This is a genomic window from Ancylobacter oerskovii (assembly GCF_018390555.1).
Taxonomy (GTDB): Bacteria; Pseudomonadota; Alphaproteobacteria; order Rhizobiales; family Xanthobacteraceae; genus Ancylobacter; species Ancylobacter oerskovii.
The window spans coordinates 166,621-281,199 of sequence record NZ_JAHBGB010000006.1; the positions used below are offsets into that span (position 1 = coordinate 166,621).

A 114,579-nucleotide genomic window follows, 5' to 3' on the forward strand; every position below is an offset into this window, starting at 1 on the left:
GCGATCTCCGACGATCTCGGCATCAAGCTCGACACCGTGACCCTCGACATGCTCGGCCGCGCCAAGAAGGTGGTGATCGAGAAGGAGAACACCACGATCGTCGACGGCTCGGGCAAGAAGAAGGACATCGAGAGCCGCGTGGCGCAGATCAAGGCGCAGATCGAGGAGACCACCTCGGACTACGACCGCGAGAAGCTGCAGGAGCGCCTCGCCAAGCTCGCGGGCGGCGTCGCGGTGATCCGCGTCGGCGGCGCGACCGAGATCGAGGTGAAGGAAAAGAAGGACCGCGTCGACGACGCGCTGCACGCGACCCGCGCGGCCGTCGAAGAAGGCATCCTGCCGGGCGGCGGCGTCGCCCTGCTGCGCGCCATCAAGGCGCTGGACGGCGTCAAGACCGCCAATGCCGACCAGAAGACCGGCGTCGAGATCGTCCGCAAGGCGGTGCAGTATCCGGCTCGCCAGATCGCGTCCAACGCCGGCGAGGACGGCTCGCTGATCGTTGGCCGCATCCTGGAGAAGGACACCTACGCCTACGGCTTCAACGCCCAGTCCGGCGAATATGTCGACATGTACAAGGCCGGCGTCATCGACCCGGCCAAGGTGCTGCGCTCGGCGATCCAGAACGCGTCGTCGGTGGCCTCGCTGCTGATCACCACCGAGGCGATGATCGCCGAGACGCCCAAGAAGGCCGGTGCGGCCCCGGCCATGCCGGGCGGCGGCATGGGCGGCATGGGCGGCATGGATTTCTGACGAAATCCAAACCGCCCACGCGGTTCGACGTGCCGAAGCCGGGCAAGCCCGACTTCGGTGGCGGCATGGATTTCCGATCGAGGTCCAGATCGCCTGCCGGCGTTTCGCCGGTGACCGACATGGGCGGGCAGCGGTACATCATGAAGAAGGGGCGCGGCGCGAGCCGTGCCCCTTTCTTCTTTGTGTCCCTGCCGTGACCCGTCAGGCGGCCTCGCGCCCGATGCCGGCGGCTTCGTCGAGGTCGGCGTCGGCGCTGTCGTGCTCATGCGCCCGGTCGAGATTGAGACCCTTGGTCTCGATGCGGAACGTCCAGGTCACCACGGCGCCCAGCACCGAGGTGACGGCGAGGCCGTAGAGCAGAGCGGTCGTCCCCACCCCGGCGAGCAGGATCGGGAACAGGAAGGCGGTCAGCACCGCTCCCACCTTGCCGAAGGCCGCCGCGAGACCCGCGCCCTTGCCGCGTATCGCCGTCGGGAACACCTCGCCCGCCAGCAGATAGGTCTGCGCGTTCGGCCCGAGATTGGTCATGAAGTTGAACAGCATGAAGCCGGCGAAGATGAGAAGGGTGCGCACGGGATCGGCATATTGCGTCGAGAAGGACGCGACGAGCAGCCCGACCGCGCAGCCGACGAAGCCGATCACCTGCAGGGGGATGCGTCCGACCCGATCGGCCAGCATCACCGCGGCCACGATGCCGGCGATGAGCAGGAGGTCGATCAGCGCCGCGCCCTCGGCGGCCAGGATCTGGTTGGCGATGACGTCGGTGACGTCATGCGTCTGCGTCGCGGCATGGCCGAGCGCCGCCGCCAATATGGTGGGCGTGAACAGCCCGATGCCATAGGTGCCGAGATCCTGAAGGAACCAGGGCACCGAAGCGAGGATGGTGGCGCGCCGGTTGCGGGCGGTGAACAGCGCGGCCCAGCCGCCGGCGGCATGGCGCCGTCCGGGAGCGTCCTGCCGGGAGAGGCGGATCTCGCGCGGATAGCTCGGCTCGCGCCGCAGCAGCCTGGCCGTCTCGCGCTCGGCCTCCTCGACGCGTCCATGCGCGAACAGCCAGGGCGCGCTTTCGGTGACGTAGAAGCGCGCCAGCGTCACCAGTGCCGCCGGGATGATGGCGGTGGCGTACATCCACCGCCAGGCGGAGATGTCCGGCAGGTTGGCCAGCACGAGATAGCCCACCGCGCTCCCGGCCAGCGCCCCCAGCGCCTGGAAGCCGAAGGCGCCGAGCACCAGACGGCCGCGGGCCGAGCTCGGAATGCTTTCCGAGATGATCAGATGCGCGGTGGGATAATCGCAGCCGAGGGCCAGGCCGACGCCGAACAGGAACAGCACGAGCCAGGGATAGCTGGGGCTGAGCGCCAGCAGCACCAGGAACACCATGAAGATGACCATCTCGGCCACGAACATGCATTTGCGGCCGAAGGTGTCCGACAGGCCGCCGAGCCCCAGCGCGCCGACCAGGATGCCGGCGAGCGAGGCGGCACCCACCACGCCGTGCTGGGCGGCGTTCATGTCGAACTCGATGGCGATGAGCGGCATCGCCACCGCGGTCATGAACACCACCAGCCCCTCGAAGAACTTGCCGAAGGCGGCCAGCCACCAGATGCGCCACTGCATGGCGGTCATCGGCGCATAGCCGACCGGGGTGCCGTCGGCCCAGAGCGGCGATTCGTCGATATAGTCCTGTACCCGTCTGGCCGAACCGCCCGCCTGCTCCATCCCGCGCCCCCGAAACCGCCCGTCACGCCATCCGTTAGGCCGGCGAGGTGAACCGGCTGTGACAGGCCGGCAGCATCCGCCCGGCCCTGTCGCCCCTCAGTCCAGCGTCTGCCGGAACCGCCGCACGGCGATGAACATGGCTACCAGCATGATGGCGCCCATCGCCAGGATATCCTGCGCGAGATCGCCGCTGTCGGCACCCTTGAGCATGATGCCGCGCACCATGCGCAGATAATGCGTCAGCGGCATCGTCTCGGCGAGCCATTGCGCCCAGAGCGGCATGCCGGCGAAGGGGAACATGAAGCCGGACAGGAGGATGTTGGGCAGGAAGTACATGAAGGTCATCTGCACCGCCTGCAGCTGGTTCTGCGCCAGCGTCGAGAAGGTGTAGCCGATCGACAGATTGGCGACGATGAACAGCACGGTGAGCGCGGTGAGCAGCCAGGCCGAGCCGATCATCGGCACGTCGAACAGGAAGCGCCCCGCGCCGACGATCAGCAGCGCCTGCCCCGCCCCCACCAGCACATAGGGCGCGATCTTGCCGAGCATCACCTCCACCGGCCGGATCGGCATGGCGAGCAGCGTCTCCATGGTGCCGCGCTCGATCTCGCGCGTCACCGACAGCGCGGTGAAGATCAGCATGGTCATGGTGAGGATGGTGCCGAGCAGGCCGGGCACGATGTTGAGCTGCGTCACCGCCGCCGGGTTGTAGCGTGCATGGGTGACGATCTGGAAGGCCGGCGGGGCGCTCTCCAGCCCGGAGCCCTCCGGCCCGCCTTCCACTGCGAAGCGCTCGCGCTTCACCGCGCTGTCGACCAGGGCATTGAGCGCGGCAATGGCGCTGCCGGAGGCGACGGGATCGGTGGCGTCGGCGGCGACCAGCATGGAGGGGCTCTCGCCGCGCCGCACCGCCCGCTCGAAGCCGACGGGGATCTCCACGATGAAGGACACCTCCCCCGCCAGCATCTGGTGATCCGCCTCGGCAGCGCTTCCTGGGTGGCTCACCACTTCGAAATATCGGGTGTTCTCGATGGCGGCGAGAATGGAGCGGGTGAGCGAGGTGTCCTCATAGGCGAGCACGGCGGTCGGCAAATGCCGCGGCGTGGTGTTGATGGCGTAGCCGAACAGCACCAATTGCAGCAGCGGGATGGAGATCATGGTGGCGAAGGAGACGCGGTCGCGCAGCAGCTGCAGGAACTCCTTGCGCATCATCGCACCGACCCGGCGCAGGAAGCCCCCGACGGCGCCGCTCATCGGAAATTGTCCTTGGACCGGTTCATGAGGTCGATGAACACGTCCTCCAGCGTCGGCTCGTCGCGCCGCCAGACCAGACCGGGCCGATCGCGGAACGGCGCGATGGCGGCCTCCAGCGCCGCGGCGTCATGGCCGCCGACATGCACGCTCGCCCCGAACGGCGCTACCATGTCGATGCCGGGCAGCGTGGCGAGCTCGCGCGCCAGCGGCGCCGGGTCGCCGCCCGACACGCTCCAGGTGACGAGGCCGGCGCCGGCGACCACCTCTTCCACCGTGCCCTGGGCGAGCAGATCGCCATAGGCGATGTAAGCGATCTCGTGGCAGCGCTCGGCCTCGTCCATGTAATGGGTGGAGACCAGCACGGTGAGCCCGTCGGCGGCGAGCTCGTGGATCTGCGCCCAGAATTCGCGGCGCGCCTTGGGATCGACGCCGGCGGTCGGTTCGTCGAGCAGGAGCAGCTGCGGCGAGGGCAGGATGCAGGCGCCGAGTGCCAGGCGCTGCTTCCACCCCCCGGACAGCGAGCCGGCGAGCTGCCTGTCGCGGCCGGCGAGGCCGAGCCGCTCCACCGCCGCCATCGCCGCCTTCACCGGGTCCGGCACGCCATAGACGCGGGCGACGAATTCGAGATTCTCCCGCACCGACAGGTCGGCATAGAGGCTGAAGCGCTGCGTCATGTAGCCGACATGCCGGCGGATGGCGCGCGCCTGCGTCAGGATATCCAGGCCGAGGCAGGTGCCGCGCCCGGAATCCGGGGTGAGCAGGCCGCAGAGCATGCGGATGGTGGTGGTCTTGCCGGAGCCGTTGGGGCCGAGGAAGCCGTAGATCTGGCCCTTGCGCACCCGCATGGTGAGATCGCGCACCACCACCCGGTCGCCGAAGGATTTGGACAGCCCCTCGACCTCGATCGCATAGGGCGTGTCGGGGAGCGATCCTTGGGGGAGCGTCTCGGCCGCCTCGCTCACGGGGCGAGCTCGACGGTGATGGGCTGGCCGGGGCGCAGCTTCAGCGGATCGTCGGGCTTGGCCTCCAGGAGGAACACCAGCTTGGAACGCTCGTCGAGGCTGTAGATCACCGGCGGCGTGTATTCGGATTCGGTGGCGATGTAGCTCACCGTCGCCGGCACGCTGCCTTCGCAGCCGTCGCAATGGATGATGACGCGCGCACCGAGGCGGAAGCGGGCGAGGTCCGGCTCCGGCACGAAGAAGCGCATGCGGATGCGTTCCGGCGGGAGCAGCGACAGCACCGGCCGGCCGACCGGGGCCAGCTCGCCGGGGCGGAAATACACCGTCTCCACCGAACCGGCGGCGGGGGCCTTGAGCGTGCGGCGGTCCAGCCGGGTCCGGGCGGTGACGAGATTGGCCTGCGCGGTATCCACCGCCCGCTCGGCGGCGGCGATCTGCATGTCGCGCGACCCCATACGGCCGACCTCGATCTGCCGGTCGACCTCGTCGAGCGCGGCCTGGTTCTGATTGAAGGTCGCCTGCGCGGTGTCGAGCGCCGCCTTGGAGCCGACCGCCTTGGCATAGAGGTCCTTCTGGCGGTCGAGCTCGATGCGCGACAGATCGAACGCGGCCTGCGCCCGGCGCTGGCTCGCCTCGAGCACCGCGATTTCCTCCGGCCGCTGCGCCGCCGCGCGGAGGTCCTCGAGCTGCGAGCGGGCCTGGGCGAGACTGGCCGTCGCGGCGTCGACATCGGCCTGCTGCAGCGCTGGATCGACCTCGAACAGCGCCTGGCCGGCGGTGACGACATCGCCCTCGTCAACCTTCAGTGCGATGACGCGGCCGGCTTCCTCCGGCCCGATGAACAGCGTCTCGGCTTCGGCATAGCCCTGATAGCGCGGCGGGCCGCTTTCCGCGCAGCCGGCGAGCAGGAGCGCCAGCGTCAGACAGGCGGGGAGCATGGCGAAAAGGCGCATCATGCCTCCCTCCAGCCGAGGCCGCGCAGCACCAGCTCGGCATGGGCGGCGAACATGCCGGGAAGGTCGAGCGGCTCGTGCCGGCCGAACATGCCGTCCCACACGGCAGCGACGAGCACCGGGGCGATGATCAATTGCGGGAAGCGCAGCGCCGCGTCGGACGCGATCTCGCCGCGCGCCAGCGCCCGCTGGTTGATCGCCCGCAGCAGGTTGAGCCCGCGCGCGACCACCTCGCGATAATAGAAATCGGCTATGGCGGGAAAGCGCTCCCCCTCCGCCAGCATCAGCCGGATGATGTGTCGGCGCGGCGAGGCGATCGCCTCGGTGCGGATGTGCTGGAACAGCAGCTCGAGGAAATCGCGGGTCGAGCCCTCGAAGCCGGCGAATTCGCGCTCCAGCCGGCCGAGGATCGGGTCGGCGGCGTCATGCACCAGCCCCTCGAACAGCGCGGTCTTGTCCTTGAAATAGAGATAGAGCGTGCCCTTGGCGATGCCGGCGCGGCGGGCGACATCCTCCATTCGCGCGCCGGTGAAGCCATGCTCGGCGAAGACTTCCAGCGCGGCATCGAGGATGGCGCGGCGGCGGGCGGCGGCATCCGGGCGCTTCCTCGGTCCGCGGGGGGATGGAGCGGGTGGCGGCGTGGGCTCGCGATCGTCCGGCATGGGAGGGACCGTGTTATGACTGACCGGTCAGTCATAACACGGTGGGAGGATGGTTGGAAGTCGCCTGCCCTGCCCGGCGGCGGAGAGGATACGGCGCCGGGCGTCATGCGAGCCGTGATCCGGGTGGGGGGCGGCCGATGGTGTGAGATTTCGGCGATCCGGCGTTGCGCGGCGGGCGGTTGGGGTGGCGGCTTCGTCTTTCCACTCCCTGCCCGAACTCGGGTATCTATCGCCGGGTTCGGATCCGATAGGGTCAAAATCGGGAGTATCCGGCTTCGACGGAGTGGTGCTCGTGCAGGGGCCTCTTCCGTCCCTTTCTTTCCCTCTCCCCATTGGGAAGAGGGGGCCCCGCGCAGCGGGTCGGTGAGGGGCTCTCGCGATCGGGAAGCGTCGAGCCCCCTCACCCCACCCCTCTCCCCCACGGGGAGAGGGAGCCTGTCGCTCCTTCGGCGAGTGCTCTTTCGCATCTGTCGACATCCCGGACGGCCGCCGGCCGATCCGTGAGGCGCGCCTGCGTGGGAGAACGATGCCGGTTCTCCGCTGTGCCCCGGCCGGGATAGCGTCCCTCTCCGCCACGTTCTCCATCCCGCGCGTCGTCAGGCCGGGCCTGTCCCGGCCATCCACGACGTGCCGCGGGCACATCCAAAGATGTGGATGCCCGGGACAAGCCCAGGCATGACGGCCGTGCGGAGTGCCGGAGGACGCTCACCCCCTCACCGCTCTCCCCGCCCATGATGGGCAGACGCTCCTCTTCAAAAGCGAAGGGCGCCCTTGCGGAGCGCCCTCGCCTGTCCTGCCCGTAGGTTCGCGGCGCTGAAGCACGTTCTTATCGATCAGGCGTCGCCACCGGATCGGAACGGGCTCCGGCGCGGCGTCAGTTGATGGCGCCGAGCGGGATGAACTGGGTCTCGCCGGAGGAGCCGTCGATGCCGTCATTGTCGGTGACGATGAAGCCGTTGCCGGCGGCATCGACCGCGAAGCTCTCCACCTTGTCGAGCACATAGCCCTTGGGCGCGGCGAGCAGCGGCAGGAGGTCCTTCACCTCGGCCTTCGTCAGCACCGGCGGCTTGGCCTCGGTGCCGGCCGGAACCGGGACGACATCCTTGAGCGACACGAAATACAGCTTCTTCACCCGGGCGGCGGGGCCGACCAGATTGTCGCGCTCCAGCACGATCAGCCCGTCCTTGTGGGAGGTGAGCTCGGAGATGCCGCCCCAGCCCTTCTCCGACTTTTCCAGCGGATAATGGACATAGCCGAAGCTCTTCGCCGCCGGCTTGTAGGCGATCAGCTTGACGAAGCCCTTGGGGTCGTCCTTCCACTCGCGCTGCACGCCAAGCCACACGGTTTCGTCGGCGCCGGTGCCGGTGACGGCCACGCCCTCGAAGCCGTAGCGGATCGCCTGGGCGGCGAGCGCCTCCGGCAGGGCGATCTCCTCGGCGATGGAGCCATCGGCATTCGCCCGGACGAGCAGGTTCTGCGTCGGGTTTTCCTTCTTTTCCGGGTTGCCCTCGGAGGCGAGCCAGAAGCCGCCTTCGGGACGGATGGCGATGCCTTCGAGGTCGAGGCCCTTTGCCGGCTGTCCGTCGCGGGTCACAACGGTCGCGGCGGTGATCTTCGCCGGCGTCGAGGTCGCGTCGATGGTGAGGATACGGGCCTGCGCGTAGAAGCTGTCGGTCACCGCATAGAGCTTGCCGGGTTGCTTGGGATCGGCGGCGAAGCCGGACAGCGCGCCCCACCAGATCGGCAGGCCGTTCTTGTCGTCGGCGGAGACGAGGGTGGGATAGGTCGCCGCGCCGGGCGCGCGCTTGTAGACGGTGACCACCGAGCCGATGCCGCCCTCTTCGCGGTTGTCATTCTCGCTGGCGGTGACGAACAGGCCGCGCGAGGGAATGGCGAGCAGCCCTTCCGGGCCGACACCGCCCGGAAGAACCTGAAGCAGCTCAGGCGCTTCGCCCGCACCCTTGTCGCGATAGACGAAGACCAGCGAGGCGCGCTCGGAGCCGGCGAAGATCAGCTTCTCGCCGCCGAAGGTCGCGACCTCCGCGCCCTCCATCTCGATGCCCTTCTTGTTGCGCTTCTCGGGATAGTGCCCGAGGCGCACCGCCATGTGCTCGGGCGCGGTGCCGGAGGCGTGGAGCACCTTGCCGGTCTTGTCGTAGATGGTGAAGCTGCGGGTGCCGCCCTTCCAGTCGCCCTCGTCGGCGGTGACGAAGCGGTTGTCGTCGATCCACTGCACGGCGTCGGGCTCGCGCGGGACATTGGTCATCTTGCCGGACAGGTCGATGACGCCGTCCTTCTTCACGTCGACCTTTTCAACGTCGACGGAGCCGGCGGAGAAGTTCGCCGCGACCTTGCCGGTGGGCAGGTCGACGATGACGATGTGGTTGTTCTCCTGCAGCGTGACGACGGCCTCGTTGCGGGTATTGATGTCGACGAATTCCGGCTCCGGGTCCTCCGGCGCGACGGCGGAAAGGCCGGTCAGGTCGACCACCTTGCGGTCGGCGCAGGCAACCGCGCCGCCCTGCACCGGGAAATAGGTGAGGTTGCCGCCCGGCAGCTGCGGGATGGCGCCGTCGTTCTTCTCCTCGTCGCGCTCGTTCTCGATGGCGATGGCGAGGAAGGACGCGTCCGGGCTCTTGGCGAGCGAATCCGGCTGGCCGCCGAGGTCGCAGGTCGCCTCGACCTTGCGGCCGGCGAGATCGACGATCGCGAGGAAGCCGGAGGGCTTGTCCTTCGATTCCGAGGTGACGACGCCGACATAGGCCTTGTTGCCGATCACCACGGTGGAGGTGGGCTCGCCGCCGAGCGCCACCGTGCCGGCGGGCTTGGGCGCCGTCGGATCGGTGATGTCGACGAGGCCGATGCGCTCGCCGGGGCTGTCGGTATAGACCAGCGTGTTGCCGTCCTCGGTCGCCGTGATGATCTCGGCGACGGTCTTCTTCCCGGCATCGGCGCCGGCCGGCAGGTTGTCGATCACATGGAAGGTGGCGATGCGATTGAAGTTCTCGGGCGCGTTCTGCGCCACCGAGGCGCCAGCGGTGGCGAGCACGGCAAGGCAGACGCCGGCCATCAAAATCGAGCGCATGGAGGATCCTCATCTGACGCGGGGGCAGCCCGCCTGCGGCCTTCAAAGCGGCGGCCGATGACATGCCGATGACAAAGGCGCCGGAATACCGGCGGCGGGAGGCATGGAATGCGACTTTCGTAGCAGCCGATTTGGCGCGGATTGCATAATTAATGCTTGCACTTGCCCCTGCGTCATCGTCTGCTGGCACATCGGGCCAGAGCGCGCAAAGCGCCGCCCGGCGGGCGGAACCGCCCGCGGAGGAAACGCCACAGGAGGAACCGCCCCATGACCGAGACGTCAGGGAAGAGCGTCGGCGCGCGCCAGGACGCCGACACCCGTGAGAACACCGTCCCGTCCCGCCGCCGCTTCATCGCCACGGCCGCCGTCGCCGGCGCCGCGGCCGTCGCCGCTCCCGCCGTACATGCGCAGGCGCCGATCAAGCTGAAGTTCCAGTCGACCTGGCCGAACAAGGACATCTTCCACGAATTCGCCGGCGACTTCGTGAAGCGGGTGAACTCGATGACCGGCGGGCGGGTCGAGCTCGACCTGCTGCCGGCCGGCGCGGTGGTACCGGCCTTCCAGATGCTGGACGCGGTCTCGGCCGGCATCCTCGACGGCGGTCACGGCGTCGCCGCCTATTGGTACGGCAAGAACAAGGCCTTCTCGCTGTTCGGCACCGCCCCCGCCTTCGGCTGGGACGCCGACGAGCTGCTCGGCTGGATCCGCTATGGCGGCGGGCAGGAGCTTTATGACGACCTCGTCCAGAACACGCTGAAGCTCAACGTGGTGGGCATGCTGACCGGGCCGATGCCGACCCAGCCGCTCGGCTGGTTCAAGGCGGAGATCACCAGCATCGACCAGATGAAGGGCATGAAGTACCGCACTGTCGGGCTCGGCGCCGACCTGTTCAAGGAACTGGGTGCCGCGGTGACCATCGTGCCCGGCGGCGAGATCGTGCCCGCCATCGACCGCGGGCTGCTGGAAGGCGCCGAGTTCAACAACCCCTCCTCCGATCTGGTGCTCGGCTTCCCCGACGTCGCCAAGGTCTACATGATCCAGAGCTACCACCAGGCGCTGGAATGCTTCGAGGTGCTGTTCAACAAGACCAAATATGACGGCCTGCCCAAGGATGTGCAGGAGATCATCAAGGCGGCGGCCGACGCTACCTCCTCCACCATGATGTGGAAGGCGCAGGACCGCTACTCCAAGGACCTTGCCGCCATCAGGGCGCGCGGCGTGAAGGTGCTGCCGACGCCCAAGCCGGTACTGGAGGCGCAGCTGAAGGCCTGGGACGTGGTGATCGCCAACCTCTCCGCCGATCCGGTGTTCAAGAAGGTGGTCGACAGCCAGAAGGCCTGGGCGAAGCGCATCGTCGGCTTCCGGCTGGAATATGAGCCGGATTCCAAGATGGCCTACGACCACTTCTTCCCCACGGCGTGAGGCGGGTGGGGTGGGCGCACCGTCCGCAACAGGGGCTTCGGCTCCGCGGCGTGACGGCGGGTCGGATGGGGTGGATGGCGATTTGCGTTGCCGAGCTTCCGCACCCGATGCGCCGTCATGGCCGGGCTTGTCCCGGCCATCCACGCCGTTACGTCCGGCGCACCCGGCCCAAGACGTGAAGGTCCGGGACGAGCCCGGCCAGGACGCTGGGCAGGTGGCGATGGCGGTAGCCGCATCTTCCTTGCACTTCCTTCTCACCGCCGAGCCCGGCTGTTGCCGGGTTCGATTCCAGCAAGGCGAGACCGGATATCCGGTCTCGCCGGAGAGGGGGCCCGCGAAGCGGATCGGTGAGGGGATACGGCGGGAAAACGGTTGAGCCCATCGAACCGGCCGGATGCGCGGGCGCTCACCGAGGCGGGAACGGTCTTCCCCCTCACCCACCCTTCTCCCCCGTGGGGAGAGGGCTTTGCCGCGCACCCGCCGCCCGCCGTGCCAGCAGCGTGCCGACGGTCATGGCACCAGTGCGGCCCGAGCCACCACGCAGTGCCCCGTCTCGCCGAACAGCGTCACCCAACCGCGCCACCCAAGAGCGTCACGCCAAACCCGCCCGAGCCGCCTCCCCGGCGCCCTCCCCGAGGCTCCCATGCAATCGATCCTTCTCGCCGTCGACCGGCTGAACGCCTTCATCGGCAAGGCCTTCGCCTGGTGCATCGTTCTGCTCACGCTGGCGATCAGCTACGAGGTGTTCCGCCGCTACGTGCTGCGCGATCCCACCACCTGGGCCTATGACGTCAGCCTGATGCTCTACGGGGCGCTGTTCATGATGGCCGGCGCCTACACGCTGTCGCGCAACGGCCATGTCCGCGGCGACTTCCTCTACCGCAACTGGCGGCCGGCGACGCAGGCGAAAACCGACCTCGTCCTGTATTTCCTGTTCTACTTCCCCGGCATCCTGGCGCTGATCTATTCCGGCTGGGGCTATTTCCAGCTCTCCTATTTGCTCAACGAGCATTCCTCCTTCAGCCCGGACGGGCCGGTGATCTGGCCGTTCAAGGCGCTGATCCCGATCACCGGCGTGCTGATGCTGCTGCAGGGCGTGGTCGAGGTGGCGCGCTGCCTCATCTGCATCCGCGACGGCGACTGGCCGCAGCGGCTGCACGATGTCGAGGAGATGGAGAAGATCATCCTCGAGGAAGCCGCCAACCGCGCCGAGCGCGAAGGCACCACGCGGGGGGCGCTGTGATGTTCCTCTCCGAGCCCGCCCTCGGCATCCTGATGCTGGTGCTGTTCCTGATCTTCCTGATGCTCGGCTTCCCCATCGCCTTCACGCTGATGGCGCTGGGCGTGGGCTTCGGCTACTTCACCCAGGGCGACAGCATCTTCAACCTGTTCGTGCAGCGCACCTATTCGGTGATGGCGAACGACGTGCTCATCTCCATCCCGCTCTTCCTGTTCATGGGATATGTGGTGGAGCGGGCCAACATCCTCGACCGGTTGTTCAAATCGATCCAGCTGGCCGCCGGCTGGCTGCCGGGCTCGCTGGCCGTGGCGACGCTCGCCACCTGCGCGCTGTTCGCGACCGCCACCGGCATCGTCGGCGCGGTGGTGACGCTGATGGGGCTGCTCGCCTTTCCCGCCATGCTGCGCGCCGGCTACGACACCCGCATCGCCGCCGGCGTGGTGTGCGCCGGCGGCTGTCTCGGCATCCTGATCCCGCCGAGCGTGATGCTGATCCTCTACGGCGCCACCGCCGGCGTCTCGGTGGTGAAGCTCTATGCCGCCGCCTTCATTCCCGGGCTGATGCTGGCCGGCGCCTACATGGCCTATGTGGTGATCCGCGCCATGATCAATCCGGCGCTGGCGCCCAAGCTGCCGGCGGCGGAACGCAACGTGCCGATCGGCACCATCCTGTTCGCGCTCGCCACCTCGTTCCTGCCGCTGGTGACGCTGATCACCGCCGTGCTCGGCTGCATCATCCTCGGCCTCGCCACGCCCTCGGAGGCGGCGGCGATCGGTGCGCTGGGGGCGTTGATCCTCGCGGTCGCCTATCGGAATTTCGATTTCACCAAGCTGAAGGATTCGGTGTTCCTCACCGCCCGCGCCTCGGCGATGGTGTGCTGGCTGTTCGTCGGCTCGGCGGTGTTCTCGGCGGTGTTCGCGCTGCTCGGCGGCCAGCGGGTCGTCGAGGAGTTCATCATGTCGCTGGACCTCGGGCCGATCGGCTTCCTGCTGCTCACCCAGGTGATCATCTTCGTGCTGGGCTGGCCGCTGGAATGGACGGAGATCATCGTGATCTTCCTGCCGATCTTCCTGCCGCTGCTCGACCATTTCGGCATCGACCCGATCTTCTTCGGGGTGCTGGTGGCGCTGAACCTGCAGACCTCGTTCCTGTCGCCGCCGGTCGCCATGGCGCCGTTCTACCTCAAGGGCGTGGCGCCCAAGCATGTGTCGATCGACGAGATCTTCTCCGGGGTGATGCCGTTCATCGTCATCGTGGTGATCGCCATGGCGCTGCTCTACGCCTTCCCCGGCATCGCGCTGTGGCTGCCGAACTATCTCTACGGGGGGTGAGGCGGGAACTGCATCGGCCCGAGTGGCGGAGGCGGGACGCCGAGTGTCCGACCTTTCCTTCCCTCTCCCCGGTGGGGAGAGGTGGCCCGCGTAGCGGGTCGGTGAGGGGGACGACATGGGGAAGTAAAGAAGACCCCTCACCCCACCCCTCTCCCCGACGGGGAGAGGGAGCTTCGGCGCTCTTTCGGCAATGACCGGTCAGACACTCAGGATGACGAATGCCATTGTGCTGCCGGAACAACCCTCGTCATGCCGAGGTGCGAGCGTCGCGTGTCTCGAAGCGCACACAGATCCGCCGCTCATTTCGCCGGCCGTCACGCCGTCGCCGAGGCACCCTTGGGATCGCCCGGCGCGGTCTTCCAGCCGAGCGCCGGGAACCGCACCACCCGGCGGCCACGGAAATCGTTCTCGCAGACGAGGTGGCCGCGCTCTTCCATGTAGGTGAGCAGCCAGCGCCCGCGCGAGGGCGAGCGGCTGCCATAGGCGCGGGCGAGTTCCTCGTCGGCCGGCGACGGCGCCCCCTCCATGCCGGCGCGGGCGATGAGCAGGAACACGCCCTGCATCTCCTCCGGCAGGTTGCCCGCCTGCTCGACGGCGCGGCGCCATTCGGCGTCCCGCCCCTCCCCGCCCGCTCCCGCGACGCCGGCGCGGGCGATGGCGAGCCGGCGGGTGAACTCGGCGAGATCGGGAATGCGCGAGCCGACGCGGCGCACCCGGCAATGGACGAGAAAATCCGGGTAGAGCGTCGCCGCCGAACGGAACGGCGCCTCGGGATCGGCGACGAACTGGAGGACGATCTCCTCGACCAGCGCCTCCCGCTCCGCCTCGATGGCGGCGGCGGCCTCGGCGTCCGGCTCGGGGGCCACCGGAGCGGTGGCGTGCTCGATCTGGTCCAGCACCTCCTCCGCCGAAGGGCCGGCCAGACGGCCGGCGGGAGCCGGCGGGGCCAGGCCGTCATCCTCGAAGATCAGGCCCTGCAGATCGCCCGACGCCATGTCCGGCAGCGGCATGAGAGAGGGGCGGCCGTTGCGGGTGCCGGTCTCGACGAAGCCGATCTTCACCGGCAGCGGCCGGCGGGAAAGCGCCGGGCCGAGCGCCACGAAGGAGCCGGTGTTGAGGTCGCGGAAACTTTCGGCCTGCCGCTTCTCCATGCCGAGCAGGTCGGCCGCGCGGGCCATGTCGATATCGAGGAAGGTGCGGCCCATCAGGAAGTTGGACGCCTCGGCGGCGACGTTCTTGGCCAGCTTGGCGAGGCGCTGGGTGGCGATGACGCCGGCCAGCCCGCGCTTGCGGCCGCGGCACATCAGATTGGTCATCGCCGAGAGCGAGGCACGGCGCGCCTCCTCGGAGATTTCCGCCGCGCCGGCCGGGGCGAAGAGCTGCGCCTCGTCCACCACCACCAGCATGGGGAACCAGTAGTCGCGCTCGATGTCGAACAGGCCGGACAGGAAGGCGGCGGCCGAGCGCATCTGCGCGTCGGCATCGAGGCCTTCGAGGTTGAACACCACTGAGGCGCGGTGGCGGCGGATGCGCGCGGCGATGCGGCCGATCTCGCTCTGGGTGCGCTCGGCGTCGATCACCACATGGCCGAAGCGCTCGGCGAGGCTGACGAAGTCGCCTTCCGGGTCGATGATCGCCTGCTGGACATGGCCGGCGCTCTGCTCCAGCAGGCGGCGCAGCAGATGCGACTTGCCGGACCCGGAATTGCCCTGCACCAGCAGGCGGGTCGAGAGCAGTTCCTCCAGATCCAGCCGCACCGGCTGGCCGGCCGGACTGGCCCCGAGCTCGATGGCGATGGTCATGGCCTGCTTCGTGTCCCGGTAATCGTCAATGCTCCCGCTATCGCCGCCACGCTTAGCACCCCACGCGCGCGGGGAGAGTGCGGGAAGCGCGCTCCGGCGGAGAAGTCCACAGATTCGCGCCCATCCCGCAAGGGGCATCGACAAGGGGTGGCGGCTCGGCCACAGTGGCCGGCATGTCCGCCCCGGCGCTTTTCACCATCGGCTACGAGCAGGCGAGCGCCCCGGCGGTGCTCGACGAATTGTCGCGGGCGGGCGTCGAGCTGCTGGTGGACGTGCGGGCGGTGGCGGCCTCGCGCCGGGCCGGCTTCTCCAAGAGCCTGCTGGCCGCCGGCGTCGCCGAGCGCGGCATCTCCTACCTGCATCTGCGCGGCCTCGGCACGCCGGCGGAAGGAAGGCAGGCGGCGCGCAGCGGCCAGCATGGCGCCATGCAACGCATCTTCGCCGAACACATGCAGACACCGACCGCCCGCGAGCAGCTCGGCGAACTGGTCGATCTGGTGAAATCGGGGCGGCGGGTCTGCCTGCTCTGCTTCGAACGCCATCCCGAACACTGCCACCGGCTCATCGTGGCCAACCTCGTCTGCGAGCAGATCGAGGTGCCGGTGACGCATCTGATGGCGTCGCCTCTCTGACCCACCCGGCGGCTTCGGTGCGTGTTGCGACCCGCATCGCTCTACCTATGCGAGCATGGCAACGGAATACCCGCGCTGATTCGTTGGCGGGCCGGACGATCGATGCTCGTATCGGCTGAGCGGGTGAATTCCACAACCTTGGGGACGAAACGGCATGGCGGGCCTCGACCGTCTGGCTATGCGGCTGCTTCTTGTCGTCGTCGCGTCCGATGCGGCCTGCACGGCTGCCGGCGCCGAGGAGACGGCGCGCCCGAATCCCTTCGCCGGCCGGTCCTATTTCTATTCGGGCGTCGATGTCGCCCGCGATACCTCCTATGGCTGGGCCGGCGCCGCCTGGTCGCCGTTCGGCCTCATGGAGGAGGAAGGCTTCCGCCTGCGGGCGCAGGGCGGCGGCGGGCGCTATTCCTACCGCACGGACGATGTGCCGGGCGGCTGGAACAGCGCTTCCAAGCTGGAAGGCGAAGTGCTGGCCGGCTGGCAGTTCCTGGCCGGTGGGCATGCCCTCGCCATCTATGGCGGCGTCAATGTCCGCCAGGACACGCTGGACCGCCCCGACCCGTCCAACCGCGACCAGGGCAGCCATGTCGGCATAAAGGGCGTGGTGGAATGGTTCTATCGCCCGGCACCCGACTGGGTGGCGAGCGCGGCCGCCGGCGCCTCGACGGCGGATGAGACGGCCTCGGCACGGGCGAGCCTCGGGCGCAGGCTGAACGAGCATATCGAGCTCGGCACCGAGGCGACGGGTTATACCGACTGGTTCTCCAACACGGCAGGGGCCGGGCTTTACATCGCCAATCCCCTGCCCGGCCGGCAATGGCGCCTCGCCGGCGGCTGGCGCTGGAGCAGCGACAGCCCGGACGGCGCCTATGGCACGTTGTCCTTCTATGCGCCGTTCTGACTACGTGCCGCTCTGAGGGGGCAGACCGGGCGGCGCTTTATGCAGGGCTTCCGCTGCCGGGCTGCTTCCCCCTTCCCCACCGGGGAGAGGTAAAAGGGGCCGTCCGGGGCGAAGGGCAACGGGACGAAGACCTCCCTACGCGTCCTCGGCCTCCATGCCGTCCAGCGCCGGACGGGCATCGACCCTGGCGGTCTCGGCGATGCGGTGTAGTTCCAGCGCCTGGAGCTCCTCCAGCGTATCGACATCGACGAAGGCGGCATCGTCGCCGACCTCGACATCGATCACCGCCTCGGTGTTCTCGGCGAGAAGATGCCGGGCACCGACATCGCCGGTGAGCGCCGACAAGGCCGCGAACATCCGCCGGGCCCAGACTACCGGATTGCCGCGCCGTCCCTCGCTCGCCGGCGCCGCGGCGACGGCACCGGGGTGGCCCTGCAACGCCGCGACCAGACGATCGATCAACCCGGCCGAGACCTTCGGCATGTCGCCGAGCAATATGGCGACCGCCGGCGCTTCCGGCGGCACCGCGCCGAGGCCGACGCGGATCGAGCTCGACAGCCCATCGGCATAGCCGGGATTATGCACGACATGCACCGGCAGGTCGGCCAGCGCGCCGCGCACGCGGGCGGCATCGTGGCCGGTGACGACGATCACCGGCCGTGCCTGCGAGGCCAGCGCGGAGAGCGCCACGCGGCGCACCATCGGCTCGCCGTCGAGCGGCACGGTGAGCTTGTGCGCGCCCGGCATGCGGGTGCCGCGCCCGGCGGCGAGCACGATGGCAGCCGTGGGGCCGGCATGGGAGGCCGCGCCCTCGCGCGGCTGCGGACGGGACGGAATTTCCATCAGAAGGCCTCCTACCCCCATCGAGACGATGTCGGCCCGCGTGACCGGGATACCGGCGAGCAGCCGGCGCAGCACCCAGTCGAAGCCGTTTTCCTTCGGGCTGCGGGCGCATCCCGGCGCGCCGAGCACCGGCATGGCGCCGAGCCGGCCGGTGAGCAGCAGATTACCCGGATCGACCGGCATTCCAAAGTGCTCGATGACGCCGCCTGCCGCTTCCAGGCCGGCGGGAATGACATCGCGACGGTCGGCGATGGCCGAGGCGCCGAACACGATGGCGAGCTCGGCACCCGCCGCGCGGGCCCGATCGAATCCGTGGCGCACGCCCTCGGCGGTATGCGCCACTCGTTCCTCATGACAGATCGCGGCACCGGCGCCATCCAGCCGGGCGGCGGTGACACGCAGGGTCTTGGCGATCACCTTTTCCGGCAGGCCGGGCAACCATGTCGAGATCACCGCCACCCGCGAGAGCCGGAACGGCGCCACCTCGACCAGCGGCGGGCATTCGGCGAGGCGCGCCTCCACCGCCGCCATCACGGCGCCGGCGACCGCGAAGGGGATGATCTTCACCGTGGCGATCATCTCGCCGGCCTGAACCGGCCGGAATTCCGGCAGCGTTGCCAGCGTCACCGCCTCGTCGACGGCATTGAGCGCATCGATCCCGGCACGGTCCACCCGGACCAGGCCGGCGCAGCGGGCGCGGATATTCGCCCGGCCGGTAAAGGCGGCCTCGGGCTGCGCGCCCGCGCCGGCGACGGCCGCCGCCACCCGCGCCGCCGCCACATCCTCGGCGACGTCGCCGGGCTCGGCCCGCGCCACCACTATTTCGACGAGGCCATGGCCGGCGAGCGCACGTACAAGGGCGGCGTCGAGCCGGGTGCCCTTGCGCAGGTCGAGGCCCGGCAGCTTCAGCGAATGGACGTTCACCGCCCCTTCGGCCTCGTCGAGCGGCACCCGGGCGAATTTCATGCCGCCCGCCCGCTCTGGTCCTCATCTACCGTCGGCCGGCGACGCAGCTCGCCGACGATCTCCGCGATGATCGACACCGCGATCTCTGCGGGGCTCGCCGCGCCGATGTCGAGGCCGATCGGGGCGTGGATGCGGGCGAGCGCCTCGCGCGGCACGCCGTTCGCCGCCAGCCGGTCGAGCCGCGCGGCATGGGTACGGCGCGAGCCGAGCGCGCCGATATAGAAGCAGTCGCGCGCCAGCGCCTCGATGAGCGCCGGGTCGTCGATCTTGGGATCGTGGGTCAGCGCGGCCAGCGCGGTATAGGCGTCGATGCCGAGCTTCGGCAGCACCACATCCGGCCATTGGGCGTGGATCTCGACATCGGGGAAGCGCTCGGGGGTGGCGAAGGCGGTGCGTGGATCGACGATGACGACGTCGAGCCCGGCGAGCCGCGCCATCGGTGCCAGCGCCTGGGCGATATGCACTGCGCCGGTGATGACGAGGCGCGGCGCCGGCACCTCGACGGCGAGGAACAGGCGCTCATTGCCGAGGGTGAGCAGCGTGCTCTTCGCGCTGCGCAACACCTCGGCGAGCTGCGGGGCCAGCGGATCGCCGGCGACGCCCTGCGCCTTCACCAGCCGCTGGCGGCCACTTCCCAGCTCGGTGACGACCACCGCGGCGCGGCGGGCGGCCCGTTCGGCATTCAACTCTTCGAGCAGCGAGAGGTCCATCAGGTCAGCTTCTCGACATAGACGGCGATGCGCCCGCCGCAGGAGAGCCCCACCTGCCAGGCAGTGGCGTCGGCAACGCCGAATTCGAGCAGGCGCGGGACGCCGGCCGCGATCACCTCGGCGGCCTCCGCCACCACCGCGCCCTCGACGCAGCCGCCCGACACCGAGCCGAGGAAGCTGCCGGCCTCGTCGATGACGAGATGGCTGCCGACCGGGCGCGGGGCGGAACCCCAGGTCTCCACCACCGTCGCCAGGGCGACCCCGCGCCCCTCGCGGCGCCAGCGAGCGGCGGCTTCCAATACATCGTCCTCGCGCGCGCCCGGCGCGCCGGCCTTTCCGTCCGCCATGACCGCCTCCCTATATGTGACGAACCATAACGCAATGCAGCACAAGCCGGCTTGCCGATAAACCCGGAAACGGTCACAAGATCGCGCATGAAGCCGTCCCCCTCGCCCCTTCCGACCGTCGCCCGCCTGCCGCGCACGCTGCGGAGCGCCACCGCGCTCGCCGAGGCGGGCCTGCTGCCGCCCGATCCGGCGCTGGAAGCGGTGGGCGCCCGCTATGCGGTGGCGGTGACGGCCTCGCTGGCGACGAAGATGGTGCCGGGTGCGGCGGACGACCCGATTGCCCGGCAGTTCCTGCCCGATGCCCGCGAGCTCGATGTCCAGCCGCAGGAACTGGCCGACCCGATCGGCGACGACGCCCACAGCCCGGTGCCGGGCATCGTGCACCGCTATCCCGACCGCGCGCTGCTGAAGCTGGTCGGCGTCTGCGCCGTCTATTGCCGGTTCTGCTTCCGCCGCGAGATGGTCGGCCCCGGTGCCGAGACCGGCCTGTCCGAGGAGGCCCTTGACGGCGCCCTCGCCTATATCGCCGGCCACCCGGAAATCTGGGAAGTGGTGGTGACCGGAGGCGATCCGTTCATGGCCTCGCCGCGCCGGCTCAAGGAGCTGCTGAAGCGCCTCGCCGCCCTCGGGCATGTGAAGATCGTCCGCTTCCATACCCGCGTGCCGGTGGCGGCGCCGGAGCGCGTCACCGGCGCCCTGGTCGAGGCGCTGCGGGTGCCGGGCCTCACCACCTGGGTCGCCGTGCATGCCAACCACGCCAGCGAGCTCGACGACGGGGTGCACGCGGCGCTGGCCCGCCTTGCCGATGGCGGTATCGCGCTGGTCGGCCAGAGCGTGCTGCTGCGAGGGGTGAACGACGACGCCGAGACGCTGGCGGCGCTGTTCCGGGCTCTCGTGGAGGCGCGGGTGAAGCCCTATTACCTGCACCATCCTGACCTTGCGCCGGGCACCGTGCATTTCCGCCTGCCCGTCGAGCGTGGGCAGGAACTGATGCGGGCGCTGCGCGGGCGCGTCTCCGGCCTCGCCTTGCCGACCTATGTGCTCGACATTCCCGGCGGCCACGGCAAGGTGCCGATCGGCCCCGGCTATATCGAGCCGGCGCCGGAAGGCTGGCGCGTCACCGACTATTGCGGCGGCATCCATGGCTACGATCCGGCGGCGGAACGGTGAGCGCACGCGCGGAGTACTGGGACGTCGTCATCCTCGGCGCCGGCGCCGCCGGGCTGATGTGCGCCATCGAGGCTGCCAGGCGCGGGCGCCGCACCCTCGTCCTCGATCATGCTCGCGCACCGGGTGAGAAAATCCGCATATCCGGCGGCGGACGCTGCAATTTCACCAATATAGAGACGACGCCGAAAAGCTTCCTTTCCGCCAATCCCCGCTTCTGCATCTCGGCGCTGAACCGCTATACCCCGCACGACTTCATTGCCCTGGTGCGGCGCCACGCCATCGCCTTCCACGAGAAGACGCTCGGGCAGCTGTTCTGCGACGGCTCGGCGCGGCAGATCGTCGACATGCTGCTGCGGGAGTTGCGGGACGCCGGGGGCGAACTGCGGCTCGCCACCTCGGTTTCGCTGCCGGACAGGGACGACGGTACTTTCCGGCTCGCGACGTCCTCCGGGCCGATCGCCTGCGCGGCTCTCGTCGTGGCCACCGGCGGCAAGTCGATCCCCAAGATGGGCGCCACCGGCTTCGGCTACGACGTTGCGGCGCGTTTCGGCCTCAAGGTGACGACCACCCGACCGGGGCTGGTGCCGCTGACCCTCGATCCTCCGTCGCTGGAGCGGCTCGCTCCCCTGTCGGGAATCGGCCTGCCCGCGCGGGTGTCCCACGGCAAGACCGACTTCGACGAAGCGGTGCTGTTCACGCATCGCGGCCTGTCGGGCCCGGCAATCCTGCAGATCTCCTCCTATTGGCGCGAGGGCGAGGAGATCGCCGTCGACCTCGCGCCTGGCATCGACGTGTTCGCGGCCTTGAAGGCGGCACGCGCCGAGAATGGCCGGCAGGCGCCGGCGAGCGCGCTGACAGCCCTGTTGCCGCGCCGGCTGGCACAGCTTCTCGGCGACGACCACGCCCCGGCCCGCAACCTTGCCGACCTGCCCGACAAGCTGCTGCGCCCGCTTGCACAGGCCGTCAATGAATGGCGGTTCAAGCCCGCCGGATCGGAAGGCTACCGTACCGCCGAGGTCACGCTCGGCGGCGTCGATACGGACGAACTCGACCAGAAGGCCATGCAGGCCCGCCGCGTGCCCGGCCTCTATTTCGTCGGCGAGGTGGTGGACGTCACCGGCTGGCTCGGCGGCTACAATTTCCAGTGGGCGTGGTCGTCCGGCTGGGCGGCGGGCCAGGCCGTCTGATACCGCTTCCGCCGGGGCCTGCGCTACAGGCGGATATTCCCTGCCCGCTCCCGATCCGCCCGAAACGACTCGCCGCCGAGAGCGCCGATGGTAGCCCGGTCGAGGCGACGGGTGCCGCGACGTCGCCGCGGCGGCGGGGCGTTATTGCATCGCCATTCAAAAATGGGGGATTGTGACGCGAAAGCGACATTTTTCAGGCGATTAATACCGGCGCCTCGACGTGAATTAGCACCCTCCAATCGCCTGAAAATGATTAGATTTTTGGCATTGGAGGTATTTAAGCACCCAAGTATCACTTCTTTCGATGATTTGCATTTCGTCTTTCGATCGAATTGTATCGGATCGCGGCGCAGGCTAAGACTCTGCGAGCCCATCTCCCGGGCACGATGACAATATGGGCAAACCATACGGGAGATGGGGTGGCGACATCGGCTGAGGGGAGCCGGCACAGATTATGGACGTTTTCGTACAGCAGCTCATCAACGGGCTGACGCTGGGATCGATCTACGGATTGATCGCCATCGGCTACACAATGGTCTTCGGCATCATCGGCATGGTGAACTTCGCGCATGGCGACGTGTTCATGGTGTCGACCTTCATCGCCCTCGTCTGCTTCCTTCTGCTGACGACGGTGCTGGGCATCACCTCGATCTTCCTGGCGCTGGCCATCGTGCTGGTGGTGGCGATGTTCTTCACGTCGCTGATGAACTGGGCGATCGAGCGCGTGGCCTATCGGCCGTTGCGCGGCTCGTTCCGCCTGGCGCCGATGATCTCGGCGATCGGCATGTCGATCTTCCTCGCCAATTTCGTGCAGGTGTCGCAGGGCCCGCGCAACAAGCCGGTGCCGCCGATGGTCACCGACGTGATCGTGATCATGGAGCGCGAGGGCTACCAGGTCACGCTTGCCTGGAAGCAGGTCATCATCATGGTGCTGACCAGCGCACTGCTCGGCGGCTTCTGGTACCTGGTGCAGAAGACCTCGCTCGGCCGGGCGCAGCGCGCCGTCGAGCAGGACCGCAAGATGGCGGCGCTGCTCGGCATCAATGTCGACCACACCATCTCGCTGACCTTCGTCATCGGCGCCGCGCTCGCTGCCGTCGCCGGCACCATGTACCTGATGTATTACGGCGTGGCGAACTTCGCCGACGGCTTCGTGCCGGGCGTGAAGGCCTTCACCGCCGCGGTGCTCGGCGGCATCGGCTCGCTGCCTGGCGCGGTGCTCGGCGGGCTGCTGATCGGGCTCATCGAGGTGTTCTGGTCGGCCTATTTCTCCATCGAATACAAGGACGTGGCGGCTTTCTCCATCCTTGCCATCACGTTGATCTTCCTGCCGCAGGGCCTGCTCGGCCGGCCGGAAGTCGAGAAGGTGTGAGGCAGGCATGGCCGTCGACACCGCACATCCGGCTGGCGCCGTCGCAGGCTCCGGCACGTCCATCCTTCCCGGCGCCCTCAAGGACGCCTTCCTCACCGGGCTGATCGCCCTCGGCCTGCTCGGCCCGCTGGTCGGCTTCCAGACGGTGATCATCGACGGCGCGCTCGGCCTCGCCTATCGCCCGCTCGTCGTCGCCATCATGGTCGGCATCATCTTCGTCGGCCGGCTGATCCTCAACCTCACCGTCTGGTCGCCGAACCGGGCGCCCAAGGCGAATGCCGGATCCGGGCCGCTCGCCCGCGGCGCGCTCGCCATCGCCCCGGCCTTCAAGCCGGCGCTGCTGGCCTTCGCGGTGCTGTTCCCGGCGATCGCCGCCTTCGCCATGGGCGGACTGAACGAGAGCCGCTACCTGCTCGATCTCGGCATCCTCATCCTCACCTATGTGATGCTGGGCTGGGGTCTCAACATCGTGGTCGGCCTCGCCGGCCTGCTCGACCTCGGCTATGTCGCCTTCTACGCGGTCGGCGCCTACACCTATGCGCTGCTCGCCACCTCGACGCCGGTGAACGACTTCTTCGCCGCGATACTCGGCGAGACGTTCTGGGCCAACTGGGCGTTCTGGTTCTGCCTGCCCGCCGCCGGCCTCTTCGCCGGCCTGTGGGGCATGATCCTCGGCTTCCCGGTGCTGCGGCTGCGCGGTGATTACCTCGCCATCGTCACGCTGGCCTTCGGCGAGATCATCCGCCTGGTGCTGATCAACTGGGTGGACTTCACCGGCGGCGGCGCCGGCATCGCCTCGATCCCGCGCGCGACGTTCTTCGGCATTCCGTTCAATGCCAGCGAGGACGGCTTCGCGGCGCTGTTCGGGCTCGAATTCAACCCGATGCACCGCATCGTCTTCCTCTACTTCGTCATTCTCGTCCTGGCGCTGATCACCGCCTTCACCACGGTGCGGCTGCGCCGCCTACCGGTGGGGCGTGCCTGGGAAGCGCTGCGCGAGGACGAGATCGCCTGTCGCTCGCTCGGCATCAACACCACCAATGTGAAGCTCTCGGCCTTCGCCACCGGCGCGATGTTCGGCGGCTTCGCCGGCTGCTTCTTTGCGGTGCGCGCCGGCTTCGTCTCGCCGGAAAGCTTCACCTTCGACATCTCGGCGATGATCCTCGCCATCGTGGTGCTCGGCGGCATGGGCTCGCAGATCGGCGTCGCCGTCGCCGCGGCGGTGATGATGGGCGGCATGGAGATGCTGCGCAATCTGGGCTTCCTCAAGCAGGTGTTCGGCAACGATTTCGATCCCAGCCTCTACCGCATGCTGCTGTTCGGCTTCGCCATGGTGGCGATCATGATCTGGAAGCCGCGCGGCCTTGTCTCCTCCCGCGATCCGACGATCTTTCTCAAGGAGAAGAAGGCGGTTTCCGGCAGCCTCGTGAAGGAAGGGCACGGCTGATGGCTGAGATGGCTCTCCCCCTGCACGGCTGGGACAAGGACCCGATCCTCTCGGTCGAGCACCTGTTCATGCGCTTTGGCGGCCTCATCGCCGTCAACGACCTGTCGTTCAAGGTCGGGCGCGGCGACATCACCGCGCTGATCGGCCCCAACGGCGCCGGCAAGACCACGGTGTTCAACTGCATCACCGGCTTCTACAAGCCGAGCGAAGGCCGCCTCGTGCTCGCCCATGGCCGCGCGCCGACCGATGCCGAGCTCGCGGCGGTGACGCTGAACGGCGAGCGTGCCCTCGCCGGCCCCGACGCCGGCGTGTACCTGCTGGAGCGGATGCCCGACTACAAGGTGTCCGGCGAGGCCAAGGTGGCGCGCACCTTCCAGAATATCCGGCTGTTCACCGGCATGACGGTGCTGGAAAACCTGATGGTCGCCCAGCACAACGCGCTGATGGCCGCATCCGGCTATTCGCTCAAGGGGCTGTTCGGCTTGCCCGGCTACACCGCGGCGCAGCGCCAGGCCACCGAGCGGGCCAAGTACTGGCTCGACAAGGTGGGGCTCACCGAACGGGCCGACGATCCGGCGGGCGACCTGCCCTATGGCGCGCAGCGCCGGCTGGAGATCGCCCGCGCCATGTGCTCGGGCCCGATCCTGCTCTGCCTCGACGAGCCGGCCGCCGGCCTCAACCCGCGCGAAAGCCTGGAGCTGAACGAGCTCCTGCGCGCCATCCGCGCCGAGCACGGCACGTCCATCCTTCTCATCGAACACGACATGAGCGTGGTGATGGAAATCTCTGACCATGTGGTCGTCCTCGACTACGGCACCAAGATCTCCGACGGCACCCCCGAGGCGGTGAAGAACGACCCTCGCGTCATCGCCGCCTATCTCGGCGTGGACGAGGACGCGGTCGAGGAGGTCGAGGCGGTGCTCGACGAAGCCACGGGGGCGCAATCGTGAGCGCTGCCGTGACTGCTTCCGAGCCCATGCTGGCCATTCGCGGCGTCAAGACCTTCTACGGTAACATCATGGCGCTGAAGGGCGTCGACGTGGACGTCCATCGCGGCGAGATCGTCACGCTGATCGGCTCCAACGGCGCCGGCAAGTCCACGCTGATGATGACCATCTTCGGTCAGCCGCGCGCCCGCGAGGGGCAGATCCTCTACGAGGGCCGCGACATTACGCGGATGCCGACCCACGAGATCGCGCATCTGAAGATCGCGCAGTCTCCCGAGGGCCGGCGCATCTTCCCGCGCATGACGGTGTTCGAAAACCTGCAGATGGGCGCCTCCATCGACAATTTCGAGCATTTCGACGGCGACCTCGAGCGGGTGTTCACGCTGTTCCCCCGCCTGAAGGAGCGCATTGGCCAGCGCGGCGGCACGCTGTCGGGCGGCGAGCAGCAGATGCTCGCCATCGGCCGGGCGCTGATGAGCCGCCCGCGCCTGCTGATGCTGGACGAGCCCTCGCTCGGCCTCGCGCCGCTGATCGTCAAGCAGATCTTCGACGCCATACGCGAGCTCAACCGCACGGAAGGGCTCACCGTGTTCCTGGTCGAGCAGAACGCCTTCCATGCGCTGAAGCTCGCCCATCGCGGCTATGTGCTGGTCAACGGCGCCGTCACCATGTCCGGCGCGGGGCGCGAGCTCCTCGAGCGGCCGGAGGTGCGGGCCGCCTATCTCGAAGGCGGGAGGCACTGACATGGCGGCACCCACGCGTCCCACCCTCATCGCCCAGGGCGCCCCGAACAGCCTCGCCGTCGTGCTGCCGGGAGCGGTGGCGGCGGCGATCCTGCTGGCCAGCCTCTTCGCCCCCTCGCTGGTGGTGGAGGCCTCGCGGGCGGATTTCTACCTCGTCACCGTATTCCTCGGCGGCGGCGCCGCCTGGCTGTCCGGCCGGGCCGTGGCTTCGACCTGGCGAGGCTATCGGCAGGCGGTGATCTATGCGCTGCTGCTCGGCTGCGCGGTGCGGTTCTTCCACTTCGCGCTGTTCCAGGGCACGCTGCTCAGCCTGCCGCATTTCATCACCGACACCGCCTTCGTGCTGGCGCTCTCGACGCTCGGTTTCCGTGCCGAACGGGCGACGCAGATGGCGACGCGCTACAGCTGGCTTTTCCGCCAGGCCGGCCTGTTCGGCTGGCGGCGCGGGACCTCGGAAACGCCGCCGGAGGACGCCGCGTAAGCTGGTGCACATCTTTCGCTTCTTCCGTCGACAAGCGCCTGAAAAAGAGCAACATTTGCCCCTGGGGGCGACTGGCCTGGCCGACGGACCGGCGAACAACCAAGAACCACCCCTTTCAGAAGCAGGAGAGACCTTCCATGAAGAAGTTTCTGTTTGCCGGCCTTGCGCTCAGCGCCACTCTGGCGATGGCGCTGCCGGCCTCGGCACAGGTGAAAGTCGGCGTCGGCGGTCCGATGACCGGTGCCAACGCCGCGTTCGGGGCGCAGCTGAAGAACGGCGCCGAGCAGTGGGGCGCTGACGTCAACGCCGCCGGCGGTCTGCTCGGCCAGAAGGTCGAGATCGTGGTGGGCGACGACGCCTCCAAGCCCGAGCAGGGTGTCTCCGTCGCGAACAAGTTCATCGCCGACGGCGTGAAGTTCGTGATCGGCCACTTCAACTCGGGCGTGTCGATCCCGGCTTCCGAGCAGTATGCCGAAGCCGGCGTGGTCGCCATCTCCCCGGCCTCGACCAACCCGAAGCTGACCGAGCGCAGCCTCACCAACGTGTTCCGCACCTGCGGCCGCGACGACCAGCAGGGCGCGGTGGCCGCGGACTACATCGTCAAGAACCTGAAGGACAAGAAGGTCGCGATCGTCCACGACAAGACCCCGTACGGCAAGGGTCTCGCCGACGAGACGCAGAAGGCCATGAACAAGGCCGGCATCAAGGAAGTCGTCTACGAAGGCATCAACCCGGGCGAGAAGGACTATTCGGCCCTCGTCTCGAAGCTGAAGGCCGCGAATGTCGACGTGCTCTACTATGGCGGCCTGCACACCGAAGCCGGCCTGCTGGTGCGCCAGATGCGCGACCAGGGCATGAAGACCGTGCTGTTCTCGGGTGACGGCATCACCGACAAGGAGTTCTGGACCATCGCCGGTCCGGGCGCCGCCGGCACGCTGATGACCTTCGGCCCGGATCCGCGCAAGAACCCCGCCGCCGCCAAGGTCGTCGAGGAGTTCAAGAAGAAGGGCATCGACCCGGAAGGCTACGTGCTCTACTCCTACGCCGCCGGCCAGGTGATCCAGCAGGCGGTCGACGCCACCAAGTCGCTCGACCCCAAGAAGGTCGCCGAGTACATCCACTCCGGCAAGCCCTTCGACACGGTGCTGGGCAAGCTGACCTTCGACAAGAAGGGCGACCGCACCAATCTCGACTATGTCGTCTATGTCTGGAAGGACGGCGGCTACACCGAGCTCTGATGCGCGGCGCCTGACGGCGCGTTATCGGGCCTGAACGAGACCCGCCGGTGCAAGCCGGCGGGTTTTGCTTTTCGCGAGGCCCCGGCGGCAGGCGGGAAGCGCACCTGCGGAGATTGTCAGCACGTCCGCGCCGGCTACACTCGTTTTCTCGGGAGGGTCGACGCGCCGATGGAAGTGAAACTGCGCCTGGAGAAAGCACGCCCGGAGGATGCCGAAGCGATGCTCATCGTGCATCGCGCGGCCATTCGCGGCACCGCGGCGGCCTATTACGATCCCGACATCATCGACGCCTGGGCTCCCCTGCCGCTGCGACCCGACCATATCGACGCCCTCGCCCGCCGCATCGAAAGCGGCGAGGAGGAGGCGATCGTCGCGCGCGGGCGCGGCGGCGTAATCGTCGGGTTCGGCTCCTTCGTGCCCGGCGGCCGCGAATTGCGGGCCATCTATGTCGTGCCCGACCATGGCCGCCTCGGCATCGGCGCCGCCCTCCTGCGGGAGCTTGAGATCCGGGCGCGCAAATACGGGCTGTCGGAACTCATCATGGACGCGACGCTCAACGCCGAAGCCTTCTACACGCGCCATGGCTTCACCGCCGTGCGGCGCGGCGAAAGCGTGCTGCGCGGCGGCCGGCGCATGGCCTGCATCCGCATGCGCAAGCCGCTCAAGCGCTGACGGGGACCTCAGCCGAAGCTGGCGAGAGCCGGGAAGGTCTCCAGCATCCAGTAGCTGATGCTCGCCATCCAGCCGGACAGGAAGCCGATGCCGGTCAGCACCAGCAGCGCGCCCATGGTCTTTTCCACCATGGGCAGATAGCGCCGCGCCCGCGTGAGCAGGCCGAGCGCCGGCCGCGCCATCGCCGCGACCAGGAGGAACGGCACGCCGAGCCCGGCCGAATAGACGGCGAGCAGGCCGGCTCCCCGGGTGAGCGTCTGCTCGGAAGCGGCGACCGCGAGAATCGCCGCCAGCACCGGCCCGATGCAGGGCGTCCAGCCGAAGGCGAAGGCGAGGCCCATGACATAGGCGCCGGCAAGGCTGGTGGGGGCATCGACATGCACACGCTTCGTCTGCGTCAGCCAGCCGAGCCGCAGCACGCCGAGAAAATGCAGGCCCATCAGCAGGATGGCGACACCGGCCACGATGGCCAGCTCCTGCGAATAAAGCCGCAGATAACCGCCGACCACCGAGGCCCCAGCGCCCAGCGCCACGAACACCGTCGAGAAGCCGGCGACGAACAGCACCGCCGCTCCCAGCGTGCGCCGCGCCGCGGCGCCGGTCGGCGCCTTATGGGTGATCTGGTCGAGACTGGTGCCGGCCAGGTAGCACAGATAGGGCGGCACCAGCGGCAGCACGCAGGGGGAGGCGAAGCTGGCGATGCCGGCGACGAAAGCGGCCGGAAGCGTGACGTCGGCCATTGACCTTGGCACCCGTGAACGAATTGACTGCGGCAGCCGCGGCAAGCGGCGACCGCCCTGCGTCCAATGCACGGCCGGGGCGGTGAATGCAATGCGGCGATTTCCGCCATCGCCGGGATGTGATGACCCGCAAAGGGCAATGGGGAGAGGCAGAAGAATGCGCAACCTGATCACCGATGTGGCCGGGCTGAAGGTCGGCAACGCCACGGATCTCGCCCTGGCTTCCGGCGTGACCACGGTGGTGTTCGACCGTCCGACCACCGCCTCGGTGGATGTGCGCGGCGGCGGGCCGGGCACGCGCGAGACCGACCTGCTTGCCCCCGACACCACGGTGGATGCCGTGCATGCCCTCACCCTCAGCGGCGGCTCGGCCTTCGGCATCGATGCCTGCGCCGGGGTGATGGCCCGCCTCGCCGAGCAGGGTATCGGCTTCGCCATCGGCGATGCCCGCATCCCGATCGTGCCCGGCTGCGTGCTGTTCGACTTGATCAATGGCGGCGACAAGAACTGGGGCCGCTTCGCCCCCTACCGCGATCTCGGCTACCGCGCCGCCGGCGATGCGGGGCTGGATTTCCCGCTCGGGACGATCGGCGCCGGCACCGGCGCCACGACGGCCATTCTCAAGGGCGGGCTCGGCTCCGCCTCGGCGGTGTCCGCAAGCGGCCATGTGGTGGGCGCCATCGTCGCGGTGAATGCGGTCGGCTCGGTGAATGTCGGCGACGGCCCGCATTTCTGGGCGGCGCCCTTCGAGCGCGATGGCGAATTCGGCGGTCTCGGCCTGCCGGCCCCCCTGCCCGCCCCACGCCTCGCCCCGCCGATGAAGGGTATGCCGGCGGTGGACGAGCCGGCGGCGGCGACGCTCGCCAATACCACCATCGCCATCGTCGCCACCGATGCCGCGCTGACCAAGGCCCAGTGCAAGCGCCTCGCCGTGATGGCGCAGGACGGGCTGGCCCGGGCCATCTGGCCGGTACACACCCCGCTCGACGGCGACACGGTATTTGCCGCCGCCACCGGCACCAGGCCGCTCGGGGAGCCGGTGCGCGACCTCGCCTGGCTCGGCGTCGCGGCGGTGGAAGCGCTCGCCCGCGCCTGTGCCCGCGGCGTCTATGAGGCGAGCGCGCTGCCGCAGCCGGGGGCGCTTCCGGCCTGGCGCGACCGCTGGGCACGCTGAGGAGGTATCATCGGCGGGCGCTATTGCGGACGACGCAATAGCAGGAGGCTTGCGACACGGATTTGTCGTGTTTGATTGCCGCCCTTGTCGCATCTGTCCAATAAGCATGGCAGCCATGCGCCGGACACTCTCATTAGAAAAAATGAGGGGTGCATGACGCAAAGCCGGCCACGCATCAGGGTCAACGGACTCACCAAGATCTTCGCCGACAGGACGGAGGCGGCGCTTGCGCTGCTCAAGGCCGGCCAGAGCCGCGCCGAGATCCTCAAGGCGACCGGCGCCGTGGTCGGGCTTCAGGATGTCAGCTTCGACATCGCCGAAGGCGAGATCCTCGTCGTCATGGGCCTGTCGGGTTCCGGCAAGTCTACCTGCCTGCGCTGCATCAACCGGCTGATCGAGCCCACCGCCGGCTCGGTCTTCGTCGACGATGTCGACATTACCCGGCTGGGCGAGCGGGAACTGATGGAGTTCCGCCGCACCCGCTTCGGTATGGTGTTCCAGCAATTCGCCCTGTTCCCCCACCGCAGCATCGTCAAGAACGTCGAATACGGGCTGGAGGTCCAGGGTGTGCCGGCCTCCGCGCGCCGGGAGCGCGCCATGGCGGCGCTCGAGACGGTGGGCCTGAAGGGCTGGGACCAGCACTTTCCCTCGCAGCTCTCCGGCGGCATGCAGCAGCGCGCCGGCCTCGCCCGCGCGCTGGCACTCAATCCCGACGTGCTGCTCATGGACGAAGCCTTCAGCGCGCTCGATCCGCTGATCCGCCGCGACATGCAGGGCGAGCTCGTCGCGCTGCAGAAGCGGCTCAAGAAGACCATCGTCTTCGTCAGCCACGATCTCGACGAGGCCATCGCGCTCGGCGGGCGCATCGTGCTGATGAAGGACGGTCGGGTGGTGCAGCAGGGCACCGCGGCCGACTTCCTCGCCAACCCCGCCGACGACTATGTGCGGCGTTTCGTCGAGCATATCGACGTGCTCGGCGTCGTCACCGCCGGCGACGCCATGCGCCCGCCGACCGCGGTCAAGCCCTGGTTCAGCACCGCGGCCGAGGCGCTCGCCAGCCTCGTGCAGAGCGGCGAGCCGGTCATGACGGTGGTGTGCCAGGAGGGGCGGTTCCAGGGCACGGTCGATGCCGACACGCTGAAGGCGGCCGGCGAGACGGAACTGCGGCTGCTGCTGAGCGACACCGATGCCTGCGTGTCGTCCTCGGCCACGCTCAACGAGACGGTCGTCAAGCTTGCCGGCGGACGCGGCGAGATCGCCGTCATAGATGCCGACCGCTCCTTGCGCGGGGTGATCGCCAATGCCGACCTGGTGGCGACGCTCGCCCGTCGTCGCGCGCAGCCGCTGCACTGAGGAGGAACGCGATGGCCTTCGAGATTCCGCGCATCCCCCTCGCCGACTGGTGCGATATCGCGCTGGACTGGGCGACCGAGCATTTCTCGGGCGTCACGCGCGCGCTCAGCGCCGTGATCGGCACCGGCATCGAGACGATCACCGACTTTCTGGTCGACCTGCCCCCGTGGCTGGTGATCGTCGCGTTCGGCCTGGCGGTCTGGCGGCTGACCACGCTGCGCATCGCCCTGTTCAGCGTGCTCGGCTTCGCGTTCCTGTGGAACCTCGACCTGTGGCGGGCGACCATGCAGTCGCTGGTACTGGTGCTGGTCTCGACGCTGTTCGCCCTCGCCATCGGCATACCCATCGGCATCGGCGCGGCGGTGAGCAAGCGGTTCTGGCGCGTGGTCGCACCGGTGCTCGACATGATGCAGACCATGCCGAGCTTCGTCTATCTCATTCCGGCCATTCCATTTTTCGGCCTCGGCGCTGTCTCGGCCTGCTTCGCCACCATCGTCTTCGCCATGCCGCCGACCATCCGCCTCACCGCGCTCGGCATCATGCAGACGCCGCCGGAACTGGTGGAGGCGGCCGATGCCTTCGGTTCCTCGCGGTGGCAGAAGCTGTTCAAGGTGCAGCTTCCCCTCGCCATCCCCACCATCATGGCCGGCATCAACCAGACCATCATGCTCGCGCTCTCCATGGTGGTGATCGCGGCGATGATCGGCGCTGGCGGGCTCGGCGGAGAGGTGTGGAAGGCCATCCAGCGTCTGGAGGCCGGACAGGGCTTCCAGGCCGGCATCGCCATCGTGGTGCTGGCCGTCATCCTCGACCGCATCACCCAGCACGTCGCCCGCCACATGCGGCGGGACAAGGCGTGAGACTCTGAACCAACGGAAGCGGCACAACGACTTCCGGGCACAACATCCCCCTTCCAGACTGGAGCAAAGCCTATGTCCATCCTCGGTAAAATCGCGAAGACGGCTGCACTGGCCGCCACCGCCATCGGCCTTGCCGCCGGTGCGGCGCAGGCGGAGAAGAAGGACCTCACCATCGCCTATGTCGAATGGTCGGACGCCGTGGTCGCGACCAACATCGTCAAGACGGCGCTGGAGGAGAAGGGCTACAAGGTCAAGATCGTGCCGCTGTCCGGCGCCGCCATGTGGCAGGCGGTGGCGACCGGCGAGGCCGACGCCATGGTCGCCGCCTGGCTGCCCGCGACCCACGCCGCCTATAACGCCAAGCTGAAGGACAAGGTGGTCGATCTCGGCCCCAACGTCACCGGCGCCAAGATCGGCTGGGCGGTGCCGACCTATGTCGACATCGCCACCATCGAGGACATCAAGAAGGACCCGGCGAAGTTCGGTGGCAAGGTGGTCGGCATCGATCCCGGCGCCGGCCTGATGAAGGCGTCGGAAAAGGCGATCAAGGAATACGCCCTGCCGGTGAAGCTGGTCGAGGGCTCGGACGCCACTATGGTGGCGGCGCTGAAGGACGCCTACGGCAAGAAAGAGCCTATCGTCATCACCACCTGGACGCCGCACTGGATGTTCGCCACCTGGGACCTGAAGTACCTGTCCGATCCCAAGGCTGTGTTCGGCGGCGAGGAGACGGTGAACACGGTGGTTTCCACCAAGCTGAAGGAAGAGGCGCCGGAGGCCTACAAGATCCTCGACAATTTCAACCTGTCGCTCGCCGACGAGCAGGCGGTGATGGTGGAGAACAACAAGCCCGGCGCCGATCCGGCCGCCACCGCCAAGGCCTGGGTCGCCGCCAACAAGGCCAAGGTCGACGCCTGGTCGAAGTGATCACATGCGATCCAGCCGTGCCGGCTCCCGGGCGGCACAGGCCATAGCCTCTCCCACTTCCTCCTGAACGGTCACCCGTCACGGCGATCGTTCCCACCTGAAAGGCCGGGCTCGTCCCGGCCTTTTCTTTTGGGGCTTGTCTTTTGGGCTTGTCCTGCCCGCCGTCATTGCATTGGCGGGGAGCCGGTGCTACGCGCCGGCATCCGCAAGGCGTCAGACAAACCGCCGGAAGATCGCGAGGGAGACCGCCATGGCCACGCATCCGCTCATCGTCGCCCCCTCCATCCTCGCAAGCGACTTCGCCCGCTTCGGCGAGGAGGTGCGCGCCATCGACGCCGCCGGCGCCGACTGGGTACATATCGACATCATGGACGGGCATTTCGTGCCGAACATCTCCTTCGGGCCGGATGTCGTGAAGGCGATCCGCCCGCTCACCACCAAGTTCTTCGACGTGCACCTGATGATCGCACCGGCCGATCCCTATCTGGAAGCCTTCGCCAAGGCGGGAGCCGATCTCATCACCGTGCATGCCGAGGCCGGCCCGCATCTGCATCGCTCGCTGCAGGCGATCCGCGCGCTCGGCAAGAAGGCGGGCGTCGCCCTCAACCCCGCGACGCCGGCGAGCGCGGTGGAGCATGTGCTCGGCCTCGTCGACCTCGTGCTGGTGATGACGGTCAATCCCGGCTTCGGCGGCCAGGCCTTCCTGCCGTCGATGATGGACAAGGTGCGTCAGATCAAGGCGATGATCGGCGAGCGCCCCATCCACATCGAAATCGACGGCGGGGTGACGGCGGAGACGGCGCCCTTGTGCGCGGCTGCCGGCGGCGACGTGCTGGTGGCTGGCTCCGCGGTGTTCAAGGGCGGCGCCGCGGCCTATGCCGGCAACATCGCGGGCATCCGCCATGCGGCGGAACGGGCGATCGGCACCCTGGTCTAGCCGCTTCCCGGTGCCTGCATTTGTCGCGGGGCCGCCTATCTGCTAATGCGCGGCGTCCGTCACGCAACTTGTGAGCACGCCCGTGATCCCGCGCTATACCCGTCCCGAGATGGCCGCCATCTGGGAGCCGCAGACCCGCTTCCGCATCTGGTTCGAGATCGAGGCGCACGCCACCGACGCGCTCGCCGAGCTCGGCGTGGTGCCAAAGGAAGCGGCGGCGAAGATCTGGGAGAAGGCGAAGGACGCCACCTTCGACGTCGCCCGCATCGACGAGATCGAGGCCGTCACCAAGCACGACGTCATCGCCTTCCTCACCCATCTCGCCGAGATCGTCGGGCCGGAAGCGCGCTTCGTCCACCAGGGCATGACCTCCTCCGACGTGCTCGACACCTGCCTCAACGTGCAGCTGGTGCGTGCCGCCGACATCCTGATCAAGGACGTCGACCGGCTGCTTGCCGCGCTCGAGGCCCGCGCCTTCGAGCACAAGCTCACCCCGACCATCGGCCGCTCGCACGGCATCCACGCCGAGCCGACCACCTTCGGCCTCAAGCTGGCGCAAGCGCATGCCGAATTCCAGCGCAACCGCGCCCGGCTCGTGGCGGCGCGCAAGGAGGTCGCCACCTGCGCCATTTCCGGCGCGGTCGGCACCTTCGCGCAGATCGACCCGCGCGTTGAGGAATATGTCGCCGCCAAGCTCGGCCTGAAGGTCGAGCCGGTGTCGACGCAGGTGATCCCGCGCGACCGCCACGCCGCCTATTTCGCCGCGCTCGGCGTCGTCGCCTCCTCCATGGAACGCGTCGCGGTGGAGATCCGCCACCTGCAGCGCACCGAGGTGCTGGAGGCGGAGGAGTTCTTCTCCGAGGGGCAGAAAGGCTCCTCGGCGATGCCGCACAAGCGCAACCCGGTACTGACCGAGAACGTCACCGGCCTCGCCCGCCTCGTGCGCGGCATGGTCACGCCGGCGCTGGAGAACGTCGCGCTCTGGCACGAGCGCGACATCTCGCATTCCTCGGTCGAGCGCGGCATCGGCCCGGATGCGACGGTAACGCTCGACTTCGCGCTGAACCGCCTCGCTGGCGTCGTCGAGAAGCTGATCGTCTATCCGCAGAACATGCAGAAGAACCTCGACCGGCTCGGCGGCCTCGTGCATTCGCAGCGTGTCCTGCTGGCGCTGACCCAGAAGGGCGCCTCGCGCGAGGATGCCTATCGGCTGGTGCAGCGCAACGCCATGCCGGTATGGCGCGGCGAGGGCGAGTTCCAGACGCTGTTGACCAATGACGCCGACGTGCGGAAGTACCTCTCCGCCGAGGAGATCGCCGAGAAATTCGATCTCGGCTACCACCTCAAGCATGTCGACACCATCTTCAGGCGGGTGTTCGGCCGCGCCTGAGAATTCGCATATCGGATAAGATAGTCGCCCTAAACAGCTGGGTCAGATCGGGATATCGATCTGACCCAGTTCTGTTTCACGGCCGGCGCATGCCGCCGATTTGCGGCCGGTACATGACCGGGCGGGGACCGCCATAGCCGCCTCGCCAGCCGGGGCCGGCGCCACGCCATGCCGGAGGCGGAGCGCCGCGCCATCCCGGGCGCGGGCCGCCGCGCCAATAGGCCGGCCGGCCTCGCCAGCCGGGACCGCCGCGCCAATAGGCGGGACGTCCACCCCAATAGGCGGGACGGCCGCCCCAGTAGCGTCCTGGGCCCCAATAGCGATAGCGGGGACCGCCCCAGTAATAGGGGCCGCCCCAATAGCCGGGACCCCAGGCGGAGCCGACGCCCACGCCGAGCGCAAAGGCCCCGACACCCAGCGCCGGGTCGTAATAGCCGTCATAATATCCCGGACTGACCGCCACGCGGGACCCGCCGAAGGAAAGATAGCTGGCGCTGACATAGCCCCCGCCGATCTGGCACCAATTGTTGCCGGTGCAGCCGGCGACATTGACGCGCGCGCCAGCCGGCAGCGTGGCGACGACGCGATAGCCGGTGCCCGGCCCGCTGCGCACGTTGAGATCGTTGGTGACGGTGGCGGACCGCGCTTCGGCGGTCGCGATGCCGGCCAGCAACAAGGCGACGGCGGTCAGCAGTGTCGTCCGCATACGCATGGAATCCTCCTTCGCCGGCGGAACCCGCGTTTCCGCCCTCGCCGGCCCGGCCGGCCACGTAGCTGCCCGCGACAACGCCGGCGCACGCCGGTGGTTTCCATCGGCGCGCGTCACGAAACCGCGACCGCCGGCAGATGATGCCTCGGGAAGATCGCCCAGGCTAGGAGCGTGCGGGCAAGGGATAGGCCGGGTGCGGGCGCCAATAGCTGGGCCTTCCGCCCCAGTAGCTGGGCCGTTCGCCCCAATAGCCCAGCACTGGGGTCCGTTCGGTGGCCGGCGGCCGGCCGGCACCTTGCCGGCCGCGCAGGGCCGGCGCGCGTCCCACCAGCCGGGCGCTCACATAGCCATATTGCGTTCGGCACCAGCCATCGGCGCAGGATTCGACGGTGACTGGAAAGCCTGCCGGCAAGGTGCCCAGCCGCTCATATCCCGCGCCGGGCCCGGCGCGGACATTGGCATTGGCCGTGGTCGTCGCGTTGCTCGCCGCAGCCGGGGCGCCGGATGCATAGGCGCGACTGGCAGAGGGAAGCGCGGCGCCCGCGATCGGTGCAGTTTCCGGGATAAGGGAGGGCTGCGTCGTCGGATCGGGAAGGCGGGGCTGCGCTTCCGGTGGCAGCACCAGCCGGGCCTGGCCGCGCGACAGCACATAAAGGCTGACATAGCCGCCATCGACCCGGCACCAGGCGTTGGCGCAATTCTGTACCGACACAGAGGTGGCGTCCGGCAGGGTCTTCACGATCTCGAACTCGGTTCCCGGCCCGGAGCGCACATTGGCGCTGCCAATGGTGGTGCGGGTGCCGCTCATGGTTTCCGTCTGGCCCGGATGCATATTCCGTATCGCGCCGTCCGCCGGGGCGAGAACGGACGAGGAGGCCGCGGGCGAAGGGAGGCCGGAAGGGCTCCCGGCCGGGGCGATCCGTGCCGCGTTCACATAGCCATATTGCGTCCGGCACCAGCCGCCGGAACATGGGCCCGTCTCGACCGGGGTTCCGGCCGGCACCCGGCCGATGACATCATAACGCGGCCCCGGTCCGGCGCGCAGTTCGGCGGTCGTGACGATGGTACCCGACGCCGCGCCGGCGAGGCCGGTGCCCGCGAGCACCAGCGCGCCGCCCAGCGCCAACAACCCCGCGATCCGCATCGCCCCCCTCCTGCAACGCGTGCTCACACGACATAGCTCCACCCATGCCCCCAATTCCGCCTGGCCGCAACGGAAAGCAGGCAAGATGGTTGCCGATCGAGGCGGCGAGCGCCTTCTGAGCCGAGCAGCAAACGAAAAGGCCGGCAGGCTCCCCGAGGGAAGCGCTTGCCGGCCCGATCGATATAGGCGAGCCGCGATCAGCCGCCGGCCTTGATCGCCTCAAGCGACTCGGCGAGCAGATCCTCCATGGTCCGGCGGATCCGGTGCTCGGAGATGTCGAGCCCCTTGGCCTCGAAATCCGCCTTCAGCTTGGCATAGACGTCCTCGTCGCCGGCCTCGCCCAGATCCGCCTCGATCAGCGACTGGGCATAGGTGGTCGCCTCCTCGGCGGAAAGACCGAGCTTCTGAGCGGCCCAGAGACCAAGCGCACGGTTGCGACGGGCGTGCGCCTTGAACTTCAGCGACTCCTCATGGGCAAATTTCGCCTCGAACCCATCTTCGCGCTTGTCGAAAGTGCTCATCGTGTTCCTTGCCCTGTTATATGCGCGGCCTGCGCGATGCGGCTCGCGGGCTTGATTATAGCGCGGCCGCTCCCAAATCAACGATACCCGGGCGCTGGAAGACCCCTTACGTCAATCTGCCGCTCCCCGCTCCCGGGAGGCCGTGAAATGGCGCGTTCGGGCTGGCCGCCTGTGCATTGCGTTGTATCACGGTCGCTGATCGGCTAGTGTCCGGGCGCGGGAGCTTGTGCAGCGCGATACGAATCGGCATTGCCCGGCGCAGAGCGAGCACAGTCAGCCCCCAGCCGTGGACCAGCAAGAACCGGAGCCCCGGCACCGATGGATTTCCTCAATCGACGGTACCCCCCCATGAGCCGCCGCCGCCGCATTTACGAAGGTAAGGCGAAGGTCCTTTACGAAGGTCCCGAGCCCGGCACCCTGATTCAGCACTTCAAGGATGACGCCACTGCTTTCAACAACAAGAAGCACGACGTCATCGATGGCAAGGGCGTCCTCAACAACCGCATCTCGGAATATGTATTCCTGAAGCTGAACGAGATCGGCGTCCCGACCCATTTCATCAAGCGGCTGAACATGCGCGAGCAGCTCATCCGCGAGGTCGAGATCATTCCGCTCGAGGTGGTGGTACGCAATGTCGCCGCCGGCTCCCTGGCGACTCGTCTCGGCATCGAGGAAGGCACGCAGCTGCCGCGCTCGATCATCGAGTTCTACTACAAGAACGACCAGCTCAACGACCCGATGGTGTCGGAAGAGCACATCACGGCGTTCGGCTGGGCCACCACCCAGGAGATCGACGACATCATCGCACTGGCGATCCGGGTCAACGACTTCCTCTCCGGCCTGTTCCTCGGCGTCGGCATCCGTCTTGTCGATTTCAAGATGGAATGCGGCCGCCTGTGGGAAAACGACATGATGCGGATCGTCGTCGCTGACGAGATCAGCCCGGATTCCTGCCGGCTGTGGGACATCAAGTCGAACGACAAGCTCGACAAGGACCGCTTCCGCCGCGACATGGGTGGCCTCGTCGAGGCCTATTCGGAAGTCGCCCGCCGCCTCGGCATCATCTCCGAGGGCGAGCGCGCCCAGCCGGCCGGCCCGGTGCTGGTGAAGTCCGAGCCCGAGAAATGAGCCCGTGCCGGCGCGGCTGCACGTCGCGCCGGGCAGCCATGTTGCGCTGGGGCATTGAGCCGCGCGCATTCCGATGATAGGCGGGGGCTGAAACGCCCCCGTTTCCGTTTCCGCCGGTTTCCCAGCATCGTCCCCGGCGACGATCGATCTGAAGAGTGGTTCCATGAAGGCGCGCGTCCTCGTCACCCTCAAATCCGCTGTGCTCGACCCGCAGGGCAAGGCCATCGAGGGCGCGTTGCGTTCTCTGGGCGTGCCCGGCGTCGCCAGCGTCCGCCAGGGCAAGGTGTTCGACGTCGAGCTCGACGGCGGCGACAAGGCGAAGGCCGAGGCCACGCTGAAGGAAGCCTGCGAGAAGCTGCTCGCCAATACGGTGATCGAAACCTACCGCATCGAATTCGTCGGGTGAGGTCGCGCCGATGAAAGCCGCCGTTCTCCTTTTTCCCGGCTCGAACCGCGAGGGCGACGTCGCGCGCGCGCTCAAGCACGTCACCGGCATCGAGCCCACCGTGGTCTGGCACGCCGAGACCGAACTGCCCGCCGGCACCGACCTCGTGGTGTTGCCCGGCGGCTTTTCCTATGGCGACTATCTACGCTGCGGCGCCATCGCCGCCCGCGCCGCCATCATGGATGCGGTACGCGCCCATGCCGCGCGCGGCGGCCTGGTGCTGGGCATTTGCAACGGCTTCCAGATCCTGTGCGAGAGCGGTTTGCTGCCCGGCGTGCTGGTGCGCAATGCGCGCCTGCGCTTCATCTGCCGCGAGGCGCTGCTCAAGGTCGAACGCAACGACACGCCCTTCACCCGCCGCTACGGCAAGGGCGCCATCGTCCGTTTCCCGGTCGCCCATGGCGAAGGCAACTACACGGCCGACGCCGAAACGCTGGCCCGCCTCGAAGGCGAGGGGCGCGTGGCGTTCCGCTATGTGATGGCCGATGGCCGGCGCGACGACACCCAGGTGCTCAACGGCGCCGCCAATTCCATCGCCGGCATCGTCTCCGAGAAGCTCAACGTGCTCGGGCTGATGCCGCATCCCGAAAATCATGTCGATCCGCTGATCGGCTCCACCGACGGGCGTGCCCTGTTCGAGAGCATCGAGGGGATGCTGGAGAAGGCGTGAGCGCCATCCCTCCCCTCGCCGCCCGACGATGCCCGCCAGCGAAACAGAATGTGACGGCCCGCGCATGACTGTCCTCGATACGCCTGCCAAAGAACCGAAGATCACTCCCGAGCTGGTCGCCGAACACGGCCTGAAGCCCGACGAGTATGAGCGCATCCTGAAGCTGATCGGCCGCGAGCCGAGCTTCACCGAGCTCGGCATCTTCTCGGCGATGTGGAACGAGCACTGTTCCTACAAGTCGTCGCGGCTGCACCTGCGCGGCCTGCCGACCAAGGCGCCCTGGGTGATCCAGGGACCGGGCGAGAATGCCGGCGTCATCGACATCGGCGACGGCCTCGCCGCGGTGTTCAAGATGGAGAGCCACAATCACCCGTCCTATATCGAGCCCTATCAGGGCGCGGCGACGGGTGTCGGCGGCATTCTGCGCGACGTGTTCACCATGGGCGCCCGTCCGATCGCGGCGCTGAACGCGCTGCGCTTCGGCGACCCCGCGCATCCGCGCACCAAGCATCTGGTGGCCGGCGTCGTGGCCGGCATCGGCGGCTATGGCAACTCCTTCGGCGTGCCCACCGTGGGCGGCCTCGTCGGCTTCCACACCCGCTATGACGGCAACTGCCTCGTCAACGCCATGGCGGTCGGCCTCGCCGAGGCTGACAAGATCTTCTACGCCAAGGCGACCGGCGTCGGCCTGCCGGTGGTCTATCTCGGCTCCAAGACCGGCCGCGACGGTATCCACGGCGCCAGCATGGCCTCGGCCGAGTTCGGCGAGGGCGCGGAGGAAAAGCGCCCGACGGTGCAGGTCGGCGACCCCTTCGCCGAGAAGCTGCTGCTCGAGGCCTGCCTGGAGATCATGGAAGCCGGCTGCGTCGTCGCCATCCAGGACATGGGCGCCGCCGGCCTCACCTGCTCGGCCGTGGAAATGGGTGCCAAGGGCGATCTCGGCATCGAGCTCGACCTCGACAAGCTGCCCTGCCGCGAGACGGGCATGAGCGCCTATGAGATGATGCTTTCCGAAAGCCAGGAGCGCATGCTCATGGTGATCGCCCCGGGCAAGGAAGCCGAGGCCGAGGCGATCTTCAGGAAGTGGGGGCTCGACTTCGCCATCGTCGGACGCACGACCGACGACCTGCGCTTCGTCGTCAAGCACAAGGGCGAGGTGAAGGCCGACCTGCCGATCAAGGAACTGGGCGACGAGGCGCCGCTCTATGACCGCCCTTGGGTAGAGACGCCCAAGCAGCAGCGCATCGACCCGGCCTCGCTGGAAATTACCGCCACCATTCCCGGCGCGCTGGAACGCCTCATCGGCTCGCCGGACTTCGCCTCCAAGCGCTGGATCTGGGAGCAGTACGACCATCTGATCCTCAACAACACCGTGCAGCGCCCCGGCGGCGACGCGGCGGTTGTCCGGGTGCAGGACGGCCCGAAGGGCCTCGCCATGGCCTGTGACGTCACCCCGCGCTATTGCGAGGCCGACCCGTTCGAGGGCGGCAAGCAGGCGGTGGCCGAGGTGTGGCGCAACATCACCGCCGTCGGCGCCACGCCGCTGGCGCTGACCGACAACCTGAATTTCGGCAACCCCGAGAAGCCGGAGATCATGGGCCAGTTGGTCGGTTGCCTGCGTGGCATCGGCGCCGCCGCTTCGGCGCTCGACTTCCCGGTCGTGTCCGGCAATGTCAGCCTCTACAACGAAACCAATGGCCGCGGCATCCTGCCGACCCCGACCATTGGCGGTGTCGGCGTCCTCGCCGACATAGAGAAGATGGCGACACTCGCCTTTAAGGAAACCGGCGAAGTCATTCTGGTTATTGGTGAAACAACCGGATGGCTTGGCCAATCCACCTTCCTGTCGGAGATCCTCGACCGTGAGGAAGGCGCGCCTCCGCCGGTCGACCTCGCCGTCGAGCGCAAGCATGGCGACTTCGTGCGCGAACTGATCGCCGAAGGCCTCGTCACCGCGGTGCACGACGTCTCCGACGGCGGGCTGCTGGTGGCCCTGGCGGAGATGGCGATGGCCTCGGGTATCGGCGCCTCGCTGCTGGCTCCGCCGGCCGAAGTGGAGCCGCATGCCTTCTGGTTCGGCGAGGACCAGGCCCGCTATATCGTCACGGTTTCCGGCGGCGAGAAGGCGACGGTGATCAAGCGCGCCGAATCCGCCGGCGTGCCGGTCGCCAAGCTCGGCGCCACCGGCGGTGACAAACTGACCATTCCCGGCGAGCGCCCCATCGTCATCGATGCGCTGCGCGAGCGTTCCGAATCCTGGCTGCCCATCTATATGGGCGCGGGCATGATGTGAGGGAGCCGACCATGGCTATGGAAGCATCCGAGATCGAGAAGCTGATCCGGCAGGGATTGCCGGATGCGCAGGTCACCATGCGCGATCTTGCCGGCGACAATAATCACTGGCACGCCACCGTGGTGAGCGAGAGCTTTCGCGGCAAGTCGCGCGTGCAGCAGCATCAGATGGTCTATGCCGCCATTGGTGCCCCGATGGGCGGGGTGCTGCACGCCCTCGCCCTGCAGACGGAAGTGCCGAAGGGCTGACGGCCCTCTTATAATCCAGGCCGATCGCGAGGCCCGGCGGCGACAGCCTGCCGGGCTTCATCTATATGTAGGGGCGAAGGGTTGAATGGCGCGTCGCGCGTCATCACTTATCATCGCACAGACACACGGGCTTCCGTAGCCCAAGACGGGTGAGCGCCATATGAGCATCCAGGATTTCATCGACAATCAGGTGAAGAGCAACGACGTCGTCGTCTTCATGAAGGGTACGCCGCAGTTCCCGATGTGCGGCTTCTCCGGCCAGGTGGCGCAGATCCTCAATCACCTCGGCGTCGACTACAAGGGCATCAACGTCCTCGATTCCGACGAGATCCGCCAGGGCATCAAGGACTACACCAACTGGCCGACCGTCCCGCAGATCTTCGTGAAGGGCGAGTTCATCGGCGGCTGCGACATCGTGCGCGAGATGTTCCAGGCCGGCGAGCTCCAGACCCTGCTTGAGGAGAAGGGCGTGCCGGTGATGGGTCGCGCCTCGGCCTGAAGACGAACGAGAGGTCGCTCCGGCATCAGGCCGCTTGCGTCCACGACCAGAGAGTGCGGTAATTCCCTCCGGGCCAAGCTCGGGGGGATGCTATGGCACGTATCTACTATGCGACCAACCGGCGCCTCGTGGCCGGTGCCCGTGTTCCATTCGGCAATCGCTACAATGAGGAAGGGCCGGCCTTCTACCGGGTCGGCTATGCCGAGGTAGACCGGAGCCCCGCGGGCGTGGGGCCGGACGACGCCTTCGTCCTGCGCTCGGTGATGGTGGCCGAAGAACATCCGGCGCCACCGGGCGCACTTCCCTCGGCGGAGATAATCGGCTCGACCGGCGTCTTCGAAGCGATGACGCAGGCGGTGCGTGGCGAATCCCGCGAGGTGATCGCCTATATTCACGGCTTCAATTCCAGCTTCGAGACCTGCATGCTGCGCGCGGCGCAGATCGAGGCCAATTGGCGCATCGGCGGCAAGGCACCGCTGGTGTTCGCCTTCTCCTGGCCCGCCGACGATGGCGACGGGTTAGGTCTCGGCGAAAGCGCCGGCACCGAATCCAAATGGAAATATTTCGGCGACCGCGACGATGCGGAGGCCTCGGGCAAGGCCATCGGCCGCAGCCTGCGCCGGCTGATCGACTTTCTGCTGGAGCTGCGCAAGGAAGACCGAGCCGCGGGGCGCGAGCCCTGCGGGCAGAAGCTGCATCTCGTCGCCCACAGCATGGGCAACTGGGCGCTGCGCCACGCGCTGATCGCCCTGCGGGGGTTCAACAGCGGTGCCCGGCTGCCGAAGATCTTCACCAACGCCTTCCTGATGGCGGCGGACGAGGATGCCGATGCGCTGGAGCACAACAACAAGCTGGGCCTGTTGCCGCAGCTGGCCGAGGCGATCCACGTCTATCATGCGCGCCGCGACCTCGCGCTGATCATCAGCGATACCACCAAGCTCAATCCCGATCGGCTCGGCGCCTGGGGGCCGCGCACCTTCGACGGGCTCGATTCGGCGATATACGGCATCGACTGCGCCGATGTGTGCGGAACCGAGCTCGGCCACGGCAACCATCAATATTACCGCATCCGCCCGGAGGTGATCGCCGATGTGCGGCAGGTGATGGCCGGCAAGGGGCCGGATCAGGTCACCGGCCGCGTGCCCGTGCGGGCCGGACGGCAGTATCGCATCAAGCCCGGCCGCGGAGCGGCGACCATCGAGGTGTGAGGTGCGGGATGGAAGCTTCTTACCTTCCCTCTCCCCGACGGTAAGAGGGAGAAAACAAAAAAGCCGCCCGGAAGGGCGGCTTTCTCGTCTGGGAATGAACCCAACTCAGCGCGAATAATATTCGACGACGAGGTTCGGCTCCATCACCACCGGATAGGGCACCTCGTTGAGCTCGGGCACGCGGGCGAACTTCGCGGTCAGCTTGTGGCCATCGACCTCGAGGTAGTCCGGCACGTCGCGCTCGCCGGAAGCGGCGGCTTCCAGAACCAGCGCCATCTGCTTGGAGGCGTCCTTCACCTCGATCACATCGCCGACCTTCACCTGGTAGGACGGGATGTTCACGCGGCGGCCGTTCACCTTCACGTGGCCGTGGCTCACGAACTGGCGGGCGGCGAACACGGTGGGAACGAACTTGGCGCGATAGACGACGGCGTCGAGGCGGCGCTCGAGCAGGCCGATCAGGTTGGCGCCGGTGTCGCCCTTCAGGCGCGCGGCTTCCACATAGATCGCGTAGAACTGCTTCTCGCCGATCGAGGCGTAGTAGCCCTTCAGCTTCTGCTTGGCGCGCAGCTGCACGCCGAAGTCGGAAAGCTTGCCCTTGCGGCGCTGGCCGTGCTGGCCGGGGCCGTATTCACGCTTGTTGACGGGGCTCTTCGGGCGACCCCAGATATTCTCGCCCATACGGCGGTCAAGCTTGTGCTTGGCCGAGACGCGCTTGCTCATGCGCTGGTCCTCTTCGCAAGGTTGCGGTTTGGATCGCGCCCCCTCCTTTGTCCCGCAGGAAGTTCCCTCAGGACCGACAGGCTCCGGCCGAACGCGCCGGATGGAGCCACGGGTGCGTGAAACAGCTCACGGGGCCGTTGCCAGCCCCGCGAGTGGTCGCGTGCATAAGCGGAAAGCGGCTGCAGGTCAAGCTTCCGCCGCCTGATCGCTAGCGGCCTTTCCTCAGCGCCGCCAGCACATCGAGCCCGGCATAGCCATCCGGCTCCATGCCGGCGCGGCGCTGGAAATTGGCGACCGCCCGCATGGTGAGGTTGCCTACCCGCCCGTCGACGCCGCCGGTATCGAAACCCGCGGCGGTAAGGCGCTTCTGCACTTCCTGGATCTCGGCCAGCGTCAGCGCCCGTTCCCCGCCCGGGAATGGGGTGACGAAATCCCCGCCTCCCAGCACCCGGTCGCCGAGATGGCAGACGGCCAGCGCATAATTCATCGACGGATTGTAGGAACGGACCGCGTAGAAGTTCTGCGTCAGCAGGAAGCTGGGTCCTTCGATGCCGACCGGCGCCCAGAGCCGCGTGCGCGCCGCCGGATGCGGGAAGCGCCCGCCGCCGGCCGGCGCGAGGCCGAGCTTGCTCCAGTCCGCCACCGTGCGGATCGACTTCGCATCGGCATAGCGAGCGGCGCCCGGCGGCACTGTCACCTCATAGCCCCAGGGAAGCCCGGCCTGATACTTGCCGCGCTTGATGAGGTAGCGGGAGCTGCCGGCCAGCGCATCACCGATTTCATAGGGCGAGACGCGGCCATCTCCATCGTAATCGATGCCGAGATTGAGCCACACCTCCGGCATCCATTGGGTGTGGCCCATGGCGCCGGCCCAGGAGCCGAGCATCATGTCGGGCGTGCCCCAGCCGCGCTGGACGACGGCAAGGCCATTGATGAATTCGGTTTCCCAATAGCGGCGGCGGCGCGGCTCGCCCCAGGCCAGCGCCGCGAGCGAAGGGAAGACCGGCTTCATATGGTCTTCGTCGGTGACGAGCTCGCCAAAGGCGCTCTCCATCCCCCACAGGCCGAGCAGCACGTCGGGTTCGACGCCGAAATCCTTGTTGAGGCGCTTCAGCAGCGCCGCGTTCTTCTTCGCAGCCGCCTGCCCGGTCATCAGCCGCCAATCGGAAATGCGGCGGTTGAGATATTGCCACAGCTCCTCGCGGAACTCCGGCTGCGCGCGATCCTTGGCGTAGACGCTGGTATCCGGCTTGAGGCCGCGCGTCACCCGGTCATAGACCTCGTCCGAAATGCCGCGCGCCCGCGCCTTGGCCCGGAAGTCGCGGAGCCAGGCCTCGAACGACTGGCTGGCGGATTGCGCCTGAACGGCCGGGCCGGCCAGCAGCGATGCGCCGGCAAGAGCCAGCGCCGCACGGCGGGACAGGACGATAGCGTCGAAACCTTTCATGCCCTCTTTCGCTTTCTCCGGGCAATTTGCCGGATTCGGGCGATGGTAACTTTGGGGCATGGTGGCCGGTGAGGGCGCCGCGGGCAACCCTTTCCCGCCGTATCTCCGGTTCAGGCGAACGCGGCGGGCATCGGCACCAGCTCGCCGTTGCGGGCCGGCATTCCGGCGATCCGGCCAACCAGCGTCGCATCGAGCGGGTTCCCGGTAGAGAACAACCGCAACGGCGCCGGCATGCGATCGCCTACCGCCGGGCCGATCAGCGACACCGTACGGCGCGCGATGGCCGGTGCCGGGTCCACCCAGCGGACCGGCCAGGGCGCGACCTTCTCCAGCCTGTCGCGCACCAGCGGATAATGGGTGCAGGCCAGCACCACCGTGTCGGTGCGGGTGCCGCCCTCCTTCACGAAGGCGGGGGCGATCTCCTCGGCGAAGTCGGCATCCTCCACCGCGTCGCCGGCAAAGCTTGCTTCCACGAGCGGGGCCAGCCGGGCACTGCCCACCAGCGTCACCCGGCAGGCGCCGGCGAAATCGCGGATCAGTGCGCGGGTGTAGTCGCGCTTCACCGTGCCGGGCGTGGCGAGCACGCTGATCAGGCGCGTCTGCGAGCCTTCGCAGGCCGGCTTGATCGCCGGAACCGTGCCGACAAAGGGAATCGGGAAGCGCGCGCGCAGGGCCGGCAGCACCAAGGTGGAGGCCGTATTGCAGGAAATCACCACCGTATCCGGGGCCAGTCGGTTGACCAGTGCGTCCATCACCGCGACGACCCGGGCGATCAGCGTCTCCTCATCGAGGGCGCCATAGGGAAAGCCGGCATCGTCCGCCGCATAGACATAACGGGCATCCGGGCGCTGGCGCGCCAGCTCGCGCAGCACCGACAGGCCACCGAGGCCGGAATCGAAAAGCAGGATGGTGGGCACGCGCAGACCTGGAGCGGCCATGGGGGCGGGAGGAAGAGGCGACACCAATGACAGTCCGATGGAAGATCCGCAGGCGGAAACAGCTGACGACGCGCCGGAATGAGAGGAAATCTCAACGCCCATCTTGTTGCCCTCCAACCGGGCGGCATTGTGGCGCATCAAAGTGAAGACTTGGTTTCCAGCCGTCCCCCCTCACATCCCGGCGCGCTAGCGGGGGACAGGCCGGTGGCGGCCACCGATATGATCCGGGCAGAGCGCTCTATTACCCCCATCCCCTGATAGTCGACAGAGGTAAGATGCGATCAGCCCGAAACCGGGAACTCAGCCGATGATGAATCGTTAGTCAACGGACATCGCCTTCATGCGCGGTGCTTGCTCATCCGATGTTTCATCATCTTGATACCGGAGGAACGACCATGGGATTCTTCTCAAAGGACATCAAGACCATGGACGATCTCTTCGTCCATACCCTTCGCGACATCTATTACGCGGAGAACAGGATCCTGAAGGCCCTGCCTTCGATGATCGACAAGACGACCGATCCGCAGCTGAAGGCTGGTTTCGAAAACCATCTGAAGGAAACCGAAGGGCATGTGAAACGCCTGCTCGAGGTCTTTCAGCTGCATGGTGTCGAGGCCAAACCGGTCACCTGCCCGGCCATCGACGGCATCATCGACGAGGCGGAAGAGGTCAGCGGCGAGGTCGAGGACAAGGAAGTGCTCGATGCCGCACTGGCGGCGGCGGCGCAGGCGGTCGAACATTACGAGATCACCCGCTATGGGACGCTGATCGCCTGGGCCAATCAGCTGGGCCGCACCGATTGCGCCCGCGTTCTCCAGCGCACGCTGGAGGAGGAGAAGAAGGCCGATGCCCTTCTTTCGAAAGTGGCGATGTCCAAGCTGAACATGCGGGCCGTCAGCTAGGCGACCCGGGGCTTCGGGACGGATGGCTGCTCGCGGTCATCCGTCCCGGCATGATCGGACATTCAAGCGCTAGGAGCCTGCCATGACGCGCGATCCGCGACGTCTCGACCAGAACCCGGTCGTCATCGACCCCGCCGATGTGGACGCCGTGCTCGACGACCGCCCTACCCCGCCCGGCGATCCGCTCAAGCCCGCGATGAAGGAAGTGTCCCATCCGCTCCCGCTGCGCGAAAGCCGAGAGAGCAAGGCGGCACGAAAGCCGTCGGCGGACCATCGCCCGACGAATGTGCGCGCCGTCCGGGAATAGAGGCCGGCCTCGTCAGCGCAGCATGCCCCAGCGGCGCACGGTGGCGCTTTCCAATCCCCGGAACGCCACCGCCTCCACGAGAAGCCCGATCAGGATCACCGTGGCGAGACCGGCGAAAACGCGATCGGTGTAGAGCTCGTTGCGCGCCCTGAAGATGAACCAGCCGAGGCCGCCGGAGCTGGAACTCACCCCGAAGACCAGCTCGGCGGCGATCAGCGTGCGCCAGGCGAACGCCCATCCCACCCGCATGCCCGAGATCAGCGCCGGCAACGCCGAGGGAATCAGGATCTGCCTTACATAGGCGGGGCCCTTGAGCCCGTAATTGCGGCCGACGAGGCGATGGGTTTCCGGCACGCTCTCGAAGCCTTGCAGCGCCGCCAGCGCGAAGGGCCACACGACGGCGTTGATGAGCACGAAGAGAAGGCTGACCTCGCCAAGGCCGAACCACAAGAGCGCCAGCGGCAGCAGCGCGATGGCCGGCAGCGGGTTCAGCATCGCCGCCACCGTCTGCAGGGCGTCGCGCACGAAGCCGTTGGCGGCAGCGATCGAGACGATGAGGGTGGCGATGGCGATGGCGGCGACGTAGCCCTTGATGAGCACGGCCAGCGACGCCGCAGCTGCGGTCAGCAGCCCTTCGTTCAGGCTCGCCTCCCGAAACGCGGAGAAAGCCTCCAGAAAGCTCGGCAGCAGGATCGGATTATCCTGCCAGCGAGCGGCGACCTCCCACGCCACGGCCAGCACCACTAGCACGACGAGGCGCCGGAACCACAATGCGCGCGAGAGGCGCCGCAGCGCATCACGCCAGCGTCGCGGCGAGGAAGGCTGCAAGGCGTCCAGGACAGGAATATCGGTCACGATTGTCCTCCCGCCTTGCCGAACAGCGCCGCATGCACCTTGCGGGTCACCGTTTCGAACGCCGCAGTGCCGAGATCACGCATGTCGAACGCCGACACGTCGAGGGTGGTGATGGTCCGCCCCGGATGGGCGCTGAGGAGATGGAGCCGGGTCCCGATCAGCACCGCCTCATCGATGTCATGGGTGACGAAGAGCAGGGTGAGGCCGGTTTCCCGGGCGATGTCCATGAGGTCGCGCTGCATCTGCAAGCGGGTCAAGGCATCCAGCGCGGCGAAGGGCTCGTCCATCAGCAGCACGTCCGGGCTTGCCGCCAGCGCCCGCGCTATGGCGGCGCGCTGCTTCATGCCGCCCGACAATGTGTGCGGGTAGCTGTCAAGCGCCCGCTCCAGCCCCACGCGCCGCAGCGCATCGGCGGCGATCTCCCGCGCTTCCGCCTTCTTCATCCGACGTGTCGCGACCAGCGGAAAGGCGACGTTGTCGAGCACGGTCTTCCAGGGCAGAAGCTGATCAAACTCCTGAAAGACCACCAGGCGATCCGGCCCGGGCCCACGGATCGCCGAGCCGCGCAGGCTCAGCGAGCCGGCGCTCGGTTCCAGGAAGCCGGCGACGGCCTTGAGGATCGACGACTTGCCGCAACCGGAAGGGCCGAGCAGCACCAGCCGCTCGCCTTCGGCGATGGTGAAGTCGACGGCATCGACCGCCCGCACGGTTCCACGCTCGGTGACATAGTCGAGCGTCAAGCCGCGCGCCTCGAACAACGGAATGGCGGCCTGCCCGCTCCGCGCCACCTCGCTCACCGGCGCGAGCATCCGTCAGCTCCCGGCCTGGTCATGCAGCTCGGGGAAGGTATAGGCCTTCCAGCCGTCGGGCCGGGTCTTGATGGCACCGGTCCGATAGAGGAAATCGGCGAACACCTCGCTCTTCTGCGGGACCAGGGTGAACTGCACCTCCGGGTTGTCGATGATCTGCTTGACGAAGGCCGGATCGAGCTTCGACTTCTCGACCTTCACATAGGTGTCGGCAGCCAGCCGGTGATCCTTCGCGGCGATCTCGGTGGCTTCCCTGAAGGCGCGGAAGAAGGCCTCGTAGGTCTTCGGGTTGGCGTCGCGCCACTTCACCGTCGTGTAGGCGACGGTGGGGGTGAACGGGCCGCCCAGCACGTCGTAGGACGACCAGACCTTGTGCACCTTGGGGTCCTTCAGCGCCTGCTCCTGGAAGGGCGAGTTGGAGAGGTGCCCGGTGATCTCGGTGGAGCCGGAGATCAACGCCGCCGTGGCATCGGGATGCGGCAGCGTGACCTGGATGGAATCGAGCTTGCCCTGATTGCCGGCGCCGAACTCCTTCTCGGCGGCGATCTGCAGCGTGCGCGCCTGGACCGACACCCCGGCCGCCGGGGTGGCGATGCGATCATTGGGCCCGAAATCCTTCAGGCTCTTGATGTCCGGCTTGTTGGTCAGCAGATAGTTCGGCGTCGCGCCAAAGGCGCCGATGATCTTCACCGCTCCCTTGGTGCGGTCCCAGACGGTGAAGAACGGGCCGATGCCTGCCGAGGCGACGTCGACGGAACCGGAGAGCAGCGCATCGTTCACCGCATTGCCGCCGGACAGCTTCAGCCATTCGACCTTGATGTCGATGCCCAGCTCCTTGCCGTGCTTCTCGATCAGGTTCTGATCGCGCAGGATATGGAACGGGATGTAGAGGGTACCGAACTGCTCGGAGATGCGGATGAGGCCTTCGGCGGAGGCCGAACCCACGGCGGCGCTCACCATGGCAAGGGAGAGGGCCGCAGCCCGGAACAAGCGTTTCATCGAAAAATTCCTTTGGTCGCAGGCCGGCTCTCCGCGTGGATCGTCGTCCCGCGGTGGCGCAGATGGATGGCAGATGGCTTCGGGACGGTTCGTCAGCGCCCGGCGCTACATCGTTCCCTCGACCGTATGACGTCGCGGCTCACGAGCGGCCCCCACCCTGGCGGGCAGAGCCGGGAGGCACTGCGCGGGCACGCGCGCGGCCGATGCCGACAACGCGCGGCTTCCCGCTCATGACTGCGCCGTCCGAAGGGCCGGGCGGACGTCGTTGGCGATGGTCTCGCCGAACGGCCCGGTATTGACCGTGGCGGCGGCGCGCTGGATGTCGTGATTGAGCGTCAGCCTCGGCAGCACCAGCTCGGCGACGCGGTAGGCCTCTTCGAGATGCGGGTAGCCGGAGAAGATGAAGCTCTCGATGCCGAGCTCGGCATATTCCTCGATCCGCTCCGCGACCGTCGCCCCGTCGCCCACCAGAGCGGTCCCCGCCCCGCCCCGCACCAGGCCGACGCCGGCCCACAGGTTCGGGCTGACCTCCAGCTTGTCGCGACGCCCGCCATGCAGGGCGCTCATGCGCGCCTGCCCGACGGAATCCAGCCGCGCGAACACGCTTTGCGCCTGCGCGATGGTTGCATCGTCGAGGTGACGGATCAGGTCCTCCGCCGCCTCCCATGCCCGGGCCGTGGTTTCCCGCACGATCACATGCAGGCGGATGCCGAAACGCACCTTGCGCCCGCGCGCTTCCGCCTGCCGCCGCACTTCGGCGATCTTCGCCTTCACCGCCGCCGGCGGCTCGCCCCAGGTGAGGTAGACATCGACATGCTCGGCCGCCACCGCGCTGGCCGCCGGCGAGGAGCCGCCGAAGTAAAGCTTCGGCCCGCCCGGCTGCACCGGCGGAAACAGGACGGAAGCGTCCTCCACCTTGAGATGCTTGCCCTGATAGCTGACCTTCTCCCCGGCGAGCAGCGGGCGGTAAATGTCGAGGAATTCCTGCGTCACCTCGTAGCGGGCGTCATGGTTGAGGAAGATGCCGTCGGCGGCATTCTCCACCGGGTCGCCGCCGGTGACGATGTTGATCAGCAGCCTGCCCTCGGAGAGCCGGTCGAGCGTCGCGGTCATGCGGGCATAGAGGGTGGGCGAAGCGAGCCCGGGCCGCACCGCCACCAGATAGCGCAGGCGCCTGGTCGCCGGCGCCAGTGCCGAGGCGACGAGCCAGGAATCCTCGCAGCTCTTGCCGGTGGGGATCAGCACGCCATAGAAACCGAGACTGTCGGCCGCCTGCGCCACCTGCCGCAGATAATCGAGCGTGACCGCCCGCCCGCCGGCCGCGGTACCGAGATAGCGCCCGTCGCCATGCGTCGGCAGGAACCACAGCACATCGAGGCCGCCGGAGGTCTTCTGGGGCACGTTCGCAAGAGTCATGATCGCCGTCTCGATAGGAGGATAGGCAGGGGAAACCGGGCGCCGGAACTCAAGCCACCCGGAAGACGGTCAACATCGACATATCCGCTGCATGTCCGATCCTCGTGGCCGCGCGCTCACCGCCGCTTCGGACTAGAAAAACGTAGGATGGGCGTCAGGTCAACATATTTTCTATCGACTCTATGGGAATTAGCGGCAATCACAGATCACGCCGGTGCAACTCATGGGGTTCAATAAAAAACCCGCCGGCCATTCTGGCCGGCGGGGAATAGAGCAGGCGATATAGTCAGCGATCAGACAACCGTCACGTCGAGCGTGCCGACACCATCGACGCCGCCTTCCATCTTGTCGCCGCGCACGATGGCCCCGACGCCCGCCGGCGTGCCGGACATGATGATGTCGCCCGGGCGCAGCTCGAACAGGCCGGAGAGGTAGGAGATCATCTCCGGCACCTTCCAGATCATCTGGTTGAGGTCGCCGTTCTGGCGCAGTTCACCGTTCACCTTCAGCCAGACCTTGCCATCGGTGGGGTGGCCGATCTGCGACGCCGGCACCAGCGCCGAGCAGGGCGCGGAGGCCTCGAAGGCCTTGCCGACTTCCCACGGCCGGCCGAGCTTCTTGGCTTCGCCCTGGAGATCGCGGCGGGTCATGTCGAGGCCGATGCCATAGCCCCACACATGCTCCATCGCGCTCTCGACCGGGATATTCACCCCGCCCTTGCCGATGGCGACCAGCATTTCGAGCTCGTAATGCACGTCCTTGGACTTGTCGGGATAGGGGAAGGTGCCGCCGGTGATGACGTTGTCGGGGTTCTTCTGGAAGAAGAACGGCGGCTCCTTATTCGGGTCGTGGCCCATCTCGATCGCGTGTTCGGCATAGTTGCGCCCGACGCAATAGATGCGGTGGATCGGGAACAGCTTGTCGCTGTCGACCACCGGGAGGGTCGGAATCCCCGGCGGAACGATGACATAGGCGGTGGTGTCAAGCGGCGCGTTCATCAGCGGACTCCTGCATAATATTCGACGCGTTTTTCGATGTTTTCGATGATCGCCGACAGTCCCATCGCCGCGGCGAACAGGATGATGGTCAGCGCCCAGAAATTCTCCATGTCGAAGTTGCGCGAGTAGAGCTCGAACAATTCGCCATAGCCGATGATGGAGACGAGCAATTGCCCGATCACCACGCCCTTCACGCCGCGCACCATGCCGAGGCGGATGCCCGCCAGTATCTCAGGCAGCGCGGCGAGAAGGATGATCTTGGAATAGAGGCGCAGGCCCCCTGCCCCGTAGCTGCGGCCCATCTCCTCCAGCGAACGAGGCACCGCCTGGATACCGGCGCGGGTGTCCAATACGATGATCCATACCGCGAAGAGGAAGACGGTGACCACCACCGTGGTCTCGCCCATGCCGAACAGGATCATCAGCACCGGCACCAGTGCCGAGAGGGGGGCCGACACGAAGATGTTGACCCAGATGCCGAACAGGTTGTCGGCCACCGGGAAGCGCCCCATCAGCACGCCCAGCAGCACGCCGACGACGATGGCGAACGCCATGCCGATCAGGAAGCTGTTCAGCGTGGTCAGCGCCGCCGCCTGCCAGGTGCCGGTCTGCACCAGCGTGAAGGCGGCGGCCACGACGTGGGACAGCGGCGGAACGAGGAACGAGAGTTCCAGCTGCCCGACGATTTCCCAGACGAGGCACCACGCCAGCAGCGAGGCCATCATCGGCACGCGATAACCGAAGATCGTCATGCCCGCCTCCTAGTCCACATAGCGCTTGAGGCCCTGCCAGATCTCCTCGACCGTATCGAGATAGCCCTGGTCGCGGCGGATGGCGTCGGGGGATGCGGTGCGGTCGATCTCCGGCTCGATGATCTGCGCCACCCGGCCGGGACGGCGCGACAGGATCACGATGCGGTCCGAGCAGTAGACCGCTTCCTCGATGGAGTGGGTGACGAAGATGAACGTCTTCTTCTCCAGCTCGACGAGGCGAAGGAGATCCTCCTGGAACTTGCGGCGGTTCTGCTCGTCCACGGCCGAGAACGGCTCGTCGAGCAGCAGCACGTCGGCATTCACCGCAAAGGCCCTGGCGAGGCCGACGCGCTGGCGCATGCCGCCGGACAACTCGTGCGGATACTTGTTCTCGAAGCCCGAGAGCCCGACCTCGGCGATGTATTTGTGGGCGATCGCCTGCCGCTCGTCCTTGCCCACGCCCTTCAGCTCCAGGCCGAAGGCGACGTTGCGCATCACCGTCGCCCAGGGCATCAGGGCGAAGTCCTGGAACACGAAGGCGCGCTCCGGTCCCGGGCCAGTGACCGGCACGCCGTTCACCCTCACCTCGCCGCTGGTGGCGGGAATGAGACCGGCGATGATCTTCAGCAGGGTGGTCTTGCCGCAGCCCGAGGGGCCGAGCAGCGTCGTGAGCTTGCCGGCGGGGAAGTCGAGGTCGATGGAGCGCAGCGCCTCCATGTCCGCATACATCTTGCAGATGCCGCGCACCTCGACGGCAGCCTCCGGCGAGGGCGTGGTCGCGGCGGCGCTCGCCGCGGCGGTGATATTGCGCATGGCTCAGCCCTTCTTCTTCTCGGGACGCAGCACCCGGACCTCGAAGGCCTCCAGGGCGGACAGCGTCAGCGTCGAGACGAGAATGATGGAGACGACGGCGGCGTACATCTCGGGATAGTCGGCCACCGAACGATGATAGGTGATGAGATCGCCGATGCCGGTGGGCGTGATCAGCAGCTCGGCCAGGATGACGCCGATGAAGCCGGCGGCGAGCCCAAGTCGTAAGCCGGCAAATATGATCGGCGAGGCATCGGGAAGGATGATCTTCAAGATCCGCTGCCACCAGGTGCCCTGGAAGGAGCGGCACATGTCGACCAGCGACGGGTTGACGTGGCGGACGGCCTTGTAGCCGTTGAGGGCGATCACCGGCAGGGCAAGCATGATCACCGCCAGCGTCTTGGACACCAGGCCGATGCCGTAAACGAAGGTGATCAGCGGAATGAGCGCCGCCATCGGCGCCGCCTGCAGCACAATGAACACCGGCGCGACCAGCCATTCGGCAAAGCGCGACAGGCCCATCAGCACCCCGAGCCCGACCCCCAGCACCGCCGAGATGGCGATGCCGATGACGAGAGGCTGCAAGGTCTCCGCATAGGCGGCGACGAAGGAGCCATCGAACAGCATCGTCAGGAAGGCGCGCGCCGTCTCGAGGAAGGTGGGAAAGGCGAAGCTGATCGGGATGCGGCCGGCGATTTCCCAGACCAGGAAGAAAAGACCGATGGAGGCGGCCCGCCAGAGGGCCGTGCGGTGCTCCAGAAGCTTCCCCCAGAAGGAGGAAGCCCCGGCGCCTGGAATGGCTCGCGGGGAGCCATTCGCGTGTGCGGGTGCCGACATGCCGCCCGCCTCAGTTGGTGCCGACCTTGCCGAGCACGCGGTTCAGCGGCTCGAGCGCCCAGAACTCCTCGACCTTCAGGCTGGCCGGTTCGCCGGTCAGCTGGCCCGAGAGGGTGTAGAAGGCGAAGTCATCCTTGGCCGCCGCGGCGCCGCCACCGTTCAGCGGGAAGGCCTTGCCTTCCGCGAGCTCGGTGAAATAGGGGGTGATCTCCGCCACCTGATCGGCCGGCAGGTCCGGCAGCAGCTTGTACTTAGCCCGCCATTCGGCGACGACGGCGGGGTTCTTCGTTACCTCGCGCCAGGTGGTGAGGATCGACTCGACGATGATGTCGACGTCCTTCTGGTTCTTGTCGAGATAATCCTGGCGGGCGAACAGCGCCTCGTCGGTGGCATTCACGCCGTCCATCGGCAGGATGACGAATTTGCCCGGCGCCTTTTCCTGCAGGAGGCGGCGACCGGCGGAATCGACGATAGTGGCCTTCACATTGCCCTGCAGCAGGGCGCCGGTGCGAACCTCGGAACCGGGGATGTAGCTGATCTTGGAGAACTTGATCCCCTGCTTCTGCTCCATCAGCTTCATGATGGCCTCGGTGCCCGAGCCGCGCGAATGCACCGCGACTTCCTGGCCGTTGAGGTCCTTCCAGGTCTTGTAGAACTCGGCATTGACCGCCGGATAGAAGCGCAGGGTGGAAAGCTGGAGGAAGATGCGAACCGGCACCTTCACCTTCTGGATCAGGGCATAGGGCCCACCGACCCCGATATCCGCCTGCCCGCTGACCACCGCCTGGGCGGCGATGTCCTCGGACTTCAGATAGGTCATCTCGATATCGACGCCCTTCTGCTTGGCGAGCTCGAAAGCGGCAAGCAGATGCAGGTTCTCGACACTGGCGATGTCGCCATAGGCGACGCGGACCTTGGCCTCCGCCGCAGGCGCCGCCAGCACCGCCGCGAAACCAATGGCGAGCATTGCGCCGGATAAATGCCAGGGCCTTTTCGCGAGATTCTTGAGCATTTCCAGTCTCCCATGAATGGTGGCGGTTGGTTCCGCCCTTGATCGACCCGCAGCATCATCCGCGAGGTTGGATACCAATTTCATTTTGGTTTATATTGGACCCGATTTTGGGTCAAGTTCAAATCCGCTTGACCCCACCCGCCTGCCACGACATAGATTGAACCAATCCCACATTTGGTTGAAACGCATGGACATGCTTACCGACGCCGATCCCCACGCCGAAAAGGGCACCGTCACCCAGCTGCGGGCGTTTCTCGCCCAGAGCGACCTGTCGGAAGAAGGACGGCTGCCACCTGAGCGCGAACTGTCCGCTGCGCTCGGGGTCTCGCGCGCCGAGCTGCGCAAGGCGCTCGACGTGCTGGAAGCGGAGGGGCAGATCTGGCGGCATGTCGGCAAGGGCACCTTCATGGGCAGCCGGCCGCTCGACACCTTCGCCGACATCACCGCGCTGGCGCGGCGCTCCAATCCGGCGGAGGTCATGCGCGCGCGCATCGTCATCGAGCCCGAGATCGCCCGCGCGGCCGCCTTTACCGCCACACCGGCCGACATCGCCGAGATGCGGCTGTGCCTCGCCCGCTCGCGGCAGGCGGACAGCTGGCGGCAATATGAGGGCTGGGACACCCGCCTTCACCGTACCATCGCCGAAGCGACGCAGAACGGCCTGCTGCTCGGGCTGTTCGATACGCTCAACGCCGTGCGACGCGCCGTCACCTGGGGGCGGCTGAGGGCCCTGCCGGTGAAGCCGGCGCCGGACCATCACAGCTTCAAGGAGCACGAGTCGATCGTCGACGCCATCGAGCATCGCGACATGGCCGGCGCGGCCAATCTCATGCGCAACCATCTGCGCACGGTGGAGCGCAAGCTGCTGGACAAGCAGTTGCGGGCCTCCGAGGAGAGCTGATCGAGGCTGGCGATCCGGCAACCAATTCCGGCATGGCGCCGACATCGGTTCGTCGCCATCCGAACCAATCCGCCGCCCGATTCGCCGTTTTTCAGGCCGATGCGGTGTATGATGGGAACGACGGGCGCCGCGATTGGCCGATGGGAACGAGAATGCGACCGCGGACGGGATGCCGGGCTCGGCGACCGCTGCTAGGCTGAGGCACCGCATCGCAAACCGGGGCCCGCCGTGACCGATCCCGCCGCCGCCGTCCCTGCCCTGCTCGTCATCAATGCCGGTTCCTCCAGCATCAAGTTCAAGCTCTACCGTGTCGAGGGCGAGGACATCGCCCTGGTGCTGGGCGGGGCGCTCGACGGCATCGGCCGGCGCCCCCGCTTCAAGGTGAAGGACGCCGCCGGCGAGACCCTTGCCGACCAGTCCTTTGCCGCCGAACAAGTGGCGACGACCACCGTGGCGCAGCATCTGATAGGCGACTGGCTGCTGCCGCGCCTTCAGGACTACCGCATGATCGGCGTCGGCCACCGGGTGGTGCATGGCGGCCCGGTCTATGCCGGGCCGGTGCTGATCGACGACACGGTGCTGCAAACCCTGACCGGCTTCATTCCGCTGGCGCCGCTGCATCAATTGAGCAACCTCGACCCCATCCGCGTGCTGCGCGAGCGCCGGCCGGACTTGCCGCAGGTCGCCTGCTTCGACACCGCCTTCCATCGCGGCCACCCGGAGCTATCCGAGCGCTTCGCCCTGCCCCGCCATTTCCACGACGAAGGCGTGCGACGCTACGGGTTTCACGGCCTGTCCTATGAATATGTCGCCTCGGCGCTGCGCCATGCCGAGCCGCGGATCGCCCGCGGCCGGGTGGTGGTGGCGCATCTGGGATCGGGTGCCTCGGCCTGCGCGCTGGATGACGGGCGCAGCATCGAATCCACCATGGGCTTCACCGCCCTGGACGGCCTGCCCATGGGCACGCGCTCCGGCGCCCTCGATCCCGGCGTGGTGCTGCACCTGATCGAGCAGAAAGGGCTTTCCGCCGCCGAAGTCGGCCGGCTGCTCTACAATGAAAGCGGGCTGCTCGGGCTCTCCGGCCTCAGCAACGACATGCGGGAACTGCTCGCCAGTCCGTTGCCGGAAGCGGGCATGGCCGTGGACTTCTTCTGCCTGAAGGTGGCGCAGGCGATCGCCGCGCTGGCCACCACGCTTGGCGGAATCGATGGCCTCGTCTTCACAGCCGGCATCGGCGAGCACGCGCCGCCGGTGCGGGCGCGGATCGTCGACAGGCTCGCCTGGCTCGGCATGCACCTCGACGCGGCAGCGAATGCGGCGGACGCCGCCCATATCGAGGTCCCCGGCAGCGCCGTACCGCTGCTGGTGGTTCCCACCGACGAGGAACGCATGATCGGCCGGCACACGCTGAGGCTGCTATCCGCCGCCTCCCGATAGATCCGCAAGAACCCGTCCCGATCGCGCCGGCGGAACGACGGCCCGGATGATCCATGCTTGCCGCCCCGCGCGGCGCAGCGAAGCCCGACGCACGGGATGGGGAATTTCGGCCGGTTCAAACAGGACGCCGGCAAAGCTGCCCGCACCCTGTTTCCGTCCGCCCGGCTCAAACGAAAATGGCGGGACCAGCCATAGCCGATCCCGCCATATCGAAGATTGCCCGGAGGCTCGGGGCCTCCGTCCGATCGGATCGGCCGGGCAGCGCCGGCCGGTCGATCAGAACTTGTAGTTCACGCCGAGGCGAACGACGTTGGTGTTGATGTGGCCCCAGTTGTCGAAGCCGCCCGGCAGCTGCGGCTTGGTGTCCGGGTCGCCGAGGTAGAGGTATTCGCCCTTGACGGTCCAGTTGTCGGCGAAGGCGTACTCGACGCCGGCACCCACGGTCCAGGTCCAGTAGTCGGCCGAGGAGTCGTAGGCGACGCCATTGATGCTGCCGCTGACCGAGGTCTGGCCGTAGGCGGCACCGGCGGTGCCGTACACCAGGACGCGATCCCAGGCGTAACCGACGCGGCCGCGGATGGTGCCGAAATAATCGGAGTCCCAGTTGTTGCCGTACCAGGTGGAGCCGGCGATGCCGCCGTAGCTGCCGCTGCCGGCCACGCCCTGGATGTCGGCCTCGATACCGAACACCCAAGCATCGACCTGGTAGTTGTAGCCGACCTGGGCGCCGTAGGTGAAGCCGTTGCCGCTGCCGGCCCACATGCCCGAGCCGTAGCCGTCGATGGACGCGCCACCCGAGCCGTCGGCCCAGAGGTAGCCGATGTTGCCGCCGATGTAGAAGCCGGTCCAGGTGAACACCGGCACCGGAGCAACCACCGCCTTCACCGGATACTTGGCGGCCAGATCGGCAGCAACGGCCGGGCTGGCCAGAGCGGCGACGCTAACAGCAGCAAGGAGAATCTTCTTCATGGCCAGTACCCTCGAAATCTGTAGTTGACGACACGCGACGCAGCGTAACCGCCAACGACCACCTGAACTCATTGTGCCGGGATAATGCCGCAACGTGGCGCCGGAGGAAATGACAAATATGTCACACCTCCAAGTCTTTAGCGCAGCCCCGCAAGGAGCCTCCCTCCCGGAAGTGGTTTCCAGCGTCGCCCGGCGCCAGTTTTCCGGGCGCATATGCCTACCTTTTTACCGACGATTTCGAAATTCCCGAGAGCGAGCCCGGACAAAATGTTCGTTAATATTCCCTATCTTTTTCCGAACTTGAAGGATGTCGCGATAGACAGTGCAAAATTCACATCAAAACCATCGCCATTACAGGACTGTTTTATTTCCGGCTCATAACAACGGTTGTCGGCGTTTCACTATTGCAGCACGGCCGGCACACTAATCGCCAAACGTGATATCGCCGAGATTCGCGGCGACGTGCCGGGAACTCGGAATTTTTTCGAGCAGCAACCGCCGGCTCTTCGCCGGATTGGTTATTGCAGCGCCCGCGAGGTCGCGAAATGGCAGCGTGCGCGGACGGCTTCAGGGCAGCATGTCGTCCGGCACCGGGAAGGGCCGATTTTCCGGCGCGCCGTCGGTCCGGGGCACGCGACCGGCCGCCAATTCGACGTCGTGCCACTCGTTCCATGCCTTCCAATAGGCGATCCGCATGGGGGATTCGCTGAATTGCGAGATGGCGCCGGCGCCGTGCTGGGTGAGCGACAGGCCGTGCCGGCGGCCGAGCGTCAGCACCATGCCGATGCCGGACTGCGCCGTGGAGCCGAAATGCAGCCGCACCCGCTGCTGGAACTCGCGATCGGCGCCGAAGCGCACGGAATCGAACAGGCCGACCTTTTCGAAGACATCGGCCGCGAAGAAGGTGGAATGCGGACATTCCTCGATATAGCGGCCACGCAGCCCGCATTCGATGGTGCCGTCCGAACGGATCCGCAGCCATTGCGAGGTGGTGCATTTGAGCTCCGGCTGCCCCTGCATGGCCCGCAGGTGATGCGCCACATGCGTGCGCAGCCAGAAATCGTCGGAATCGCACAGCGCGACGTAGTCGCATCCCTCCCGCAGCGCTTCCGCGATGCCGAGATTCTTGGCGGCATAGGTGCCGACATTGCGCGGCGTGCGCAGATAGGTGAGCCGCCCCGCCTCGGCCAGCGGCGCGCAGATCGCCGCCGTGCCGTCGCCCGAGCAATCATCCACCACGATCAGCCGCACGCCCGGAACGCTCTGGCCGAGCACGCCCTCGATGGCACGGGCGATGTGGTCCTGCGCGTTGAAGGCGGTCATCACCACCGCGACCCGCGCCGGCGGCGCCTCCACGTCGCGGCTCAGATCGGCAACCGTGTCGATGCCGAACTCCTCCCAGGCAAGTTCCATCTCGTAGCGCCGGAACACCTCGCGCAGGATGGTCGTCTGCCCGCCATTCACGCTGAGCACGTTGTGGAGCGTGATGAAAAAGTCGACCGGCGCCGGCTGCTCCGGCGTCTGGAGGATGTCGATGGCGTGGCGGATCGTCATCTCCGCCTGATGCGTGCGGCCGAGCTCGAGATTGTATTCGCCGTAGAGCACCTGTCCGGCGACGGTGGAGCGGCCGTGCAGCACGCCGGTCTTCTCCAGCATGCGACAGGCCTCCTCCTTGTCGTCATAGGCGGCGAGCACCGCCTGGTTGACCAGCGGCTGGCGCAGCAGCGGCCGGATACGCGCCCATTCCCGGAGCCAGCCGCGTGCCTCCTCGCGGCGGCCGAGGCGGAAGGCGGTGTACCAGAGCCCTTCCATGAAGCGGGTGTCGATCTCCCGCCCCGGCGGCCGCCGCGCCGCCGCACGGCTGAGCAGATCATAGGCGCGCTCGAAATAGCGGACCTGCAGATAGTGCCGCACGGCGATGTCGAGCAGCATCTGCCGCTCCGGGCCGACGGCCTCGGGCGTGTCCAGCCATTCGAGCATGCGCTGCGCCACCGAGCGCTGCGCGTGGAAGAAGTCCTCCAGCCAGTTGCCCAGCGACTGCCGGCCGAAGGCCTCGGCGAACAGCCCGGTCCGCAGCACATGGCGCAGCAGCGCGTCGACCTGCTCGTGCGGGATGCGCTGCAGGGCGGCGGCGAGCTCGCGCTGCACGTCGGCCTGCATCACCGCGAGGTCCGGCAAAGGCGGCAGCACGTCGCGCATGCGGGGGATGCGCCGCTCCGGCTCCTTCTCGCGCAGCGCCTCGGCGTGACGGGCGAAGGCGGCGCCGGTGTGCACCGCCGCGACCTGATCGGCGATCCAGCTGGCGAGGCCGCGCTCGCTGCCGCTGGCGAGATAGCTGGCGATCAGGTTCGGGGCGTCGTCGCGCACCGCGAAGATCGGGTGCTCGGCGAGGCCGGGAAAGCCGGTCTCGTGCAGGAACCCGCGGAACTTTCGGAATCCGGCCAGGACGGGCCGCACATAGGCGGGCAGGAACTCGTGGGATTGGGGCTCGGCCAAGATCGTCCGTCCGCAGCTTGCTACCGGTGCGCCCGCCGCGTGGAAAGCGACGGCCTTGGTCCGGTTTAGTGAATCCGCCGCGCCTTCACAATCGGCGCGACGGACGCGGGCGCGCGGCGGCCGGCGAAACCGGAGACGAGGCCTCTGTCGAACGACTTGGACGGCAAGTCCAGTTTCGAGGAATTACAATGTAATGACACGGCGTGCACGGCCTGCCTGGCGATCTATACTGTACCGCATTTGACGATGACCGAGCCGATGGCGTAAGCGGACTCGTCTGTTGCCCGTCCCGTTCTCGTCCCAGGAAGGATGCCCCGTGAACCCGCCGCTGATGTCGCCGCTGCCCGGTGCGGCCGATGAGGTCGCCGCGCCGCTGTTCGACCTCGACGAGGTGTCCTTCGCCGTGCCCGGCCGGGTGCTGCTGGAGCCGCTGACGCTGTCGCTGCCGACCGGGCGCGTCATCGGGCTGATCGGCCATAACGGCTCCGGCAAGTCGACGCTGCTGAAGATCCTCGCTCGCCAGCAGCCGGCTTCCGCCGGCACGGTGCGCTTCGGGGGCCGGGCGCTGGGGGAATGGAGCGACCGCGGCTTCGCGCGCAAGCTCGCCTATCTGCCGCAGGCGACGCCGAGCGCCGCCGGGCTGCTGGTGCGCGAGCTGGTGGCGCTCGGCCGCTATCCCTGGCACGGCGCGCTGGGCCGCTTTTCCGACATCGACCGGCGCAAGGTCGAGGAGGCGATCGAGCTGACCGGCATCACCACCCTCGCCGACCGGCAGGTCGACACGCTGTCCGGCGGCGAACGCCAGCGCGCCTGGCTGGCCATGCTGGTGGCGCAGGATGCCGAGTGCCTGCTGCTCGACGAGCCGACCTCGGCGCTGGACATCGCGCACCAGCTCGAGGTGCTGACGCTGGTGCGGCGGCTCTCGGCGCTCAAGCGGCTGAGCGTCGTCGCGGTGCTGCACGACATCAACATGGCGGCCCGCTTCTGCGACGAGATCCTCGCCCTGCGCGCCGGCCAGCTCATCGCCCGCGGCACGCCGGCGGACATCGTGACGCCGCCGCGGCTGGAGGCGATCTACGGGGTGCGCATGGAAGTGCTCGCCCGGGCCGACGGCGCCCTGCTGGCCGCCCCGATCTGAGGCGACGCACGATACCCGGCCAGCGTGGCGCCGGCCGGGGAAGCGCCGGCCGCCGCCTGCGAGAGGCGGCAGCCGGGCTGCGTCACGCCGTCTGCGCCCGCCGGGTGCGCACCCCCAGCAGCACGATGAGGGCGGCGACGAGCAGGACGAGGCTGGCGACGGCGAACACGCCGGACGCCCCGTCCATTTCGAAGACGAGGCCCCCGCCGGCGGCGCCCACCGAGATCGCCAGCTGCACGGCGGCAACCAGCAGCCCGCCCGCGGTCTCCGCCTGATCGGGCACGGTGCGGGTGAGCCAGGTGGACCAGGCGACCGGCACCGCGCCGAAGGCCAGACCCCAGAGCGCGATCAGCGCCGCGTGCCCCATCGGGCTGCCCTGCAGGGTGACGAGGCCGATTCCCAGCGCTCCCATCAGCAGCGGCATCGACAACAGCGCGACCTTCAGGCTGCGCTCGATGAGCGGCCCGGCGAGCAGCGTGCCGACGAAATTGGCGAGGCCGAAGCCGAGCAAGATGCCGGACATCGCGCTGATGCCGACGCCGGTCACGGTTTCGAGGAAGGGGCGGATATAGGTGAAGACGGCGAAATGGCCGGCAAAGGCCAGCATCGCCGCCAGCATGCCGAGCGCGATGCCCGGACGCCGCAGCACCTCGCCGAGGGTGCGCAGCCCCGCCGCCCCGCTGGGCGCCATGCGCGGCAGGCTGACGACCTGCGCGACGATGGTCAGCACGCCGAGCCCCGCCACCAGCAGGAACACCGCGCGCCAGCCGATGAGATGGCCGAGATAGCTGCCGACCGGCGCGGCGAAGATGGTGGCCGCCGAGACACCGGAAAAGATCATCGACAGCGCCCGCGGCACCAGCGCCTCCGGCACCAGCCGCATGGCGAGCGCCGCCGACATCGCCCAGAAGCCGCCGATGGCGATGCCGAGCAGCACCCGGCCCGCCAGCAGCAGCGCCAGATTGGGCGCGAAGGCGACGCACAGATTGGAGATCACCAGCAGAACGGAAAAGCCGATCAGCAGGTGCCGGCGGTCGATGCGCTGGGTGAGCGCGGCGACGAACAGGCTGGCCACCAGCGCCACCAGGGCGGTGGCGGTGACGGCCTGGCCCGCGGCGCCCTCGGTGATGCCGAGTTCCGCCGCCATCGGCGTCAGAAGGCTCGCCGGCAGGAATTCCGCCGTCACCAGCCCGAACACGCCGAGCGTCATCGCGCCGACCGCCGCCCAGGCCGGGCGCTCGCTGGTACGGACCGAGCCGGCTGCTTCTTCAAGCGTGAGCGAGTCGCTCATCCTGAATCCTTTCAAGGGAGTGATGTTGCATGGCAGCAAGCTAGGCTGGATTTCCCGGACGATATATGCCAGCGTGTCCGATATGCTTGATCGTTCGTCCGATAATGCTGCGACGCCGTCCCCCGCTCCCGCGCCCGCCGACGTGGTGAGCGAACTTCTGGTCGGCATGCGCCTTGTCGGGCTGAACTACCGGCGCATTCAGATCTCGCCGCCCTTCGGCCTCGGCTTCGGCCGCGCGGAGGAGCGGGCTCAGTTTCATTTCGTGGCGCAGGGAACCGTGTATCTGCGCCGGCCGGGCGAGCCCGACCTGAAGCTGGAAGCCGGCTCGGCCGTGCTGCTGCCGCATGGCGGCGCGCACGACCTGGTTTCCGAGCCGGACGTGCCGAGCCGGGAGATCGCCGCCTTCTGCGCCGCGCCGCTGTGCCGGACGGTCGGCGATATCAGGGAATGCGCCGACGGCGTCTGCCGCAGCAAGGACGTGGTGATGTTCAGCGGCTGCATGGGCTTCGAGCTCGGCAGTCTCACGCCGCTGGTGGCGGTGATGCCGCCGGTGATGTCGGTGGCCACCCTGCTCTGCCGCTACCCCGAAATGCTGCCCATGCTGGAAGCCATGGAACGCGAGGCGCGCGGCGAGCGGGCGGGATTCGCCGGCATATTGGCGCGGCTCGCCGAGGTGGTGTCGGCTTTCATCGTGCGGGCCTGGGTGGAGAGCGGCTGCGGCACCGCGACCGGCTGGCCGGCGGCGTTGCGCGACCCGCGCCTCGGCCGGGTGATCGCCGCCGTGCATCGCGATCCCGGCCGCGACTGGACGGTCGCCGACCTCGCCGCGGAAATGGGTTCGTCGCGCTCGGTGTTCGCCGAGCGCTTCCTCGCGGTGACCGGCATGACGCCGCTGCGCTATCTCACCGAATTGCGCATGCGGCTGGCGGCGCAGTGGATCACCCGCGACCGGGTGCCGATCGAGGATGCCGCGCACCGGCTCGGCTACGGCTCGCAGGCCGCCTTCAGCCGGGCGTTCAAGCGGGTGATCGGCCATGCGCCGGGCGCGATGCGCGCCAGCACCCCCGCCACGGCGCGCGCCGCCGAATAGCCGGGCACGGATGCGGCGTCACGCCGCCGGCGACGGCACCTGCGCATAGCGCTGGATCACCCAGGAGCGGAAGAGGGCGACCGCGGGATCGGCCATGTCGTCGGGATGCACGGCGAGGTAATAGCCGAAGCCGCTCGGGCTGGTCGCATCGGCGAAGGGCGTCACCAGCCGGCCGCCGGCGAGCTCGGCGGCGAACATGTCGACATCCACCAGCGTCACCCCGCCGCCGGCCACCGCGCACTGAACCGCCAGCGCCTCGGTCTCGAAGGCGAGGCCGCGCGAGACCGCGAGGTCGAGGCCGCGATGGCGCATATAGGTACCCCACAGCGTGCCGAAGGGCTCGCCCTCCAGCTTCACATGCAGGAGTTCGTTGGCGCGCAGAAAGGCGACGAGGTCGAGCCCCTCGGCGCGGGCCGCCAGTTCCGGCGAGCAGGCCGGGGTCTGGCTGACCATCCACAGCGGGTCGCGGATGGCGTCGCCGAGATGCGGCCGGTCGAACACCACGGCTAGATCGACGCCGCGCCCGGCCGGCAGGCCGACGCCGTTGCTGCTCGACACGTCGATCGGCACGCCGGGAAAGGCGCGGCGGAACTCGGCCAGCAGGGACAGGCCGGCAATGTGCAGGAAGGTCGGCGGCATGTGTACCTTGAGCACGCGCCCGCCATGGCCGGGCTCCCGCCGCAGGGACTTCAGGGTTTCCTCGATGCGATCGAAGGAATCGGCCACCACCGGCAGCAGCGCGGCACCGGCGGCGGTCAGCGACATGCCCTGCGCGCGGCGCTCCAGAAGCCGGCAGCCGAGATATTCCTCCAGCCGCCCGACATGGCGGCTGAGCGCGCTTTGCGAGATGTGCAGCGCCGAGGCGGCGCCGGTGAAGCTGAGGCGCTGGCCGACCGCCTCGAAGGCGCGCAGCGCGTTGAGCGGCAGCCATACCCGCCCGCCATCCGGCGCCTCCGCTTCGGAGGAGCGCAGGGCTTCGGCGATGTCGGTGCGGGGAAGCGGCACGCCTTTGCCTCCATGCGATAGGGCTATCTAAAAACGTAATTTGAACGGTTCCAGACGCTCTGCCAAGATCGCGGAAAAGGGGAACAGCCATGCTCGATCTTGAGAGAATCCGGTCGCTCGTGACCGGACGCCGGCCGGGATATTCGCTGCCGCAGGCGCTCTACAACAGCCCGGACGTGCTGGCCTTCGATCTCGAGGCGATCTTCGGCCAATCCTGGATCCTGGTGGGCTTCACCTGCGAGATTCCGCGCCCGCGCGGCTACCTCGCCACCACGGTCGGCCAGTCGCCGGTGGTGGTGACGCGCGACCGCGACGGCACCTATCGCGCCTTCCACAATTCCTGCCGCCATCGCGGCGCGCAGGTCTGCGCCGACGGCGCCGGGGCGCGCGGGCGCCTCACCTGCCCCTATCACCAATGGGTGTACGACCTCGACGGCACGCTGGTGCATGCCCGCCACATGCCGGAAAGCTTCGATCCGGCCGAGCACGGGCTGCGGCCGGTGCATGTGCAGAACGTCGCCGGGGCGCTGTTCGTCTGCCTCGCGCAGACGCCGCCCTCCTTCGCCCGCTTCCGCGAGGAGCTGGAGCCGCTGCTCGCCCCGCACCGGCTGGAAGAGGCCAAGCTGGCCTTCCAGAACACGCTGGTCGAGAAGGGCAACTGGAAGCTGGTGATGGAGAATGCCCGCGAGTGCTATCACTGCGGCGTCGGCCATCCCGAGCTGTGCCTGACCTTCCCCATCGAGGACGCGTCCGGCGGGCATTTCGCCGCCGAGGGCGATCCGCGCCACGACGCCTTCGCCGCCCGCATCGCCGCCGCCGGGCTGGCGCGCGGCCCGTTCATCGGCCCGTGGTGGCAGGTGGAGCGCTTCCCGCTCAACGAGGGGCAGCTGTCGCTCACGATCGACGGCGCCCTCGCCTGCAAGAAGCTGATGGTGGCCGGCGAGGAGGCGGACATCGGCTCGCTGCGCTGGGCGATCGAGCCGCACAGCTTCTGCCACTCGACCGCCGACACCACGGTCTATTTCAGCGCCATGCCGACCGCGACCAACGAGACGCTGGTCACCTGCAAATGGCTGGTGCACCAGGATGCGGTGGAGGGCGTCGACTACGATATCGAGCACCTGACCCAGCTGTGGAACGTCACCAACATCCAGGACCGCGACCTTGTCGAGAACAACCAGCGCGGCGTGAACTCCGTCGGCTATCTGCCCGGCCCCTATAGCGAAAGCGACGAATCCTACGTGCTGCGCTTCATCGACTGGTACTGCGACAAGGCGCTCGACCACATCGCCGCCCGCACCGGCGTCGACGGCCGGCCGATCGCGCTGCGCGAGGCGCTCGCCGGCGCCGGCGCCGAGGCCCCGGCCTTCGTGGCGGGCGCGGGCAAGGAAGCGGGCGAGAGCCGGGCGGAACACGCGTGAGCCGCGCGCCCCGCGACGACGAGGCCGCGGCCTCGCCGGCCGCCGCCCGTCATCCCGACACGCTGGCCGTCGGCTTCGGCCACGACCCGCAGCAGGCGTTCGGGGCGGTGAAGCCGCCGGTGATGCTCACCTCCACCTTCGCCTACCCCTCGGCGGCGGCGGCGAAGCAGGCGCATCGGGACTATTTCGACGGCGCCGCGCCGGGCCGCGACGCCGCCTTCATCTATGCGCGGCTCGACCACCCCAACCTCGCGGTGCTGGAGAAGCGCTTCGCCGCGCTGGAAGGTGCCGAGGAGGCGGCGGCCTTCGCCTCCGGCATGGCGGCGATCTCGGCCATCCTGCTCGCCTTTCTCAAGCCGGGCGACAGCGCGCTGCACACCAGCCCGCTCTATGGCGGCACGCATGGGCTGCTGCACGGTCCCATCGCCGGCATCGGCGTGACGCCGGTCGCCATAGGCGACGCCGTCGACCCGGCGAGCGTGGCGGCGGCGGCCGAGACGGCGGCGCGCCATGGCCCGGTGGGCCTCATCTTCGCGGAAACGCCCGCCAACCCGACCAACGGCCTCGCCGACATCGCCCTGCTCGCCCGCACCGCCGATGCGCTGGCGGAAAGGCAAGGCGGGCGGCGGCCGCTGGTGGTGGTCGACAACACCTTCCTCGGCTCGCTGCTGCAGGCGCCGCTGACCCATGGCGCCGATCTCGCCATGACCTCGCTGACCAAATATGCCGGCGGCCACAGCGACCTGATCGGCGGCGCGGTGTCCGGCAGCAAGGCGATGGTCGGCCCGCTCCGGCGGCTGCGCACCCTGCTCGGCAGCCATCTCGACCCGTTCACCTCCTGGCTCGCCCTGCGCTCGCTGGAAACCTTCCCGCTGCGCAACCGCCGGGCCAATGCCAATGCCGCCATCGTCGCGGCCTTCCTGCGCGATCATCCCAAGGTGACCGGCGTGAGCTATCTCGGCTTCCTCGCGGCAGGCACGCCGGCCCGGGCGGTGTTCGACCGGCAATGCGCCGGCGCCGGCTCCACCTTCTCCTTCCGCATCCGCGGCGGGGAAAGCGAGGCCTTCGCCTTGCTCGACCGGCTGCAGGTGTTCCGCATGGCGGTGAGCCTCGGCGGCACCGAGAGCCTGATCTGCCATTCCGCGTCCACCACCCATTATTCGGTGCCGCCGGAGATTCGCCGGCAGGTCGGCGTGGACGATTCGACGCTGCGCATCTCCATCGGCATCGAGCATCCCGACGATCTCGTCGCCGACCTCGCCTCAGCCCTGGACGCCATTCCATGAAACTGACCCTGCCCGCCCCGGACCGCCATTCCATCGCCGGCAAGACACCCGAGCCCGACGAGCGCGCCGAGATCGTGGTGATCGGTGCCGGCCCCGCCGGCTGCGCGGCGGCCATCGAGGCGGCCCGGGTCGGCGCGCAGGTGGTGCTGATCGACGAGAACCCCGTTTCCGCCGGCCTGATCGGCATGGACGTGCCGCTGCAGTTCGGCGGCCGCGCCACCCCGGCGGTGCAGACGCCGGAGCGGCTCGTCGAGCAGGTGCTGGAAGCCAATCCGGCGCTGGGCGAGGCCTTCGAGATCGGCGTCGACGTCCGGCTGTCGACCTCCGCCTGGGGCGCCTGGGTCAACGGGCCGGGATTGCGCGGGCTGCCCTGCGGCCTCCTCGGCCTTGCCGACGAGACCCGCAGCTGGACGCTCGGCTTCGACCGGCTGATCCTCGCCACCGGCGCGCGCGACCTCAACCTCTCCTTCGCCGGCTCCGACCAGCCCGGCGTGATGGGGGCGCAGGCGCTGCACGCTCTGCTCACCCGCTACGATGCCTTCGCGGGGCGGCGGCTGGCGATACTCGGCACCGGTGCGCTCGCCCTCGATGCCGCCGAGCTGGCGCTGGCGCGCGGGCTGGACGTGGAGGCGCTCGTCGAGGCGCGCGTGGAGCCGGTCGGCGAGGCCGCCCGGATCGCCGCGCTGGCGGCGCAGGGCGTGGAGATCATCACCGGCCATGTGCCGCTGGCCGCCGAAGGCGGGGCGGACGGCGTCACCGGGCTGCTGCTCGCCAATGTCGCGGCGCCGGAGCGCCATCGCAGCCTCGACTGCGACACCGTCTGCCTCGCGATCGGGGCTGTACCGGTGATCGAACTGTTCGACGTGCTCGGTGCCAAGCGCGCCCTGGCGCCGGAGCGCGGCGGGCATGTGCCGGTGCTCGGCGCGGACGGGGCGACCTCGCTCGCCGAGGTGTTCGCCGCCGGCGACTGCACCGGCCTCGGCGGCGATGCCGCGCAGATGGGCCGGGTCGCCGCGCGCGGCGCCCTCGCCTCGCTCGGCCGGCCGGTGGAGGTCTCTGCACCTGTCTCGCCCGCTGCCGGGCCGGATGCCCTCGCCTACCAGCTCGACTGGGCGCGGGCGCTGCTCGCCACCGGCGGGCCGGACGTGCTCGCCTGCCTCTGCGAGGAGGTCACGCGCGGCGAACTCATCGCCGTGCAGCCGCCGCGCTATCTCGGCTGGAGCTCCAACGCCATCGCCCGGCGCAATCTCGGCACGCTGGCCGAGGACGGCCCGCTCGACCAGGACCAGATCAAGCGCCTCACCCGCGCCTGCATGGGCGCCTGCCAGGCGCGGCGCTGCCGCGAGCAGGTGGCGCTGATGATGGCGCTCGGCGCCGGGGTGCCGGCGCAATCGATTCCCCTCGCCGGCTACCGGGCGCCGGTGCGGCCGCTGCCGCTCTCGGTGCTCGCCGACGGCAACGAGACCGCCGGGATGGCGCAGGACTGGAACGTCTGGTTCGGCATCGTCACCCAGTGGATCTCCTATGACGACATCGGCACCGAGCGCGAAGACGAGCAGCTTCGCGCCGGCATGCCCTATTGAGGAGGCGGGAGATGGCGAAGACGGGTTCTTCCGTGGTGATCGTCGGCGGCGGCGTCACCGGGCTCTCCACCGCCTGGTGGCTGGCGCGCGACGGCGTCGAGGTGACGGTGCTGGAAAAGGGCATTGTCGGCTTCGAGGCCTCCGGTCGCAACGGCGGCGGCTGCACCCACTACCAGAGCCCGCTGTTCCATGAGGAACAGCGGCTGTGGCCGCTGATGGACGAGATGCTCGGCTACCCCACCGAATATCGCCGCGAGCGCCTCGTGTTCCAGGTCGACGAGCGCAAGGCCAATTTCGCCGATGGCCTCGCCATGCGGATTCCCGCCGGCTACGCGTGGGAGGCGCTCGACGGCAAGCAGGTGCGCGAGCGCGTGCCGCTCGCCGGCGACAACGCGATCTGCGGCGTGCATCTTCACTTCGGCGGCCATGCCAACCCGCAGCGCACCTCGCAGGCCTATGCCTGGGCGGCGCAGGACCATGGCGCCCGGATCCACCAGCATGTCGCTGTCACCGGCTTCGAGACGGCCGGCGGGCGCGTGGTCGCGGTGGAGACCGCGCAGGGCCGCTTCGGCTGCGACGCGCTGGTGATCGCCGCCGGCCCGCAGACCGGCAAGCTCGCCGCCCTGCTGGGCCATCACCTGCCGATGGCGCCGGCGCGCGCGGAGATGATCGTCACCGAGCCGCTGCCGCTGATGCCGATGGGCGGGGTGGACGGCAACGGGCTCTACGGCCGCCAGACGCTGCGCGGCAACCTCGCCTATGGCGGCGGTCCGCATGAATGGTACGAAGATACGCCGCTGGACGGCCCGCCGCCGCGCCCCTCGGGGAGCGTGCTGCGCGGCCTCGCCAAGCGGGTCGCCGAGTTGTTGCCTCGCGCGGCGCATGCCCGCGTCATCCGCTCCTGGGCCGGGGTGATCGAGAACACGCCGGACGGACGGCCGGTGATCGAGCGCCTGACCTCGCCGGACAACGTGATCCTCGCCACCATGTCGAGCGTCGGCTTCGGCCTGTCGCCGGCCAGCGGCCACGCCATACGCGACCTGGTGATGGACGGGGCCTGCTCGTTCTGCGACCTGTCGAAATTGTCGCTCGCCCGCTTCGCGACCCTGTCGCCGGACTGGCGGCGCGAGCTCAACTGGCTGCCGCCGGCAGCCGCCGTGGAAGGAGCGGCGCAGTAATGGCCCGAGGATCCGTCATCGTCGTCGGCGCCGGCATTGCCGGGCTTTCCACCGCCTGGGCGCTCAATCGGCGGGGCTTCGACGTTTCGGTGTTCGAGCAGGGGCCGATCCCGAACCCGCGCGCGACCTCGCATGACGAGCACCGCATCACCCGCTACGCCTATGGGGCGCTGGAGGGCTACGCCTATCTGATGCCGCAGGCCTTCGCGATGTATGAGCGGATGTTCGCCGATATCGGCGCCGATCATTTCGCCCGCTCGAAGGTGGTGTATTTCCTGCGCGAGGAGATCAGCTGGCACGAGCCGACGATACGCGCGCTGACACGGCTCGGCGCCGGCTTCCGCGACATCCCGCTCGCCGAGGTGGCGCAGCGCTTCCCGATGGTGCGGACGGACGGCCTGACCCGCGCGGTGGAGACCGACGATGGCGGCATGCTGTTCCCGATCCGCATCCTCACCGATCTCACGGTGACGCTGGGCGCGCGCGGGGTGCGGTTCTTCGCCGACAGCCGGGTGAGCGAGGTCGATCCCGAGGCCGGCAAGGTGGTGGCCAATGGCCGCGAACATCGCGCCGACCATGTGGTGATCGCCGCCGGTGCCTGGGTGAACAAGCTGACCCCGCTGCTGGCGGATGTCGTGGTGCCCTCGCGGCAGGCGGTGATGTATCTGGCCCCGCCGCCGGAACTCGCCCGGCTGTGGAGCGAGGTGCCGGTGCTGATCGACATGGGGCTTCGGAGCGGCACCTACACGCTGCCGCCGCGCCGCGGCACCCGGCTGAAGATCGGTGACCATGTGTTCACTCGCTCCGGCGACGCCGATGGCGACCGCCTCGCCACCGGGGCGGATGTGGAGCGGCTGGAAAGCGCGGCACGGCTCGCTTATCGCGACTTCGACCGCTACCAGGTGCTGGAGCGCAAGATCTGCTTCTACACCGTCACCCGCGACGATTCCGAGCGCTTCGCGGTGCGGCCTTGGGGGGCGAAGGCCTGGGTGGTGAGCGCCTGCTCCGGCCACGGTTTCAAGCTCGGCCCGCTGATCGGCGACGGGGTGGCCGCCGCCATCGCCGGCGAGCGCTCGGCGGAGGAGACCAGCCGCTGGGCGGCCGGGCAGCTGGACCTGGCGGAACTTGGGGCAGCAGAGCCGGCCGCCTGAACGCTGTTCTCAAGAGAACCACCTGAGGCTAAGAGAACCACCTCATCCCGAGGGGCGAGCGCAGCGAGCCTCGAAGGAGCCTCGTCTCATACACCCGGATGAGCCTCCTTCGAGGCCCGGCCGCTGGCCGGGCACCTCGGGATGAGGTCGATCATGTGGGAAGGAAGATCGGAGTCCCCTCACCCCACGTCCCGCGCGAGAGCGGCGAGGACGTCCGGCACGTCGGCCGGCTGCACCACCGCGGCGCGGATGAGGTCGTCGAAGCGCTGGTTGAGCAGCCGCACATGCTTGGAGGCGGTGAAGACGAAGAACAGCCCGCCGGTATAGAGGATCGCCCGCTGCGGGCCGAACACGGTGAACGGCGCCGAATAGGTGTGCCGCAGATCGTAGAGATGCACCCGCAGGCCCGGATAGAGGGCGCGGCAGGTCTCGCTCATCACCCGCAACTGCTCGCGGCGCAGCGCGGCCGGCAGCGCGCTCCACTGCGCCTCGCCGCGCGCGAAGACCTGCAGGCCCTGCAACGGCAGGCAGGCCTCCTGCGACAGGTCGGAGGCGCGCATGCTGGCGAGCCGCTCCTGCGCCCAGCGCACGCTGGCATCGGTGTCGATCTCCGGCCAGCCGGCATATTCATAGGCGATGACGTCGGCGAGCTTCAGGAAATCCGGGAAGCTGCGCGGCACGGTGCGGATGGGATAGCCGGCATTCTCCGCCTCGGCATACCAGCGCAGGAAGCGGTCGTCGGTCGGCGAGCCCGCCTGCCCTTCCACCCGCACCTGCTCGACGACATCGGCGCCCGACCGCTCCTGGCTGGTGAGGCCGAGCAGCCAATCGACCGAAACGCCGTAGCGGGTGGACAGCACTGCCAGCGTCTCGGCACGCAGCAGCCGGTCATGGCTCGGGGAGAGCACCTGCGACAGGGTCGAGCGATCGATGCCCAGCGAGCGGGCGAACGCCGCCGGCGCCAGATGCGAACGCTGCATCACCAGCGCCAAACGCTCCCGGAAAATCTGGACAACCTGCCGCCGCACCGCGCGCCTCGCACCTTCGTCGCCATATGCTGCACATTATCAACATACGGGCATTTTACGCGACAATTCCCTCGCCGCTTCTCGTTATCCCGCCTTGTGCGCGGCGGCGACGGTGCGGATGATCCTACCTATGTCGATCAGCGAATCCCTGCCGCGAGTCCGCGCACTTCCACTCCGCCGCGCCGCCGTCGAATGGCCGACGCTCCTGCTGGCCGTCACGATCTATGGCGGGTGGGCGGCGTTGACATTCTTCCACGCCAGCCTGCCGCTCTGGCTGCTGGTGCCGGGCGGCGCCTGGGTCATCGCCTGGCAGAGCTCGCTGCAGCACGAGATCATTCACGGCCATCCGACCCGCTGGCGGGTGGTGAACCGGCTGCTGGGCTCGATCCCGCTGTCACTGTGGCTGCCCTATCCGCGCTACCGCATGCTGCATCTGTGCCATCACCGCGACGAGCGGCTGACCGACCCCCTCGACGACCCGGAATCCTATTACTGGACCGACGAGGACTGGGCCCGGCTCGGGGTGGTCGGCCGCTGGATGGTGAAGGCGCAGACGCGGCTGGTCGGACGGCTGCTGATCGGGCCCTTCTGGTCGGTAGGACGGTTCCTGTTCGCCGAGGCGCGGGCGATACGGGCCGGCGACCGGCTGCTGCTGCGCATCTGGCTGCACCACCTCGCCGGCTGCGCCGGCATCCTGCTCTGGCTCGTCCTCGTCTGCGACTTCAACCCGCTCGCCTATGTCGTGCTGTTTCTCTATCCCGGCACGGCGCTGTCGATGATACGCTCCTTCGCCGAACACAAGGCGGAGAGCGAGGTGTCGCGGCGTTCCGCCATCGTGGAGAATTCGCCGGTGCTGGGCCTGCTCTTCCTCAACAACAACCTGCACGCCGTGCATCACAAGCACCCGACCCTGCCCTGGTACCGGTTGCCGGACCATTATCGCGCCCATCGCGACATGTTCCTGGACGGCAATGGCGGCTTGCTCTACCGGGGCTATGGCGACGTGTTCCGTCGCTTTCTCCTGCGCCCGCACGACCAGCCGGAACATCCCCTCGGCCGCGCTCCGCACGATCCATGAGGCCGGATGCCGCCCGGCGCGACGATTTCGGGGCCGGCCGGCTGACGCGGAGCCTGCCGGCGCGCGGCACCCTCATCGGCGCCGGCTTCATGCTGGCTTCCGGCGCCGTCGTCGCCCTGATGGAGGCGGCGGTACGCGGCGTGAGCCAGACGCTGCACCCTTTCGTGCTGGTGTTCTGGCGCGAGGTCTTCAGCGTCCTCCTGCTGCTGCCGCTGTGGATGGCCGCCGGCCGGCCGCGCGTGGCCCGGGCGCGGCTGCCGCTGCACCTGCTGCGCTCCCTGCTCAATGGCGGCGCCATCCTCGCCTGGTATCTCGCCCTGCGCAGCCTGCCGCTCGCCGAGGCCACCGCCCTCGGCTTCACCGCCATCCTGTTCGCGGCGATGGGCAGCCGCGCCGTGCTCGGGGAACGCGTCTTCCCGCTGCAATGGGTCGCCATCGCCGCCGGCCTTGCCGGGGCGCTGCTGGTGGTGGGGCCGGGCCTCGGCCTCGATACCGGCATCAGAGGCGCCGTCGGCTTCGGGGCCGCCGCCGCCCTCGGCTCGGCGCTCCTGTTCGCCGCCTCCATGCTGGTGGCGAAGCTGCAGACGCGCGGCGACGGCAGCGCGGTGAGCGCGCTGCTTCTGGCGCTGGGCATGGGGACGCTGGCCGGCGTGCTGGCCGTGCCGGTCTGGCAATGGCCGACCTCCACGGAATTCGCCTGGCTCGGCTTCTTCGGCCTGTGCAACGTGCTCGGCCAGGTGTTCTTTCTGGAGGCGATGCGCCGGGCGAGCGCCACCGTCGTCATCCCGCTCGACGTGTCGCGGCTGGTCTGGGCGCTGGTGTTCGGCGCCGTCTTCTATGCCGAATGGCCGGCGGCGCCCGCGCTTCTCGGCGCCACGCTCATCGGCGGCTCCGCCATACTGGTCGTGCTCGGGGCGCGGCAGGAAGGGGCGAGGCTGCCGGATCCCGGCCCGCGTATCGGCGCCTAGCCCGCTCGCTCAGGCCGGTGCGAGCGCGGGCGCCCGGCCGAGCTTCTCGCGCGGGAGATGGCAGCGTATCGCATGCCCCTGCGCATCGGCGACCAGCGGCGGCTCCTCGGTGTCGCAGATCGGGCCGATGCGTCGCGGGCAGCGTGTGTGGAACAGGCAGCCGGCCGGCGGATTGACGCCGCTCGGAATGGCGCCGGTGAGGCGGATGCGCCCACTGCGCTCGCCGGCGACCGAGGGGGCGGCCGACAGCAGCGCCTCGGTATAGGGATGGTGCGGGCCGTCGAGCACGTTTGCCGCCGGCCCGACTTCCAGCAGGCGGCCGAGATAGAGCACCGCGATCCAGTCCGACAGGTAGCGGACGACGCCGAGATCGTGGGAGATCAGCAGATAGGCGACGCGGCGCTCCGCCTGCAGGTCGGCGAGCAGGTTCAGGATCGCCGCCTGCACGGAGACGTCGAGCGCCGAGGTCGGCTCGTCGCAGACCACGAGGCGAGGATTGCCGGCAAAGGCGCGGGCGACCGCTACGCGCTGCTTCATGCCGCCGGAGAGCTGGCGCGGGCGGGCGCCGAGTTGCCGGGCGGTGAGCCGCACCGCCTCCAGCAGCCGCGTCACCTGCGCCTCGCGCAAGGCGCCCGCCAGCCCGCCGAGCCGCGTCACCGCCCGGCCGATGAGCCGGCGCACCGTGTGCGAGCGGTTGAGCGCCGAATCCGGGTTCTGGAACACGATCTGCAGCGTCTTGATCTGCTCCGGCGAGCGGCGGCGCACCTCCGCGGCCAGCGCGGCGCCGTCGAGCGCCATGCGGCTGCCGGCATCGGGCGCGACAAGGCCGAGCAACGCATGGGCGAGCGTGCTCTTGCCGCTGCCGGATTCGCCGACGAGGCCGAGCGTCTCGCCCGGCATCAGCCGGAGCGAGACGTCGCGCAGCGCGTGGACGGCATAGGGCGCCACGCCATAGGTCTTGGACAGGCCGTCGAGTTCGAGCACCGGCGGCGCATCGACCTCCCCGGAGGCGTTGCGCAAGGCGGCGGGGCGCCCCCCGGCATGCGGTAGCCGGTCGACCCGGTCCGCGTAATGGCAGCGGCTCAGGCGCCCCTCGCCGGTCGGCACCAGAGGCGGATCGACCCTGCGGCACAGATCGTCCGCCAGCCCGCAGCGCGGCGCGAACACGCAGCCCGCGACGATGGAGCCGGGCGCCGGCGGAAAGCCGGGAATGGTGTCGAGCGGGCTGAGGTCCTTGCGCAGGCCGGGGCGCGGCAGGCAGCGCAGCAGGCCGGCCGTATAGGGATGGCGCGGGGCGCGGAACAGCGACCGTACCGGCCCCTCCTCCACCAGACGCCCGGCATAGAGCACGCCGACCCGGTCGCACAGCCCGGCGATGGCGCCGAGATTGTGGCTGATGAACAGGATGGAGGCGCCGAATTCGCGGCGCAGCGTATCGACGAGATCGAGGATCTCCGCCTCGATGGTGGCGTCGAGGCCGGTGGTGGGCTCGTCGAGGATCAGCAGCGACGGATCCTTGGCGAGCGCCATGGCGATCACCACCCGCTGCTGCATGCCGCCGGACAGCTGGTGCGGATAGCGCTCCATGACCCGCGCCGGCGCCGAGATGCGCACGCGCTCCAGCATGCTCTCGGCCCGCCGCAGTGCCTCGCCGTGGGGCGAGCCCAGGATCTCGAAGACTTCCGCCACCTGGCGGCCGATGGTCAGCGAGGGATTGAGCGCACGGCCGGGATCCTGGAACACCATCGCGACGTCGCGGGCGCGCATCCGGCGCAGCGCGGCGCGGTCCAGCGCGGCGACGTCGCGCCCGTTGACCAGCGCCTGCCCGCCGGAGACATGGCCGTTCGGCGGTAGCACACGCTGCACCGCCAGCGCCACGGTGGATTTGCCGGAGCCGGATTCGCCGACGAGGCCGTAGACCTCGCCCTTGCCGAGCGACAGGCTGACACCGTTCAGCACCGGCACCGCGCGCCCGCGCACCCGGTAGGAGACGCTCACATCCCTGAGCTCGAGGACCGGCGGCGCAATCTCGGCATGTTTCATTCGGCGAGCGCCCTCTGCAGGGATTCGGCGACGAGGTTCACCCCGACGATGAGCGAGGCGGTGGCGGCGGTGTCGAACACCACGGTCCACCAGAAGCCGCCGACAAGGACACCGTAATTCTCGGCGATGGAGAGCCCCCAGTCCGGCGAGGGCGGCTGCACGCCGAAGCCGAGGAAGCTGAGCGAGGCGATGGTGAAGATGGCGTAGCCGAGCCGCACCGTGCCCTCGACGATGATCGGCGGCAGGATGTTCGGCAGGATCTCGGCGATCATGATGTAGGGGGCGCCCTCGCCGCGCACCGCCGCCGCCGCCACATAGTCGAGATGGCGCTCGGTCAGCACCGCGGCGCGCACCGTGCGGGCCACCAGCGGCGCGAAGACCAGGCCCACCACCACCACGACGGTGGGGGTAGAAGGGCCGAGCGCCACCAGCACCAACAGCGCCACGATGATCAGCGGCAGCGACAGCATGACCTCGAGCAGCCGCCCGATGACCGCATCCACCCAGCCGCCGAAATAGCCGGTGATCAGGCCGATGGCGGTGCCGGCCACAGTGCCGACGATGGTGGCCAGGGGCGCGATGGTGAGAATGTCGCGCGCCCCCACCAGCACCCGGGAGAACACGTCGCGCCCGAGCTGGTCGGTGCCGAACCAGTGCTCGGCGGAGGGCGGCTGGAGCGTGTTCAGGAGATCGTCGGCGAAGGGGTCATAGGGAACGAAGGACGGGGCGAACAGCGCGCAGGCGGTCCAGAACAGCAGGATCGCCGCGCCGAGCAGAAAGGCCGGCGAGCGCAGCAGCAGGCCGGCGACGCCGCGCCCCTTCTCCTCCCGGCCTGCGGGTGCCGCGGCCATGGGAACGGCCGGATCCGCCAGCGGCATGCCCTCGCTCATCGGCGCCCTCCGGTTCGCAGGCGGGGATCGAGCAGGGTCGTCAGGAGATCGGCGACCAGCGTGGTGGCGATGAAGAAGGCCCCGACGGTGAGGATCCCCGCCTGCAGCATGGCGAAATCCTTGGCGCGGGCGGCGCCGAGCACCAGGCTGCCTATGCCCTGGTAGCGGAACAGCGTTTCCACCACCACCAGCCCGCCGAGGGCATAGCCCATCTGCGCGGCGATGACGGTGATGGTGGGCAGCAGCGCGTTGCGCAGCACATGGCGCCCGAGCACGGTGGGCCAGGGCAGCCCCTTGAGCACCGCGGTGCGGGTGTAGTCGGCGGAGAGCGCCTCGACCATGCCGGCCCGGGTCATGCGCGCAATGTAGCCGAACAGCACGATCACCAGCGGCAGCGCCGGCAGGATGAGGTGCTGGATCTGCACCAGCGGCCCGCTGCCGGCCGGCCAGCTCGCCGACAGCGGCAGCCAGCGCAGGAGCACCGCGAAGACCAGGATCAGCGCGATGGAGGAGACGAATTCCGGGATCACCGTCAGCGACAGGCCGGCCACGCTGATCATGCGGTCGAGCGGCCGGCCGGCCCGGAGCGCCGCCAGCACGCCGGCGCCGATGCCGATCGGCACCACGATGGCGAACACCATGGCGGCGAGCTTCAGCGAATTGACCAGCGCGTGGCCGATGAACGGCGCCACCGGCGCGCGATAGGCATAGGACTGGCCCATGTCGCCGGTGAGCAGGCCGCCGATCCACGACAGGTAGATCTCGACCGGCGGCCGGTTGGAGCCGAGCTGCTGGTTCAGCGCCGCCACCGCCCGGGGATCCGCCAGCGGGCCGAGAATGGCCCGCGCCGGATCGCCCGGGAGCACCTGGCAGCCCAGGAAGACGACGATGCTGAGCAGCCAGAGGGTCAGCAGGCTCAGCGCCAGTCGCCTGAGGAAGAAACGCCCCAGCGCGCCCTTCATCGGCTCAGGCGAAACCGGCCTTGTGAAGGAACATCTGCCCCATGGCCGTGCCCTCGACGCCCTGGAGAGTGGCCGAGGTCGCGGTCAGGTAATCATAGAAATAGGGGAAGATAATCGGCGTCTCGTCGAGCAGCAGCTTCTGGATGGCGCCGGCCTGCGCCTTCTGCGCCGCCGGATCGAGGGCGGCGATATAGGAGGCGACCAGCTTGTCGTAACCGGGGTTCTTGAATTCCGCCGAGTTCCAGGTGCCGGTGCTGAGCAGCGGCGCGGCGAGGAACACGTTCGGCGTGCCGCGATGGCCGTAATCGGTGATGCCGAACTGGCTGTCCAGCCAATCCGACTTGCCCGGCACGGCATCGCCGTAATAGGCGCCGACATCCTCCAGCTTGAGCGTCACCTTGACGCCGATCTCGGCGGCGGCATTGCGGATGAGGCTGGCGATGGCCGGCAGTTCCTGCAGCTGCATGGTGGTGAGCGTCACATCGAAGCCGCCCGACATGCCGGCGGCGGCCATGAGCTCCTTGGCCTTGGCGATGTCCTTGCCCCGCTGCGGGATGGTCGTGTCGGTCGAGGGGAAGACCGGCGCGAAGGGGCTGTCATTGCCGAGATCGGCCATGCCGCGGAACAGGCCCTTGACGATGGCCGGCCGGTCCAGCGTCAACGCCATGGCCTGGCGCACGCGCTTGTCGGCGAAGGGGCCGGTGTTCTTCATGTGGATCTGGCGATGCGCGTTCGACTTCAGGCGCAGGATCTTCACCGCCGGATTGTCGAACAGGCTCTGCGAGCCCTGCACCACCACCTGCTGGATCATGTCCACCTGCCCGCCCAGCAGGGCGAGCACCTGCGGCTGCTGGTCGGCATAGAAGCTGAGCTCGAGCTTCTCGGCGAGCGCGGGGCCGGCCCAGTAATCGGGGTTGCGCACGAAGCTCGCGCCGACCTTGGGCGTGTAGCTGACCATTCTGAACGGCCCGGTGCCGTTGAAGGTCTTCTCGAAGTCGCCCTTGTAATCGGCCGGCAGGATGATGGCGTTGTAATTGTCCGAGGACACGTAATAGGGAAAATTGCCGTTCGGCGCGTCGAGGCTGAAGCGCACCGTCTTGTCGTCCACCTTGGTGGTGCCGCCCTTGGACAGCACGCCCTTGAAGGCGGACAGCGCGTTCGAGCCGTTGGCGGGGTCGGCGAGCCGGTCGATGGAGGCGACCACATCGTCGGCGGTCATCACGCGGCCATCGTGGAACTTGACGCCGTCGCGCAGCGTGAAGGTCCAGACGCTGCCATCCTCGTTCGGCTTCCAGGAGGTGGCCAGCATCGGGCGCAGCACGAGGTCCGGCCCGTCCATGACCAGGAAGTCGCCGGCCTGCTGGAGCGGCAGCAGCCCGCCCTGGTCGGCCACCGACACCGGCTCGATGGCGCCGGAAGGCGTTATCTGCGCCAGCCGGATCGTGCCGCCCTGCTTGGCCTGCGCAAAGGCGCGGCCGATGGGCGCGAGGCCGAGGCCCTGCAGCACCCCGCCCATCAGCGCCAGCGACAGGCCGACGCGGCTGCCATGGCGCAGGAAGGACCGGCGGTCCAGGCGCCCTGTCAGCAATTGATCGATGACCTCGTTCTCCAGCTCCGTCCTGCCTTCTCGCCACTGACTCAGGCACTTGGACCGATCAGGCATGGCACGGCTCCTCTTCGAGGTCTCTGGAAGAACGCGTTTTTATCTAGACAAATCCTATGCAACTGAAGCCATGTTGCAATATCTTTATTGGCGAGATCGAAACGGCAGAGGTGAAAAAATCTCGACGCCTCCGCGATCCGTCCATCACCGCATCCACCACCCGGAAGGAGCCCGCATGACCGCCTCCGACTATGATGTCGCGGTGATCGGCCTCGGCGCCATGGGGAGCGCCGCCCTCGCCCATCTCGCGGCGCGCGGGCTCCGCGTCGTCGGGATCGAGGCCTTCTCGCCCGCCCACGGCCTCAGCTCCTCGCATGGCGATAGCCGCATCATCCGGCTCGGCTATTTCGAGGATCCGAGCTACGTGCCGCTGCTGCGCCGCGCCTATGAGAACTGGCGCCGGCTGGAGGCCGAGACCGGCGCCGACATCCTCACCATCACCGGCGTGCTGCAGATCGGACGGCCCGACAGCCCCATCGTCGCCGGCACCCTCGCCTCCTGCCGCGCCTACGGGCTCGATCACGAGATCCTCGACGCCGAGGCGATGGCGCGGCGCCATCCCGCCTTCGCCCTCGACCCGGACGAGATCGCCGTCTTCGAGACGCAGGGTGGCTTCGTGCGGCCCGAGACCGCCGTGACGGCGCATCTGGCCCTCGCCCGGCGCGAGGGCGCCGAGCTGCGCATGGCCGCCCGCGTCACCGCCATCGAGCCCGACGATGCCGGCGTGACCCTGCGGCTCGGCGCTGAGCCTCTCCGGGCCCGGCGGGTGGTGGTGGCGACGGGTCCCTGGATCGCCGAACTGGTGCCGGCACTGGCGGCGCTGGCGACGCCGATCCGGCAGGTGGTCGCCTGGTACGAGCCGAAGGATGCCGCGGCCACCGCCCTCGGCACCATGCCGGTTTTCCTGCGCGATGCCGGGCCGGTCGGCTCGTTCTTCGGCTTCCCCGCACTGGACGGCGCCGGCGTGAAGATCGGCAAGCACGCGCATTTCCGCGAGCCGATCGGCGACCCCGATGCGCCGAACGCCGCCGTCAACGAGGCCGACACCGCGCTGCTGGACGACTTCATCTCCCGGCGCCTGCCGCTGGCCGCCGGCGAAAGGCGGGCCAGCACCACCTGCCGCTACACCATGCTGCCGGGCGAAGACTTCCTGCTGGACCGGCTTCCCGGCGAGCCGAACGTCGTCGTGGCCTCGCCCTGTTCCGGCCATGGCTACAAATTCGCCAGCGTGGTGGGCGAAATCCTCGCCGATCTCGCCCAGGACGGCGAGACACGCTGGCCCGTCGAGGCGTTCAGCTTCCGCGCGCTGCGGGACAAGGCGGCGGCCGTGCCGGCGCTGTGACGACGGTCCCCCGCGAGACGAGGCCGGTCGCCGCAAATGGAAGGCGGCGAGGTCGGGCGTTTCCCGGCCCCGTTCCATGGGAAAATGCACTTGCGGCCGGTTCAGGCCCCGTGCATTATCTGCCGCGCCAGCAATCGGCGAGATTTCGATAGTCTCTATACACGCGCTTGCCTTCGTCGGGTCGAACGCCTTGCGCAGGAGACTTGGGTATTGGCGCTACCCGAAGAAGATCGGACAGCGCGCCTTGGCCGTTCGTGTTGCGTTTCGTCGAAATTCCGGCATGCCTTTCGGCGTTTTTGCTCCCGAGCGGATGTCGCCGCCGGCATGATGCTCGTTTCGTGCCCCCCGATGCTGTCGGCAAATCGGGGGGTCGTTTCATGCGCCGTTTCCCTACGTCTCGTCTTCTGCCTGCCAGGGCTTTCCTATACTGAGCGTTCACCTTGCCTGTACATGCCGGCGGCCCGTGCCGCCCTGTGAGGGGCATGTCTACGTCCGCGGGTTCGACCCGTCCGATCCGATCAAGAAGACAAGCAACAAAGATCACCCGGAGTGACGACCATGAGGAAACGCCCGCCGACCCAGAGCTTCCGTTAGGGAAATTTCCGCCGTTGCCTCTCCGATCCGTTTGGGCCGGGGGGGTGTTTGCCGTGCCTGCCGTCCACCTTTGCTGCGGGTGACCGGGCTGGTCCGCGATCCCCGAGCCAGGAGCAGTCGCGATGCCGGTCTCGGTCAGCTATCCGGGCGTCTATATCGAGGAAGTGCCGAGCGGCGTCCGCACCCTGGTCGGCGTCGCCACCTCCGTCACCGCCCTTGTCGGCTACACCACCCGCGGCGCCGTCAACAAGGCGGTGCAGATCTTCAATTTCAGCGATTACGAGCGCGCCTTTGGCGGGCTCGACGTCGACTCGCCGCTGAGCTACGCGGTGCAGAACTTCTTCCGCAATGGCGGCGGACAGGCCTGGGTGGTGCGCGTCGCCAACGGCGCCGCCCGCGCCGCCATCGAGCTGAAGAACGATGCCGGCGGCGGCGGGGTGACGGCGCTTGCGGTGACGGCCCGCTCCGAGGGGTTGTGGGGCAACGGCCTGCGGATCGATGTCGACTACGACACCGCCAACCCCGCCAGCCTGTTCAACCTGCAGGTGGTGGAGTTCGTCGACCAGGGCGCGGGGCCGGTGCCCACGCGCGTGGAGAGCCACCGCAACCTGTCGATGAACGAGTTCTCGCCGGCCTATGCGGTGAACGTGATCAACGAGGCTTCCGACCTGATCCGGGCCAGCCGCCCGGCGGCGGCGGCCACGGCAGTCGCCAACGGCAACGGCACCAGCACCAGCGGCACCCTGGCGCAAGCCGACCTCGACCGCCTGGACGATGCGCATCGCCGGATCGCCGTCACCCTCGACGGCGACGGTCCCTACGAGTTCGACCTGTTCGATGCCGGCGGCGGGCTGGTCGGGGACAATCTCGGCGAGCTGCTCGACAACCTCGCCGACCGCATCCGGGATCGGGTGAAGCTGCTGCGGCCCACGGTGGCGGCGTTCAGCGACTTCAACTGCACCGCCGGGGCGACCAACATCGTCGCCGCCTCGGGCACCGCCGACGGGCAGGGGCAGCGCTCCTCGGTGCGCTTCACCCGGGCCGGACAACGCAGCGCGACGGAGATCCTCAAGCTCGGCACGCTGAATGGCGGCCGCGAGGCGGACGCCGCGGCGTCGATCCGCCCGGCCCAGACCGGCACGGTCGGCGCCAGCATCGCGGCGCTCGACCTGTCGACCCTGCCGCAGCCGGCCTCGATGAACGTGACGCTGCTCGCCAGCGGTGCCGCCAATGACGGGCCGCATACGCTGGAATTGTGGGGCGCCACCGGTCGACCGGCGACGCCGCAGGCCCTGGTCTCCGCCCTGCAGGCCGCGCTGTCGGCCTCGCCCAGGGCGGAGCTCAACCAGGCGCGGGTGGCGCTGATCGACGGCAGGCTTCGCCTCGCGCCGGGCGGCAGCAATGCGTCGGTACGGCTGAACGTCACCAATAATGGCGGCAACACCAGCGCGGCGACGCTCGGCCTCGCGGGCGGCGCCGAGAACGTCGCGCGCTATGCGCTGGGCATCGGCCCGGCCGGCCAGGCGCAGACCGGCGCCGTGCCCGGCGACGACGGCACGCCCGGCACCCCGACCCAGCTGGCCGGCAGCCGCAGCGCCAAGACCGGCCTCTTCGCGCTGGAGGAGGTCGATCTGTTCAACATACTCTGCGTGCCCGACCAGTCCGACGACGCGCTGCTGGCCGCGGCGCTCGACTATGCGAAGGAGAGGCGGGCCTTCTTCATCGCCGACCTGCCCCGCAGCGTCGACACGCTCGACGAGGCGCGTACCTGGCTGAACGGCCACGGCTTCCTGCGCGATCCCAATGTCGCGGTCTATTTCCCGCGCATCCAGCAGGCCGACCCGCTCGACGGCAACCGCCTCAGATCCTTCGCCAATAGCGGCGCCGTCGCCGGCCTCTACGCCCGCACCGACAGCGAGCGCGGGGTCTGGAAGGCGCCGGCGGGCACCGACGCCGTGCTGCGCGGCGTGATGGGGCTCGATTATCTGCTGACCGATGCCGAGAACGGCGTGCTCAATCCGCTCGGCCTCAACTGCCTGCGCAACCGGCCGGGCTTCGGACCGGTGGTGTGGGGGGCCCGCACCCTGCGCGGCAGCGACCAGCTCGCCTCGGAGTGGAAATACGTGCCGGTGCGCCGCCTGGCGCTGTTCCTGGAGGAGAGCCTCTATCGCGGCACGCAATGGGTGGTGTTCGAACCCAATGACGAACCGCTCTGGGCGCAGATCCGGCTCAATCTCGGGGCCTTCATGAACAACCTGTTCCGCCAGGGCGCCTTCCAGGGGCGATCCCCGCGCGAGGCCTATTTCGTGAAATGCGACGCCGAGACCACGACGCAGAACGACATCGATCTCGGCATCGTCAACATCGTCGTCGGCTTCGCCCCGCTGAAGCCGGCCGAGTTCGTCATCATCAAGCTCCAGCAGATGGCTGGGCAGATCCAGGTCTGAGGGGGCGGCGATGGTTCAGTTCAGCGTCAACGCACAACGCTTCGACCCGTACAAGAACTTCAAGTTCCGCGTGAAATGGGACGGGCGCTATGTCGCGGGCATCAGCAAGGTGGGGGCGCTGAAGCGGTCCACCGAAGTGGTCGAGCATCGCGAGGGCGGCGACCCGTCCACCGGCCGCAAATCCCCCGGCCGCACCAAATACGACGCCATCTCGCTCGAACGCGGCGTGACTCACGACACCGAGTTCGAGAAATGGGCCTCGAAGGTGTGGAACTTCGCCTCCGGGCTCGGCGCGGAGGTGTCGCTCAAGGATTTCCGCAAGGACATCATCGTCGAGGTCTATAACGAGGCGGGTCAGCTCGCGCTCGCCTACAAGGTGTTCCGCTGCTGGGTGTCGGAATATCAGGCATTGCCGGATCTCGACGCCAATGCCAACGCCGTCGCCATCCAGTCGATCAAGCTGGAGAACGAAGGCTGGGAGCGCGACTACGAAATTCCCGAACCCAGCGAGCCGACCTTCACGGAGCCGGAGTGATGGTCGCCCCGATGGCCCGGGGGGCGTGGCGCGGCCTCTCCGGTGCCGACGTGCTGCATATCTGGGAAGTCGGCCACGACCTGCCATCCGGGGAACGGGCGCTGCTGGTGCTGGCCGCCGCCGCGCCCGACGCCGCCTTCGACGAGTTGGCCCGGCTGCCGCTGGGCGCGCGCGACCGCGCCCTGCTGGCGGTGCGGACGGCAACGCTCGGCAGCCGGATCGACGCCTTTGCGCAGTGCCCCGCCTGCGCGGGGGCGCTGGAATTTCCGCTCGATACCGGGCCGCTTCTCGCCGGCAGCGAGGCGGGCGGGCGGCCGCAGACGATGCGGACGGGCGGCTATCTATTGAACCTGCGCCCGCCCGACTGCCGGGACGAAGCGGCCGCGGAGCGCTGCGTGGATGTCGCGTCGGCGGAGGCGGTGCTGCTCGCGGCCTGCGTGTGCGCGACCGGGGACGACGGCGGCCCCGTCCCCGTCGAGGCGTTGCCCGACAGCGTACGCAGGGCGGCCGCGGACGCCATACTGGCGCTCGATCCGCTGACCGATGTCAGCTTCGACGTCACCTGCGCCGATTGCGGCTGCGGCTGGTCGCTCGCCTTCGACGTGCCCGCCTTCCTCTGGCAGGAAATCGGCCATCATGCCCGACGGCTGGTGGGCGAGGTGGCCACGCTCGCGCGGGCCTATGGCTGGTCCGAGCATGACATCCTCGCGATGAGCCCGGCGCGCCGGCAAAGCTATCTGGCATGGGCGGGCTAGCCGATGGGCGACCTGTTCAACCGTCTCGCGCGACGCGCACAGGGCACCTTGCCGACCGTGCTGCCCCGGCATGCCTCGCGGTTCGAGACGGCCGCCGCCGATGCGCCGGCGCCGCCCATGCCCGCTTCCGTGCCGCTCGCCTCGCCGCCGGCACCCGTCCCGCAGCCGGCCCCCCGCGTGGAGGCCGTGCCCTCACCCATCGCTTCGTCCGATCCGGGCGGAACGCCTGCGGTTGGCGACGCCGTCGTCTTCGCCCCCGTTCCTGACGGATCGCCCGCGCCCGGCCCCCTCGCTCCGCCCCAGCCGCCGCGCCAACCCTCGATCGCCTCCCCGCCGGCCGTTGCGGTCGCGCTAACCATCCCGCGACGGGAACCGGCCCCGGAGCGGGCGCGGCCGGACGACCCACCCGGCGAGATCTTCCCGCAGGAGGCGCGGCGGGAGCCGGGCACGATCCCGCCATCGCTCCTGCCTCCCGATAGTCGCGACCGGCCCCCTACCCTCGTCACCTCCGCAGCGGCGTCGCTGCCGGCAGCGCCTCGCGAGACCGGCGCGCCCGCCATCGCGGCGACGGCGGAGCCGGAACCGGCTCCCATCGTGCGCGTGAGCATCGGCCGCGTGGAGGTGCGGGCCCCGGCCGCCGCGCCGGCACCACCGCCGGCCAGCCGCCTGATGTCGCTCGACGACTATCTGCGAGGCGACGTTCGGGGGCGGCGATGAGCAACGGCCTCGCCATAGCCGCCGTCACCCGCGTGCTGCAGGACATGCTGCATTCCGGGCTGGTCGCCTCCGGCATTGGCGGGGCCGTCGGAGGCACGATCAGCGTGAGCGCCATGCCGCCCGACCGCATCCTCGGCGATGGCACCGGCACCGAGGCGACGCAGCTGAACCTGTTCCTGCACCAGATCGCGCCCAATGCGGGCTGGACCGGGCGCGACCTGCCGAGCCGGGACGCGCGGGCCGAGCGGCTGGTCGATCCGATGCTGGCGCTCGACCTGCACTACCTGCTCACCGCCTATGCCGCGGAGGAGTTCCAGGGCGAGATCTTGCTCGGCCACGCCATGCAGCTGCTGCACGAGACCCCCGTGCTCAGCCGCGACTACATACGCGACGTGCTGGCCAATCCGCCGGGCGGAGGCATGGCGGCGGTGGCGCTGCAGGCGCTGGTGCAATCGGATCTGGCCGAGCAGCTGGAGCTGATCAAGATCCGGCCACGCAGCCTCGGCACCGACGACATGTCGAAGCTCTGGACGGCGTTCCAGTCGCATTACCGCACCAGCACCGCCTATGAGGTATCGGTGGTGCTGATCCAGCGCCGGCACCCCAAGCGGACGCCGCTGCCGGTGCTGTCGCGCGGGCCGGCCGATCCCGTCACCGGCCGCGACGCCGGCGTGACGGTGCAGGCCTCGCCGGTGCCGAGCCTCCCGACCCTGACCGGCATCGTGCCGCCCCGGCAGCAAACCGCCGCCCGGCTCGGCGAGACGATCCGGCTCGAGGGACACCATCTGTCGGGCGAGCAGGTTTCCGTGCGCTTCGCCGTCGAGCCGGACGGCACGGCGCTGACGCTGCCGGGGATGCTGGCGGGGGACGGCGCGATCACCGTCACGCTGCCGCCGGCGAACCCTCCGCCTCCCCCGCCGCCGCTTCCCGCGGAGCGCGATCCGGCGAACTGGCCGGTCGGCGTCTACCGGGTCACCGCCCTGCTGCGCGATGCCGGCGGCGAATGGCAGGCCACCAATGTGCTGCCGCTGCTGCTGGCACCGCTGCTCCTCGCCGTGACGGCGGTCCGGGCGGCTGATGTCGTCACCTTCACCGTGACCTGCGGGCCGCCGATCCGCCGGACCTCGACGGTGTTCCTCATCGTCGGCAGCCGGGAATTGCCGGCCGAGCCGATTGCGATGCCTCAGGCGACCACGCTGACCTTCCGCGGCACCGGTTTCACCGCCGGGCAGACGCTGCCGGTTCGCCTGCGCGTGGACGGCATCGACAGCCTGCTCATCGACCGGACCGCCCGCCCGCCGGCCTTCGACCCGAGCCAGCAGGTGATGTTGCCATGAGAAATGCGGCCATGAGAGATGCGGCGACGGTGAGGACAGGCATCGGGAAGGCGGCGCCGAGGCGCCCGCAGGATCCCGGCTGGACCGACCGCAACCAGCACCATCTCTCGGCCGAGATCGCACGGGTGCGGCGGCGGCTCGAACGCCATCTCGACCAGGGCGCCGACGACGCCGGCGCTGAAGAGCCGGCCGTCGCGGCGGATCCCCAGACCGCGCTCGGACATCTGTGCGCCGCCTTCCAGCTGTCGCCGTTCGAGCGGGACCTGCTGCTGCTCTGCGCGGGCGCGGAACTCGACACCGGCATTGCCGGGCTCTGCGCGACGCTGCATGCCGATCCGCGCCGACGAATGCCGAGCTTCGGCCTCGCGCTGGCGGTGCTGCCCGGCGCGCATTGGAGCGCGCTCTCCCCGGCGAGCCCGCTGCGCCGGTGGAGCCTGATCGAACCCGGCGCGGGCGAGGCGCTGACCGCCACACCGCTCGGCATGGACGAGGCGGTGCTGCATTATCTCGCCGGCACGGGCTTCGCCGATCCCCGTCTCGACGGCCTGCTGTCCGCGGTCGACGCAGGCGTCCTCACCGCCTCGCAGGCGGCCGCGGCGGAGAAGATCGCGCATCTGTGGGCCGGCGCGGGCGATGCGTCATGGCCGGCGGTCCAGCTGTGCGGCGACGACCCGGCCGGCCGGGCGCAAGCGGCGGCCGAGGCCTGCCGGGCGATCGGCCTCACGCTGCTGCGACTGGACGCCGGCGACCTCCCGGCCGCTCCCCGGGACCGTTTCGCCCTTGCGCGGATGTGCGAGCGCCGGTTGGTGCTGGAAGGCGCCGCGCTGCTGCTGGAAGGCGCGGACGAGCGCGACGGAAGGGCCGAGCGCGGCCTCGTCGCCTTCGCCGAGGACATGTCCGGGCCGCTGATACTGGCGCGCGGCGAGCCGCTCGCCCTGCCGCGCCGGACGAGCCGGCGGCTGGAGGTGAACCGGCCCGACGCCTCCGAGCGGCGGGCGCTGTGGATGCGGGCGCTGGGCCCGCTGGCCAGCACCCTGAACGGACGGTTCGAGCCGATGATCGACCGCTTCCGGCTGGACCGCGCCGGCATCGAGGCCGCCTGCGCGGCGGCGGAGGGAGACGATGCCGGTGGCGAGGCGCTCGGCCCGCGGCTCTGGGCGGCGTGCCGGGTGCAGGCCCGTCGTCGCCTCGACAACCTCGCCCAGCGCATCGAGGCCCGCGCCTCCTGGGACGATCTGGTGCTGCCGGAGGCGCAGCTGGCGGTGCTGCGCCAGATGTCCACGCATGTGTGTCACGCCGCCACCGTCTATGAACGCTGGGGCTTCGCCAGCCGGACCGAGCGCGGGCTCGGCATCAGCGCCCTGTTCGCGGGAGCGAGCGGCACCGGCAAGACGATGGCGGCCGAGGTGCTGGCCAACGATCTCGGGCTGGACCTCTACCGCATCGATCTCAGCCAGACGGTGAGCAAATATATCGGCGAGACCGAGAAGAACCTGCGGATCATCTTCGATGCGGCCGACGACAGCGGCGCCGTGCTGCTGTTCGACGAGGCGGACGCCCTGTTCGGCAAGCGCTCGGAGGTGAAGGACAGCCATGACCGCTACGCCAATATCGAGGTCAGCTACCTGCTCCAGCGCATGGAGGCGTATCGCGGCCTCGCCGTCCTGACCACCAACCAGAAAAGCGCGGTCGATCCGGCCTTCCTGCGCCGCATCCGCTTCGTGGTGCAGTTCCCCTTCCCGGATGCCGGCCAGCGCTGCGAGATCTGGCGCCGCGCCTTCCCGCAGGACACGCCGACCCTGGACCTCGATCCGGCGCGCCTCGCGCAGCTCGCCCTCGCCGGCGGCAACATCCGCAATGTGGCGATGAACGCCGCCTTCCTTGCCGCGGGTCGTGGCGAGGCGGTCGGGATGGGGCACATACGCGAGGCGGCGGTGGCGGAATATGCCAAGCTGGAAAAGCCGCTGACCAGTTCCGAGCTCGGAGGGTGGCGATGAGGCGGGCCGGCATCGAGCTTCACATCGACCGGCTGGTGGTCGAGGGCATCGCGCCCACCGACGCCGCCGCGCTGCGCCGCGCGGTCGAGCGCGAGCTGGCGCGCCGGCTCGCCGCGCCGACGGCAACGGCAACCGACACTCCCCGTGGCGCCGCGCATGTGGATGCGGGGGTGTTGCCGGTCCCCGCATCGGCCGGCCCGCAGCGTTTCGGCACGGCGATCGCCGACCGGGTGTTGGGAGGGCTGAAACGATGAAAGCATCGGCTTCCGCCGCTCGGGTTCCCGCTGCCGCTCCCGCCATTGCCCAGCCCAGCAGAACGACCACGGCCCGGACGGAGCGTGGCCGGGAACGCCCGGCCCCGGCGGCGGCGGAAGCCTCCGGTTTCAGCCATGTCCGCCTCGCGGCCAACGGCCAGCCGCTGCAGCGCAGGCTCGCCGTGGATGTTTCCGAGCCGCTGGAACGGGAAGCCGACGCCATGGCGGACCGGGTCATGCGCATGGCCGATCCCGACAGGGCCATCGGCAGGGACCAGCCGCCTTCGCTTGCGAGGAAGTGCGCCGCCTGCGCCGCCGAGCACGAGGAGGACGAACGCGAGGATGACGAGCAAAAGCTTCGGCGCAGGCACGCATCGGCGCGCGACAATCTCGGTGGAACGACGGCTCCGGCCATCGTCCATGACGTGCTCGGCTCGCCCGGCAGGCCGCTCGCCTCTTCCGAGCGCCGCTTCTTCGAGCCGCGCTTCGGCTATGATTTCGGCAGCGTGCGCGTCCATGCCGACAGCCGCGCCGCCGCCTCCGCCGATGCGGTGAATGCGCTCGCCTATACGGTGGAGCACAACATCGTCTTCGCACAAGGCCGCTACCAGCCGGGCGATACGGCTGCCCGCCACCTGATGGCGCACGAGCTGACGCATGTCGTGCAGCAGGGCCGGGCGGCGCGGGCCGAGGGCGGTGTCGCGCCGGCCAAGCCGGCCGTGGCGCGCAAGGCCCGCACCGACCGGCAATATGACCTGCTTGCCGCCCATGTCCATGACGGCATCTATCGGCTCGGCACCGACGAGGAGCTGGTCTATCAGGCGCTGCAGGAACTCGACCGCGATCCCGTGGCGATCGCCGAGTTCATGGACGTCTACCGCAACTACATTGCGCGGGTCGAGAACAAGGCGGTCAACGACCTGCCGGCGGACCTGCTCATCCAGGACATCGAAGGCGATTTCAGCGGCGGCGAGCTGGAGTTCGCCCTGCAATTGCTCAACCGGGGCACGAAGGACGCCGCACAGCAGATCGAGGCGGGGGCGCCGGGATCGGAAGCCGCCCTGACCTCAGCCGCGAAACGCCTGCTGGCCGCTGTGGATACCATCTGGGGCACCGACGAGGAGGCGATCTATGCCGTCCTGCTGCCGTTCGGGCGCGACCAGACCAAGCTCCAGCCATTGCGCGACGCCTACAAGAAGATCGCCAGCGGCGAGGATCTGGAAACGCGCCTTCTCGACGAGATGAGCGGATCGGAGCTCGACTACGCGATCTACCTGCTTTTCGATCCCAAGCGGGCCTACGACTTCTATCTGCGCCAGGCGTCCGACACCGAATTCAGCAGCTTCGTGACCGGCGGGGCCAGGACCGTCGGGTCGGATTGCGTGATGCCGAAAGGCGACGCCTTCAACAAGACCTATTGGGAAAAGGGCAACCCGAACGGCAACGAGATGTGCGCGCTGATGGCGAAGACCGGCGGGCGCCCCTCGGAAGCGGTCAAGGCGCTGTTCGACTACATGACGGCGGACGGCTTCACCGGGGCGCTCCGGGGAGCGGCGGAGAACACGGTCGCCAGCCCGGGCTGGCGGGTGGACTGCGCCGAATGGGTGCAGATCCACCATCTCTACGCGATGCTGAAGCTTCTCGGCCCCTATCGCTTCGACCTGAAGTTCGGAAACTCGCCCTTCTGGCTGAAGGAGCACCGGACGACCGGGCTGTCGTCCCGGATGTTCTTCCTCCGCTCCGGGTTCGATACCGACACGCGGCGCCCGCGCGAGGAGATGGCGCCGGTGAAGCTGGACAAGGGTTCGCCGCAGAAGAAGAAGGGTGGCGACTACGACGTCAATGCGAACGAGAAGCCCCGCGATGTCGAGACGGTGCTGCGGGAGGCGCCGGTCGGCAGCCGGGTCATGTGGTCGAACGTCTATCTCGCCCAGAATCCCGGCGGCGTCGGTGGAACCCCCAATTCGTTCACCAACGAGAACACCATCAAGCTGGGCGACGACACCTATGGCGCCCATGGCTTCTTCGCCCGCCAGGTCTTCAAGCGCGCCGAGCTGGAGGCCAAGCTGGCGAATGTCGACAAGCCGTCCGGCATGTCGACGGAGCAGGCGATCAAGACCTACATCGTGATCCGCGAGATCGAATACTACACCACCATAGCCGAGGAACCCTGGGAAAGGGTCGCGGAAGACCCGGACAGGACAGCCTAGCGCCTACCAGCGGCGTCGGCGACGTCGCTGCGTGCCTATACGGTTTCATCGGCAGGGCCGGCTTCACGGGCCGTCATCTGCCGGCGGGCAAGCATGCAGGACGAGCGGAGCGATGACCTCCTTTCCGAATTCGCCGAAGCTGATCAAGGGCGGCATCGTGCAGGTCGCGACGGAGGGCGCGGCGGTGCAGCGGGTCATCACGCTGCAGTACAATCCCGAAAGCGTCAGCCGCAGCCTGCAGGTGCAGGGTACCGGCGAGAACGGCCAGCGCTCGGAAGCGCTGCGGCTGAAAGGGCCCGCCGTCGAGACCATCAAGATCGACGCCGAGATCGACGCCACCGACCAGCTCGAATTCCCGCAGTCCAATCCGGTGGCGACCGCCTTCGGGGTGTTCCCACAGCTCGCGGCGCTGGAGACCATGGTCTACCCGACCAGCGGCCAGCTCCAGGCCAACCATGCGCGGGCGGGCAGCGGCACGCTGGAGATCGCGCCGATGGAGACCCCGCTCACCCTGTTCATCTGGAGCAAGAACCGCATCGTGCCGGTGCGGATCACCGAGTTCAGCGTCACCGAGGAGGCCTTCGACGCCGCCCTGAACCCGATCCGCGCCAAGGTCAGCCTCGGCATGAGGGTGCTGAGCGTCGACGATCTCGGCTTCGCCCATCGCGGCGGCAGCCTGTTCATGAGCTACCTGCAGGCCAAGGAGCAGATGGCGGCGAAGGCCGCCGGCGGCAGCCTCGGCCTGCTCGGCATTGGAGGCTTGCCATGAGCGACCCGGTGCAGGCGCTGTTTCAGGTCGGCGTGCTGAAGAGCACCGACTTCCCGCCGAACAGCCGCTATCACGATGTGCCCACCCGCCGGCTGACCGCGCCGGACGGCAGCGTCACCGTCTATCTGGCCCGCCGGCTCGTGCCGCCGCCGGAGCGCTTCGCGCTGCTCCAGGAGCACAGCGTCACGCAGGGGGACCGGCTCGACCGCCTCGCCGCCCGCTATCTCGGCGATCCCGAGCGGTTCTGGGCGTTGTGCGACGCCAACGGTGCCATCCGGCCGGACGAACTGGTGGAGACGCTCGGCCGCCGGCTGCGCATCACGCTGCCCGAGGGCATCCCCGGACCGTTCGGGGAGTGACGCGATGCGGATCCAGGGCATCCATCTCACGCTGATGATCGGTCCCGGGGTCCCGGTGCCGGTGCCGCGCGAGGTGCTCGACGCCCTCACCTCGGTGCAGGTGACGAGCGCCGCGGGAGACACCCAGAGCGGCTTCGACCTCACCTTCGCGCTCGACCGCCGCTCGCCGCTCGCCACGCTGTTCCTGGTGTCCGGCGGCGCCTCCATTCCGCTGGTGCGGGTGATCGTGGTGGCGACGATCAACGGCACGCCCAACGTGCTGATCGACGGGGTGATGACGCATCACCAGGTCGAGCCGGGTTCCGGGGGCGGGCCGTCGACGCTGAAGGTGCAGGGCAAGGATCTCAGCACCGTCATGGGCTATATCGATTTCTCCGGCCTGCCCTACCCGGCGATGCCGCCGGTCGCCCGCGTGGCGCTGATCATCGCCAAATATGCCTGGCTGGGCCTGATGCCGCTGACCATACCCAGCGTGGTCGAGGACATTCCGCTGCCGACCGACCGCATCCCGGTGCAGAAGGGCAAGGACCTCGACTACGTCAGGCAGCTGGCACGGCAATGCGGGCATGTCTTCTATGTCGAGCCGGGGCCGGCACCGGGCACCAGCGTCGCCTATTGGGGGCCGGAAATCCGCGTCGGCCCGCCGCAGCCGGCGTTGAGCATCGACATGGACGCCCACACCAATGTCGAGCAACTGAGCTTCCGCTTCGACAAGGAGCGCAAGGAGATGCCGGTGGTGTTCATCCAGGAACCCCTCAGCAAGGCGCCGATCCCGATCCCCATTCCCGATGTCACGCCGCTGAACCCGCCGCTCGGGGCGGTGCCGCCGCTGCCGCCCAAGATCACGCTGATGAACGACACCACCCAGCTCTCGCCGCTGGCGGCGCTGATGCGCGGCATCGCCTATGCCTCGCAGCACAGCGACTGCGTGTTCGCCAGCGGCAGCCTCGACGTGCTGCGCTACGGGCAGGTGCTGAAGTCGCGGCGGCTGGTCGGGCTGCGCGGTGCCGGCCTCGCCTTTGACGGCCTCTACTACGTCTCCCGCGTCACCCACGAGATCGCGCGCGGGCAATACAAGCAATCCTTCGAGCTCGCCCGCAACGGCGTCGTCTCCACATTGCCGCAGGTGGCCGCATGACCGACGAAACCCGCTTCCTCGGCAAGTATCGCGGCACCTGCATCAACAATGTCGACCCGATGATGATGGGCCGCATCCAGCTCATCGTGCCCGACGTCTCCAATGTCATGCTGTCGAGCTGGGCGATGCCCTGCCTGCCGGTGGCCGGCATGCAGATGGGCATGTTCGCCGTGCCGGTGATCGGCTCCGGCGTCTGGGTGGAGTTCGAGAAGGGCGACCCGGACCATCCGATCTGGGTCGGCGGCTATTGGGGCAGCGGCGCCGAGGTGCCGGTGCTGGCGCGCATGGTGCCGCCCGCCGTGCCCGGCATCACCCTGCAGACCACGCTGCAGAACGGGCTCACCATCAACGACGTGCCCGGCCCGACCGGCGGCATCATGATCAAGAGCGCCACCGGCGCGACGCTGATCGTCAACGACACCGGCATCTACATCCAGAACGGCAAGGGGGCGAGCCTCGTCATGGTGGGGCCGTCCGTCACCATCAACAACGGCGCGCTCACGGTGATCTGAGAGGAGACGGGAATGCCTGGCTTTCTCCTGCATGTCGGCGCCACCGTGCTGTGCTCGCATGGCGGACAGGCGCAGCCGGCGACGCCGGTGCCGCGGGTGCTGGTCAGCGGCCAGCCGGTGGTGACCATCGCCAGCCCCTATCTCGTCGCCGGTTGCGCCATGCCGCCGCCACCGGCCGGCAACGGGCCGTGCGTCACCGGCCAGTTCGTCACCGCGGCGCTGCGGGTCACCGCCCTCGGCCAGCCGGTGCTGCTGCAGGACAGCCAATCGGTCTGCGCCCCCACCGGCACCCCGCTGATGCCGGTGGCGATGCAGACGCGGGTGATGGGGAGCTAGCCATGCACCTCGCCTATCCCTTCCATTTCGACGGGCGGGCGCGCACGGCGCAGGCCGGGGACGACGAGCATATCCGCCAGCAGATCGAGCAGGTGCTGTTCACCGCGCCGGGCGAGCGGGTGAACCGGCCGGATTTCGGCAGCGGCGTGCTGCAGCTCGTCTTCGCGCCGAACAGCCAGGAGCTCGCCGCCACCGTGCAGTTCCTGGTGCAGGGCGCGCTGCAGCAATGGCTCGGCGACCTCATCGTGGTCGATGCGGTGGAGATCGAGGCCGAAGACGCCCGGCTCACCGTGCGCATCGCCTATCTCAATCGCCGGACCCAGCAGCGCGCCGCCGCCGACTTCGTGCGGGAGGTGCCGGCGCCATGATCTACACCTGCTGCAACGAGGACCGCCGTGATCGCGTGTTCCAGGACAGCACGCTGAACGGCATCGATTTCCTCGAGGTGCTCGACCGCGCCGCGCCGGCCGCGACGCCGCGCCAGCGCACCCTTTTGGTGCGGCTGCTGCGGCCGCCGCCGGCGGGGCTCGGCGCCGAGAATGTGGTGATCGAGGGCGGCGAGCGCGTCACCGCCATCCGCGTGCTCTGGGCGCATCCGGCCAATGCGATCCCGCCGGCCGACCTCGGCGCGGAAGACGCGGCCTTCTTCGCCGGCCTGCCGGAACCCGCGGCCACGCTCGTGGTGCGCACCGATGCCGCCGGCGACTACTCCGCCTATCGGCTGCGCTTCGTCCGCTCCCGCACCGACCCCTTGCCGCCAGCGACTTTCGACCCGCCGCTGGCCAGCATCGACTTCTCGTTCAAGGTGGAATGCCCGAGCGATTTCGACTGCCGCGACGATCACGATTGCTCGCCCGATCCCGGCGAGGCACCGGAGATCGATTATCTCGCCAAGGACTATGCGAGCTTCCGCCGGCTGATGCTCGACCGGCTGTCGCGGCTCATGCCGGACTGGCGCGACCGCAGTGCCGCCGATCTCGGCGTCGCCCTGGTGGAGACGCTCGCCTATGTCGCCGACCATCTGAGCTACCGGCAGGATGCCGTCGCCACCGAGGCCTATCTCGGCACGGCGCGGCGGCGCGTCTCGGTGCGGCGTCATGCGCGGCTGGTGGACTATCGCCTGCATGAGGGCAGCAATGCCCGCGCCTTCGTGCAATTGCTGGTCTCTGCCGATGCCGATGACGACCAGCCGGGATTGCCGATCCTCGTCCCGCAGGCCTCCATGCTGCTGACGCAGATCACCGGCAGCGGCGGGCGCATCCCGCTTTCCAACCCTGTCCCGGGGCGGCTGGCACCGCTGGAACTGGCGCTGCGCCAGAGCCCCACCGTGTTCGAGACGCTGCATCCGCTGCGGCTGTTCACCTCCCACCACCTCATGCCCTTCTACACCTGGAGCGACAGCGCCTGCCGCCTGCCGAAGGGAGCGGTGCGCGCGACATTGCGCGGGCATTTCCCGAACCTCGCCAGCGCGGAAGGCGAGCCGGGCAAGGTGCTCGTCTTCGAGGAGGTGCTGGGGCCGCTGACCGGGCGCGCGGAGGATGCCGACCCCGCCATGCGGCATGCGGTGCGCCTCACCGCCGTGCGCGCCTTCGCGCCGAAAGCGAACCCGGCCGACCCGCCCTCGCCGCTGACCGATGAGGTGACCGGTGAGGCCATCACCGAGATCCGCTGGCACGAGGAGGACGCCCTGCCCTTCCCGCTGTGCATCTCCTCGCGCACCGATGCCGATCACGGCGAGGTGGCGGTGGCGGATGTCAGCATGGCGCGCGGCAATATCGTGCTCGCCGACCACGGCTTCACCATCCGGGACGAGCCGCTCGGCGCCGTGCCGCAGCCGCACCTCTTCACGGTGAGCAGGGCCGCCGGCTGCTGCACGCCGCCGCTGCGGCAGGCGGTGCCGCCACGCTTCCGCCCGATGCTGGGCGAGCGTCCGCTCACCCACGGTACTAGCGAAGTCATGCCGGCCGCGGCAGCGTCCGGGGCGATGTCCGCCGTCGAGTTCCAGCCGGCGATCACCCTCACCGACATCACCGCCCCGGAGATGCCGCGCTGGGAGGCGCGACCGGACCTGCTGGGGAGCGGGCCCGCCGACCGTCACTTCGTGGCCGAGGTCGAGGCCGATGGCGAGGTGCGGCTGCGCTTCGGCGACGACCGCCACGGCATGCGGCCGCAACCCGGCAGCGCCTTCACCGCCACCTACCGCATCGGCCAGGGACGGGCCGGCAATGTCGGTGCCGGCGCGCTGGTGCATGTGGTGAGCGACGATGGCCGCGTCGCCGGCGCCTCCAACCCGCTGCCGGCACGCGGCGGCACCGACCCCGAAAGCCTGGAAGAGGCGCGGCAGAAGGCGCCCTTCGCCTTCCGCACCCTGCAGCGCGCCGTCACCCCGGCGGACTACGCCACGCTCGCCGAGCGGCAGGAGGGCGTGCAGCGGGCGGCGGCGACCTTCCGCTGGACCGGCAGCTGGCACACCGCCTTCGTCACCGTGGACCGTATCGGCGGCGCCGCGGTGACGGAAGCCTTCGAGACCCGCCTGCGCGACCGGCTGGAGGCCTTCCGCATGGCCGGCTACGACGTGGAGATCGATTCCCCGCGCTTCGTGCCGCTGGAGCTGGACCTTCAGGTGGAGGTGGCCCCGGATTATTTCCGCGCCAATATCCGCGCCGCGCTCCTGGAGGCGCTCGGCAGCCGGACGCTGCGCGACGGCCGGCGGGGCCTGTTCCATCCCGACAACCTCACCTTCGCCCAGCCCATCTATCTCAGCGCCATCCACGCGGCGGCGCAGGCGGTGCCCGGCGTCGTCTCGGTGGAGGTGACGCGGTTCCATCGCCAGGGCCAGCCGAGCCGCCGGGCGCTGGACGACAGCCGGCTGGAGCTCGGGCGGCTGGAGATCGCCCGGCTCGACAACGACCGTAATTTCCCCGAGCGCGGCGTGCTGCGCCTCAGCATCGGAGGCGGCAAATGAGCGACGACATCATCGTCGGCGATGCCACGCTGCCCGCCGGTGCCGACGATTGCGGCTGCTGCGGCGGTACCGGCGCCGCGCTGCCGGCGACACGCCACAACCCGCCGGGCCAGCCCGCCATTGCCTACCGCGCCGGCACCCATGCCGAATTCAAGCAGGCGATGCTGGCGCTGCTGTCCTCGCCGCGCTTTCCGGCGCTCGGGCGGCTCGCCACCCGCGCCGACGACGACTTCGCCATCGCGCTGATCGACAGCTGGGCCACCGTCTGCGACGTGCTGAGCTTCTACCAGGAACGCCTCGCCAACGAGGCCTTCCTGCCGACCGCCGGCGAAACCCTCTCGATCACCGAGCTGGCCCGGCTGGTCGGCTATCGCCGGCGGCCGGGCCTCGCCGCCTCGGTGGACCTCGCCTTCACCCTCGAGCCCGCGCCGGGGGCGCCGGAGCAGGCGGTGGCGGAGACCGCCATCCCCGCCGGCTCCAAGGTGCAGAGCATTCCCGGCCCCGGCGAGCGCAGCCAGAGCTTCGAGACGGTGGAGGCGATCACCGGCCGCGTGGCGTGGAACGCCCTCAAGGCACGGCAGACCGTGCGGCACCGGCTGCGCAGCGGCGACCGCATCGCCTTCCTGAAGGGGGCGGCCCTCTCGCTGCGCGCCGGCGACGTGGTGCTGCTGGCCGACCGGCATCTGGCATCCGCGGCGAGCCGCACCAGCTGGGAGCTGCGCACCATCATCGCCGTGGAGACTGACGCGGCGGCGGAACGCACCGCCGTCACGCTGGATCGCGGCCTCGGCGCCTGGGTGTCGGCGCTCGGGCCGGATGCCGAGCTGTCGCTGTTCGTGATGCGCCAGCGGGCGGCGCTGTTCGCCTATAACGCCCCGCATCCCTCGGCGCTGCACCCGGAACATCTCAAGTCGAACTTTTCCCACCAGCTGGCGACCGACGACTGGCCGTTCGCCATCAGCAACGCGACGCTGCGTCTCGACAATGCCTATCCCGGCATCGTGCCCGGCAGCTGGCTGGTGCTTGCCGGCCCGGATGCCACGGCCCTCTATCGCGTCGAGGCGGCGGCGGAGGGCGGCTGGACCCAATATCTCGTCAGCGGCAAGTCCACCCGGCTGCGCCTCGACACCTCCACCGGGCTCGACGATTTCGATGCCGAAAATTACCGCTCGACGGCGGTCCACGCGCAAGCCGAGCCATTGGCTCTCGCCGATGCGCCGGTCGTCGAGCCGGTCTGGGGCGAGACGGTGGTGCTGGACGCCCTTGCCGACGGGCTGCCGGCCGGCCGCCGGCTGATCCTGCGCGGCAAGCGGCCACGGGTGCGTCTCAACGACCGCCTCACCCTTGCCGATGTCGCGCGGCCCGGCGAGACCTTCGCGGTGGCTGCCGGCGAGACGCTCACCGTGGCGGCGCCTCCGGTGGCGCTCGCCGGCGGGAGCCTGCGCTGGAGCCTGGCGAGCCCGGGCGGGCGCGAGGGGACGGTGGATATCGGCGCCATGACGCGCCCCCTCGCCTTCCTCCCGGCGGGCAAGGACGACCCGCTCGTCGCCGAGGTGGTGACGCTCGACGCGGTGGAGGCGGAAGACCCGACGCATAGCCGGCTGCGGTTCGGCAAGCCGCTAACCCATGCCTATGACCGCACCTCGCTGGAGGTGCTGGCCAATGTGGCGCGGGCGACGCATGGCGAGAGCGCCAGCGATATCCTCGGCGCCGGCGACGCCGCCGCCACCTTCCAGCGCTTCACCCTGCGCCAGCCGCCGCTGACGCATGTGCGCACCGCGCAGGGCGAAGGACGGCAATCGACGCTGGCGGTGCGCGTCAACGACGTGCTGTGGGACGAGGTGCCCTATCTGTACGGCCACGGGCCGCGCGAGCGGGTCTATGCCACGCGCCTCGCCGATGACGGCAGCACCCTGGTCGAGTTCGGCGACGGCCTTGCCGGCGCACGGCTGCCGACCGGCCGCGACAATGTGGTGGCGAGCTATCGCAAGGGATCCGGGCTGGAAGGGCTGGTGCGCGAGAACCAGCTGAGCCTGCTCGCCTCCCGCCCGCTCGGCGTCAAGGCGGTGACCAACCCGCTGGCCGCCGAGGGGGCGCAGGACCCGGAGCGGATGGACGAGGCACGCTCCAATGTGCCCGCCAGCGTGCTGACGCTGGGACGCACCGTGTCGCTGCGCGACTATGAGGACCATGCCCGCAGCTTCGCCGGCATCGCCAAGGCACAGGCGGCGCTGCTCTGGGACGGCCGGGCGCGCCGCGTCTTCCTCACCGTCGCCGGCGCCGATGGCCTGCCTGTCGCGGTGGAGGACATGCTGCAGGCGCTGCGCGGCGACGGAGATCCCTTCGTCGCCCTCGATGCCGGCGGCTTCCGGCCCGTGGAGGTGCGGCTGTCGCTGCGGGTCAAGGTCGACCCGAAGCGACGCAGCGAGGCGGTGCTGGCGGCGCTCGCCGCCCGGATGCGGGAGACCTTCGGCTTCGAGGCGCGCCGCCTGGGCCAGCCGCTGCACCTGAGCGAGGTGTTCGCCGCCGCCGCCGCGGTTCCCGGCGTCGAGGCGGTCATCGTCGATCGCCTCTACCGGACGCGCGCCCCCGACGACACGCCCGAGCGCCACGCCCGGCTGGCGGCCGCCTCCGCGACGCGGCGTCCCGATGGCGGAGTGGACGGCGCCGAGCTGCTCATGCTCGCCGCCGAGCCGTTCGACCGGCTGGAGGTGCTGCCATGAGTTTCGACGCCCGCACCATCTACGAGCTGCTGCCGGCGATCTACCGGCTGCGCGACGCCGACCAGGAGGGCGCGCTGCGCGACCTGATCGCCGTGCTCGCCGAAGAAGCGGCGGTGATCGAGGAGGATCTCGACCAGCTCTATGACGACCAGTTCATCGAGACCTGCGCCGACTGGGTCGCCCCCTATATTGGCGGGCTGATCGGCTACCGCACTCTGCACGGCGTGGTCCCGACGGTATCGAGCCCGCGGGCGGAGGTGGCCAACACCATCGCCTATCGCCGCCGCAAGGGCACGGCGAGCGTGCTGGAGGAACTGGCCCGGGACGTGACCGGCTGGCGCGCCCATGTCGTCGAGTTCTTCGAGCGGCTCGTCGCCACGCAATATCTCAACCATCTGCGCCCCCATGCGCCGCTCACCGCCAATCTGCGGGACTGGGAGGGAATGGAGCGCCGTGGCACCGCCTTCGACCGGCTGCCGCACGGCGTCGACATGCGCTCGATCGCGCGTGGGCGCGGGCGGCACAACATTCCCAATGTCGGGCTGTTCCTCTGGCGGCTCGACGCCTTTCCGCTGGAGCGGGCGGTGCCGGCGCGGCTCGACGCCCGGCGCCTGCGCTTCAACCCGCTCGGCATCGACATGCCGCTGTTCACCAACCCGCAGACCGAGCCGGGCATCGCCCATCTGGCGACGCCGCTCAACGTGCCCGCGCCGATCAGCCGCCGGGTGCTGGCGGCGCGCGATGCCGGGGAGCCGGAACGGCGGTTGGAGCGCTATTACGGCGCCAACCGGAGCCTGCTGATCGAGACGCGGGCGGCGCCGGGCGAGGCCTTCGCTCCCCTCGCCGCTGACGATATCGAGGTGTGCAACCTGTCGGACCGGCCGGGCGGCGACTGGTCGTTCGCCGGCCCGTCGCGGCCGGTGGCCATCGACCCGGTGCTGGGCCGTATGCTGCTGCGCGACGCGCCGGCGGCCGGCACCGAATGGCGGGTGAGCTTCCATCACGGCTTCAGCGGGCCGATGGGCGGCGGGCAATATGAGCGCGGCGCGGCCGCCGATGCCGCCGGCCTGACGGTGGTTCGCGTCTCCGAGGCTCCCGGCGACCAGGCGAGCCTGCAGGCGGCGCTGGACCTCGTCGCCGCGACCGGCGGCGTGGTCGAGATCGCCGACAACCGCACCTATGCCGAGACGCCGGCGATCACGGTGCCGGCCGGCGGCACGGTGATCCTGCGCGCCGCCAATGAGCGCCGGCCGGTGCTGGCGCTCGCCGGCGACCTCGCGGTGACGGTGAACGACCCCGCCGCCGAAGCCTCGCTGGTGCTCGACGGGCTGCTGATCGCCGGCGGCGCGCTGGTGCTGACGGATGACCGCGTTACCGGGCTGCGGCGCCTCGTCATCCGCGACACCACGCTGGTGCCCGGCCGCACCCTGGCCGCCGACGGCACCCCGGCAGGCGCGGCGGCGAGCCTGATCGCCGACATCGCCGGCACCGACATTTCCATCGAGCGCTCGATCGTCGGCGGACTGCGCGTCTCGACGCTGTCGCAGGCCGGCATCGCCGACAGCCTCGTCGACGCGACCGCCACCACCGGGCTCGCCTATGGCGGGCCGGTGGCGGGGACGCCGGGCGGCAGGTTGACCCTGACCGCTTCCACCGTGGTCGGCGGGATGTTCGCCGAGGCGTTCGCACTGGTCAGCAACGCCGTGGTGATCGCCGAGCCCGGCCCGGACACCTCGCCGGTGCCGGTGCGGGCCGAGCGGCTGCAGCAGGGATGCGTGCGCTTTTCCTATGTGCCGCCGGCCTCGGCGACGCCGCGGCGCTATCGCTGCCAGCCGGACCAGGAAGTCGCCGACGCGCTCGAACGGCGCCAGCGCGAGACCGGCGCCGAGCTCTCCGACGCGCAGGCCGCCGCCATCCGCGCCGGCGTGCTCGCCTGGCTGAAGCCGCGCTTCACCTCGCTGCGCTACGGCCGTCCCGGCTATGGCCAGCTCGCCACGCGGTGCCCGGCGCAGATCCGCACCGGCGCCGACGACGAGGCGGAGATGGGGGCGTTCCACGCCCTCTACCAATCGCAGCGCGAGACCAACCTGAAGGTGCGCGTCGAGGAATATCTGCGGTTCGGCCTCGAGGCCGGGCTGTTCTACGAGAGCTGAAGCGGGACGACGGCTGGCGGGCCATACGTCATCGGGGGGATGCCATGAGCGGCGACTATAGTCGGAACAGCTTCGACGCAGGGCGGCATTTCAGCCTCGTGCGCCTCCAGCAGGGCCGCGTCGGCCTCGATTCGGACTGGAACGAGCAGGCCGAGATCGTCGAGCGCCGCCTGCGCGCCCAGACCGTGGACAGCCTCGGGCGCCAGGGCGTGCCGCGCGAGACCCTCGACGGCTTCCGCATCACCCTCGGCACGACCGCCGGGCAGCCGAACCTCCGCATCGGGCGCGGGCGCCTCTATGTCGCCGGCCTGCTGGCGGAGAACCATGACAGCACCCCGCCGGCCTTCGACCTCTCCTCCCTGGGGGCGGACGGGCGCAGCACCCGGGGCGTGCTCGGCGAGACCCTCGGCCCGGATACGCTCGACTATGCCGCGCAGCCCTACTGGCCGGCGCCGGACCCGCTGCCGGCCGGCAACGGCCCTCACCTCGTCTATCTCGACGCCTGGCAGCGCGAGGTGACGGCGATCGAGGACCCCGGATTGCTGGAGAAGGCGCTGGGCGGCGTCGACACCACCACGCGGCTGCAGACGGTCTGGCAGGTGCGGGTGCTGGCGAATGTGGGCGCCAACCTCGTGCAGGCCGCCACGGCGCTGTGGCAGCGCGTGGAACAGCCGCGCCTGCCCGCCGGCCGGCTGAGCACGCAGCTCGATCCCGGCGTCCAGCCGACCAATCCCTGCCTCATCGCCACCGCCGGCGGCTATGGCGGGCTGGAGAACCAGCTCTACCGGGTGGAGGTGCACGAAGGCGGCCCTCCCGGCGTCGCGACCTTCAAATGGTCGCGTGACAACGGCACCGTGGCGACCACGGTCGACGAGGTGATCTCCAACACCCTGCTGCGCGTGGCCTCGACCGGGCGCGACGCCGTGCTGGGCTTCGATCCCGGCCAATGGGTGGAACTGACCGACGACCGTCGCGACTTCGCCGGCCGGCCCGGCGTGCTCCTGAAGATCGCCGATGTCGACCATGAGAGCCGGCGCATCAGCTTCGGCACGCCGGTGCCGGCGGAACTGCTGCCGAGCGGCGTCGACGGCGACACGCTCGAGGCGCGCCGCACCCGCCTGCGCCGCTGGGACCAGGCCGGCATCGTGCGCGACGCGGGCGGCGGCGTGGTGGTCGACCTCGACGCGGCCGGCGCCGGCGGCGCCATTCCGATCCCGACGCCGGGCAGCCTCGTCGTGGCGCTGGAGAGCGGCATCCGCGTGGCGTTCGGCCTCGCCGAGGCGGGCGGACGCTTCCGCACAGGCGACTACTGGACCTTCGCCGCGCGCAGCATCGACGCCTCGGTGGAGGTGCTCGACCAGGCCCCGCCGCGCGGCGTGCACCGCCACAGCGTGCCGCTGGCGCTGATCGCCGCCGGCGAGGCAATCGACCTGCGGCCGCTGTTCAACCCGGCCGCCGGACGGATCCGGGTTGCCACGGCGCTGCATGTGGACGCGGATGGCCGCAGCCGTCCGATCCGCGCCGGGCAGGAAATCCCGGTGAACCTGCTGGCCGAGGGGCTGAACGTGCTGCTGCACGACAGCGTCGACGCCGACAGCGTCAATGACGGCTCGCTGCACGTCACCACCGAGATCCCCTACCGGCTGCCGGCGCCCTATGCCACGGCCGGTGGCGGCGGCGTGGTGGCCTACCAGCCGGTGGTGCTGCCGGCGGAGATCGCGCTGGCGGGCGACGGCGTGCTGAACTGGCGGCCCTATGCGCAGACCGTGTCCTTCCTCCGCGATCTCGTGCAGAAGGACGTGCCGCGGCTCGGCAATGTCCGCTTCGAGCGCGAGTTCGAGGTGTTCGACAATGGCGGGCCGGCCTCCCGCTGGGCGGTGGGGGCCGGCAACAGCGTGGTGCAGACGCAGCCGCTGGCGGGAACCTCCAACACGCCGCAGATCGGCGCCCTGCCGACCATGGCGGTGCACCGGCACCGGCTCAAGGAGGACGCCGGCTATATCGGCGTGACCTGCGAGGATTCGCTGAACGGCGGCGTCGGGGTGGTCTATAACTGGCTTTCCCCGAACGACTTCTCGCTGTTCGTCGCCCGCGAGGTGTGGGTGCCGGTGGGCTTCAGCGGCGCCACGCCGACCTTCGTGGTGTCGCATGCCCAGATCAAGGGCGGGCAGGTGGTTCCCGACAGCCAGCTCGACGTGACGCTTCCGGGCAATTTCGCCGATCCACGCCACATCACCCTCGACATCAAGCAGACCGGGCGGCGGCTGCAATTCGGCTGCACCGCCCTGTTCGCCGGGGGGCGTACGGAGCGGGCGGATATCGCCTTCCCCAATGTGCTGCGGCTCCATCCCGACAGCCGCGTCGGCCTGCTCACCACCGGCACCGGCACGGCGCGCTTTACCCGGCTGCAGGTGATCTATGGCAGCGACGTGCCGACGACGCTGGTGCCGGCCGGGCTCAATTCTCGGCTGCTGGCGCGGCTGGTGGTGAAGCGCTCGCTGCTGGAGCTGACGCGGGAGCGCAGCAGCGTCTCCGCCCTGCCCGCCCCCGAGCCGGATTTCGAAACCTGGTTCTGGCTCACGCCGCCGACCTCGGCCTATTACGGCTACCGCTCCGGCTATGGCAGCTATGGCGGCTTCCCCGGCATCGGCTTCGGGCGGCTGGTGGCCGGCGCCCGCACCATGGAACGGATCGAGCGATGAGGGCGGTGTGGTCGCTCTGGACCAAGCCGCTGAAGGCGCAGCGGCGGGCCGGCTGGCTCACCCCGCGGCATCATCTGCTGGCCTGGGTGCTGTCGGTCGAGCTCGCCAGCCGGCATTACGGCGACACCTGCCTGGTCGCCGACGACGCGGCCGCCGCGGTGCTGGTGGATGCGCTGGGGCTGCGCTTCGGCACGGTCAGCCTCGGACTCAATGCGCTCGACGCGCACGATCCCGACTGGTGGGCGATCGGCAAGCTCTACGCGCAGATCGAGCAGGACCGCCCCTATGTGCACATCGACAATGACGTGTTCCTGTGGGAACCGCTGCCGGAGGCGCTGGTGCGGCAGGCGGTGTTCGCGCAGAACCCGGAGATCTCGCCCTACGGCGCGTCCTATTACCGGCCGGAAAGCATCGAATACGACATTCGCCGGCATGGCGGCTGGATGCCGGAGGAATTCGAGCACTACATGCCGTTCGGCGGCGAATTGCGGGCCGAGAATTGCGGCATCGTCGGCGGCAACCGGGTCGACTTCATGCGCTACTACGCGCAGCGGGCGATCGACTTCATCGAGCACCCGGCGAACCAGAGCGTCTGGGCGCGGCGGCCGCGGCGCGACCAGGACTTCGTGACCTTCGAGCAGCTGATGCTGTCGGCCTGCCTCGCCTATCACCGGGGACAGGCCGGCTCGCCCTTCGCCGATGTCGTCATGGCGCATCTGTTCGACAGCCATGACGACGCCCTGGCTCGCGCCAATGCGCATGGCTACACCCACCTCGCCGCCGATTCCAAGCGCGACCCGGAGCTCTCGCTCCAGCTGGAACAGGCGGTGGCGCAGCATTTTCCCGAGCAGTACCGGCGTCTCGACGACTTCCTCGCGGACCGGCCGGAGGGGTGGCCGGCAGCCTGACCCGGCCGGGATCCGGGCCGGGATTCGGCCGGGATCCGGGGCGTGGAAAAGCGCTGCCGCTATATTGATACATTATATCATTCACGATAGAGGAGACATGGATCAGGCGCGGCGCTCCCGCCGCGCGGCAGCGGGAACCGTGCGATGCGTCGCGAGATCGACGACTTGACGAAGCGTCGGGCATGTCTATCGTCGATGGCGATCATGGTTCTTCGGGTGTTCGCATCCGAAGCTAAGAGGGAATCCGGTGAGGCGCCTCGCGCCGAAGCCGGGGCTGCCCCCGCAACTGTAAGCGGCGAGCCCTCTGCCCATCGTCCACTGAGGCCCTGCATTGCGGCACGCATTGCACAAGGCCTCGGGAAGGCCGGGCAGAGCCAGCGTCGACCCGCGAGCCAGGAGACCTGCCCTGATCGCCAACCATCTTTCGGGCGGGGTGCTCCGAAGGTTGCCGGTCGGGCGCGGACAGGCTGGTCCGCCGATGCACGGTTCCCTTTGCGCTTCCCGTCTTCCTTAAGGGAAGCGGTGAATCACATGCTCAAGACATTCCTCGATCCTTCCACGGCGCGTCACAGGCGCGGCCTGGCGCTGGCGCTCGGCCTCCTGGCCGGGATCGGCCTTGCCGGCTCCGCCGCGGCGGAGCCGACGCGCTATCCGCTGACGCTGGAGAATTGCGGCGCCTCCGTCGTCATCGACCACGCGCCCCGGCGGGTGGTGAGCCTCGGGCAGGCGCAGACGGAGATCCTCTACGCGCTCGGTCTCGGCGACCGCCTCGTCGGCACGGCGGTGTGGTTCAGCCCGGTCGCCAAGCCCTATGAGGCGGTGAACGCCAAGGTGAAGCGGCTCGCCGACAACGACCCCAGCTTCGAGGCGGTGGTGGCGCAGGAGCCGGACTTCGTGACCGCGATGTATGAGTGGCACATCGGGCCGAACGGCATCGTCGGCAAGCGCGACCGCTTCGAGGGCGTGAAGGTGCCGGTCTATGTCTCGCCCACCGATTGCGTCGGCAAGGACAATAGCGGCGCCGGCGACGGGGTGCGCACGCAGATGTATTCGATGGAGCTGCTCTACCGGAACATCCGCGACTATGGCGCCATCTTCGACGTCTCCGACCGCGCCGAGGCGCTGGTGGCGGAACTGACGCAGCGCGAGGAGGCCGCGATCCGCTCCGTCGCCGGGCTGAAGGGCAAGAACGTCTCGATGGCGGTGTGGTTCTCCAGCAAGGACATCAAGGGCGACGCCTTCCTGGCGGGCCGTAACGGCGTGCCGGCCTATCTGATGTCGAAGCTCGGGGCGCGCAACATCGTCACCACCAACGAGGAATGGCCGCTGGTGGGCTGGGAGACCGTCGCCGGCGCCGATCCCGACGTGCTGGTGATCGTGAGGATGGACCGCCGCCGCTTCCCGGCCGACTCCGTCGAGGCGAAGCTGAATTTCCTCGCCACCGACCCGGTGGCCAGCCAGCTCTCCGCCGTGCGCAACAAGCGGATCGTGGTGGTGGATGTCGGCGCCACCCGGCCGGGCATGGACGCCATCGACGGCATCGAGGCGATCGCCAGGGCGGTCGACGGCTTCGGGCTCGTCAATTGACCCACGCCGCCGTCTCGCCCAACTGGCCGGCGCGGATCGCGCTCGCCCTCGCCGCGCTCGTCGCGCTGACCCTCGCCGTCGCGCTGGCGGTGACGGTCGGCGAGATGGCGATCCCGCTGCCGGTCGCGCTCCGCGCGCTCGGCAACGGCCTGTTCGGGCTCGATCTGCCGGTGGGCGCCATCCAGCAGGGGGTGATCTTCGACTACCGGCTGAGCCGGGCGCTGATGGCGGCGCTGTGCGGCGGCGCGCTCGCCATTTCCGGCGCCATCCTGCAGGCGCTGCTGCGCAACCCGCTGGCCGAGCCCTACCTGCTGGGCGTCTCGGCCGGCGCCTCCACCGGCGCGGTCTGCGTGATGATCCTCGGCTTCGGCGGCGCCACGCTCGGCCTGTCCGGCGGCGCCTTTCTCGGCTCGGTGGCGGCGCTGGCGCTGGTGGCGCTGCTGGCGGCCGGCGCCGGCGGCTCCAGCGACCGGGTGATCCTCGCCGGCGTCGCCGGCTCGCAGCTGTTCAATGCCGCGACCGCCACCATCGTCACCACGCTGGCCAGCGCCGAACAGGCGCGCGGGGTGATGTTCTGGCTGCTCGGCAATTTCGGCGGCGTGCGCTGGCCCGACCTGTGGGTGGCGACGCCGGTGGCGCTGATCGGCTTCCTCATCTGCATGATCAACGCCAAGGCGCTCGACGCCTTCGCCTTCGGCGTGGACGCCGCCGCCTCGCTCGGCATCGCCGTCGCCCGCGTGCGGCTGGTGCTGCTGGCGACGACGGCGCTGCTCACCGCCACCATGGTCGCCATCGTCGGCACCATCGGCTTCGTCGGGCTGGTGATCCCGCATGCGGCGCGCTTCCTGGTCGGGCCGGGCCATGCGCGGCTGCTGCCGGCCTGCCTGGTGATCGGCGGCATCTTCATGATCCTCGCCGACATCCTCTCGCGCATCCTGGTGCCGCAGCAGATCCTGCCCATCGGCATCGTCACCGCCCTGTTCGGCGCGCCGGCCTTCGCGCTGATCCTCTATCGCGCGAGGCGGAGCTCATGACGGATGCCGTAACACTTGCCGCGCACGACGTCCGCTGGGAGGCGGATGGCCGCATGATCATCGACGGCGTCACCCTCGCCGCCGAACCCAACCGCATCCTCGGGCTGATCGGGCCGAACGGATCCGGCAAGTCGAGCCTGCTGCGGCTGCTGTGCCGGCTGCGCAAGGTGGCGAGCGGCGTGGTGACGCTCGACGGCGCCGACATCGCCGGCCTGCCGCGCCGCGACCTCGCGCGGCGCCTCGCCTTCGTCGAGCAGCAGGCGACCACGGATGTCCACCTCACCGTGTGCGACGTGGTGCGGCTGGGGCGCACGCCGCACCGCTCCGCCTTCGCCTCGTGGAACGCGGCGGACGAGCAGGCGGTGGAGGCGGCATTGACCCGCGTGGGGCTGGCCGAGCGCCATCACCAGCCATGGCACACGCTGTCGGGCGGCGAGCGCCAGCGCGTCCACATCGCCCGCGCGCTGGCGCAGGACCCGCGCGAGCTCATCCTCGACGAGCCGACCAATCATCTCGACATCCGCCACCAGCTCTCGATCCTGGCGCTGATCCGCCGCCTCGGGCTGACCTGCATCGTGGCCCTGCACGACCTCAACCTCGCCTCGCTGTTCTGCGACCGCATCGGCGTGCTGCACGAGGGCCGGCTGGTGGCCTGCGGCGCCCCCGCCAAGGTTCTGACGCCGGAGCTGATCCGCCGGGTGTTCGAGGTGGAGGTGAGGATCTGCGAGGGCACCGGCGGACACCGCCACGTCGAATATGTCGTCGATCATCAACAGGGAGACAGCCGGTGAGCAGCGCCAACGGATCCGATGAACTTCAGGCCGCCGTGACCGCGCATTGGAGCGCCCGCGCGCCGCTGTTCGACGGCGTCGCCTCGCATGTCGCGCAGCGCGACCTATGGCGGCGGGTGCTGGAAGCCGCCTTCCAGGCCGACCGCCCCCGGGACGTGGTCGATCTCGGCTGCGGCACCGGCGCCTGCGCCGTCATCGCCGCCGAACTCGGCCATCGGGTGCGGGCCTTCGACGCCTCGCCGGAAATGATCGCCGCGGCGCGGCGGGCCGCCGAGGCGGCGGGCGTCGAGATCGGCTTCGAGGTCGCGCAACTCCGCGACATCGCGGCAGAGGAGGCCGTCGCCGACATCGTCACCCTGCGCAACGTGCTCTGGACGCTGGAACGGCCGATGGAGGCGCTGCGTCTCGCGCATCGCCTGCTGCGGCCCGGCGGCCTTGTCGTGGTGTCGGACGGGCTATGGTCGGTGGCGCCGCGCTATCGCTCCACCTACCCGGCCGATGTCGCCGACCGGCTTCCGCTCCATGACGGCCTCACCGAGGAGATGGCGCGGCGGATGCTCGCCGATGCCGGCTTCACCGCCTTCCGCAGCTGGCAGCATCTGTTCGCCGCCTCGCCCTATCCCGGCGAGGTGCCGGTCTTCGTGCTCGGCGCGACCCGGGCATGAGCGGCGCGCGCCGCGCTTTTACAAAGCGGCGACTCGCCGTCAGAGTGGCGGGACGGCCTGCGCCGCCCCGATCAATCATCAGCCTGCGAGGACTATCTTGAGCCTGTTCCGCGGCCTTTCGGCCTTTTCGCTCACCCCGACGGACGCGGAAGGCCGCGTGCAGGTGGAGACGCTCGCCGCGCTGCTGCGGCGTATCGAGGGCGCGGGCGTCGATTCCATCGGCCTGCTCGGCAGCACCGGCGGCTATGCCTATCTGACGCGCGCCGAACGGCAGCGTGCGGTGCGGG

Annotated in this window: 100 protein-coding genes, 1 pseudogene and 1 riboswitch (2 of these 102 cut by a window edge); of the genes and pseudogenes, 66 read left to right on the forward strand and 35 right to left on the reverse strand. The window is 69.1% G+C overall.

All coding sequences use genetic code 11. The annotated features are described in order from the left end of the window. Nucleotides 1–750 carry the final stretch of a chaperonin GroEL gene (groL, locus tag KHC19_RS06040; protein ID WP_213351459.1) on the forward strand. The gene continues 897 nt to the left of window position 1, outside the view, so only the last 750 of its 1,647 coding nucleotides appear in the window; the start codon falls outside the window, past its left edge; its stop codon occupies nt 748–750. 201 nt (nt 751–951) lie between these two features. On the opposite strand, the gene KHC19_RS06045 is transcribed toward groL, so the two are convergent. The 6 genes from KHC19_RS06045 to KHC19_RS06070 all read right to left on the reverse strand — a co-directional run bounded on the left by KHC19_RS06045 (nt 952) and on the right by KHC19_RS06070 (nt 9,385). Continuing rightward, the gene (locus KHC19_RS06045) at nt 952–2,469 is read right to left on the reverse strand and encodes an MFS transporter (protein ID WP_246548298.1); all 1,518 of its coding nucleotides are present in this window, start codon (nt 2,467–2,469) and stop codon (nt 952–954) included. A gap of 96 nt (nt 2,470–2,565) precedes the next feature. Continuing rightward, complete coding sequence (locus KHC19_RS06050) at nt 2,566–3,723, reverse strand: ABC transporter permease (RefSeq protein WP_213351460.1); 1,158 nt, start codon at nt 3,721–3,723, stop codon at nt 2,566–2,568. After that, nucleotides 3,720–4,685 (reverse strand): ABC transporter ATP-binding protein, encoded by a 966-nt coding sequence (locus KHC19_RS06055; protein ID WP_343207663.1) that lies wholly within the window; start codon nt 4,683–4,685, stop codon nt 3,720–3,722. The genes KHC19_RS06050 and KHC19_RS06055 overlap by 4 nt, the downstream gene beginning before the upstream one ends. Continuing rightward, entirely contained in the window at nt 4,682–5,641 is a 960-nt protein-coding gene (locus KHC19_RS06060) for an HlyD family secretion protein (protein ID WP_213351461.1), read from the reverse strand. Before KHC19_RS06060 ends, KHC19_RS06055 begins: the two co-directional genes overlap by 4 nt. Next, on the reverse strand, nt 5,638–6,300 hold the full coding sequence (locus KHC19_RS06065; protein WP_213351462.1) for a TetR/AcrR family transcriptional regulator: 663 nt from the start codon (nt 6,298–6,300) through the stop codon (nt 5,638–5,640). Before KHC19_RS06065 ends, KHC19_RS06060 begins: the two co-directional genes overlap by 4 nt. Before the next feature lie 874 nt (nt 6,301–7,174). Continuing rightward, nucleotides 7,175–9,385 (reverse strand): esterase-like activity of phytase family protein, encoded by a 2,211-nt coding sequence (locus KHC19_RS06070; protein WP_213351463.1) that lies wholly within the window; start codon nt 9,383–9,385, stop codon nt 7,175–7,177. Between the two features lie 267 nt (nt 9,386–9,652). On the opposite strand from KHC19_RS06070, the gene KHC19_RS06075 reads away from it, so the two are divergent. From KHC19_RS06075 to KHC19_RS06085, 3 genes are all read left to right on the forward strand, one after another. Further along, entirely contained in the window at nt 9,653–10,807 is a 1,155-nt protein-coding gene (locus KHC19_RS06075; protein ID WP_213351464.1) for a TRAP transporter substrate-binding protein, read from the forward strand. Nucleotides 10,808–11,450: 643 nt separating this feature from the next. Beyond that, nucleotides 11,451–12,050, forward strand: coding sequence for a TRAP transporter small permease subunit (locus KHC19_RS06080; protein WP_213351465.1), 600 nt, complete (start codon nt 11,451–11,453; stop codon nt 12,048–12,050). Further along, nucleotides 12,050–13,378, forward strand: a complete 1,329-nt coding sequence (locus KHC19_RS06085) for a TRAP transporter large permease (RefSeq protein ID WP_213351466.1) — start codon at nt 12,050–12,052, stop codon at nt 13,376–13,378. The genes KHC19_RS06080 and KHC19_RS06085 overlap by 1 nt, the downstream gene beginning before the upstream one ends. Nucleotides 13,379–13,692: 314 nt before the next feature. On the opposite strand, the gene KHC19_RS06090 is transcribed toward KHC19_RS06085, so the two are convergent. After that, a complete protein-coding gene (locus KHC19_RS06090; protein ID WP_213351467.1) occupies nt 13,693–15,180 on the reverse strand; it encodes a helicase HerA domain-containing protein in 1,488 nt (495 codons plus the stop codon). A gap of 173 nt (nt 15,181–15,353) precedes the next feature. Between KHC19_RS06090 and KHC19_RS06095 the strand changes: the two genes are divergently transcribed. Both KHC19_RS06095 and bcsS read left to right on the forward strand, forming a co-directional pair. Then, the gene (locus KHC19_RS06095) at nt 15,354–15,812 is read left to right on the forward strand and encodes a DUF488 domain-containing protein (RefSeq protein ID WP_213351468.1); all 459 of its coding nucleotides are present in this window, start codon (nt 15,354–15,356) and stop codon (nt 15,810–15,812) included. 154 nt (nt 15,813–15,966) lie between these two features. Then, a complete protein-coding gene (gene bcsS / locus KHC19_RS06100) occupies nt 15,967–16,710 on the forward strand; it encodes a cellulose biosynthesis protein BcsS (RefSeq protein ID WP_246548301.1) in 744 nt (247 codons plus the stop codon). Between the two features lie 135 nt (nt 16,711–16,845). On the opposite strand, the gene KHC19_RS06105 is transcribed toward bcsS, so the two are convergent. From KHC19_RS06105 to KHC19_RS06115, 3 genes are read right to left on the reverse strand one after another with little or no spacing between them, the layout of a single operon-like run. Further along, nucleotides 16,846–18,519: an NTP transferase domain-containing protein gene (locus KHC19_RS06105; RefSeq protein WP_213351469.1), complete on the reverse strand. Its 1,674-nt coding sequence runs from the start codon at nt 18,517–18,519 to the stop codon at nt 16,846–16,848. Next, complete coding sequence (locus tag KHC19_RS06110) at nt 18,516–19,229, reverse strand: XdhC family protein (RefSeq protein ID WP_213351470.1); 714 nt, start codon at nt 19,227–19,229, stop codon at nt 18,516–18,518. The genes KHC19_RS06105 and KHC19_RS06110 overlap by 4 nt, the downstream gene beginning before the upstream one ends. Beyond that, nucleotides 19,229–19,576: an XdhC family protein gene (locus KHC19_RS06115; protein ID WP_213351471.1), complete on the reverse strand. Its 348-nt coding sequence runs from the start codon at nt 19,574–19,576 to the stop codon at nt 19,229–19,231. The genes KHC19_RS06110 and KHC19_RS06115 overlap by 1 nt, the downstream gene beginning before the upstream one ends. Nucleotides 19,577–19,663: 87 nt before the next feature. Between KHC19_RS06115 and KHC19_RS06120 the strand changes: the two genes are divergently transcribed. The 9 genes from KHC19_RS06120 (at nt 19,664) to KHC19_RS06160 (ending at nt 28,833) form a co-directional block, all read left to right on the forward strand. Next, nucleotides 19,664–20,746 carry a lysine-2,3-aminomutase-like protein gene (locus KHC19_RS06120; protein ID WP_213351472.1) on the forward strand — a complete coding sequence of 361 codons (1,083 nt, stop codon included), beginning with the start codon at nt 19,664–19,666 and terminating at the stop codon, nt 20,744–20,746. Next, a complete protein-coding gene (locus KHC19_RS06125; protein WP_343207664.1) occupies nt 20,743–21,933 on the forward strand; it encodes a BaiN/RdsA family NAD(P)/FAD-dependent oxidoreductase in 1,191 nt (396 codons plus the stop codon). Before KHC19_RS06120 ends, KHC19_RS06125 begins: the two co-directional genes overlap by 4 nt. Nucleotides 21,934–22,387: 454 nt before the next feature. Next, nucleotides 22,388–23,305: a branched-chain amino acid ABC transporter permease gene (locus tag KHC19_RS06130; protein WP_213351473.1), complete on the forward strand. Its 918-nt coding sequence runs from the start codon at nt 22,388–22,390 to the stop codon at nt 23,303–23,305. A gap of 7 nt (nt 23,306–23,312) precedes the next feature. Continuing rightward, on the forward strand, nt 23,313–24,752 hold the full coding sequence (gene livM / locus KHC19_RS06135) for a high-affinity branched-chain amino acid ABC transporter permease LivM (RefSeq protein WP_213351474.1): 1,440 nt from the start codon (nt 23,313–23,315) through the stop codon (nt 24,750–24,752). Continuing rightward, nucleotides 24,752–25,702, forward strand: coding sequence for an ABC transporter ATP-binding protein (locus tag KHC19_RS06140; protein ID WP_246548303.1), 951 nt, complete (start codon nt 24,752–24,754; stop codon nt 25,700–25,702). Before livM ends, KHC19_RS06140 begins: the two co-directional genes overlap by 1 nt. A 26-nt stretch (nt 25,703–25,728) precedes the next feature. Further along, entirely contained in the window at nt 25,729–26,442 is a 714-nt protein-coding gene (locus KHC19_RS06145) for an ABC transporter ATP-binding protein (protein WP_213351745.1), read from the forward strand. 118 nt (nt 26,443–26,560) lie between these two features. Further along, nucleotides 26,561–26,923, forward strand: a complete 363-nt coding sequence (locus tag KHC19_RS06150) for a DUF6867 family protein (protein ID WP_213351746.1) — start codon at nt 26,561–26,563, stop codon at nt 26,921–26,923. Between the two features lie 137 nt (nt 26,924–27,060). Continuing rightward, nucleotides 27,061–28,161, forward strand: a complete 1,101-nt coding sequence (locus tag KHC19_RS06155; RefSeq protein ID WP_213351475.1) for a branched-chain amino acid ABC transporter substrate-binding protein — start codon at nt 27,061–27,063, stop codon at nt 28,159–28,161. A 168-nt stretch (nt 28,162–28,329) separates the two neighbouring features. Continuing rightward, nucleotides 28,330–28,833, forward strand: coding sequence for a GNAT family N-acetyltransferase (locus KHC19_RS06160; protein ID WP_213351476.1), 504 nt, complete (start codon nt 28,330–28,332; stop codon nt 28,831–28,833). An 8-nt stretch (nt 28,834–28,841) separates the two neighbouring features. Here the strand turns inward: KHC19_RS06160 and KHC19_RS06165 are convergent, their stop codons facing one another. Then, nucleotides 28,842–29,573, reverse strand: coding sequence for a cytochrome c biogenesis CcdA family protein (locus KHC19_RS06165; RefSeq protein ID WP_213351477.1), 732 nt, complete (start codon nt 29,571–29,573; stop codon nt 28,842–28,844). A gap of 157 nt (nt 29,574–29,730) precedes the next feature. Here KHC19_RS06165 and KHC19_RS06170 point away from each other — a divergent pair, with 157 nt between their 5' ends. From KHC19_RS06170 to purB, 6 genes are all read left to right on the forward strand, one after another. Continuing rightward, on the forward strand, nt 29,731–30,747 hold the full coding sequence (locus KHC19_RS06170) for a P1 family peptidase (RefSeq protein ID WP_213351478.1): 1,017 nt from the start codon (nt 29,731–29,733) through the stop codon (nt 30,745–30,747). Nucleotides 30,748–30,900: 153 nt separating this feature from the next. Further along, complete coding sequence (locus tag KHC19_RS06175) at nt 30,901–32,100, forward strand: quaternary amine ABC transporter ATP-binding protein (RefSeq protein WP_213351479.1); 1,200 nt, start codon at nt 30,901–30,903, stop codon at nt 32,098–32,100. Nucleotides 32,101–32,111: 11 nt separating this feature from the next. Beyond that, nucleotides 32,112–32,960 carry an ABC transporter permease gene (locus KHC19_RS06180; RefSeq protein WP_213351480.1) on the forward strand — a complete coding sequence of 283 codons (849 nt, stop codon included), beginning with the start codon at nt 32,112–32,114 and terminating at the stop codon, nt 32,958–32,960. Between the two features lie 72 nt (nt 32,961–33,032). After that, nucleotides 33,033–33,887 (forward strand): glycine betaine ABC transporter substrate-binding protein, encoded by an 855-nt coding sequence (locus tag KHC19_RS06185; protein ID WP_213351481.1) that lies wholly within the window; start codon nt 33,033–33,035, stop codon nt 33,885–33,887. 250 nt (nt 33,888–34,137) lie between these two features. Further along, nucleotides 34,138–34,824, forward strand: a complete 687-nt coding sequence (gene rpe, locus KHC19_RS06190) for a ribulose-phosphate 3-epimerase (protein WP_213351482.1) — start codon at nt 34,138–34,140, stop codon at nt 34,822–34,824. Nucleotides 34,825–34,906: 82 nt separating this feature from the next. Then, complete coding sequence (purB, locus tag KHC19_RS06195) at nt 34,907–36,214, forward strand: adenylosuccinate lyase (protein WP_213351483.1); 1,308 nt, start codon at nt 34,907–34,909, stop codon at nt 36,212–36,214. A gap of 76 nt (nt 36,215–36,290) precedes the next feature. On the opposite strand, the gene KHC19_RS06200 is transcribed toward purB, so the two are convergent. The 3 genes from KHC19_RS06200 to KHC19_RS06210 all read right to left on the reverse strand — a co-directional run bounded on the left by KHC19_RS06200 (nt 36,291) and on the right by KHC19_RS06210 (nt 38,588). Further along, complete coding sequence (locus KHC19_RS06200; RefSeq protein WP_213351484.1) at nt 36,291–36,926, reverse strand: SH3 domain-containing protein; 636 nt, start codon at nt 36,924–36,926, stop codon at nt 36,291–36,293. 160 nt (nt 36,927–37,086) lie between these two features. Further along, on the reverse strand, nt 37,087–38,067 hold the full coding sequence (locus KHC19_RS06205; RefSeq protein WP_213351485.1) for an SH3 domain-containing protein: 981 nt from the start codon (nt 38,065–38,067) through the stop codon (nt 37,087–37,089). A gap of 197 nt (nt 38,068–38,264) precedes the next feature. Beyond that, nucleotides 38,265–38,588, reverse strand: a complete 324-nt coding sequence (locus tag KHC19_RS06210; RefSeq protein WP_213351486.1) for a DUF1476 domain-containing protein — start codon at nt 38,586–38,588, stop codon at nt 38,265–38,267. Nucleotides 38,589–38,906: 318 nt separating this feature from the next. On the opposite strand from KHC19_RS06210, the gene purC reads away from it, so the two are divergent. The 7 genes from purC (at nt 38,907) to KHC19_RS06245 (ending at nt 45,079) form a co-directional block, all read left to right on the forward strand. Beyond that, the gene (purC, locus tag KHC19_RS06215) at nt 38,907–39,716 is read left to right on the forward strand and encodes a phosphoribosylaminoimidazolesuccinocarboxamide synthase (protein ID WP_213351487.1); all 810 of its coding nucleotides are present in this window, start codon (nt 38,907–38,909) and stop codon (nt 39,714–39,716) included. A 163-nt stretch (nt 39,717–39,879) separates the two neighbouring features. After that, a complete protein-coding gene (purS, locus tag KHC19_RS06220; protein ID WP_213351488.1) occupies nt 39,880–40,122 on the forward strand; it encodes a phosphoribosylformylglycinamidine synthase subunit PurS in 243 nt (80 codons plus the stop codon). 10 nt (nt 40,123–40,132) lie between these two features. Next, nucleotides 40,133–40,831, forward strand: a complete 699-nt coding sequence (gene purQ, locus KHC19_RS06225) for a phosphoribosylformylglycinamidine synthase subunit PurQ (RefSeq protein WP_213351489.1) — start codon at nt 40,133–40,135, stop codon at nt 40,829–40,831. A gap of 64 nt (nt 40,832–40,895) precedes the next feature. Beyond that, entirely contained in the window at nt 40,896–43,124 is a 2,229-nt protein-coding gene (gene purL / locus KHC19_RS06230; protein WP_213351490.1) for a phosphoribosylformylglycinamidine synthase subunit PurL, read from the forward strand. An 11-nt stretch (nt 43,125–43,135) separates the two neighbouring features. Beyond that, nucleotides 43,136–43,372, forward strand: coding sequence for a BolA family protein (locus tag KHC19_RS06235; protein WP_213351491.1), 237 nt, complete (start codon nt 43,136–43,138; stop codon nt 43,370–43,372). A 160-nt stretch (nt 43,373–43,532) separates the two neighbouring features. Continuing rightward, a complete protein-coding gene (grxD, locus tag KHC19_RS06240; protein WP_213351492.1) occupies nt 43,533–43,871 on the forward strand; it encodes a Grx4 family monothiol glutaredoxin in 339 nt (112 codons plus the stop codon). Between the two features lie 92 nt (nt 43,872–43,963). Further along, nucleotides 43,964–45,079: an alpha/beta hydrolase gene (locus tag KHC19_RS06245; protein WP_213351493.1), complete on the forward strand. Its 1,116-nt coding sequence runs from the start codon at nt 43,964–43,966 to the stop codon at nt 45,077–45,079. Nucleotides 45,080–45,184: 105 nt separating this feature from the next. Here KHC19_RS06245 and rpsD read toward each other — a convergent pair whose 3' ends face one another. The 3 genes from rpsD to murI form a co-directional block, all read right to left on the reverse strand. After that, on the reverse strand, nt 45,185–45,802 hold the full coding sequence (gene rpsD, locus KHC19_RS06250; RefSeq protein ID WP_213351494.1) for a 30S ribosomal protein S4: 618 nt from the start codon (nt 45,800–45,802) through the stop codon (nt 45,185–45,187). 208 nt (nt 45,803–46,010) lie between these two features. Then, nucleotides 46,011–47,249 (reverse strand): lytic murein transglycosylase, encoded by a 1,239-nt coding sequence (locus tag KHC19_RS06255; protein WP_213351495.1) that lies wholly within the window; start codon nt 47,247–47,249, stop codon nt 46,011–46,013. Nucleotides 47,250–47,359: 110 nt separating this feature from the next. Continuing rightward, entirely contained in the window at nt 47,360–48,187 is an 828-nt protein-coding gene (murI, locus tag KHC19_RS06260) for a glutamate racemase (protein WP_213351747.1), read from the reverse strand. Nucleotides 48,188–48,582: 395 nt separating this feature from the next. Here murI and KHC19_RS06265 point away from each other — a divergent pair, with 395 nt between their 5' ends. Both KHC19_RS06265 and KHC19_RS06270 read left to right on the forward strand, forming a co-directional pair. Then, nucleotides 48,583–49,089, forward strand: coding sequence for a YciE/YciF ferroxidase family protein (locus KHC19_RS06265; protein ID WP_213351496.1), 507 nt, complete (start codon nt 48,583–48,585; stop codon nt 49,087–49,089). Nucleotides 49,090–49,171: 82 nt separating this feature from the next. Then, nucleotides 49,172–49,396, forward strand: a complete 225-nt coding sequence (locus KHC19_RS06270) for a hypothetical protein (protein ID WP_213351497.1) — start codon at nt 49,172–49,174, stop codon at nt 49,394–49,396. A 12-nt stretch (nt 49,397–49,408) separates the two neighbouring features. Here KHC19_RS06270 and KHC19_RS06275 read toward each other — a convergent pair whose 3' ends face one another. From KHC19_RS06275 to KHC19_RS06315, 9 genes are all read right to left on the reverse strand, one after another. After that, nucleotides 49,409–50,251, reverse strand: a complete 843-nt coding sequence (locus KHC19_RS06275) for an ABC transporter permease (protein ID WP_213351498.1) — start codon at nt 50,249–50,251, stop codon at nt 49,409–49,411. Next, a complete protein-coding gene (locus tag KHC19_RS06280; protein WP_213351499.1) occupies nt 50,248–51,060 on the reverse strand; it encodes an ABC transporter ATP-binding protein in 813 nt (270 codons plus the stop codon). The genes KHC19_RS06275 and KHC19_RS06280 overlap by 4 nt, the downstream gene beginning before the upstream one ends. A gap of 3 nt (nt 51,061–51,063) precedes the next feature. Continuing rightward, the gene (locus tag KHC19_RS06285; RefSeq protein WP_213351500.1) at nt 51,064–52,059 is read right to left on the reverse strand and encodes an ABC transporter substrate-binding protein; all 996 of its coding nucleotides are present in this window, start codon (nt 52,057–52,059) and stop codon (nt 51,064–51,066) included. 228 nt (nt 52,060–52,287) lie between these two features. Beyond that, nucleotides 52,288–53,475 (reverse strand): FMNH2-dependent alkanesulfonate monooxygenase, encoded by a 1,188-nt coding sequence (gene ssuD / locus KHC19_RS06290; RefSeq protein ID WP_213351501.1) that lies wholly within the window; start codon nt 53,473–53,475, stop codon nt 52,288–52,290. 293 nt (nt 53,476–53,768) lie between these two features. Further along, entirely contained in the window at nt 53,769–54,473 is a 705-nt protein-coding gene (locus KHC19_RS06295) for a fumarylacetoacetate hydrolase family protein (protein ID WP_213351502.1), read from the reverse strand. After that, nucleotides 54,473–55,225, reverse strand: coding sequence for an ABC transporter permease (locus tag KHC19_RS06300; RefSeq protein WP_213351503.1), 753 nt, complete (start codon nt 55,223–55,225; stop codon nt 54,473–54,475). Before KHC19_RS06300 ends, KHC19_RS06295 begins: the two co-directional genes overlap by 1 nt. A 9-nt stretch (nt 55,226–55,234) precedes the next feature. Continuing rightward, nucleotides 55,235–56,038 carry an ABC transporter ATP-binding protein gene (locus KHC19_RS06305; protein WP_213351504.1) on the reverse strand — a complete coding sequence of 268 codons (804 nt, stop codon included), beginning with the start codon at nt 56,036–56,038 and terminating at the stop codon, nt 55,235–55,237. A gap of 3 nt (nt 56,039–56,041) precedes the next feature. Further along, entirely contained in the window at nt 56,042–56,872 is an 831-nt protein-coding gene (locus KHC19_RS06310; RefSeq protein WP_213351505.1) for an ABC transporter permease, read from the reverse strand. Nucleotides 56,873–56,882: 10 nt separating this feature from the next. Further along, nucleotides 56,883–57,884 (reverse strand): ABC transporter substrate-binding protein, encoded by a 1,002-nt coding sequence (locus tag KHC19_RS06315; protein ID WP_213351506.1) that lies wholly within the window; start codon nt 57,882–57,884, stop codon nt 56,883–56,885. A 187-nt stretch (nt 57,885–58,071) separates the two neighbouring features. Here KHC19_RS06315 and KHC19_RS06320 point away from each other — a divergent pair, with 187 nt between their 5' ends. Together KHC19_RS06320 and KHC19_RS06325 are read left to right on the forward strand one after the other, a co-directional pair. Continuing rightward, on the forward strand, nt 58,072–58,785 hold the full coding sequence (locus KHC19_RS06320; RefSeq protein ID WP_246548305.1) for a FadR/GntR family transcriptional regulator: 714 nt from the start codon (nt 58,072–58,074) through the stop codon (nt 58,783–58,785). A 228-nt stretch (nt 58,786–59,013) separates the two neighbouring features. Further along, a complete protein-coding gene (locus tag KHC19_RS06325) occupies nt 59,014–60,222 on the forward strand; it encodes an acetate/propionate family kinase (protein WP_213351507.1) in 1,209 nt (402 codons plus the stop codon). A 276-nt stretch (nt 60,223–60,498) separates the two neighbouring features. Here KHC19_RS06325 and KHC19_RS06330 read toward each other — a convergent pair whose 3' ends face one another. Together KHC19_RS06330 and KHC19_RS06335 are read right to left on the reverse strand one after the other, a co-directional pair. Next, nucleotides 60,499–61,191: an outer membrane protein gene (locus KHC19_RS06330; RefSeq protein WP_213351508.1), complete on the reverse strand. Its 693-nt coding sequence runs from the start codon at nt 61,189–61,191 to the stop codon at nt 60,499–60,501. A gap of 567 nt (nt 61,192–61,758) precedes the next feature. Next, complete coding sequence (locus KHC19_RS06335; protein ID WP_213351509.1) at nt 61,759–63,687, reverse strand: glycosyltransferase family 2 protein; 1,929 nt, start codon at nt 63,685–63,687, stop codon at nt 61,759–61,761. A gap of 331 nt (nt 63,688–64,018) precedes the next feature. Between KHC19_RS06335 and KHC19_RS06340 the strand changes: the two genes are divergently transcribed. Further along, complete coding sequence (locus KHC19_RS06340) at nt 64,019–64,825, forward strand: ATP-binding cassette domain-containing protein (protein WP_213351749.1); 807 nt, start codon at nt 64,019–64,021, stop codon at nt 64,823–64,825. An 82-nt stretch (nt 64,826–64,907) separates the two neighbouring features. Here the strand turns inward: KHC19_RS06340 and KHC19_RS06345 are convergent, their stop codons facing one another. Further along, the gene (locus tag KHC19_RS06345; RefSeq protein ID WP_213351510.1) at nt 64,908–66,116 is read right to left on the reverse strand and encodes an MFS transporter; all 1,209 of its coding nucleotides are present in this window, start codon (nt 66,114–66,116) and stop codon (nt 64,908–64,910) included. 82 nt (nt 66,117–66,198) lie between these two features. Between KHC19_RS06345 and KHC19_RS06350 the strand changes: the two genes are divergently transcribed. Beyond that, entirely contained in the window at nt 66,199–67,206 is a 1,008-nt protein-coding gene (locus KHC19_RS06350) for an AraC family transcriptional regulator (protein WP_213351750.1), read from the forward strand. Nucleotides 67,207–67,224: 18 nt separating this feature from the next. Here KHC19_RS06350 and KHC19_RS06355 read toward each other — a convergent pair whose 3' ends face one another. Continuing rightward, entirely contained in the window at nt 67,225–68,211 is a 987-nt protein-coding gene (locus tag KHC19_RS06355; protein ID WP_213351511.1) for a LysR substrate-binding domain-containing protein, read from the reverse strand. Nucleotides 68,212–68,300: 89 nt separating this feature from the next. Between KHC19_RS06355 and KHC19_RS06360 the strand changes: the two genes are divergently transcribed. From KHC19_RS06360 to KHC19_RS06380, 5 genes are read left to right on the forward strand one after another with little or no spacing between them, the layout of a single operon-like run. Further along, nucleotides 68,301–69,632, forward strand: coding sequence for an aromatic ring-hydroxylating oxygenase subunit alpha (locus tag KHC19_RS06360; protein WP_213351512.1), 1,332 nt, complete (start codon nt 68,301–68,303; stop codon nt 69,630–69,632). After that, the gene (locus KHC19_RS06365) at nt 69,629–70,918 is read left to right on the forward strand and encodes a cystathionine gamma-synthase family protein (protein WP_213351513.1); all 1,290 of its coding nucleotides are present in this window, start codon (nt 69,629–69,631) and stop codon (nt 70,916–70,918) included. Before KHC19_RS06360 ends, KHC19_RS06365 begins: the two co-directional genes overlap by 4 nt. After that, complete coding sequence (locus KHC19_RS06370; RefSeq protein ID WP_213351514.1) at nt 70,915–72,501, forward strand: FAD-dependent oxidoreductase; 1,587 nt, start codon at nt 70,915–70,917, stop codon at nt 72,499–72,501. The genes KHC19_RS06365 and KHC19_RS06370 overlap by 4 nt, the downstream gene beginning before the upstream one ends. A gap of 11 nt (nt 72,502–72,512) precedes the next feature. After that, nucleotides 72,513–73,679: an NAD(P)/FAD-dependent oxidoreductase gene (locus tag KHC19_RS06375; RefSeq protein WP_213351515.1), complete on the forward strand. Its 1,167-nt coding sequence runs from the start codon at nt 72,513–72,515 to the stop codon at nt 73,677–73,679. After that, on the forward strand, nt 73,679–74,830 hold the full coding sequence (locus KHC19_RS06380) for an NAD(P)/FAD-dependent oxidoreductase (protein WP_213351516.1): 1,152 nt from the start codon (nt 73,679–73,681) through the stop codon (nt 74,828–74,830). Before KHC19_RS06375 ends, KHC19_RS06380 begins: the two co-directional genes overlap by 1 nt. 179 nt (nt 74,831–75,009) lie before the next feature. Here the strand turns inward: KHC19_RS06380 and KHC19_RS06385 are convergent, their stop codons facing one another. Further along, complete coding sequence (locus KHC19_RS06385) at nt 75,010–75,810, reverse strand: helix-turn-helix domain-containing protein (RefSeq protein ID WP_213351517.1); 801 nt, start codon at nt 75,808–75,810, stop codon at nt 75,010–75,012. Between the two features lie 178 nt (nt 75,811–75,988). Between KHC19_RS06385 and KHC19_RS06390 the strand changes: the two genes are divergently transcribed. Beyond that, complete coding sequence (locus KHC19_RS06390) at nt 75,989–76,936, forward strand: fatty acid desaturase (RefSeq protein WP_213351518.1); 948 nt, start codon at nt 75,989–75,991, stop codon at nt 76,934–76,936. After that, nucleotides 76,933–77,904: a DMT family transporter gene (locus KHC19_RS06395; protein WP_213351519.1), complete on the forward strand. Its 972-nt coding sequence runs from the start codon at nt 76,933–76,935 to the stop codon at nt 77,902–77,904. Before KHC19_RS06390 ends, KHC19_RS06395 begins: the two co-directional genes overlap by 4 nt. 9 nt (nt 77,905–77,913) lie before the next feature. On the opposite strand, the gene KHC19_RS06400 is transcribed toward KHC19_RS06395, so the two are convergent. From KHC19_RS06400 to KHC19_RS06415, 4 genes are read right to left on the reverse strand one after another with little or no spacing between them, the layout of a single operon-like run. After that, nucleotides 77,914–79,947, reverse strand: a complete 2,034-nt coding sequence (locus KHC19_RS06400; protein WP_213351520.1) for an ABC transporter ATP-binding protein — start codon at nt 79,945–79,947, stop codon at nt 77,914–77,916. Further along, nucleotides 79,944–80,798, reverse strand: coding sequence for an ABC transporter permease (locus tag KHC19_RS06405; protein WP_213351751.1), 855 nt, complete (start codon nt 80,796–80,798; stop codon nt 79,944–79,946). The genes KHC19_RS06400 and KHC19_RS06405 overlap by 4 nt, the downstream gene beginning before the upstream one ends. Before the next feature lie 35 nt (nt 80,799–80,833). Continuing rightward, entirely contained in the window at nt 80,834–81,799 is a 966-nt protein-coding gene (locus tag KHC19_RS06410; RefSeq protein WP_213351521.1) for an ABC transporter permease, read from the reverse strand. Nucleotides 81,800–81,803: 4 nt separating this feature from the next. After that, nucleotides 81,804–83,462 carry an ABC transporter substrate-binding protein gene (locus tag KHC19_RS06415; protein WP_213351522.1) on the reverse strand — a complete coding sequence of 553 codons (1,659 nt, stop codon included), beginning with the start codon at nt 83,460–83,462 and terminating at the stop codon, nt 81,804–81,806. Between the two features lie 175 nt (nt 83,463–83,637). Here KHC19_RS06415 and solA point away from each other — a divergent pair, with 175 nt between their 5' ends. From solA to KHC19_RS06540, 25 genes and pseudogenes are all read left to right on the forward strand, one after another. Then, a complete protein-coding gene (gene solA, locus KHC19_RS06420; protein WP_213351523.1) occupies nt 83,638–84,804 on the forward strand; it encodes an N-methyl-L-tryptophan oxidase in 1,167 nt (388 codons plus the stop codon). A 716-nt stretch (nt 84,805–85,520) separates the two neighbouring features. Continuing rightward, nucleotides 85,521–87,845: a phage tail sheath family protein gene (locus tag KHC19_RS25780; protein ID WP_246548323.1), complete on the forward strand. Its 2,325-nt coding sequence runs from the start codon at nt 85,521–85,523 to the stop codon at nt 87,843–87,845. Nucleotides 87,846–87,855: 10 nt separating this feature from the next. After that, a complete protein-coding gene (locus KHC19_RS06430; protein WP_213351524.1) occupies nt 87,856–88,380 on the forward strand; it encodes a phage tail protein in 525 nt (174 codons plus the stop codon). Continuing rightward, a complete protein-coding gene (locus KHC19_RS06435) occupies nt 88,380–89,135 on the forward strand; it encodes a hypothetical protein (RefSeq protein ID WP_213351525.1) in 756 nt (251 codons plus the stop codon). Before KHC19_RS06430 ends, KHC19_RS06435 begins: the two co-directional genes overlap by 1 nt. A 3-nt stretch (nt 89,136–89,138) precedes the next feature. Then, nucleotides 89,139–89,852 carry a hypothetical protein gene (locus KHC19_RS06440; RefSeq protein WP_213351526.1) on the forward strand — a complete coding sequence of 238 codons (714 nt, stop codon included), beginning with the start codon at nt 89,139–89,141 and terminating at the stop codon, nt 89,850–89,852. Further along, nucleotides 89,849–91,189 carry a Pvc16 family protein gene (locus KHC19_RS06445; protein ID WP_213351527.1) on the forward strand — a complete coding sequence of 447 codons (1,341 nt, stop codon included), beginning with the start codon at nt 89,849–89,851 and terminating at the stop codon, nt 91,187–91,189. Before KHC19_RS06440 ends, KHC19_RS06445 begins: the two co-directional genes overlap by 4 nt. A gap of 29 nt (nt 91,190–91,218) precedes the next feature. Then, the gene (locus KHC19_RS26300; protein WP_343207665.1) at nt 91,219–93,186 is read left to right on the forward strand and encodes an AAA family ATPase; all 1,968 of its coding nucleotides are present in this window, start codon (nt 91,219–91,221) and stop codon (nt 93,184–93,186) included. After that, the gene (locus KHC19_RS06455; protein ID WP_213351529.1) at nt 93,183–93,440 is read left to right on the forward strand and encodes a hypothetical protein; all 258 of its coding nucleotides are present in this window, start codon (nt 93,183–93,185) and stop codon (nt 93,438–93,440) included. Before KHC19_RS26300 ends, KHC19_RS06455 begins: the two co-directional genes overlap by 4 nt. Next, nucleotides 93,437–95,650, forward strand: a complete 2,214-nt coding sequence (locus tag KHC19_RS06460; protein ID WP_213351530.1) for an eCIS core domain-containing protein — start codon at nt 93,437–93,439, stop codon at nt 95,648–95,650. Before KHC19_RS06455 ends, KHC19_RS06460 begins: the two co-directional genes overlap by 4 nt. Nucleotides 95,651–95,762: 112 nt before the next feature. After that, nucleotides 95,763–96,419 carry a hypothetical protein gene (locus tag KHC19_RS06465; protein ID WP_213351531.1) on the forward strand — a complete coding sequence of 219 codons (657 nt, stop codon included), beginning with the start codon at nt 95,763–95,765 and terminating at the stop codon, nt 96,417–96,419. Continuing rightward, nucleotides 96,416–96,778, forward strand: coding sequence for a LysM peptidoglycan-binding domain-containing protein (locus KHC19_RS06470; protein WP_213351532.1), 363 nt, complete (start codon nt 96,416–96,418; stop codon nt 96,776–96,778). Before KHC19_RS06465 ends, KHC19_RS06470 begins: the two co-directional genes overlap by 4 nt. 4 nt (nt 96,779–96,782) lie before the next feature. Beyond that, a complete protein-coding gene (locus KHC19_RS06475) occupies nt 96,783–97,916 on the forward strand; it encodes a hypothetical protein (RefSeq protein ID WP_213351533.1) in 1,134 nt (377 codons plus the stop codon). Continuing rightward, on the forward strand, nt 97,913–98,428 hold the full coding sequence (locus KHC19_RS06480) for a phage baseplate assembly protein V (RefSeq protein ID WP_213351534.1): 516 nt from the start codon (nt 97,913–97,915) through the stop codon (nt 98,426–98,428). Before KHC19_RS06475 ends, KHC19_RS06480 begins: the two co-directional genes overlap by 4 nt. Nucleotides 98,429–98,440: 12 nt before the next feature. Then, nucleotides 98,441–98,764 carry a hypothetical protein gene (locus KHC19_RS06485; protein WP_213351535.1) on the forward strand — a complete coding sequence of 108 codons (324 nt, stop codon included), beginning with the start codon at nt 98,441–98,443 and terminating at the stop codon, nt 98,762–98,764. A gap of 2 nt (nt 98,765–98,766) precedes the next feature. Continuing rightward, nucleotides 98,767–99,132, forward strand: coding sequence for a GPW/gp25 family protein (locus tag KHC19_RS06490; RefSeq protein WP_213351536.1), 366 nt, complete (start codon nt 98,767–98,769; stop codon nt 99,130–99,132). Further along, nucleotides 99,129–101,729: a putative baseplate assembly protein gene (locus KHC19_RS06495; RefSeq protein WP_213351537.1), complete on the forward strand. Its 2,601-nt coding sequence runs from the start codon at nt 99,129–99,131 to the stop codon at nt 101,727–101,729. Before KHC19_RS06490 ends, KHC19_RS06495 begins: the two co-directional genes overlap by 4 nt. Beyond that, on the forward strand, nt 101,726–104,452 hold the full coding sequence (locus KHC19_RS06500) for a baseplate J/gp47 family protein (RefSeq protein WP_213351538.1): 2,727 nt from the start codon (nt 101,726–101,728) through the stop codon (nt 104,450–104,452). Before KHC19_RS06495 ends, KHC19_RS06500 begins: the two co-directional genes overlap by 4 nt. After that, nucleotides 104,449–106,605 carry a hypothetical protein gene (locus tag KHC19_RS06505; protein WP_213351539.1) on the forward strand — a complete coding sequence of 719 codons (2,157 nt, stop codon included), beginning with the start codon at nt 104,449–104,451 and terminating at the stop codon, nt 106,603–106,605. The genes KHC19_RS06500 and KHC19_RS06505 overlap by 4 nt, the downstream gene beginning before the upstream one ends. 44 nt (nt 106,606–106,649) lie before the next feature. Further along, the gene (locus KHC19_RS06510) at nt 106,650–109,307 is read left to right on the forward strand and encodes a DUF6519 domain-containing protein (protein WP_213351540.1); all 2,658 of its coding nucleotides are present in this window, start codon (nt 106,650–106,652) and stop codon (nt 109,305–109,307) included. Further along, a complete protein-coding gene (locus KHC19_RS06515; protein WP_213351541.1) occupies nt 109,304–110,215 on the forward strand; it encodes a DUF6734 family protein in 912 nt (303 codons plus the stop codon). Before KHC19_RS06510 ends, KHC19_RS06515 begins: the two co-directional genes overlap by 4 nt. Before the next feature lie 188 nt (nt 110,216–110,403). Then, nucleotides 110,404–110,638: riboswitch (cobalamin riboswitch) on the forward strand. A 108-nt stretch (nt 110,639–110,746) separates the two neighbouring features. Further along, nucleotides 110,747–111,802, forward strand: coding sequence for an ABC transporter substrate-binding protein (locus KHC19_RS06520; protein ID WP_213351542.1), 1,056 nt, complete (start codon nt 110,747–110,749; stop codon nt 111,800–111,802). Next, entirely contained in the window at nt 111,799–112,836 is a 1,038-nt protein-coding gene (locus tag KHC19_RS06525; protein WP_213351543.1) for a FecCD family ABC transporter permease, read from the forward strand. The genes KHC19_RS06520 and KHC19_RS06525 overlap by 4 nt, the downstream gene beginning before the upstream one ends. Further along, on the forward strand, nt 112,833–113,627 hold the full coding sequence (locus KHC19_RS06530) for an ABC transporter ATP-binding protein (RefSeq protein ID WP_213351544.1): 795 nt from the start codon (nt 112,833–112,835) through the stop codon (nt 113,625–113,627). The genes KHC19_RS06525 and KHC19_RS06530 overlap by 4 nt, the downstream gene beginning before the upstream one ends. After that, the gene (locus KHC19_RS06535; protein WP_213351545.1) at nt 113,624–114,292 is read left to right on the forward strand and encodes a class I SAM-dependent methyltransferase; all 669 of its coding nucleotides are present in this window, start codon (nt 113,624–113,626) and stop codon (nt 114,290–114,292) included. The genes KHC19_RS06530 and KHC19_RS06535 overlap by 4 nt, the downstream gene beginning before the upstream one ends. 97 nt (nt 114,293–114,389) lie before the next feature. Beyond that, a pseudogene (locus tag KHC19_RS06540) lies at nt 114,390–114,579 on the forward strand (dihydrodipicolinate synthase family protein); it runs 652 nt beyond the window's last position.

Bases quoted from the DNA above. Each gene is read 5' to 3' on its own strand.
- KHC19_RS06045 (WP_246548298.1), bottom strand. From the start codon at position 2,469: ATGGAGCAGGCGGGCGGTTCGGCCAGACGGGTACAGGACTATATCGAC.
- KHC19_RS06050 (WP_213351460.1), bottom strand. From the start codon at position 3,723: ATGAGCGGCGCCGTCGGGGGCTTCCTGCGCCGGGTCGGTGCGATGATG.
- KHC19_RS06060 (WP_213351461.1), bottom strand. From the start codon at position 5,641: ATGATGCGCCTTTTCGCCATGCTCCCCGCCTGTCTGACGCTGGCGCTC.
- KHC19_RS06065 (WP_213351462.1), bottom strand. From the start codon at position 6,300: ATGCCGGACGATCGCGAGCCCACGCCGCCACCCGCTCCATCCCCCCGC.
- KHC19_RS06070 (WP_213351463.1), bottom strand. From the start codon at position 9,385: ATGCGCTCGATTTTGATGGCCGGCGTCTGCCTTGCCGTGCTCGCCACC.
- KHC19_RS06075 (WP_213351464.1), top strand. From the start codon at position 9,653: ATGACCGAGACGTCAGGGAAGAGCGTCGGCGCGCGCCAGGACGCCGAC.
- KHC19_RS06080 (WP_213351465.1), top strand. From the start codon at position 11,451: ATGCAATCGATCCTTCTCGCCGTCGACCGGCTGAACGCCTTCATCGGC.
- KHC19_RS06085 (WP_213351466.1), top strand. From the start codon at position 12,050: ATGTTCCTCTCCGAGCCCGCCCTCGGCATCCTGATGCTGGTGCTGTTC.
- KHC19_RS06090 (WP_213351467.1), bottom strand. From the start codon at position 15,180: ATGACCATCGCCATCGAGCTCGGGGCCAGTCCGGCCGGCCAGCCGGTG.
- KHC19_RS06095 (WP_213351468.1), top strand. From the start codon at position 15,354: ATGTCCGCCCCGGCGCTTTTCACCATCGGCTACGAGCAGGCGAGCGCC.
- bcsS (WP_246548301.1), top strand. From the start codon at position 15,967: ATGGCGGGCCTCGACCGTCTGGCTATGCGGCTGCTTCTTGTCGTCGTC.
- KHC19_RS06105 (WP_213351469.1), bottom strand. From the start codon at position 18,519: ATGAAATTCGCCCGGGTGCCGCTCGACGAGGCCGAAGGGGCGGTGAAC.
- KHC19_RS06110 (WP_213351470.1), bottom strand. From the start codon at position 19,229: ATGGACCTCTCGCTGCTCGAAGAGTTGAATGCCGAACGGGCCGCCCGC.
- KHC19_RS06115 (WP_213351471.1), bottom strand. From the start codon at position 19,576: ATGGCGGACGGAAAGGCCGGCGCGCCGGGCGCGCGCGAGGACGATGTA.
- KHC19_RS06120 (WP_213351472.1), top strand. From the start codon at position 19,664: ATGAAGCCGTCCCCCTCGCCCCTTCCGACCGTCGCCCGCCTGCCGCGC.
- KHC19_RS06130 (WP_213351473.1), top strand. From the start codon at position 22,388: ATGGACGTTTTCGTACAGCAGCTCATCAACGGGCTGACGCTGGGATCG.
- livM (WP_213351474.1), top strand. From the start codon at position 23,313: ATGGCCGTCGACACCGCACATCCGGCTGGCGCCGTCGCAGGCTCCGGC.
- KHC19_RS06140 (WP_246548303.1), top strand. From the start codon at position 24,752: ATGGCTGAGATGGCTCTCCCCCTGCACGGCTGGGACAAGGACCCGATC.
- KHC19_RS06145 (WP_213351745.1), top strand. From the start codon at position 25,729: ATGCTGGCCATTCGCGGCGTCAAGACCTTCTACGGTAACATCATGGCG.
- KHC19_RS06155 (WP_213351475.1), top strand. From the start codon at position 27,061: ATGAAGAAGTTTCTGTTTGCCGGCCTTGCGCTCAGCGCCACTCTGGCG.
- KHC19_RS06160 (WP_213351476.1), top strand. From the start codon at position 28,330: ATGGAAGTGAAACTGCGCCTGGAGAAAGCACGCCCGGAGGATGCCGAA.
- KHC19_RS06165 (WP_213351477.1), bottom strand. From the start codon at position 29,573: ATGGCCGACGTCACGCTTCCGGCCGCTTTCGTCGCCGGCATCGCCAGC.
- KHC19_RS06170 (WP_213351478.1), top strand. From the start codon at position 29,731: ATGCGCAACCTGATCACCGATGTGGCCGGGCTGAAGGTCGGCAACGCC.
- KHC19_RS06175 (WP_213351479.1), top strand. From the start codon at position 30,901: ATGACGCAAAGCCGGCCACGCATCAGGGTCAACGGACTCACCAAGATC.
- KHC19_RS06180 (WP_213351480.1), top strand. From the start codon at position 32,112: ATGGCCTTCGAGATTCCGCGCATCCCCCTCGCCGACTGGTGCGATATC.
- KHC19_RS06185 (WP_213351481.1), top strand. From the start codon at position 33,033: ATGTCCATCCTCGGTAAAATCGCGAAGACGGCTGCACTGGCCGCCACC.
- rpe (WP_213351482.1), top strand. From the start codon at position 34,138: ATGGCCACGCATCCGCTCATCGTCGCCCCCTCCATCCTCGCAAGCGAC.
- KHC19_RS06200 (WP_213351484.1), bottom strand. From the start codon at position 36,926: ATGCGTATGCGGACGACACTGCTGACCGCCGTCGCCTTGTTGCTGGCC.
- KHC19_RS06205 (WP_213351485.1), bottom strand. From the start codon at position 38,067: ATGCGGATCGCGGGGTTGTTGGCGCTGGGCGGCGCGCTGGTGCTCGCG.
- KHC19_RS06210 (WP_213351486.1), bottom strand. From the start codon at position 38,588: ATGAGCACTTTCGACAAGCGCGAAGATGGGTTCGAGGCGAAATTTGCC.
- purC (WP_213351487.1), top strand. From the start codon at position 38,907: ATGGATTTCCTCAATCGACGGTACCCCCCCATGAGCCGCCGCCGCCGC.
- purS (WP_213351488.1), top strand. From the start codon at position 39,880: ATGAAGGCGCGCGTCCTCGTCACCCTCAAATCCGCTGTGCTCGACCCG.
- purQ (WP_213351489.1), top strand. From the start codon at position 40,133: ATGAAAGCCGCCGTTCTCCTTTTTCCCGGCTCGAACCGCGAGGGCGAC.
- purL (WP_213351490.1), top strand. From the start codon at position 40,896: ATGACTGTCCTCGATACGCCTGCCAAAGAACCGAAGATCACTCCCGAG.
- KHC19_RS06235 (WP_213351491.1), top strand. From the start codon at position 43,136: ATGGCTATGGAAGCATCCGAGATCGAGAAGCTGATCCGGCAGGGATTG.
- grxD (WP_213351492.1), top strand. From the start codon at position 43,533: ATGAGCATCCAGGATTTCATCGACAATCAGGTGAAGAGCAACGACGTC.
- KHC19_RS06245 (WP_213351493.1), top strand. From the start codon at position 43,964: ATGGCACGTATCTACTATGCGACCAACCGGCGCCTCGTGGCCGGTGCC.
- rpsD (WP_213351494.1), bottom strand. From the start codon at position 45,802: ATGAGCAAGCGCGTCTCGGCCAAGCACAAGCTTGACCGCCGTATGGGC.
- KHC19_RS06255 (WP_213351495.1), bottom strand. From the start codon at position 47,249: ATGAAAGGTTTCGACGCTATCGTCCTGTCCCGCCGTGCGGCGCTGGCT.
- murI (WP_213351747.1), bottom strand. From the start codon at position 48,187: ATGGCCGCTCCAGGTCTGCGCGTGCCCACCATCCTGCTTTTCGATTCC.
- KHC19_RS06265 (WP_213351496.1), top strand. From the start codon at position 48,583: ATGGGATTCTTCTCAAAGGACATCAAGACCATGGACGATCTCTTCGTC.
- KHC19_RS06270 (WP_213351497.1), top strand. From the start codon at position 49,172: ATGACGCGCGATCCGCGACGTCTCGACCAGAACCCGGTCGTCATCGAC.
- KHC19_RS06280 (WP_213351499.1), bottom strand. From the start codon at position 51,060: ATGCTCGCGCCGGTGAGCGAGGTGGCGCGGAGCGGGCAGGCCGCCATT.
- KHC19_RS06285 (WP_213351500.1), bottom strand. From the start codon at position 52,059: ATGAAACGCTTGTTCCGGGCTGCGGCCCTCTCCCTTGCCATGGTGAGC.
- ssuD (WP_213351501.1), bottom strand. From the start codon at position 53,475: ATGACTCTTGCGAACGTGCCCCAGAAGACCTCCGGCGGCCTCGATGTG.
- KHC19_RS06295 (WP_213351502.1), bottom strand. From the start codon at position 54,473: ATGAACGCGCCGCTTGACACCACCGCCTATGTCATCGTTCCGCCGGGG.
- KHC19_RS06300 (WP_213351503.1), bottom strand. From the start codon at position 55,225: ATGACGATCTTCGGTTATCGCGTGCCGATGATGGCCTCGCTGCTGGCG.
- KHC19_RS06305 (WP_213351504.1), bottom strand. From the start codon at position 56,038: ATGCGCAATATCACCGCCGCGGCGAGCGCCGCCGCGACCACGCCCTCG.
- KHC19_RS06310 (WP_213351505.1), bottom strand. From the start codon at position 56,872: ATGTCGGCACCCGCACACGCGAATGGCTCCCCGCGAGCCATTCCAGGC.
- KHC19_RS06315 (WP_213351506.1), bottom strand. From the start codon at position 57,884: ATGCTCAAGAATCTCGCGAAAAGGCCCTGGCATTTATCCGGCGCAATG.
- KHC19_RS06320 (WP_246548305.1), top strand. From the start codon at position 58,072: ATGGACATGCTTACCGACGCCGATCCCCACGCCGAAAAGGGCACCGTC.
- KHC19_RS06330 (WP_213351508.1), bottom strand. From the start codon at position 61,191: ATGAAGAAGATTCTCCTTGCTGCTGTTAGCGTCGCCGCTCTGGCCAGC.
- KHC19_RS06340 (WP_213351749.1), top strand. From the start codon at position 64,019: ATGTCGCCGCTGCCCGGTGCGGCCGATGAGGTCGCCGCGCCGCTGTTC.
- KHC19_RS06345 (WP_213351510.1), bottom strand. From the start codon at position 66,116: ATGAGCGACTCGCTCACGCTTGAAGAAGCAGCCGGCTCGGTCCGTACC.
- KHC19_RS06350 (WP_213351750.1), top strand. From the start codon at position 66,199: ATGCTTGATCGTTCGTCCGATAATGCTGCGACGCCGTCCCCCGCTCCC.
- KHC19_RS06360 (WP_213351512.1), top strand. From the start codon at position 68,301: ATGCTCGATCTTGAGAGAATCCGGTCGCTCGTGACCGGACGCCGGCCG.
- KHC19_RS06370 (WP_213351514.1), top strand. From the start codon at position 70,915: ATGAAACTGACCCTGCCCGCCCCGGACCGCCATTCCATCGCCGGCAAG.
- KHC19_RS06375 (WP_213351515.1), top strand. From the start codon at position 72,513: ATGGCGAAGACGGGTTCTTCCGTGGTGATCGTCGGCGGCGGCGTCACC.
- KHC19_RS06380 (WP_213351516.1), top strand. From the start codon at position 73,679: ATGGCCCGAGGATCCGTCATCGTCGTCGGCGCCGGCATTGCCGGGCTT.
- KHC19_RS06385 (WP_213351517.1), bottom strand. From the start codon at position 75,810: ATGCAGCGTTCGCATCTGGCGCCGGCGGCGTTCGCCCGCTCGCTGGGC.
- KHC19_RS06390 (WP_213351518.1), top strand. From the start codon at position 75,989: ATGTCGATCAGCGAATCCCTGCCGCGAGTCCGCGCACTTCCACTCCGC.
- KHC19_RS06395 (WP_213351519.1), top strand. From the start codon at position 76,933: ATGAGGCCGGATGCCGCCCGGCGCGACGATTTCGGGGCCGGCCGGCTG.
- KHC19_RS06400 (WP_213351520.1), bottom strand. From the start codon at position 79,947: ATGAAACATGCCGAGATTGCGCCGCCGGTCCTCGAGCTCAGGGATGTG.
- KHC19_RS06405 (WP_213351751.1), bottom strand. From the start codon at position 80,798: ATGGCCGCGGCACCCGCAGGCCGGGAGGAGAAGGGGCGCGGCGTCGCC.
- KHC19_RS06410 (WP_213351521.1), bottom strand. From the start codon at position 81,799: ATGAAGGGCGCGCTGGGGCGTTTCTTCCTCAGGCGACTGGCGCTGAGC.
- KHC19_RS06415 (WP_213351522.1), bottom strand. From the start codon at position 83,462: ATGCCTGATCGGTCCAAGTGCCTGAGTCAGTGGCGAGAAGGCAGGACG.
- solA (WP_213351523.1), top strand. From the start codon at position 83,638: ATGACCGCCTCCGACTATGATGTCGCGGTGATCGGCCTCGGCGCCATG.
- KHC19_RS25780 (WP_246548323.1), top strand. From the start codon at position 85,521: ATGCCGGTCTCGGTCAGCTATCCGGGCGTCTATATCGAGGAAGTGCCG.
- KHC19_RS06430 (WP_213351524.1), top strand. From the start codon at position 87,856: ATGGTTCAGTTCAGCGTCAACGCACAACGCTTCGACCCGTACAAGAAC.
- KHC19_RS06435 (WP_213351525.1), top strand. From the start codon at position 88,380: ATGGTCGCCCCGATGGCCCGGGGGGCGTGGCGCGGCCTCTCCGGTGCC.
- KHC19_RS06440 (WP_213351526.1), top strand. From the start codon at position 89,139: ATGGGCGACCTGTTCAACCGTCTCGCGCGACGCGCACAGGGCACCTTG.
- KHC19_RS06445 (WP_213351527.1), top strand. From the start codon at position 89,849: ATGAGCAACGGCCTCGCCATAGCCGCCGTCACCCGCGTGCTGCAGGAC.
- KHC19_RS06455 (WP_213351529.1), top strand. From the start codon at position 93,183: ATGAGGCGGGCCGGCATCGAGCTTCACATCGACCGGCTGGTGGTCGAG.
- KHC19_RS06460 (WP_213351530.1), top strand. From the start codon at position 93,437: ATGAAAGCATCGGCTTCCGCCGCTCGGGTTCCCGCTGCCGCTCCCGCC.
- KHC19_RS06465 (WP_213351531.1), top strand. From the start codon at position 95,763: ATGACCTCCTTTCCGAATTCGCCGAAGCTGATCAAGGGCGGCATCGTG.
- KHC19_RS06470 (WP_213351532.1), top strand. From the start codon at position 96,416: ATGAGCGACCCGGTGCAGGCGCTGTTTCAGGTCGGCGTGCTGAAGAGC.
- KHC19_RS06475 (WP_213351533.1), top strand. From the start codon at position 96,783: ATGCGGATCCAGGGCATCCATCTCACGCTGATGATCGGTCCCGGGGTC.
- KHC19_RS06480 (WP_213351534.1), top strand. From the start codon at position 97,913: ATGACCGACGAAACCCGCTTCCTCGGCAAGTATCGCGGCACCTGCATC.
- KHC19_RS06485 (WP_213351535.1), top strand. From the start codon at position 98,441: ATGCCTGGCTTTCTCCTGCATGTCGGCGCCACCGTGCTGTGCTCGCAT.
- KHC19_RS06490 (WP_213351536.1), top strand. From the start codon at position 98,767: ATGCACCTCGCCTATCCCTTCCATTTCGACGGGCGGGCGCGCACGGCG.
- KHC19_RS06495 (WP_213351537.1), top strand. From the start codon at position 99,129: ATGATCTACACCTGCTGCAACGAGGACCGCCGTGATCGCGTGTTCCAG.
- KHC19_RS06500 (WP_213351538.1), top strand. From the start codon at position 101,726: ATGAGCGACGACATCATCGTCGGCGATGCCACGCTGCCCGCCGGTGCC.
- KHC19_RS06505 (WP_213351539.1), top strand. From the start codon at position 104,449: ATGAGTTTCGACGCCCGCACCATCTACGAGCTGCTGCCGGCGATCTAC.
- KHC19_RS06510 (WP_213351540.1), top strand. From the start codon at position 106,650: ATGAGCGGCGACTATAGTCGGAACAGCTTCGACGCAGGGCGGCATTTC.
- KHC19_RS06515 (WP_213351541.1), top strand. From the start codon at position 109,304: ATGAGGGCGGTGTGGTCGCTCTGGACCAAGCCGCTGAAGGCGCAGCGG.
- KHC19_RS06520 (WP_213351542.1), top strand. From the start codon at position 110,747: ATGCTCAAGACATTCCTCGATCCTTCCACGGCGCGTCACAGGCGCGGC.
- KHC19_RS06530 (WP_213351544.1), top strand. From the start codon at position 112,833: ATGACGGATGCCGTAACACTTGCCGCGCACGACGTCCGCTGGGAGGCG.